The 115,343-nt window shown below is 61.2% G+C and carries 99 protein-coding genes and 1 other RNA gene (2 of these 100 running past the window's edge); 39 read left to right on the forward strand and 61 right to left on the reverse strand.

Annotated features, from left to right (window positions below; translation table 11 throughout):
* On the forward strand, nt 1-2,063 hold the 3' portion of the coding sequence (locus LVD11_RS07700; RefSeq protein ID WP_237057580.1) for a xanthine dehydrogenase family protein molybdopterin-binding subunit. 205 nt of this gene lie to the left of the window's left edge; only the last 2,063 of its 2,268 coding nucleotides appear in the window; its start codon lies beyond the left edge, outside the window; it ends in the stop codon at nt 2,061-2,063.
* 96 nt (nt 2,064-2,159) lie between these two features.
* Here LVD11_RS07700 and LVD11_RS07705 read toward each other — a convergent pair whose 3' ends face one another.
* The 3 genes from LVD11_RS07705 to purL all read right to left on the reverse strand — a co-directional run bounded on the left by LVD11_RS07705 (nt 2,160) and on the right by purL (nt 7,262).
* Complete coding sequence (locus LVD11_RS07705) at nt 2,160-2,615, reverse strand: hypothetical protein (RefSeq protein WP_232941359.1); 456 nt, start codon at nt 2,613-2,615, stop codon at nt 2,160-2,162.
* 27 nt (nt 2,616-2,642) lie between these two features.
* Entirely contained in the window at nt 2,643-2,966 is a 324-nt protein-coding gene (locus LVD11_RS07710) for a TfoX/Sxy family protein (RefSeq protein WP_232941358.1), read from the reverse strand.
* Nucleotides 2,967-3,398: 432 nt separating this feature from the next.
* Nucleotides 3,399-7,262, reverse strand: coding sequence for a phosphoribosylformylglycinamidine synthase (gene purL, locus LVD11_RS07715; RefSeq protein ID WP_237057581.1), 3,864 nt, complete (start codon nt 7,260-7,262; stop codon nt 3,399-3,401).
* A gap of 455 nt (nt 7,263-7,717) precedes the next feature.
* Between purL and mltF the strand changes: the two genes are divergently transcribed.
* Nucleotides 7,718-9,196, forward strand: coding sequence for a membrane-bound lytic murein transglycosylase MltF (mltF, locus tag LVD11_RS07720; RefSeq protein WP_237057582.1), 1,479 nt, complete (start codon nt 7,718-7,720; stop codon nt 9,194-9,196).
* Nucleotides 9,197-9,262: 66 nt separating this feature from the next.
* Here mltF and LVD11_RS07725 read toward each other — a convergent pair whose 3' ends face one another.
* Both LVD11_RS07725 and LVD11_RS07730 read right to left on the reverse strand, forming a co-directional pair.
* Complete coding sequence (locus LVD11_RS07725; RefSeq protein ID WP_237057583.1) at nt 9,263-10,735, reverse strand: dihydrolipoyl dehydrogenase family protein; 1,473 nt, start codon at nt 10,733-10,735, stop codon at nt 9,263-9,265.
* 27 nt (nt 10,736-10,762) lie between these two features.
* Nucleotides 10,763-11,449, reverse strand: coding sequence for a TVP38/TMEM64 family protein (locus tag LVD11_RS07730; RefSeq protein ID WP_237057584.1), 687 nt, complete (start codon nt 11,447-11,449; stop codon nt 10,763-10,765).
* A gap of 211 nt (nt 11,450-11,660) precedes the next feature.
* Between LVD11_RS07730 and gloA2 the strand changes: the two genes are divergently transcribed.
* Entirely contained in the window at nt 11,661-12,044 is a 384-nt protein-coding gene (gene gloA2, locus LVD11_RS07735; protein WP_232941353.1) for an SMU1112c/YaeR family gloxylase I-like metalloprotein, read from the forward strand.
* A 30-nt stretch (nt 12,045-12,074) separates the two neighbouring features.
* Here the strand turns inward: gloA2 and LVD11_RS07740 are convergent, their stop codons facing one another.
* The 10 genes from LVD11_RS07740 to sdhC form a co-directional block, all read right to left on the reverse strand.
* Complete coding sequence (locus tag LVD11_RS07740; RefSeq protein ID WP_237057585.1) at nt 12,075-12,518, reverse strand: hypothetical protein; 444 nt, start codon at nt 12,516-12,518, stop codon at nt 12,075-12,077.
* A gap of 121 nt (nt 12,519-12,639) precedes the next feature.
* Nucleotides 12,640-13,512, reverse strand: a complete 873-nt coding sequence (gene sucD, locus LVD11_RS07745; RefSeq protein WP_237057586.1) for a succinate--CoA ligase subunit alpha — start codon at nt 13,510-13,512, stop codon at nt 12,640-12,642.
* A 2-nt stretch (nt 13,513-13,514) separates the two neighbouring features.
* Nucleotides 13,515-14,681, reverse strand: coding sequence for an ADP-forming succinate--CoA ligase subunit beta (gene sucC, locus LVD11_RS07750; RefSeq protein ID WP_237057587.1), 1,167 nt, complete (start codon nt 14,679-14,681; stop codon nt 13,515-13,517).
* Between the two features lie 223 nt (nt 14,682-14,904).
* A complete protein-coding gene (lpdA, locus tag LVD11_RS07755) occupies nt 14,905-16,347 on the reverse strand; it encodes a dihydrolipoyl dehydrogenase (protein ID WP_237057588.1) in 1,443 nt (480 codons plus the stop codon).
* 110 nt (nt 16,348-16,457) lie between these two features.
* Entirely contained in the window at nt 16,458-17,672 is a 1,215-nt protein-coding gene (gene odhB, locus LVD11_RS07760; RefSeq protein WP_237057589.1) for a 2-oxoglutarate dehydrogenase complex dihydrolipoyllysine-residue succinyltransferase, read from the reverse strand.
* A gap of 76 nt (nt 17,673-17,748) precedes the next feature.
* On the reverse strand, nt 17,749-20,577 hold the full coding sequence (locus LVD11_RS07765) for a 2-oxoglutarate dehydrogenase E1 component (RefSeq protein ID WP_237058268.1): 2,829 nt from the start codon (nt 20,575-20,577) through the stop codon (nt 17,749-17,751).
* A gap of 189 nt (nt 20,578-20,766) precedes the next feature.
* Nucleotides 20,767-21,471: a succinate dehydrogenase iron-sulfur subunit gene (locus LVD11_RS07770; protein ID WP_237057590.1), complete on the reverse strand. Its 705-nt coding sequence runs from the start codon at nt 21,469-21,471 to the stop codon at nt 20,767-20,769.
* 19 nt (nt 21,472-21,490) lie between these two features.
* A complete protein-coding gene (sdhA, locus tag LVD11_RS07775) occupies nt 21,491-23,263 on the reverse strand; it encodes a succinate dehydrogenase flavoprotein subunit (protein ID WP_237057591.1) in 1,773 nt (590 codons plus the stop codon).
* Between the two features lie 3 nt (nt 23,264-23,266).
* Nucleotides 23,267-23,635, reverse strand: coding sequence for a succinate dehydrogenase, hydrophobic membrane anchor protein (sdhD, locus tag LVD11_RS07780; protein ID WP_237057592.1), 369 nt, complete (start codon nt 23,633-23,635; stop codon nt 23,267-23,269).
* Nucleotides 23,629-24,003, reverse strand: coding sequence for a succinate dehydrogenase, cytochrome b556 subunit (sdhC, locus tag LVD11_RS07785; protein WP_237057593.1), 375 nt, complete (start codon nt 24,001-24,003; stop codon nt 23,629-23,631). Before sdhC ends, sdhD begins: the two co-directional genes overlap by 7 nt.
* A gap of 470 nt (nt 24,004-24,473) precedes the next feature.
* Between sdhC and gltA the strand changes: the two genes are divergently transcribed.
* The 5 genes from gltA to LVD11_RS07810 all read left to right on the forward strand — a co-directional run bounded on the left by gltA (nt 24,474) and on the right by LVD11_RS07810 (nt 30,918).
* On the forward strand, nt 24,474-25,763 hold the full coding sequence (gene gltA / locus LVD11_RS07790; RefSeq protein WP_237057594.1) for a citrate synthase: 1,290 nt from the start codon (nt 24,474-24,476) through the stop codon (nt 25,761-25,763).
* A 340-nt stretch (nt 25,764-26,103) separates the two neighbouring features.
* Nucleotides 26,104-26,628, forward strand: a complete 525-nt coding sequence (locus LVD11_RS07795; protein WP_237057595.1) for a hemerythrin domain-containing protein — start codon at nt 26,104-26,106, stop codon at nt 26,626-26,628.
* A gap of 383 nt (nt 26,629-27,011) precedes the next feature.
* Nucleotides 27,012-29,018: an FAD-dependent oxidoreductase gene (locus LVD11_RS07800; RefSeq protein ID WP_237057596.1), complete on the forward strand. Its 2,007-nt coding sequence runs from the start codon at nt 27,012-27,014 to the stop codon at nt 29,016-29,018.
* A complete protein-coding gene (locus tag LVD11_RS07805; protein WP_237057601.1) occupies nt 29,019-30,359 on the forward strand; it encodes a cytochrome c3 family protein in 1,341 nt (446 codons plus the stop codon).
* Between the two features lie 91 nt (nt 30,360-30,450).
* Nucleotides 30,451-30,918, forward strand: a complete 468-nt coding sequence (locus LVD11_RS07810) for a Tll0287-like domain-containing protein (RefSeq protein ID WP_237057603.1) — start codon at nt 30,451-30,453, stop codon at nt 30,916-30,918.
* Between the two features lie 128 nt (nt 30,919-31,046).
* On the opposite strand, the gene LVD11_RS07815 is transcribed toward LVD11_RS07810, so the two are convergent.
* A complete protein-coding gene (locus LVD11_RS07815) occupies nt 31,047-33,932 on the reverse strand; it encodes a glycosyl hydrolase family 18 protein (RefSeq protein WP_237057605.1) in 2,886 nt (961 codons plus the stop codon).
* A 727-nt stretch (nt 33,933-34,659) separates the two neighbouring features.
* On the opposite strand from LVD11_RS07815, the gene chaB reads away from it, so the two are divergent.
* Entirely contained in the window at nt 34,660-34,890 is a 231-nt protein-coding gene (gene chaB / locus LVD11_RS07820) for a putative cation transport regulator ChaB (RefSeq protein WP_237057607.1), read from the forward strand.
* Nucleotides 34,891-34,933: 43 nt separating this feature from the next.
* Here the strand turns inward: chaB and LVD11_RS07825 are convergent, their stop codons facing one another.
* Nucleotides 34,934-35,176 carry a DUF3820 family protein gene (locus tag LVD11_RS07825; RefSeq protein ID WP_237057610.1) on the reverse strand — a complete coding sequence of 81 codons (243 nt, stop codon included), beginning with the start codon at nt 35,174-35,176 and terminating at the stop codon, nt 34,934-34,936.
* A gap of 140 nt (nt 35,177-35,316) precedes the next feature.
* On the opposite strand from LVD11_RS07825, the gene LVD11_RS07830 reads away from it, so the two are divergent.
* Together LVD11_RS07830 and LVD11_RS07835 are read left to right on the forward strand one after the other, a co-directional pair.
* The gene (locus LVD11_RS07830; RefSeq protein ID WP_237057619.1) at nt 35,317-35,586 is read left to right on the forward strand and encodes a YMGG-like glycine zipper-containing protein; all 270 of its coding nucleotides are present in this window, start codon (nt 35,317-35,319) and stop codon (nt 35,584-35,586) included.
* A 251-nt stretch (nt 35,587-35,837) separates the two neighbouring features.
* Complete coding sequence (locus LVD11_RS07835) at nt 35,838-38,126, forward strand: S46 family peptidase (protein WP_369413310.1); 2,289 nt, start codon at nt 35,838-35,840, stop codon at nt 38,124-38,126.
* A 115-nt stretch (nt 38,127-38,241) separates the two neighbouring features.
* Here the strand turns inward: LVD11_RS07835 and LVD11_RS07840 are convergent, their stop codons facing one another.
* Genes LVD11_RS07840 through dcd form a run of 3 tightly spaced genes read right to left on the reverse strand, consistent with a single transcriptional unit; the run spans nt 38,242 to nt 40,273 of the window.
* Nucleotides 38,242-38,427, reverse strand: a complete 186-nt coding sequence (locus LVD11_RS07840) for a hypothetical protein (RefSeq protein ID WP_237057621.1) — start codon at nt 38,425-38,427, stop codon at nt 38,242-38,244.
* A gap of 10 nt (nt 38,428-38,437) precedes the next feature.
* Complete coding sequence (locus tag LVD11_RS07845; RefSeq protein WP_237057623.1) at nt 38,438-39,646, reverse strand: BaiN/RdsA family NAD(P)/FAD-dependent oxidoreductase; 1,209 nt, start codon at nt 39,644-39,646, stop codon at nt 38,438-38,440.
* Nucleotides 39,647-39,703: 57 nt separating this feature from the next.
* Complete coding sequence (gene dcd, locus LVD11_RS07850; RefSeq protein ID WP_237057625.1) at nt 39,704-40,273, reverse strand: dCTP deaminase; 570 nt, start codon at nt 40,271-40,273, stop codon at nt 39,704-39,706.
* Between the two features lie 328 nt (nt 40,274-40,601).
* On the opposite strand from dcd, the gene imuA reads away from it, so the two are divergent.
* From imuA to LVD11_RS07865, 3 genes are all read left to right on the forward strand, one after another.
* Nucleotides 40,602-41,309, forward strand: a complete 708-nt coding sequence (gene imuA, locus LVD11_RS07855) for a translesion DNA synthesis-associated protein ImuA (RefSeq protein WP_237057635.1) — start codon at nt 40,602-40,604, stop codon at nt 41,307-41,309.
* 100 nt (nt 41,310-41,409) lie between these two features.
* Nucleotides 41,410-42,912 (forward strand): Y-family DNA polymerase, encoded by a 1,503-nt coding sequence (locus LVD11_RS07860; protein WP_237057644.1) that lies wholly within the window; start codon nt 41,410-41,412, stop codon nt 42,910-42,912.
* 162 nt (nt 42,913-43,074) lie between these two features.
* Nucleotides 43,075-46,251, forward strand: coding sequence for an error-prone DNA polymerase (locus tag LVD11_RS07865; protein WP_237057645.1), 3,177 nt, complete (start codon nt 43,075-43,077; stop codon nt 46,249-46,251).
* A 137-nt stretch (nt 46,252-46,388) separates the two neighbouring features.
* On the opposite strand, the gene LVD11_RS07870 is transcribed toward LVD11_RS07865, so the two are convergent.
* Nucleotides 46,389-46,811, reverse strand: a complete 423-nt coding sequence (locus tag LVD11_RS07870) for a pilin (protein WP_305080672.1) — start codon at nt 46,809-46,811, stop codon at nt 46,389-46,391.
* 559 nt (nt 46,812-47,370) lie between these two features.
* Between LVD11_RS07870 and pilB the strand changes: the two genes are divergently transcribed.
* The 5 genes from pilB to yacG all read left to right on the forward strand — a co-directional run bounded on the left by pilB (nt 47,371) and on the right by yacG (nt 52,221).
* On the forward strand, nt 47,371-49,083 hold the full coding sequence (pilB, locus tag LVD11_RS07880; protein WP_237057647.1) for a type IV-A pilus assembly ATPase PilB: 1,713 nt from the start codon (nt 47,371-47,373) through the stop codon (nt 49,081-49,083).
* Nucleotides 49,084-49,197: 114 nt separating this feature from the next.
* On the forward strand, nt 49,198-50,409 hold the full coding sequence (locus LVD11_RS07885) for a type II secretion system F family protein (protein ID WP_237057649.1): 1,212 nt from the start codon (nt 49,198-49,200) through the stop codon (nt 50,407-50,409).
* A 3-nt stretch (nt 50,410-50,412) separates the two neighbouring features.
* Nucleotides 50,413-51,297: a prepilin peptidase gene (locus tag LVD11_RS07890; protein WP_237057651.1), complete on the forward strand. Its 885-nt coding sequence runs from the start codon at nt 50,413-50,415 to the stop codon at nt 51,295-51,297.
* Between the two features lie 93 nt (nt 51,298-51,390).
* A complete protein-coding gene (gene coaE / locus LVD11_RS07895) occupies nt 51,391-51,996 on the forward strand; it encodes a dephospho-CoA kinase (RefSeq protein ID WP_237057659.1) in 606 nt (201 codons plus the stop codon).
* Between the two features lie 6 nt (nt 51,997-52,002).
* Complete coding sequence (yacG, locus tag LVD11_RS07900) at nt 52,003-52,221, forward strand: DNA gyrase inhibitor YacG (RefSeq protein WP_237057661.1); 219 nt, start codon at nt 52,003-52,005, stop codon at nt 52,219-52,221.
* A 247-nt stretch (nt 52,222-52,468) separates the two neighbouring features.
* Here the strand turns inward: yacG and mutT are convergent, their stop codons facing one another.
* The 20 genes from mutT to mraZ form a co-directional block, all read right to left on the reverse strand.
* Nucleotides 52,469-52,879: an 8-oxo-dGTP diphosphatase MutT gene (gene mutT / locus LVD11_RS07905; RefSeq protein ID WP_237057669.1), complete on the reverse strand. Its 411-nt coding sequence runs from the start codon at nt 52,877-52,879 to the stop codon at nt 52,469-52,471.
* A gap of 97 nt (nt 52,880-52,976) precedes the next feature.
* Complete coding sequence (locus tag LVD11_RS07910) at nt 52,977-53,120, reverse strand: hypothetical protein (protein WP_237057671.1); 144 nt, start codon at nt 53,118-53,120, stop codon at nt 52,977-52,979.
* Nucleotides 53,121-53,230: 110 nt separating this feature from the next.
* Complete coding sequence (gene argJ / locus LVD11_RS07915) at nt 53,231-54,433, reverse strand: bifunctional glutamate N-acetyltransferase/amino-acid acetyltransferase ArgJ (RefSeq protein ID WP_237057673.1); 1,203 nt, start codon at nt 54,431-54,433, stop codon at nt 53,231-53,233.
* 240 nt (nt 54,434-54,673) lie between these two features.
* Nucleotides 54,674-57,421 carry a preprotein translocase subunit SecA gene (gene secA, locus LVD11_RS07920; RefSeq protein ID WP_237057675.1) on the reverse strand — a complete coding sequence of 916 codons (2,748 nt, stop codon included), beginning with the start codon at nt 57,419-57,421 and terminating at the stop codon, nt 54,674-54,676.
* Nucleotides 57,422-57,634: 213 nt separating this feature from the next.
* Nucleotides 57,635-58,570, reverse strand: coding sequence for a M23 family metallopeptidase (locus LVD11_RS07925; protein ID WP_237057677.1), 936 nt, complete (start codon nt 58,568-58,570; stop codon nt 57,635-57,637).
* Nucleotides 58,571-58,803: 233 nt separating this feature from the next.
* Nucleotides 58,804-59,715 (reverse strand): UDP-3-O-acyl-N-acetylglucosamine deacetylase, encoded by a 912-nt coding sequence (lpxC, locus tag LVD11_RS07930; protein ID WP_237057679.1) that lies wholly within the window; start codon nt 59,713-59,715, stop codon nt 58,804-58,806.
* Nucleotides 59,716-60,058: 343 nt separating this feature from the next.
* Nucleotides 60,059-61,264, reverse strand: coding sequence for a cell division protein FtsZ (gene ftsZ / locus LVD11_RS07935; RefSeq protein ID WP_237057681.1), 1,206 nt, complete (start codon nt 61,262-61,264; stop codon nt 60,059-60,061).
* Between the two features lie 133 nt (nt 61,265-61,397).
* Nucleotides 61,398-62,633: a cell division protein FtsA gene (ftsA, locus tag LVD11_RS07940; protein WP_237057683.1), complete on the reverse strand. Its 1,236-nt coding sequence runs from the start codon at nt 62,631-62,633 to the stop codon at nt 61,398-61,400.
* Nucleotides 62,634-62,739: 106 nt separating this feature from the next.
* The gene (locus tag LVD11_RS07945) at nt 62,740-63,525 is read right to left on the reverse strand and encodes a cell division protein FtsQ/DivIB (RefSeq protein ID WP_237057685.1); all 786 of its coding nucleotides are present in this window, start codon (nt 63,523-63,525) and stop codon (nt 62,740-62,742) included.
* 70 nt (nt 63,526-63,595) lie between these two features.
* The gene (gene murC, locus LVD11_RS07950) at nt 63,596-65,059 is read right to left on the reverse strand and encodes a UDP-N-acetylmuramate--L-alanine ligase (protein WP_237057687.1); all 1,464 of its coding nucleotides are present in this window, start codon (nt 65,057-65,059) and stop codon (nt 63,596-63,598) included.
* A 12-nt stretch (nt 65,060-65,071) separates the two neighbouring features.
* A complete protein-coding gene (murG, locus tag LVD11_RS07955) occupies nt 65,072-66,166 on the reverse strand; it encodes an undecaprenyldiphospho-muramoylpentapeptide beta-N-acetylglucosaminyltransferase (protein WP_237057689.1) in 1,095 nt (364 codons plus the stop codon).
* Entirely contained in the window at nt 66,166-67,389 is a 1,224-nt protein-coding gene (gene ftsW, locus LVD11_RS07960) for a putative lipid II flippase FtsW (protein WP_237057691.1), read from the reverse strand. Before ftsW ends, murG begins: the two co-directional genes overlap by 1 nt.
* The gene (gene murD, locus LVD11_RS07965; RefSeq protein WP_237057693.1) at nt 67,386-68,804 is read right to left on the reverse strand and encodes a UDP-N-acetylmuramoyl-L-alanine--D-glutamate ligase; all 1,419 of its coding nucleotides are present in this window, start codon (nt 68,802-68,804) and stop codon (nt 67,386-67,388) included. Before murD ends, ftsW begins: the two co-directional genes overlap by 4 nt.
* A gap of 25 nt (nt 68,805-68,829) precedes the next feature.
* Nucleotides 68,830-69,915 (reverse strand): phospho-N-acetylmuramoyl-pentapeptide-transferase, encoded by a 1,086-nt coding sequence (mraY, locus tag LVD11_RS07970; protein WP_237057695.1) that lies wholly within the window; start codon nt 69,913-69,915, stop codon nt 68,830-68,832.
* A complete protein-coding gene (locus tag LVD11_RS07975) occupies nt 69,915-71,300 on the reverse strand; it encodes a UDP-N-acetylmuramoyl-tripeptide--D-alanyl-D-alanine ligase (RefSeq protein WP_237057697.1) in 1,386 nt (461 codons plus the stop codon). Before LVD11_RS07975 ends, mraY begins: the two co-directional genes overlap by 1 nt.
* Nucleotides 71,297-72,811, reverse strand: a complete 1,515-nt coding sequence (locus tag LVD11_RS07980; protein ID WP_237057699.1) for a UDP-N-acetylmuramoyl-L-alanyl-D-glutamate--2,6-diaminopimelate ligase — start codon at nt 72,809-72,811, stop codon at nt 71,297-71,299. Before LVD11_RS07980 ends, LVD11_RS07975 begins: the two co-directional genes overlap by 4 nt.
* On the reverse strand, nt 72,808-74,565 hold the full coding sequence (locus LVD11_RS07985) for a peptidoglycan D,D-transpeptidase FtsI family protein (protein WP_237057702.1): 1,758 nt from the start codon (nt 74,563-74,565) through the stop codon (nt 72,808-72,810). The genes LVD11_RS07980 and LVD11_RS07985 overlap by 4 nt, the downstream gene beginning before the upstream one ends.
* Nucleotides 74,566-74,648: 83 nt before the next feature.
* Nucleotides 74,649-74,924, reverse strand: a complete 276-nt coding sequence (ftsL, locus tag LVD11_RS07990; protein WP_237057705.1) for a cell division protein FtsL — start codon at nt 74,922-74,924, stop codon at nt 74,649-74,651.
* The gene (gene rsmH / locus LVD11_RS07995) at nt 74,924-75,847 is read right to left on the reverse strand and encodes a 16S rRNA (cytosine(1402)-N(4))-methyltransferase RsmH (RefSeq protein WP_237057707.1); all 924 of its coding nucleotides are present in this window, start codon (nt 75,845-75,847) and stop codon (nt 74,924-74,926) included. Before rsmH ends, ftsL begins: the two co-directional genes overlap by 1 nt.
* Before the next feature lie 20 nt (nt 75,848-75,867).
* Entirely contained in the window at nt 75,868-76,311 is a 444-nt protein-coding gene (gene mraZ / locus LVD11_RS08000; protein ID WP_237057709.1) for a division/cell wall cluster transcriptional repressor MraZ, read from the reverse strand.
* A gap of 586 nt (nt 76,312-76,897) precedes the next feature.
* Here mraZ and LVD11_RS08005 point away from each other — a divergent pair.
* Nucleotides 76,898-77,662, forward strand: a complete 765-nt coding sequence (locus LVD11_RS08005; protein WP_237057711.1) for a thioredoxin family protein — start codon at nt 76,898-76,900, stop codon at nt 77,660-77,662.
* Nucleotides 77,663-77,701: 39 nt separating this feature from the next.
* On the opposite strand, the gene LVD11_RS08010 is transcribed toward LVD11_RS08005, so the two are convergent.
* The 4 genes from LVD11_RS08010 to rsmI all read right to left on the reverse strand — a co-directional run bounded on the left by LVD11_RS08010 (nt 77,702) and on the right by rsmI (nt 82,650).
* A complete protein-coding gene (locus tag LVD11_RS08010; RefSeq protein ID WP_237057714.1) occupies nt 77,702-79,726 on the reverse strand; it encodes a CocE/NonD family hydrolase in 2,025 nt (674 codons plus the stop codon).
* Nucleotides 79,723-81,036 (reverse strand): ATP-grasp domain-containing protein, encoded by a 1,314-nt coding sequence (locus LVD11_RS08015; RefSeq protein ID WP_237057716.1) that lies wholly within the window; start codon nt 81,034-81,036, stop codon nt 79,723-79,725. Before LVD11_RS08015 ends, LVD11_RS08010 begins: the two co-directional genes overlap by 4 nt.
* Before the next feature lie 305 nt (nt 81,037-81,341).
* An RNA gene (gene rnpB, locus LVD11_RS08020) (RNase P RNA component class A) lies at nt 81,342-81,709 on the reverse strand.
* Nucleotides 81,710-81,810: 101 nt separating this feature from the next.
* Nucleotides 81,811-82,650, reverse strand: a complete 840-nt coding sequence (rsmI, locus tag LVD11_RS08025; protein ID WP_237057718.1) for a 16S rRNA (cytidine(1402)-2'-O)-methyltransferase — start codon at nt 82,648-82,650, stop codon at nt 81,811-81,813.
* A 37-nt stretch (nt 82,651-82,687) separates the two neighbouring features.
* Between rsmI and LVD11_RS08030 the strand changes: the two genes are divergently transcribed.
* The 4 genes from LVD11_RS08030 to LVD11_RS08045 are packed head-to-tail and all read left to right on the forward strand — an operon-like array spanning nt 82,688 to nt 86,207.
* Nucleotides 82,688-84,595, forward strand: a complete 1,908-nt coding sequence (locus tag LVD11_RS08030; RefSeq protein WP_237057720.1) for a penicillin-binding protein activator — start codon at nt 82,688-82,690, stop codon at nt 84,593-84,595.
* On the forward strand, nt 84,592-84,966 hold the full coding sequence (locus LVD11_RS08035) for a YraN family protein (RefSeq protein WP_237057722.1): 375 nt from the start codon (nt 84,592-84,594) through the stop codon (nt 84,964-84,966). Before LVD11_RS08030 ends, LVD11_RS08035 begins: the two co-directional genes overlap by 4 nt.
* 56 nt (nt 84,967-85,022) lie before the next feature.
* Nucleotides 85,023-85,613, forward strand: coding sequence for an SIS domain-containing protein (locus tag LVD11_RS08040; protein WP_237057724.1), 591 nt, complete (start codon nt 85,023-85,025; stop codon nt 85,611-85,613).
* A gap of 3 nt (nt 85,614-85,616) precedes the next feature.
* Entirely contained in the window at nt 85,617-86,207 is a 591-nt protein-coding gene (locus LVD11_RS08045) for a BON domain-containing protein (protein WP_237057726.1), read from the forward strand.
* Between the two features lie 159 nt (nt 86,208-86,366).
* Here LVD11_RS08045 and LVD11_RS08050 read toward each other — a convergent pair whose 3' ends face one another.
* Nucleotides 86,367-87,557 carry an acetyl-CoA C-acyltransferase gene (locus LVD11_RS08050; protein WP_237057728.1) on the reverse strand — a complete coding sequence of 397 codons (1,191 nt, stop codon included), beginning with the start codon at nt 87,555-87,557 and terminating at the stop codon, nt 86,367-86,369.
* 213 nt (nt 87,558-87,770) lie between these two features.
* Between LVD11_RS08050 and LVD11_RS08055 the strand changes: the two genes are divergently transcribed.
* Together LVD11_RS08055 and LVD11_RS08060 are read left to right on the forward strand one after the other, a co-directional pair.
* Nucleotides 87,771-88,367 (forward strand): LemA family protein, encoded by a 597-nt coding sequence (locus tag LVD11_RS08055; protein ID WP_237057731.1) that lies wholly within the window; start codon nt 87,771-87,773, stop codon nt 88,365-88,367.
* Nucleotides 88,368-90,329, forward strand: coding sequence for a M48 family metallopeptidase (locus LVD11_RS08060; protein ID WP_237057733.1), 1,962 nt, complete (start codon nt 88,368-88,370; stop codon nt 90,327-90,329).
* 61 nt (nt 90,330-90,390) lie between these two features.
* Here the strand turns inward: LVD11_RS08060 and LVD11_RS08065 are convergent, their stop codons facing one another.
* From LVD11_RS08065 to zapE, 9 genes are all read right to left on the reverse strand, one after another.
* Nucleotides 90,391-91,008 carry a Yip1 family protein gene (locus LVD11_RS08065; RefSeq protein ID WP_237057735.1) on the reverse strand — a complete coding sequence of 206 codons (618 nt, stop codon included), beginning with the start codon at nt 91,006-91,008 and terminating at the stop codon, nt 90,391-90,393.
* Between the two features lie 112 nt (nt 91,009-91,120).
* Entirely contained in the window at nt 91,121-92,350 is a 1,230-nt protein-coding gene (locus tag LVD11_RS08070; RefSeq protein ID WP_237057737.1) for a GGDEF domain-containing protein, read from the reverse strand.
* Nucleotides 92,351-92,508: 158 nt separating this feature from the next.
* Complete coding sequence (locus tag LVD11_RS08075) at nt 92,509-92,904, reverse strand: ClpXP protease specificity-enhancing factor (RefSeq protein ID WP_237057740.1); 396 nt, start codon at nt 92,902-92,904, stop codon at nt 92,509-92,511.
* A gap of 23 nt (nt 92,905-92,927) precedes the next feature.
* The gene (locus tag LVD11_RS08080) at nt 92,928-93,554 is read right to left on the reverse strand and encodes a glutathione S-transferase N-terminal domain-containing protein (protein ID WP_237057742.1); all 627 of its coding nucleotides are present in this window, start codon (nt 93,552-93,554) and stop codon (nt 92,928-92,930) included.
* A 144-nt stretch (nt 93,555-93,698) separates the two neighbouring features.
* Complete coding sequence (locus LVD11_RS08085; protein WP_237057744.1) at nt 93,699-95,900, reverse strand: ubiquinol-cytochrome c reductase; 2,202 nt, start codon at nt 95,898-95,900, stop codon at nt 93,699-93,701.
* Complete coding sequence (petA, locus tag LVD11_RS08090; RefSeq protein WP_237057746.1) at nt 95,897-96,496, reverse strand: ubiquinol-cytochrome c reductase iron-sulfur subunit; 600 nt, start codon at nt 96,494-96,496, stop codon at nt 95,897-95,899. Before petA ends, LVD11_RS08085 begins: the two co-directional genes overlap by 4 nt.
* 325 nt (nt 96,497-96,821) lie before the next feature.
* Complete coding sequence (gene rpsI, locus LVD11_RS08095) at nt 96,822-97,214, reverse strand: 30S ribosomal protein S9 (protein ID WP_237057748.1); 393 nt, start codon at nt 97,212-97,214, stop codon at nt 96,822-96,824.
* Nucleotides 97,215-97,228: 14 nt separating this feature from the next.
* Nucleotides 97,229-97,657 (reverse strand): 50S ribosomal protein L13, encoded by a 429-nt coding sequence (gene rplM / locus LVD11_RS08100; RefSeq protein WP_237057751.1) that lies wholly within the window; start codon nt 97,655-97,657, stop codon nt 97,229-97,231.
* Nucleotides 97,658-97,782: 125 nt separating this feature from the next.
* On the reverse strand, nt 97,783-98,910 hold the full coding sequence (gene zapE / locus LVD11_RS08105) for a cell division protein ZapE (protein ID WP_237057753.1): 1,128 nt from the start codon (nt 98,908-98,910) through the stop codon (nt 97,783-97,785).
* A 222-nt stretch (nt 98,911-99,132) separates the two neighbouring features.
* Here zapE and LVD11_RS08110 point away from each other — a divergent pair, with 222 nt between their 5' ends.
* Nucleotides 99,133-99,591 (forward strand): Z-ring associated ZapG family protein, encoded by a 459-nt coding sequence (locus tag LVD11_RS08110; RefSeq protein WP_237057755.1) that lies wholly within the window; start codon nt 99,133-99,135, stop codon nt 99,589-99,591.
* Nucleotides 99,592-99,707: 116 nt separating this feature from the next.
* On the opposite strand, the gene sat is transcribed toward LVD11_RS08110, so the two are convergent.
* Nucleotides 99,708-100,898, reverse strand: a complete 1,191-nt coding sequence (gene sat / locus LVD11_RS08115) for a sulfate adenylyltransferase (RefSeq protein WP_237057757.1) — start codon at nt 100,896-100,898, stop codon at nt 99,708-99,710.
* Between the two features lie 154 nt (nt 100,899-101,052).
* Here sat and LVD11_RS08120 point away from each other — a divergent pair, with 154 nt between their 5' ends.
* Both LVD11_RS08120 and LVD11_RS08125 read left to right on the forward strand, forming a co-directional pair.
* A complete protein-coding gene (locus LVD11_RS08120; RefSeq protein ID WP_237057759.1) occupies nt 101,053-102,240 on the forward strand; it encodes a S1C family serine protease in 1,188 nt (395 codons plus the stop codon).
* Nucleotides 102,241-102,264: 24 nt separating this feature from the next.
* Nucleotides 102,265-102,720: a nuclear transport factor 2 family protein gene (locus LVD11_RS08125; RefSeq protein WP_237057761.1), complete on the forward strand. Its 456-nt coding sequence runs from the start codon at nt 102,265-102,267 to the stop codon at nt 102,718-102,720.
* A 25-nt stretch (nt 102,721-102,745) separates the two neighbouring features.
* Here the strand turns inward: LVD11_RS08125 and hisD are convergent, their stop codons facing one another.
* The 5 genes from hisD to LVD11_RS08150 form a co-directional block, all read right to left on the reverse strand.
* On the reverse strand, nt 102,746-104,053 hold the full coding sequence (hisD, locus tag LVD11_RS08130; protein WP_237057763.1) for a histidinol dehydrogenase: 1,308 nt from the start codon (nt 104,051-104,053) through the stop codon (nt 102,746-102,748).
* Nucleotides 104,054-104,063: 10 nt separating this feature from the next.
* Nucleotides 104,064-104,702, reverse strand: coding sequence for an ATP phosphoribosyltransferase (hisG, locus tag LVD11_RS08135; protein WP_237057765.1), 639 nt, complete (start codon nt 104,700-104,702; stop codon nt 104,064-104,066).
* Between the two features lie 76 nt (nt 104,703-104,778).
* Nucleotides 104,779-106,041, reverse strand: coding sequence for a UDP-N-acetylglucosamine 1-carboxyvinyltransferase (gene murA / locus LVD11_RS08140; RefSeq protein ID WP_237057767.1), 1,263 nt, complete (start codon nt 106,039-106,041; stop codon nt 104,779-104,781).
* Nucleotides 106,042-106,053: 12 nt separating this feature from the next.
* Nucleotides 106,054-106,287, reverse strand: a complete 234-nt coding sequence (locus tag LVD11_RS08145) for a BolA family protein (protein WP_237057769.1) — start codon at nt 106,285-106,287, stop codon at nt 106,054-106,056.
* A gap of 87 nt (nt 106,288-106,374) precedes the next feature.
* Nucleotides 106,375-107,019, reverse strand: coding sequence for an MlaC/ttg2D family ABC transporter substrate-binding protein (locus tag LVD11_RS08150; RefSeq protein ID WP_237057771.1), 645 nt, complete (start codon nt 107,017-107,019; stop codon nt 106,375-106,377).
* A 301-nt stretch (nt 107,020-107,320) separates the two neighbouring features.
* Between LVD11_RS08150 and LVD11_RS08155 the strand changes: the two genes are divergently transcribed.
* From LVD11_RS08155 to rapZ, 10 genes are all read left to right on the forward strand, one after another.
* Nucleotides 107,321-108,286 (forward strand): calcium/sodium antiporter, encoded by a 966-nt coding sequence (locus LVD11_RS08155; protein WP_237057774.1) that lies wholly within the window; start codon nt 107,321-107,323, stop codon nt 108,284-108,286.
* Between the two features lie 54 nt (nt 108,287-108,340).
* On the forward strand, nt 108,341-109,312 hold the full coding sequence (locus LVD11_RS08160) for a KpsF/GutQ family sugar-phosphate isomerase (RefSeq protein WP_237057776.1): 972 nt from the start codon (nt 108,341-108,343) through the stop codon (nt 109,310-109,312).
* 29 nt (nt 109,313-109,341) lie between these two features.
* Nucleotides 109,342-109,893, forward strand: a complete 552-nt coding sequence (locus tag LVD11_RS08165) for a KdsC family phosphatase (RefSeq protein ID WP_237057778.1) — start codon at nt 109,342-109,344, stop codon at nt 109,891-109,893.
* On the forward strand, nt 109,893-110,459 hold the full coding sequence (gene lptC, locus LVD11_RS08170; protein WP_237057780.1) for an LPS export ABC transporter periplasmic protein LptC: 567 nt from the start codon (nt 109,893-109,895) through the stop codon (nt 110,457-110,459). Before LVD11_RS08165 ends, lptC begins: the two co-directional genes overlap by 1 nt.
* Nucleotides 110,446-111,003 carry a lipopolysaccharide transport periplasmic protein LptA gene (gene lptA, locus LVD11_RS08175; protein ID WP_237057782.1) on the forward strand — a complete coding sequence of 186 codons (558 nt, stop codon included), beginning with the start codon at nt 110,446-110,448 and terminating at the stop codon, nt 111,001-111,003. Before lptC ends, lptA begins: the two co-directional genes overlap by 14 nt.
* A gap of 85 nt (nt 111,004-111,088) precedes the next feature.
* The gene (gene lptB / locus LVD11_RS08180; protein WP_237057784.1) at nt 111,089-111,814 is read left to right on the forward strand and encodes an LPS export ABC transporter ATP-binding protein; all 726 of its coding nucleotides are present in this window, start codon (nt 111,089-111,091) and stop codon (nt 111,812-111,814) included.
* Nucleotides 111,815-112,006: 192 nt separating this feature from the next.
* Nucleotides 112,007-113,491 carry an RNA polymerase factor sigma-54 gene (locus LVD11_RS08185; RefSeq protein ID WP_237057786.1) on the forward strand — a complete coding sequence of 495 codons (1,485 nt, stop codon included), beginning with the start codon at nt 112,007-112,009 and terminating at the stop codon, nt 113,489-113,491.
* Between the two features lie 226 nt (nt 113,492-113,717).
* Nucleotides 113,718-114,008, forward strand: a complete 291-nt coding sequence (gene hpf, locus LVD11_RS08190; RefSeq protein WP_237057789.1) for a ribosome hibernation-promoting factor, HPF/YfiA family — start codon at nt 113,718-113,720, stop codon at nt 114,006-114,008.
* 3 nt (nt 114,009-114,011) lie between these two features.
* Nucleotides 114,012-114,473, forward strand: coding sequence for a PTS IIA-like nitrogen regulatory protein PtsN (gene ptsN, locus LVD11_RS08195; RefSeq protein ID WP_237057791.1), 462 nt, complete (start codon nt 114,012-114,014; stop codon nt 114,471-114,473).
* Nucleotides 114,474-114,645: 172 nt separating this feature from the next.
* Nucleotides 114,646-115,343, forward strand: partial view of an RNase adapter RapZ gene (gene rapZ / locus LVD11_RS08200; protein ID WP_237057793.1) — the 5' portion only. 163 nt of this gene lie beyond the right edge of the window; only the first 698 of its 861 coding nucleotides appear in the window; the start codon lies at nt 114,646-114,648; the stop codon falls past the right edge of the window.

Consider the following 115,343-nt stretch of genomic DNA (forward strand, 5'->3'; position numbering starts at 1 on the left):
CTGAGATGGGCCAGGGTATTCGCACCGGACTGCCCCAGGTGGTGGCCGATGAACTGGAGGCCGACTGGCAGAAAGTGCAGGTAGTGCAGGGACTCGGCGACAAGCGCTACGGCAGCCAGAATACCGACGGCTCACGCAGTATCCGGCGCTTCTATGACACCATGCGCCGGATGGGCGCCAGCGCCCGCACCATGCTGGAGAATGCCGCGGCACAGCAGTGGCAGGTTCCCGCCGGTGAGTGCAAGGCGACCAGCCACCGGGTTGTACATACCCCCACTGGACGCAGCTTCCGGTTCGGCGAACTGGCGGCGCCCGCCGCCTCACAACCGGTCCCGGGTGACAAGGACCTGCAACTGAAAGGCAGCGACGATTTCCGTTACATCGGCAAGCCGGTCAATACCGTCGATACACCCGCGATGGTCACCGGCGCCGCGGACTTTGGCCAGGATGTCAGCATCGACAATATGCTAATCGCCAGTATCGAACGGGCGCCCGTCCTCGGCAGCAGTATCAAAAAGCTCGATGACAGTGCCGCACGCAAGGTCAGGGGAGTGGTGGCCATCGAGCGCCTCGACGGCGGCGCCGAGCCACCACTGTTCCACCCCCTGAGTGGCGTGGCGGTACTGGCCACCAATACCTGGACCGCACTCAAGGCGCGCAGGAAGCTGCAGATTGACTGGAGTGACAGCGACCACCTGGGGCACAACAGCGATGCCTACCTCGAAAAAATGCAACAACGGGTGCGGGAGCCCGGCAAGACAATCACCGATCATGGTGACGTACAAAAGGCACTGGCCTCGGCAAGCCGGGACCACGAAGCCGTCTACACCGTGCCGTACCTTGCCCACGCCACCATGGAGCCACCCAGTGCCACTGCCATGACCACCGACAGCAGCTGTGAAATCTGGGCCTGCGTACAGGACCCCCAGTCTGTGCAGCAGCATGTCGGGAACGCACTGGGCCTGGAGCCGGAACAGGTAAGGGTGAATGTGACCCTGCTGGGTGGAGGCTTCGGGCGTAAGTCCAAGCCGGATTTCGTGATTGAGGCGGCGCTGCTATCACGGAAAATGAAGCGGCCGGTAAAAGTGGTCTGGAGCCGCGAGGATGATATACGCCACGACTACTACCACGCGGCCAGTGCCGAGTACTACCGGGCCGGGCTGGACAGTGATGGCCGGGTAACCGGCTGGCTGCAGCGGGCCGCCTTCCCCTCCATTGGCGGTACCTTTTCCGCAGGCGTGGACCATCCGGCCGGGTTCGAACTGGACCTGGGGTTTGCCGACCTGCCCTTTGCCGTCGATAACCACCGCTCGGAAACCCAGCAGGCGGAATACCATGCCCGTATCGGCTGGCTGCGCTCGGTTGCCAATATCCAGAACGCCTTCGGGCGCTGCAGCTTTGCCGACGAACTCGCCCATGCCGCGGGGAAACCGGCAGACCGCTTCCTGCTGGAACTGATCGGCCCCGATCGCCTGGTCGATCCCAGCCAGGGCGACTACAAGTACGGCAATTACGGCGAGCCGCTGGAAAAGTTCCCGCTCGATACCGGCCGCCTCAAGGAAGTCCTGCGCCGTACGGCGGCCCGTGCCGACCTCACCCTGCGCGGTGACCAGCAAAGCGGTAATGGCGAGGGCTGGGGCATCGCCGTGCACCGCAGCTTCCTCTCCTATGTGGGCATTGCCACCAGAGTGCGCGTGCAGGACAACAGGCTGGAGATAATGGAGATGCACGCCGTCGCCGATGTGGGGCTGGCAGTGAACCCGGACCGGGTGAAATCGCAGATGGAAGGCTCGATGATTTTCGGCATGAGCCTGGCCCTGCTGGGGGAAATCCGCATGGAAGACGGTGCGGTAAGCAACAGCAATTTCCATGACTACCAGCTGCTGCGGATGCACCAGAGCCCGCCACTGGAAGTGGAGCTGGTGGATTCGCAGGAGGCTCCGGCCGGCGTGGGTGAGCCAGGCGTGCCACCGGTGGCACCCAGTATTGCCAATGCGGTTTTTGCGGCCACCGGTAAGCGCTACCGTGAGTTGCCACTGAAAAAGCACCTCAGTATCGGCTGACGTCCAGGCCCGGTCGGAGCCTTGCTTGCCAGGGCTCCCCGGGCTGCCCTCGAAATGGCATGGGGCCGCCTCTTTCCGCAATGTGCCCCGACCAATTCAGCAGGTAATACGGACATCCCTGCCCGCGAGCGGGCCAGACAGGAAACGAACCGGGTACTTTGAAAACAGTGCGGGATTCGCGCGACACGCCCGAACGAGCGGATCACTGGATGGAGACAGGCTCGCCGTTGTGCGTGATGACGTTGAGGAAATCTCAACCCTGCCAACAAACAGAATTTTACCTTCCTCAGGGCTGACCTGGATAAATTTGCCAGACGCGACCAGCGTCCCCGTCGAAAGTTTTGGTGATTGCTGGAAATCGAAATGCTCCACCGAGTAGCTTCCCGGCTCCACTGGCACCAAGGTATGGCCAGTTGGGACATGAGTGCAGAGGCCCATTGTGCAAAGGCCTATCCAGGTAGGTTGCCGGCCGCTCTGGTCGAGCACTTCCGCATCAATAATGATAAATGCATTGCCCGCCATCAGTGCCAGCGAAAATAGTAACGAGGCCAAATTTCGCTACTCACCCAGCCGGCTAATTTATTTCGGAGGCAGGGAGCCGGCGAACTCGGCACCGCGGGTAACCCAGTCATCCAGGTCCGCAAGGATCGCGTCTTCCTCCACGTATACCATGCCTTTCAGCGGCCGACCGGTGTAATCCATCGGACGGGTATAGCGCTCGCCCAGGGCCTCCTGGTAATTATCGGGGCCCACACGCACCATCAGCTCCTCGCCGACCACACCGCAGGCCATATTGCCGTTCAGCATGAATGCCAGGCCACCAAACATCTGCTTTTCGGTGAGCCCGTCGTTTTCCTGTAAAAGCTCACGCACCTTTTCTGCAAGCTCTTCGTTGTAAGCCATAGCAACCTCCTCGGAGTTTCTTGCCGCAAGCGGAATCAACGATTTAGTAGGTGGTGGGACACCGGTGGTCCCGCGCCAACACGTAAATGCCCCGCTGGCACCTGCAGCAGGCAGTGGTTAGCGATAAAAAGTGGAAATATCTGCCTGCAACAAGGCTCCCGGGGCGGTGAGCGCAGGCTGGTGAATTCAGCGACTGATTGCAGAAATTGCACCATATGTAAAAAATTATTTTGGAGTGACAGTCTAAGTGTAGCAGGAAATATGGATTTTTCCGGTCAACGCGGGACTTTCTGGCCAGAAGACGGCAACCGACCCACAACCTGCACCCTTTCCGGCCCAGGCCATGCGGCGCAATAATCCACAAACCATGTGCCGGGCACAAAAAAGCCCGCTCGTTGAGCGGGCTTTCGGGTTGCCAATGCGGCGATCGTTTTAATCGACAAACACGCGCGCATTGCGGAACAGTCGCATCCAGCCGGAGTCCTCTTCCCAGTCATCCGGGTGCCAGCTGTTGCTGACGGCGCGGGCGACACGCTCCGGGTGCGGCATCATGATGGTGACGCGGCCATCCTCGGAGCACAGGGAGGTGATACCGTTGGCCGAACCGTTCGGGTTGGCCGGGTAGGTCTCGGTGATCTGGCGGTGGTTGTTCAGGTAACGCATGGCGATGGTGCCGGATTTTTCGCAGGCTTCCAGCGCCTCCTGGTCCGGGAATTCCACCCGTCCCTCACCGTGGGCAACGGCAACAGGCATGTAGGAGCCGGCCATGCCATTGAACAGTACCGACGGGGAGTCCTCGATGCCCACCAGCGCAAAGCGCGCCTCGTACTGCTCGGAGAGATTACGCACGAAACGCGGCCAGTGGTCGGCGCCCGGGATCAGCTCCTTAATCACGGAGAACATCTGGCAGCCGTTACAGACGCCCAGGCCGAAGGTATCCTGGCGATTGAAGAATGCCTCGAACTGGTCGCGGGCGCGGTCGTTGAAGAGGATGGTCTTGGCCCAGCCCTCACCGGCACCCAGCACGTCGCCATAAGAGAAACCGCCACAGCCCACCAGGCCCTTGAAGTCATCCAGGGTGACCCGACCGGCGAGGATATCGCTCATGTGGACGTCCACGGCGCTGAAGCCGGCGCGATGGAATGAGTGCGCCATCTCCACCTGGCTGTTGACGCCCTGCTCCCGCAGGATTGCCACCCGCGGCCGCTCCCCCTTCTTGATATAGGGCGCGCTGATATCCTCGTTGATGTCATAGGTCAGGTTCACGGACAGGCCGGGATCGTCCTTACCAATCGCGGCAAATTCCTGTTCCGCGCACTCGGCATTGTCGCGCAGGGACTGGATCCGGTAGCTGGTTTCGGACCAGGCCTGTTGCAGCTCAGTGCGGGAGCGGCTGAAAAACTCACGGCCACCGCGGGTGAAACGCACCTTGTCGTCGCGGTTCAGGTAGCCGATCTGGTGCGCCGGGACGCCCACGGCGCCAAAGCGCTGCACCAGCATTTCCGCATCGTTGGCAGGCACCTGCAGCACCGCACCCAGCTCCTCGCTGAACAGTGCCGCGATCACGTCCTCGCCCAGCTCGTAGATATCCACGTCCACACCGGTGCGGCCCGCGAAGCACATCTCCGCCAGGGTCACGAACAGGCCGCCATCAGAACGGTCGTGATAGGCGAGGATCATGTCTTCTTCCAGCGCCTGCTGGACCACTTCAAAGAAACCTTTCAGGCGCCGCGCGTCATCCAGGTCCGCGGGCTTGTCACCCAGCTGGTTGAAAACCTGCGCCAGGCAGGAGCCACCCAGGCGGTTCTTGCCCGCTCCCAGGTCGACAAATACCAACTCGCTGTCGCGCCCGACCTTGAGCTGCGGGGTCACGGTCTTGCGCACGTCCGCTACCGGCGAGAATGCGGAGATCACCAGGGACAGCGGTGCGGTGACCGCCTTGTCCAGGCCGGCATCGTTCCAGGCCGTGCGCATGGACATGGAGTCCTTGCCCACCGGGATGGTGATACCCAGCTCCGGGCACAGTTCCATGCCCACCGCTTCCACGGTACGGAAGAGCTTCTCTTCCTCTCCGGGGTGGCCGGCGGCGCACATCCAGTTGGCCGACAGCTTGATATCGGACAGCTTTTCGATGCGGGTGGCGGCGATATTGGTGATCGCCTCACCCACGGCCAGGCGGCCGGATGCCGGTGCATCCAGCAGGGCCACCGGCGTGCGCTCACCCATGGCCATGGCCTCGCCGGCATAGCTGTCATAGGCCACGGTGGTAACGGCGCAATCCGCCACCGGCACCTGCCAGGGGCCCACCATCTGGTCGCGGGCCACCTGCCCGGTTACGGTGCGGTCGCCGATGGTGATCAGGAAGCTCTTGCTGGCCACGGTAGGCAGGCGCAGCACGCGGTCCACCGCATCGCCCAGCTCAATACCATCGGTCTCGAACGGGGTGGTGCTGACGGTGCGCTTGTCGGCCTTGCGGTGCATCTTCGGCGGCTTGCCGAACAGTACCGACATGGGCAGGTCGACGGGCCTGGCCTCGAATTTCTTGTCGTTGAGCAGCAGGTGCTTGTCCTCGGTGGCTTCGCCCACCACCGCGTAAGGGGCGCGCTCACGTGCACAGATACTCTCAAAACGCTCCAGGTCGTCCGGCATCACCGCCAGCACGTAGCGCTCCTGGGATTCGTTACACCAGATCTCCAGCGGGCTCATGCCCGGTTCATCACAGGGGACGTTACGCAGCTCGAACCTGCCGCCGGTGCCACCGTCCTTCACCAGTTCCGGGAAGGCATTGGACAGGCCGCCGGCGCCGACGTCGTGGATGAAGGCGATGGGGTTCTTGTTGCCCAGCTGCCAGCACTGGTCGATCACTTCCTGGCAGCGGCGCTCGATTTCCGGGTTCTGGCGCTGCACCGAGGCGAAATCCAGGTCCTCGGAGCTGGTGCCACTGGCCATGCTGGAGGCGGCGCCCCCGCCCAGGCCGATCAGCATGGCCGGGCCGCCGAGCACCACCAGCCTGGCGCCGGGCTGGAATTCCGGTTTCTCGATATGTTCCTCGCGGATATTACCGTAGCCGCCGGCGATCATGATCGGCTTGTGGTAACCGCGACGCTCGCCGTCGAAATCATCCTCGAAGGTACGGAAGTAGCCACAGATATTGGGGCGCCCAAACTCGTTGTTGAACGCGGCGCCACCAATGGGCCCCTCGACCATGATGTCCAGGGCCGTAACGATACGCTCGGGCTTGCCGTAATCCACTTCCCACGGCTGCAGGTAACCGGGGATCTGCAGGTTGGAGACGGTAAAGCCGGTCAGGCCCACCTTGGGCTTGGAGCCCCGGCCCACCGCACCCTCGTCACGGATCTCGCCGCCGGCACCGGTACCGGCACCCGGGAAGGGGGCGATCGCCGTCGGGTGGTTGTGGGTCTCCACCTTCATCAGCATATGAATCGGCTCCTGGCTGAAGCCGTACTCGCGGGATTCCGGGTCCGGGTAAAAGCGGCCGGCTTCTGAGCCGGTGACCACCGCGGCGTTGTCCGCGTACGCGGACAGCACGTTGTCACCGCCCTTCTGGTAGGTATTGCGGATCATGCCAAACAGGGACAGGTCCTGGTCCTCGCCGTCGATGGTCCAGCTGGCATTGAAGATCTTGTGGCGGCAGTGCTCCGAGTTCGCCTGGGCGAACATCATCAGTTCCACGTCGGTGGGGTTGCGCTCCAGCTCCTCGAAGCTCTTCAGCAGGTAGTCGATTTCGTCGTCCGCCAGCGCCAGGCCCAGGCTCACATTGGCCTCTTCCAGGGCATTGCGGCCGCCGTCCAGCAGGTCCACCGTGCCCAGCTGGCGCGGCTTCTCGACCTGGAACAGCTGCTCGGCCTGGTCGAAGTCGGGCAGCACGCTCTCGACCATGCGGTCATGCAACTCCGCGGCCAGCGCCTCCCGTTCAGCGCCGGTTAACTTGATGCCGGTAAGGTAGTAGGCAACACCGCGCTCGAGCCGGTGGATCTGCTCGAGGCCCGCGTTATGGGCGATATCGGTAGCCTTGGAAGACCAGGGGGAGATGGTGCCGGGACGTGGCACTACCAGCAGCAGCTCACCTTCGGGCTGGTGCTTCTCCTCTGTGGGGCCGTACTGCAGCAGGCGCTCCAGCAGCGCTTCTTCCTTCTTGTCCAGCTTGCCGGTATCGGCGAAATGCACGAACTCGGCATAGACATCCTCGATGGCGGGCTGCATCGAGCGTAGTTGGCTGAGTAACTTTTGGTGGCGGAATTTCGACAGTGCGGGAGCACCACGCAGAACTAGCATTGCGGGAGTTTGCCTCTTGTCTGAATGTGAGAACCGGCACGCCAGGTGTCGTGCCGTGCCCCCGGGAGAGCGCCCGGGGCTGGGAAGGCCGCAATTGTACCCGAACCGCAGCGACTCCAACACTGTCCAAGTATGGATAACCCACCGGGAACAGGGATCCCGGTGGGGGCCAGCAGGGCCCGGCGGCCCGAGGCAGGGAAAATGGCGGCTGTTTCAGCGTGATACGGTTCTCTCCGCCGCTGGGACCCAGTCCGCCCTACTAGACTTACCAGACCAGTACAAGTAGCCAGATCACAAAGCAAAAACCCGCCAGCGAGCAATTTCTCGCCAGATGGGTTAGAATCGCGGGCCTTTTGCCGGGTCGGCCATGCTCAGGAAGAGCTCCACCGGCAACCGCTGGCGCGAAAGCGCACCAATGAAAGCGATAAGAACTAATGGACTAGAGGGGACTGTTTATGATCATGAAAAGCCGCATGTTGCGCTACAGTCGCCGCCTGGCCAAGGGCCTGGCGCTGGCCTGCTGTGCCTCGCTGATCGTGGCAAGCAAGGCCCCGGACTCACTGGAGCAGGTCAAGGCTGCCGGCAAACTGGTGGTCCTGTCGCAGAACGGCCCCACCACATATTACGAAGATGCCACCGGCACCCATACCGGCTTCGAGTACGGCCTGCTGCAGGCCTTCGCCGATGACCTGGGCGTGGAGCTGGAAATCCGCGACGTGCACGACCTGGACGAGATCTTCACTCGCCTCGAGTCCCCGGCTGAAGGGGCCCACCTGGCCGCTGCAGGCCTGACTGTTACCCCGATGCGCCGTGACCAGGTGCGTTTCACCCCCTCCTACTTCGAGATCCGCCAGCAGGTCATCTACCGCCTGGGCGAGAAACGCCCGCGCTCCGTGGGCGACCTTCAGGGCGAAAAGGTGGCGGTGATCGCCGGCAGTGCCCACGCGGAGCAACTGCGGAAGCTGTCAGCCCGCTATCCCGACCTGCAGTGGGAGGAGATCTCCGACGTGGATGCCATGGAACTGGTGGAGATGGTCGAGGAAGGCGAGTATCCCTATGCCGTGGTGGACTCCAATGCCTATGCCGTCCATCGCGGACTGTACCCCAACACCCATATCGGCTTTAACCTGACACAATTCCAGCCTGTGGCCTGGGCCTTCCCCCGGGGCAAGGACGACAGCCTCTACCGGGCGGCCCGGAACTTCATGCTGCGCTCGAACACCAACGGGTTGGTGGCAGAACTGCGTGAGAAGTTCTTTGGGCATGTCAGCGAGATGAACGTGGGCGGCGCCCAGGCCTTTGCCAGGAGCACCCGCGAGCGTCTGCCCCAGTGGCGCGAGACCATGGAGAAAGTTGCCGCGCAGTATGAGCTGGACTGGCACCTGCTGGCCGCGCTCAGCTACCAGGAATCCCACTGGAACCCGAAGGCGCGCTCCCGCACCGGCGTCCGCGGCCTGATGATGCTGACACGCGGCACTGCGCGGGAGCTGGGTGTCAACCGGATGGACCCGAACGAGAGCATCGAGGGTGGCGCTCGCTACATCGTGGAACTGCGCGACAAGATACCCGAGCGTATCCACGAACCGGACCGCACCTGGATGGCCCTGGCCGCCTATAACGTGGGCTATGGCCACCTTGAGGATGCGCGGGTACTGACCGAGAAAATGGGTGGCAACCCGGACCGCTGGACCGATGTACGCAACCATCTTCCGCTGCTGGCCAAACGCCAGTACTACAAGGACACCAGGCACGGGTATGCCCGCGGCTGGGAACCGGTGACTTACGTACAGAACATCCGCCACTACCAGGCGCTGTTGACCTGGAACAGTCGCATTGAGGAACAGCGCCTGGCCGAGGCCGCCAATGATGCGGCCAATGAAGAGGCCCTGGCAGACAACGGCCCGCTCGAGAGCGGCGCCCTACCGGCATTCTGAATCCCCTCCCCTGACCGATGCTGTACCCGAGGCGGCGGGCTATGCCCGCCCTGCCTCACTCTCCTCCTAGCCGCGCCGCCAGCGGTGGAATCGCTCCAGCAAGCCCAGTATCGTCTGTGGCGCATGGGCGCGCTTCCAGTTGCCCGCCACAAAGCGGTTGGCCTCCATCATGGTGGGATAGATATGGATGGTCCCCAACAGCTTGTTAAGTCCCAGGCCGTGTTTCATTGCCAGCACGAACTCGGCGATCAGCTCGCCGGCATTTTCCCCGACAATGGTCGCCCCCAGGATCTTGTCCTTGCCCGGTACCGTAAGGACTTTGACAAAGCCCCGGGCAGAACCGTCAACGATTGCCCGGTCCAGGTCATCCAGCCCATAGCGGGTCACCGTGTACGGGACACCATCGGCGCTGGCCTGGTGTTCACTGAGACCCACGCTGGCCACCTCCGGGTCGACAAAAACCGCTCGCGGCACCAGGGAGTAATCCACGCGGAACTTCTTCAGGTCGCCGAACAGCCCGTTCACTGCGGCGTACCAGGCCTGGTGCGATGCCATATGGGTAAACTGGTAAGGACCCACCAGGTCACCCGCTGCGAGGATATGGCCGATTTCCGTGCGCAGGAAATCATCGGTGCGCATCCGGCCGTTCTTTACCAGGGCCAGCTCCTCCAGCCCGAAGCCGCTGACGCGGGGCCGGCGCCCCAGTGCCAGCAGCAACTGGTCGAACTCCAGCCCGGTTTCACCGCTGCGGTCTGAGACCATCACTCGGCCACCACCGCCCTCGAGCGGCGCGAAGCCGGTTGCCTCACAGCCGGTCAGTACCCGGACCCCCTCTGTTGACAGGGATTCCTCTACCGCCTCGGAGACCTCCGCGTCTTCCGCCGGCAGCAATCGCGGGGCCATCTCCACCAGGGTGACACTGGACCCGAGCCTTGCAAAGGACTGGGCCAGCTCGCAACCAATGGCCCCGCCCCCCAGCACCACGAGCTTTTCCGGTGCCCGCTCCAGCTCGGCAAAACGACTCCAGAGCGTTTCACTGGTGACATAGTCCACCTGCTCCAGCCCCGGCAGCGGTGGCACCACCGGTTCAGCCCCAGTGGCGAGCACGATTGCCCGCGCGGTGAGCACTTGCTCACCGCCGCTGTTGAGCCGGATTTTCACCGTCCAGGGATCGACCAGCTGCGCCCGCCCCTGCACCACATCCACGCCCAGCCCGGTGTAACGCTCCACACTGTCGTGGGGCTCGATCGCACCGATGGAGGAGCGCACATGATTCATCACCGCGGGGAAATCGATTTCTGGCTCGGGTAACCTCACGCCAAACTCCGCTGCCTTGCGCGCGCCCTGGGCAACCCGTGCACACTTGATCAGGGCCTTGCTGGGCACACAGCCGGTATTGAGGCAGTCACCTCCCATGGGGCCCGCCTCCACCAGGGTCACGCTGGCCTTCACTGCCGCAGCGATGTAGGCGCTCACCAGTCCGGCAGAACCGGCACCGATCACAATCAGGTTGCGGTCGAATTTCTTGGGCTTGGCCACACTTACCTCAATTGTCAGTGGATTGCTTCAGGATTCACGGGCGCGGTAACGCTCGATTGCGTTCAGGACTTTTTTCGCCAGCAGCGGGAACAACCCCAGCAGGACAAAGGACAGTACCAGCCCCGGGGACAGGATATCGCCGGGACTGTCCACCTGCGCCAGCTGGGTACCGGCATTCACGTATACGAACGTCGCAGGCAGCATCCCCAGCTGGCTGACCCAGTAGAAAGTCCAGGTGGGGATCCGCGTGAGCCCCATGACGATATTGATGATGAAGAAAGGAAACACCGGTACCAGGCGCAGGGCAAACAGGTAAAAAGCCCCCTCCCGCTCCATCCCTCGATGGATAGCCTCCAGGCGATCGCCAAAACGTGCCTGCACCCAGTCGTGCAGCAGGTAACGGGAGACCAGGAATGCCAGGGTCGCACCGATTGTGGACGCAAAGGAAGTAATGACCGATCCCCACAGCAGGCCAAACAGTGCCCCCGCCGCCAGCGACATGATCGCCGCCCCGGGCAGGGACAGTGCGGTAACCAGGATGTAGAGCGCTGCAAAGAGGAGCGCCACCAGCAGCGGCGACTGGCGCTGCCACTGGGCAAACTGGGCCTGTCCCTGTTTCAGGCTTTCCAGCGTCAGGTACTGGTTCAGGTCAAAGGCGAAAAAGGCGATGCCCACAGTGAGCAGCACGGCAATCAGGAGCAGTTTCTTGGTCAAAATACGCTTCCCCAATCGGGATCAAATGCCAGGAATACTTTTACGTCGGGCCGAGTCAGGGGGATTACCCTTCCCTTTCCGGCACCAGGGCATCCATCCATAACAGGACCGGATTTGCATCTGTCGCCGGGTTTCTGGAATTCTTACAGTTCAGGGTAAGTGCCGATAGAACCCGGCACCAATGAAAATCCCAAAAGCCTGGAACAGGAAGATGCTGGAAGGTATACACCACGCTGCCATTATCTGCTCGGATTACAGCGTGTCCCGCCATTTCTACACCGAGGTCCTGGGCCTCAAAATACGCGCAGAGAACTACCGGTCAGAGCGTGATTCCTGGAAGCTGGACCTGGCCCTGCCTGACGGAAGCCAGGTTGAGCTCTTCTCATTCCCGGGCGCGCCCCCGCGCCCAAGCTATCCGGAAGCACAGGGCCTGAGGCACCTGGCATTCCGGGTGTCAGAGCTGGAACCGGCGATTGCGCAACTGGAAAGGGGCGGTATCGCGGTCGAGCCGGTGCGGACAGACGAATATACCGGCAGGCGCTTCACATTTTTCAGTGATCCCGACGGCCTGCCGCTGGAGCTCTACGAACAATAGAAATACGCTTTCATGTTCCAGGGCGGCGAGTCATTCGACAGCGAGGGCACTGGCAAGGCGTTCACCATCAAAATGCTTCTCCAGTCCACTGAGATAGCCCTGCACATCCTGGTTAGCCATCAAGCCCTGCATCGCGACCTGGCCCAGAACAGCAAAGCTCGTTTCGAAGGCATTCTTTCCCTCGTACTTGATTGCCTGGGCGGTCTCGTCCTTACAGCGGTCAGCGAGCAGATCCATTACCAGACCGGCGGCATCCTCATTCATCTGCGACGCCTGTGCCGGGGAAATGTTTGCAAGATTTTTTACATCCGGATGGGATGACATGGCTGCATACAACCACTGGATAAACAGCGTCTTGTCCGAGTCACTGGTTTCACGGACCAGGCACTTGGACATTTCGTCAGTAAACGGGCCCGCGAAGGCCTGTGATGACAGGATGGCAAGTAGCAATAAGGCTCGAGGGAAGATTTTCATGATGTCCTCTTGGCTGCTCTATGCAGCAGGTTTGTTTTTATCCAGGACTTTATAGCATGCTGCGCAGGCATAAAAAAAGCCGCCCGAAGGCGGCCTTTTTATGCTCAGAAGCAACAACTGATTACCAGCCGGTTACTTCCTTCAGTGCATTACCGATTTCCGCCAGGGAGCGGACAGTTTTCACGCCAGCGTCTTCCAGCGCTGCGAACTTCTCGTCGGCGGTACCTTTACCACCGGAGATGATCGCACCGGCGTGACCCATGCGCTTTCCGGGAGGTGCGGTTACACCAGCGATGTAGGAAACGACCGGCTTGGTGACATTTTCCTTGATGTAAGCGGCAGCCTCTTCTTCCGCGGTACCGCCGATCTCACCGATCATCACGATAGCCTCGGTAGCCGGGTCTTTCTCGAACATCTCCAGGATGTCGATGAAGTTGGAGCCCGGGATGGGGTCGCCACCGATGCCCACACAGGTGGACTGGCCGAAGCCGTGGTCGGTGGTCTGCTTGACCGCCTCGTAGGTCAGGGTACCGGAGCGGGAAACGATGCCCACCTTGCCCGGCTTGTGGATGTGGCCCGGCATAATGCCGATCTTGCACTCACCGGGAGTGATCACGCCCGGGCAGTTCGGGCCGATCAGGCGTACGCCCAGCTCGTCACACTTCACCTTGGCGTCCAGCATGTCCATGGTGGGGATGCCTTCGGTGATGCACACGATCAGCTTGATGCCGCCGTTGGCCGCTTCCAGGATGGAATCCTTACAGAAGGGGGCCGGCACGTAGATCACGGAGGCTTCGGCGCCGGTAGCCTCAACAGCTTCTTTCACGGTGTTGAATACCGGCAGGCCCAGGTGAGTCTGGCCGCCCTTGCCCGGGGTTACACCGCCGACCATCTTTGTACCGTACTCAATCGCCTGCTCGGAGTGGAAAGTACCCTGGGAGCCGGTGAAGCCCTGGCAGATTACTTTGGTGTCTTTGTTAATCAGTACTGACATGATTATTTACCCTCCGCAGCTTTAACCACTTGCTGAGCCGCATCGGTCAGGCTGGTGGCAGCGATGATGTTCAGGCCGCTGTCGCTCAGAACCTTCGTACCCAGTTCGGCGTTGTTGCCTTCCAGGCGTACAACAACCGGCACTTTTACGCCGACTTCTTTCACTGCGCCAATCACGCCTTCGGCAATCATGTCACAGCGCACGATACCGCCGAAAATATTGATCAGGACGGCTTTAACATTCTCGTCGGACAGAATGATCTTGAACGCTTCAACTACGCGCTCTTTGGTGGCACCGCCACCAACATCCAGGAAGTTGGCCGGGCTACCGCCGTGCAGGTTGACGATATCCATGGTGCCCATGGCCAGGCCGGCACCGTTCACCATGCAGCCGATGTTACCGTCCAGGGCCACGTAGTTGAGGTCCCACTTGGCAGCGTGGGCTTCACGGGGGTCTTCCTGGCTGGGGTCGTGCATCTCACGCAGGTCAGCGTGGCGGTACAGTGCGTTGCTGTCGATTACGACCTTGGCGTCAAGGCAGTGCAGGTTCTTTTCGGGAGTGATGACAAGCGGGTTGATTTCCAGCAGCGCCAGGTCCTTCTCCTCGAACATCTTGGCGAGGCCCAGGAAGATCTTGGTGAACTGCTTGATCTGGTCACCTTCCAGACCCAGCTGGAATGCCAGCTCACGGGCCTGGTAGGGCTGCGCGCCTACCAGCGGGTCGATGGTGGCCTTGAGGATTTTTTCCGGAGTCTCTTCCGCTACCTTTTCGATCTCAACGCCACCCTCGGTGGAGGCCATGAAAACGATGCGACGGGTGGAGCGATCGACTACCGCGCCCAGGTACAGTTCCTGGTCGATATCTGTGCAGCTCTCAACCAGGATACGGGAAACAGGCTGGCCGTTTTCGTCTGTCTGGTAGGTAACCAGGTTGTTGCCCAGCCACTTCCGGGAAAACTCCTCGATCTCGGCAGTGGAGTCCACCAGCTTTACACCGCCGGCCTTGCCGCGGCCACCGGCGTGTACCTGGGCCTTGACCACCCACTTGTCGCCGCCAATCTCTTTCGCTGCCGCCACTGCTTCTGCCGGGGTTTCCGCTGCAATACCTTTGGAAACCGGCAATCCGTATTCCGCAAACAGTTGTTTGCCCTGATACTCATGCAAGTTCATAGTCAATACCAATTCACATTTGAAATGTGTTTACCAATTTGCAGATTGCTCTGCACCTAAGAACAAAATTCGAAATTCCCGTCGTTGCAAATTTCAAATTCTGGGTCCATTGCCGGAGCAATGTTGCGCGGCAAGTATTGCCGCACTGTGTCGGGGAAAAACCCACGACAGAAAGACGGTGGGGCGGTAATACCGCCCCACCCTGCGCGACCGTAGGCCGCTCTTACTTGCGCTTCTTGCGGTTGGCGATGTGAATGGCGTGGCCATTCGCCGCCAGCGCCGCCTCTTTCACCGCCTCGGACAGGGTCGGGTGGCCGAATACGGTCATGCCAATATCCTCGGCGCTGGAGCCGAACTCCATCGCAATCGCCACCTGCTGCACCAGGTCAGCCGCAGAGGGACCGACGATATGCGCACCGAGGACCCGGTCGGTCTCGGCATGGGCGATGATCTTGACCATGCCCCCGGTGTCGTTGGCCGCCATCGCGCGTCCGGACGCCGCAAACGGGAAGACACCCACATTGTAGGGCTCACCCTCGGATTTCACCTGCTCTTCGGTCATGCCTACGGCGGCAACTTCCGGGTGGGTGTAAATCACGTTGGGGATCACGTCGTAGTTCATCATCGGCTTCTGACCCGCGATGCGCTCGGCCACAACCACACCTTCTTCAGAGGCCTTGTGTGCCAGCATCGGGCCGCGGACCACATCGCCAACTGCCCAGACACCAGGGGCAGAAGTCATGCACAGGTCGTTGACATAGATAAAGCCACGCTCATCCAGTTTTACATCGGCGTCTTCGGACAGCAGGCCCTCGGTATAGGGACGACGGCCGACACACACGATCAGCTTGTCGAAGGTTTCCTGCTGCTCATTGCCGTCCTTGTCCTCATAGGTGACAACAACTTCGTCGCCTTTTACCTCGGTACCGGTCACGCGACAGGACAGGCGGATATCCAGACCCTGCTTCTTGAAAATTTTCTGGGATTCCTTGGCGATCTGCTGGTCCATGACCGACAGGAACTTGTCCAGCGCTTCCAGGACCACCACGTCGGAACCCAGGCGGCTCCAGACAGAACCCAGTTCCAGGCCAATCACACCGGCACCGATAACACCCAGGCGCTTCGGCACCTTGTCGAACTCGAGTGCGCCGGTGGAATCCACGATGATCTTGTTATCCACCGGAGCCGGCGGGATATTGATGGGCACGGAACCGGAAGCCAGAATAATATTGTCGGCTTCGTAAGTGGTGGTCTTGCCGTCGTTATCGGTCACTTCCACTTTCTTGTTGGCCAGCAGCTTGCCGGTACCCTCGATGGAAGTCACCTTGTTCGCAGTGAACAGGCCAGCCACGCCGCCGGTGAGCTTCTTGACGATATCGTCCTTGCGGCCAAGCATTTTGGACACGTCGATCTTGACCTTGTTGGTCTCGATACCGTGAACATCCAGGCCGTCTTTTGCCTCATGATATTTCCAGGAGCTGTCCAGCAGTGCCTTGGAAGGAATACAGCCAACGTTCAGGCAGGTACCGCCGTTGACGACCTTGCCTTCCTTGTTGGTCCACTTCTCTACACAGGCAGTCTTCAGGCCCAGTTGCGCCGCACGGATAGCAGCTACGTATCCCCCCGGGCCGGAGCCAATTACGATTACGTCAAATTTATCCGACATGATCAGTTCCAAAATTTTGTGAATTTGTAGGAGCCCGCTCTTGGGCAAACCTGTGGGCGCGGCCGGTGGGCCGCGATCGCCTGCGAACAGGCGCCCACAGTCTCAGATTCTTATACTTCCAGCAGGATGCGCGCCGGATCCTCGATCATCTCCTTGATCGCCACCAGGAAGCCAACCGCTTCCTTGCCATCGATCAGGCGGTGATCGTAGGACAGAGCCAGATACATCATCGGCAGGATCTCGACCTTGCCATCTACCGCCATCGGGCGCTCCTGGATCTTGTGCATGCCCAGGATCGCGGTCTGCGGCGGGTTCAGGATCGGCGTGGACAGCAGGGAGCCGAATACGCCGCCATTGGTGATGGTGAAAGTACCGCCGGTCATTTCCTCGATGGACAGCTTGCCGTCGCGGGCACGCAGACCCAGGTCGCGGATATTGTTTTCCATATCCGCCAGGCCCATGTTCTCGGCGTTGCGCAGGATCGGCACTACCAGACCCTTCGGCGAGGAAACCGCCACACCGATATCCTGGTAACCGTGGTAGACGATATCGTCACCATCGATGGACGCGTTCACGGCGGAGTAGCGCTTCAGGGCCTCTACGGCCGCTTTGACGAAGAAGCCCATAAAGCCCAGGCGGGTGCCATTGTGGGTCTTCTCGAACAGGTCCTTGTAGTTCTTGCGCAGGTCCATGATCGGCTTCATGTTCACCTCGTTAAAGGTGGTGAGCATGGCCGTGGACTGGGAGGCATCCAGCAGGCGCTCGGCGATACGCTTGCGCATGCGGGTCATGGGAACGCGTTTCTCGACGCGTTCACCGCCGGCAACCGGCACCTCGGCAGCGGCGGCCGCCGGCGCCGCGGCAGGTGCCTTCTCGGCTTTCTGCACGTCTTCCTTGGTGATGCGGCCACCCTTGCCGGTGCCCTTGACCGAGCCCAGGTCGATACCTTTCTCGTCGGCCAGCTTGCGCGCGGCCGGGTTAACCAGCTGCTCGCCACCCTTGGAGGACGGCTCTGCGGCTTCCTTCTCCTCAGCTTTCTCTTCCTGGGCTTCCGGCTTCTTCTCCTCGCCACCGGCGCTGCCGCCCGCCCCTTCCTCGAACTTGGCGATCACTTCGTTGGACTCGACGGTGTCGCCTTCGTCCTTGATGATTTCGCTGAGGGCGCCGTCGGCGGGTGCAACCACTTCCAGCACCACTTTGTCGGTTTCGATATCCACGATCAGCTCATCGCGGGATACAGCCTCGCCGGGCTTCTTGTGCCAGGTGGCGACGGTGCCGTCCTGAACGGATTCCGGGAATGTTGGCGCTTTAATCTCGATCGTCATTGGTCCTGTTTCCTGAGATTGACTCTTGGGCGTCCCGGTCAGGATACGCCCATTATTTGCTAATTACTGCCGCCCCTTACTTGACGGTCAGCGCCTCACTGATGAACTGGTTCTGTTCTTCCAGGTGCGTGGACATGTAGCCCGCTGCCGGCGCGGCGGAAGCCGCACGGCCCACGTATTCCAGCTCCAGCTTCGGATGCTCCTCAGCCAGCAGCCGGCGCAGGTGATGCTGGCTGTGATACCAGGCGCCCTGGTTCATCGGCTCTTCCTGGCACCAGGCCACGCTCTCCAGGTTCTTGTACGCGGATACCGCATCCACGAACTCCTCGTCCGGGAAGGGATACAGCTGTTCGATACGCACCAGCGCCACATCTTCCTGTTCGCGCTCCATGCGCGCCTCCAGCAGATGGTAGTAGACCTTGCCGGAACACAGGATCAGGCGCTTCACCTTGGCCGGATCGACATGATCGTCCTGGATAACGTTATGGAACTTGCCGTTGGCCAGCTCATCCAGGCTGGAGGTGGCCAGCTTGTGGCGCAGGATCCACTTCGGGCTCATGATCACCAGCGGACGGCGCATGGGGCGGATGGCCTGGCGACGCAGCAGGTGGAAAATCTGTGCCGGGGTGGTGGCGTTGCACACCTGGATATTGTGCTCGGCGCACAACTGCATGAAGCGCTCCAGGCGCGCGGAGGAGTGCTCCGGACCCTGGCCCTCATAGCCATGTGGCAACAGCATCACCAGGCCGCACATCCGGCCCCACTTGTGCTCGCCGGAAGTGATGAACTGGTCGATCACTACCTGGGCACCGTTGGCGAAGTCACCGAACTGGGCTTCCCAGATGATCAGCGACTTGGGCGTGGTGGTGGCATAACCGTACTCGAACGCCAGCACGCCTTCCTCAGACAACAGCGAGTCATAGATATAGAACTCCGGCTGCCCGTCGTACATGTTCTGCAGCGGCACGTAACAGGAGCCGTCTTTCTGGCTGTGTACCACCGCGTGACGGTGGGAGAAGGTGCCCCGTCGCACGTCCTCACCGGTCAGGCGGATCATGTATCCCTGTTCCAGCAGGGTGCCATACGCCAGGGTCTCGGCCATGCCCCAGTTGAGCGGGGAGGCGCCACCGGCCATCTTGCGGCGATCTTCGTAGATCTTGGATACCTGCCGCTGCAGGACGATACCGTCGGGGATATCCGTCATCCGGCGGGCCACGTCCTTCAGCTTGGGCAGTTCGAAAGCAGTGTCGCCCGGCGTCTGCCAGTCGTGGTTCAGGTACGGGCTCCAGTCCACGAACATGGATTCATCCGGCTGCTTCACCAGGCCGGTGGCCACGTCCTCACCCCGGTCGAGCTTGTCGCGGTAGTCGCTGGCCAGCTTGTCGGCGGCGGACTTGTCCAGCACACCGTCGTTAACCAGCTTCTCCGCATACAGGGTGCGGGTGGTCTTGTGCTTGCGGATGATCTGGTACATCAGCGGCTGGGTGCCGGACGGATCATCGGTCTCGTTATGGCCGCGGCGGCGATAGCACACCAGGTCAATAACGATGTCTTTCTTGAATTCGTAGCGGTAATCGACCGCCAGCAGCGCCGCCAGCACGACCATTTCCGGGTCGTCGCCGTTTACGTGCAGCACCGGTGCGTCGATCATTTTCGCCACATCGGTACAGTACTCGGTAGAGCGGGCATCCTCTCGCTTGCTGGTGGTGAAGCCCACCTGGTTATTGAGGACGATATGCACGCTGCCGCCGGTGTAGTAGCCACGGGTCTGGGACATCTGCAGGGTTTCCTGCACCACGCCCTGGCCGGCAAAGGCGGCATCGCCGTGAATATTGATCGGCATCACCTTCTCGCCGGTGGTATCGCCACGGCGATCCTGGCGGGCGCGCACGGAACCGACCACCACCGGCGCACAGATTTCCAGGTGCGACGGGTTGAAAGCCAGCGCCAGATGAACTTCGCCACCCGGGGTCATCACGTTTGAGGAAAAGCCCTGGTGGTACTTGACGTCACCGGAGGTATCCAGGGTCTTCTTGCCCTCGAACTCCTCAAACAGGTCGGTCGGGTTCTTGCCCAGGATGTTGACCAGCGTGTTCAGGCGGCCGCGGTGGGCCATGCCCATCACCACCTCCTTCACCCCGTAGGTACCGGAGCGGCGGATCAGTGCGTCCAGCATCGGGATCAGGCTCTCGCCACCCTCAACGCCGAAACGCTTGGTGCCCGGGTATTTGGAGTCCAGGTGACGCTCCAGGCCCTCAGCGGCGGACAGCCGCTGTAGGATCTCAGTCTGGATTTCTGCGCCGAAATTGGGCTTGCTCTGGCTGCGCTCGAGGCGCTGCTGGAACCACTGCTGCTCCTCCAGGTTGGAGAGGTGCATGATTTCCGCACCCAGGTTGCCACAGTAGGTCCGCTCCAGGCCCTCGACAATCTCGCGCAGGGTAGCCTCGCCATTACCGAAGAACAGGTCACCGGTCTGGAAGGTGGTGTCGAAATCCCCCTCGGTCAGGCCGTGGTAATTCAGTTGCAGGTCGGGCACCTGCTCGCGCGCCATCAGGCTCAGCGGGTCCAGGGTGGCCTTCTTGTGGCCACGATGGCGGTATGAGCTGATCAGCTGCAGGACTTTAACCTGCTTGCGCTCGTGTTCAATATTGACGGCGCCGGCACCGGGAGCGGCCAGCGGGCGGGTGCGGTTCTTGGCCAGGAGCTCAAAGTGGGCGCGTACCGCCGCGTGGGATACGTCCCCGCCACCCTGGACCCGGGGCAGGCTGTCGAAGTAACTGCGCCACTCCTCCGGCACGGCACTGGGGTCGTGCAGATAGGTCTCGTACAGTTCCTCCACATAAGCGGCGTTGCCCCCCGAGATATGGGAGGTGCGCCACAGCTGCTCCATGGTGCTATCGTGCATGTTGATGCCTACCTCGATTGCAGCGCCCTCACTGGGGCTTGATTGCTGCGCGTTCCTTTCACTCACAAAAGGGGAGGCGCCGAAAGTCACCTCCCCTTTTTTCTTGGTACCGGCTCACAGGCCAGCTTTCTTGTCGTGGATGGACGCCATCTTTGGCGCCGGCCAACCGGTCCGGCCGGCCACCCGCGCTTACACGGCGCGGGCCAGCAGCATATTGCGGATATGACCGATTGCCCGCGTGGGGTTCAACCCCTTCGGGCAGACGTTGACGCAGTTCTGGATGCCGTGGCAGCGGAAAACGCTGAAGGGGTCATCCAGGTTGGACAGGCGCTCGTCGGTGGCGGTATCACGGCTGTCGGCCAGGAAGCGGTAAGCCTGCAGCAGGCCCGCGGGGCCGATGAACTTGTCCGGGTTCCACCAGAAGGACGGGCATGCGGTGGAGCAACAGGCGCACAGGATGCACTCGTAGAGGCCGTCCAGCTTCTCCCGATCCTCCGGTGACTGCAGGCGCTCAATCGCCGGCGCCGGCGTGTCGTTCTGCAGGTACGGCTCGATCTTCTTGTACTGCTCGTAGAACTGCTCCATGTCCACCACCAGGTCGCGGATCACCGGCAGGCCCGGCAGCGGGCGCAGTACCAGCTTGCCCTTGGGCGCTGCCTCGGACAGCGGGGTGGTACAGGCAAGGCCGTTGCGGCCGGAGATGTTCATACCATCGGAGCCGCACACACCCTCGCGACAGGAGCGGCGGAAAGACAGCGTCGGATCCTCAGCTTTCAGCAGTTCCAGTACGTCCAGCACCATCAGGTCCTTGCCCTGGGTGTCGAACTCGTAGTCCTGCATGTAAGGCGCTTTGTCAGTTTCCGGGTTATAACGGTAAATGCTTACTTTCAACATACTCTATTCCGCTCCCGAATCAGTAAGTCCGAGCCTTCGGCTCGAAAGCTTCCATGGTGTTGGGCGCAAAGTTGACCGCGCGCTTGCCAACCCGCTTCTCTGCCGGGAAGAACATTGAGTGGCACAGCCAGTTCTCGTCGTCGCGCTCCTGGAAGTCCTCGCGGGCATGGGCACCGCGGCTCTCGGTGCGCACCTCTGCCGGGATCGCAGTGGCCTCGGCCACTTCCAGCAGGTTCTGCAGCTCCAGCGCTTCAACACGCGCGGTGTTGAATGCGCGGCTCTTGTCATCCAGGCGCACATTCTCGATACGACTACGCAGGTCCTTCAGTTTCTCAACGCCCTCGGCCATGTAGTCGCCGCGGCGGAATACGCCGAAGTGATTCTGCATGACGCCCTGCAGCTCGTTGCGCAGGTCAGAGGCTTTCTCGCCATCGTTACTGCCTTCCAGGCGGTTGAGGCGCGACATGGCAGCCTCGATATCGGAATCGGACGCCTCGCGGGCTTCGATGCCTTCACGCAGGGCCTTCTCGATAAACAGGCCGGAAGCGCGGCCGAAGACCACCAGGTCCAGCAGCGAGTTGCCGCCCAGGCGGTTGGCACCGTGTACGGATACGCAGGCGACCTCACCACAGGCATAGAAGCCATCGATAACCTGGTCGTTACCGGCGGCATCCTGGGTCAGGGCCTGGCCGTGCACATTGGTGGGGATACCGCCCATCATATAGTGACAGGTGGGCACCACGGGGATCGGGGTCTTGACCGGGTCCACATGGGCGAAGGTCTTGGCCAGCTCACAGATACCCGGCAGGCGGCTGTTCAGCACTTCCTCGCCGAGGTGGTCGAGCTTCAGGAAAACGTGGTCACCGTTGGGGCCGGCACCGCGGCCTTCGAGGATTTCCAGCACCATGGAACGGGCTACCACGTCGCGGGAAGCGAGGTCCTTGGCGTTGGGCGCATAGCGCTCCATAAAGCGTTCGCCGTCCTTATTGATCAGGTAGCCACCTTCACCGCGGCAACCCTCGGTCACCAGCACGCCGGCACCATGGATACCGGTGGGGTGGAACTGCCACATTTCCATGTCCTGCACCGGGAAGCCGGCACGCAGGGCCATGCCGACACCATCACCGGTATTGATGTGGGCATTGGTGGTGGAGGCGTAAATACGGCCGGCACCACCGGTGGCAAATACAGTGGCCTTGGACTTGATGAAGACTACTTCACCGTCCTCAATGGACAGGGCAATCACGCCTACAACCACACCATCCTGGTTCTTTACCAGGTCCACTGCGAACCACTCGTTCAGGAATACAGTGTTGTTCTTGACGTTGTTCTGGTACAGGGTGTGCAGGAGCGCGTGACCGGTACGGTCTGCCGCCGCACAGGTGCGGGCTGCCTGGCCGCCGCGGCCGAAGTCCTTGGACTGCCCGCCAAACGGACGCTGGTAGATGCGTCCCTCTTCTGTACGTGAGAACGGCAGGCCCATGTGCTCGAGCTCAAATACCGCTTCCGGGCCTACGGAGCACATGTATTCAATGGCATCCTGGTCACCGATATAGTCGGAGCCCTTGACGGTGTCGTACATGTGCCAGCGCCAGTCGTCTTGCGGGTCGGAACTGGCAATCGCGCAGGTAATCCCCCCCTGGGCGGACACGGTGTGCGAACGGGTCGGGAACACCTTGGTGATGACCGCGGTCTTGAAACCTGACTGGGCCATTTGCAGGGCCGCGCGCATTCCCGCGCCGCCGCCGCCGATTACGATCCCGTCAAAGGAAATGGTTCGCATGTTCGCCATAAATTACACACCCCACAAAATATCAATGCCCCACAGCGCGTAGTACACCGCGACCGCACCCAGCAGCAGCTGGATGACCACCCGCAGCACAGTGGCCTTCGGGCCCAGGGTGCGATTGGTGATGTAGTCGGTCACCACGGACCAGAGACCGATCCATGCGTGCGCGATTGTGGACAGAAGCGCCACCAGGCTGAAGATGCGCATCCAGCCCTGGGCAAACAGTGCCGACCAGCTCTCATAGCCGAAGTCGTCACTGAAGAAAATGAAACCCACAATAAAGAGGGTATAAGCAAGCAAAACCACCGCAGTAACGCGCTGGTACAGCCAATCGAAAACGCCGCTACGGCCAAAACTTGTGACTGTGGTTACCATAACCATACCCCCGTGAGCAGAATCACAATTACACTGACCACCAGCACCAGCACGGCGCCGCGACGGCCACCCTCAAGGGACTCACCGATCCCCAGGTCCATCAACAGGTGGCGCACACCCGCTATCAGGTGGTAAGTCAATGCCGCCAGGGAAGCCCACAGCAGGAGCTTGGCGGGAACACTGCTGAACAACGCCGCCGTATCAGCGAAACCCTGCTCGGAGGACAGGCTGGCATCCAGCATATAGAGAAGCAACGCAACCACAGCGAAGAGAACCACGCCGGAGACACGATGCAAAATGGAAACCAGTGCGGCAGCGGGAAGCTTGATAGTGGAGATATCTAAATTGACAGGTCTGTCTTTGTTCACAGGAAAAACACCTTGTTGCCCTGAACGACCGGGCGCCCGTTAGCTTTTCAATGGAGGGGCGAACTGCTTGCTGAACGTTTCACATCCAAACTGGTGAAGCCTTGTCCAGAACCGCCTCACCATGGCGCAAGCCGCGCGGATTATAGGCATTCGATGGTCAAAACACAATGAAACTGCGCCCCGCCCCCAGTCATGCCCCCAGTTGTGGCCGGAGGCATACCCCGCCAGTACAGGCCCGAGGCCGGCGCTATTCTAACCGAAGATATTGGGAAAACCGCGCCTACGAAGCAGCCGATTCCTCTCTTTACCCGGTGATTGACCGAATATCCTGCCGCTAAGCGACCAACCGTCCACACGTTTTGGTTTGACAAATGGGGGGGCTCCACTTAAGTTTGGCCCCGCCGAAATGACCGCTATGCCCCTGTGTGACAGGGAATTACGCGGCATAAGAACAGTTTTAGGAGTCCGCAATGTCCGATAAAAAAGCGCATCTCAAGGTCGACGGTATCGACGATGGTATCGATATGCCGGTGCTCTCCGGCACCCTCGGCCCCGATGTTGTCGATGTCAGCAGCCTGACGGGCAAGGGCTTGTTCACCTATGACCCTGGCTTTGTCTCGACCGCCTCCTGCGAGTCCAAGATCACCTATATTGATGGCGCCAAGGGACAGCTGCTGCACCGCGGATATCCCATTGAGCAACTGGCGGACCAGTCCGACTACCTGGAAACCTGCTACCTGCTGATGAATGGCGAACTGCCCTCAGCAGAAGAGAAGAAGCAGTACGTCGACACTATCATGAACCACACCATGGTCCACGAGTCGATCGTCAACTTCTTCAAGGGCTTCCGTTACGACGCCCACCCCATGGCCATGATGTGTGGCGTGGTAGGCGCCCTCGCCTCCTTCTACCACGACTCGCTCGATATCAATGACCCGGAACATCGCCGCATCTCGGCCCATCGCCTGATCGCCAAGATGCCCACCCTGGCAGCAATGTGCTACAAGCACTCCAAGGGCCAGCCGTTCATGTACCCGGACAACAGCCTGGGCTACGCAGAGAACTTCCTGCACATGATGTTCGGAAACCCGTGTGAGCCGAGCAAGGTGGACCCGATCGTGGCCAAGGCCATGGACGTGATCTTCCTGCTGCACGCCGACCACGAGCAGAACGCCTCCACCTCCACGGTGCGCCTGGCGGGCTCCTCCGGTGCCAACCCCTTCGCCTGCATCTCCTCCGGCATCGCCGCCCTGTGGGGACCTGCGCACGGTGGTGCCAACGAGGCGGTCCTGAGCATGCTGCAGGAGATCGGCGACGAGAGCCGTATCGACGAGTACGTGAAGAAAGCCAAGGACAAGAACGACCCATTCCGCCTGATGGGCTTCGGCCACCGTGTCTACAAGAACTTCGACCCGCGCTCCCGCGTCATGCAGGGAATCTGCGACGAAGTCCTGAGCGCGATGGGCGCCGAAAACGATCCGCTGCTGCGTATCGCCAAGAAACTGGAAAAGATTGCCCTGGAGGACGAGTACTTCGTTGAGAAGAAGCTCTACCCGAACGTGGACTTCTATTCCGGCATCATCATGAAGGCCATCGGTATCCCCACCGACATGTTCACTGTGATCTTTGCCACCGGCCGCACCGCCGGCTGGATCGCGCACTGGAACGAGATGATCTCCAACCCCTACAAGATCGGTCGTCCGCGCCAGCTGTACACCGGCTACACCCAGCGCGACTACGTGCCGCTGGACCAGCGCTGATGCCCATCAGCCAATGAGCGAGAAACCCGGCCACTGGCCGGGTTTTTTATTTCCAACAGGGCCGGCCTGTGCCCGTATGCCACCGCCCGTCATCACGCGCCCTGTCTCCAGGGCCCCCTCTTCCTCCCTCACTGCGACCACGACCAGAACAGCCCCTCGAGCAAGAGCACTGCGAGCAGCTCCCGCTGTGACACAGTTCTCACATTACGCATCGAAATGGGAAACTGTTCTAAAAAACTGTTTCATCTCTACCCAGTCACGGCAAAATTCGCAATCCACAGATTTCAGTGGCACTCCGGTTCAACAACACTTTAAAAAGACCAACAAAAGGCTCAGATTCATGTTTCGCATCTTTTCCAGCAAATCCCGCAACGACGCAGACTCCGGGGATGACAGCTATTCACAGAACAAGGCTGGCGGGGCAAGGCAGGGACGAACGATCAACTACGACCCTGCACTTATCAATACGCTGAAAGGAGACCATCGCGAGCTGGTCGACATCTTCCAGAGAATCTGGTCAGAGGGGTATGAACGCCAGAACTTTCGCAAGCTGGCCCAGCTGCTGACCACGTTCAAATCCAGGTTCCAGGCCCACCTGATCAAGGAAAATGTCAGCTTCTACGTATATCTTGAACAGTCCCTCTCCGAGGACCTGCACACCCGGCAGATCGTCAAGGACTTCCGCACAGACATGAATGACATCGCCAACGCGGTAGTGCAGTTCTGCAAGCGATACTCGCACGAGGCGTTCACGCAGGAAATGCTCCGGGACTTCAAGCGCGATTATGACAAGATTGGCGAGGCCCTGGTCAGGCGGGTCAGCCTGGAAGAGAAAGAGCTCTACACCCTTTACCAGCCTTCCTGACAGCGCAGGAATCGCCATAAGCGGTGGCACATGTACCTGTGTCACCTCTCCCCCGGCCCTGAATTGTCCCCAAAGCGTGCACCTGCATCCCGGCACCGGCCCGTGGCCCTGCCGGTCTCGCAGCCAAGAAGCGCCCCCCCTCCCCTCCCGACAACATTGATACCCATATCACACCTTCACAGCGAAATTGCCCCGTGCTCCCCGCTTGAAACGACACAGCTATAGACCTTCATTTAATTTTGTTTAAATATGGTGGCATCAAAATTCTCCATTAGACAAAATAATTAGAATAAAAGACCTGACAGGACGTCAGGTTCTCCAGGACAACAATGCATAACAAAAGGCAGGACTGCACATGGGCATCTGGGTATACGGGGGATGGTATGGCTGAGCTCGAGGATTTGCCTCTCCAGCACCAGGCGCAGGAGCGCGCCGGGGCAGCAGAGAGTGATTATCCGATTTATGTCGTCGTGGGTACCGGTCCGGTCGGTGTGCGCTGTGCGCAGAAGCTGCTTGAATACAGTGATGATGCACAGGTGGTCATTTTTGGTGCCGAGGCTGATTCTCCCTATAACCGGGTCAAGCTTTCGCAGTACCTTTCCGACCAGCTGGCCCTCGAAGACCTGGACAACCCGGTGCTCGGCCGGAATGACAGCAGGCTGGCTGAGTTTATCGACCGCAAGGTTGTCTCGATCGACCGGGTCAACAAGACGATCACCGACGCTGCGGGAAGTATCCAGCCCTACGACAAATTAATCCTCGCCACTGGTTCCAACCCCGCTATACCGCAGGTTCCCGGGACGGACTTCCCCAATGTTTACCCCTTCCGCAGCCTGCGTAACACCGAGGATCTGATCCGGCTGCGCGAAAGCAACCTGCATGTGTGTGTTATTGGTGCCGGAGCGCTGGGGCTGGAAGCGGCCGCAGCATTAAAGACACAAAACAACCGTGTCACCCTGCAATCCCGCACACATCTGCTCGGCGGGTTGCTGAGCGATGAAGCCGGGAACTACCTGGAGTCATCCCTTGCAGCACTGGGTGTGGAGCTGAAAATCGGGGATGCACTGACTGCTATCAGGGGCGATGAAACCGCAGGTGAGATTGAGTTCGCCAGCGGGGATACCCTGCAAATTGATGCCGCAGTCCTTTGTACCGGTATTCATTCGGAAATCTCCCTGGCGCAAAAGTGCGGACTTGCCACCGGCCGCGGCATTGTCGTGAACGAATGGCTACAGACATCCGACCCTGATATCTATGCGGTAGGGGAGTGTGCCGAATTTGAACAGGAGGTCTATCAGTTCGTACGCCCGGGCTACGAACAGGCAGAGAGCTGCTGCGAACACATCTGCCGAAAGCGCAATGACCAGCTGCGGGCCGGGCCCTACCGGGGCAGTTGCCGGGATGTCCAGCTGAAGATCGCTCACATTCCCTGCGCGATTATTGGGTCAGTGGAGAGCGGTGAGCAGTATATCTATCGCAATCGCTTTAAAGGACTTTACCGCCAGTTATTCGTGCGGGATGGGCACCTGTGCGGCGCCGTGTATATCGGCAGCTGGGACGAGGCCAGCCAGTTACGCCAGGCGGTCGCCGCCGAGGAGGCGGTCACACCCCGCGCCCTGAAGCGCTTCGAACAGGACGGTCATCTCTGGCAGAAGTCCGCCGCCAGGGGGATCCGGGAGCAGCCCGATCACTATCTGGTATGCCAGTGTAATGGCATCAACAAGGGCGAGTTATGCACTGCCATCTCACAAGGCAAGCGCAACCTGATGGACCTGCAACAGGCAACCACAGCCGGTTCGGTGTGCGGCAGCTGCCGCCCCCTGATTGCTGAATTGCTGGATGTCCCCGCACCCAACCTGGTAATGCGCCATGCGCGCGGGATACTGCTCACCTCGATTGTATCCCTGATCCTGATTGCACTGGCCGTCGCCATGCCACCAGCACCAATATCGGAAAGTGTCCAGTCGCACTGGTATTGGGAGAAACTCTGGTATGACAATTTCTGGAAGCAGGTCAGCGGGTACAGCCTGCTCGGATTCTGCCTGCTCACGGCATCCCTGAGCCTGCGCAAACGCTGGCGAAAATTCACCCATGGGCATGTGGACCACTGGCGTTACGCACACAGCCTGATCGGCTGCGCAGCCCTCATCGTCCTGATTGTCCACACCGGGTTCCGGCTGGGAAAAAACCTGAACCTGGCCTTGATGCTGGTTTTTCTCGCCGCCACCACAACCGGTGCCCTGGTAGGCGTGTTTATGGCCCGCAATCATCATTGGACGGATATCAAACTGCGCGAACACCGCAAGTGGTGGTCGCGTGTGCATTATGCCCTGCTATGGACACTCCCTGTACTGCTCGCGTATCACATATTGGCGGTGTATTACTTTTAAATGAAAACTTATCAATTCAAGTTCTGGCACTTCGGCCTGCTGGTGACCCTGGCCATTGGAACGACCGCAGCCTACAACCTGGAGTACTCAGACAAGACCCTGTTTGTCAGCGGTGAAATGAGCCACGGCCATCACCAGATCGAACTCGCCTGCACAAGCTGCCATAACGATGGCTTTGCCGGACCTGAAGCCATGCAGCAGACCTGCCTGAACTGCCACGCCGACGAACTCGAACTGGCCAATGACTCCCATCCGCGCAAGAAGTTTCTCGACCCGCGCAATGCACCGCTGTTAGCCGAGCTCGATGCCCGCCGCTGTGTTACCTGCCATACAGAGCACCAGCCCGAGACCACCAGGGACATGGGCGTGACCCTGGCCGGCGATTTCTGTTTTCACTGTCATAACGACATCGCCGAAGAACGCAGCAGTCACCAGGATCTGGGCTTTGACAGCTGTGCGAGTTCCGGTTGCCACAATTTTCACGACAACCGCACTCTCTATGAGGATTTCCTGATAGCACATGTGGGCCAGCCGGCACTGCTTCCGGATGGGCAGATACCGGCACGCACGGCAATGCAATCCTGGCTTCAGGACAACCCGCACAAGAATCCCCTGCGACTGCAGCAGGCAGACCTGGACTTGGGCAATACCCACAAAGACATATCCGCTGCCTGGGCCGAAAGCACACACGCGCAGGTGTCGGTGAACTGCAGTGGCTGCCACAGTAACGGCCAATTGCAGTTTTCCGGCCGCGAAATCGTCGAGCAGTGCGGGAGTTGCCATGCCGAACAACAGGAGGCATTTACCAGTGGCAAACACGGTATGCGCCTGTCGTCGAAACTACCAGAGGATTTCGCGGCGCGGGTTGGCGCCATGTCCCCGACCGAAGCGCGCCTGCCGATGCGGACGGACAGCCAGGGTGAGCTGAGCTGCGTCAGCTGTCATGGCGCTCACCAGACCGATACCAGGTTTGCCGCTGTCGAAGCGTGCCTCGGATGCCACAACGACGAGCACAGCCTTGCGTACAAGGAGTCTGCCCATTTCCAGGACTGGCAGGATGGCTCTCCCGGCGGGGTCAGTTGTGCCAACTGCCACCTCCCCAGGGAGGAGCATGATGGGAAAATTCTCGTCAACCACAACCAGAATCACAATCTCCGCCCGAATGAAAAGATGTTGCCGGTATGCCTGAATTGTCACGGCATTGAATTTGCCATGTCCGCGCTCTCCAGTGAGCGCGTCCTGAAAAGCAACTTTGGCTTATCACCGAAGACAGACCACGAGACTTTCAGCCTGATTCGCGAGCGTATCGCCCGGATCAAATCCAATGAGCCATCCCGTTAGGAGGGAAACCATGCGCATTTTTGCCTTCATCTTAGCCGTAGCCACACTATTGACCGCCTGTGGCGAAAAATCAGGGATCGCGCCCCAGAGAATGGCTGATGCCATTTTCGCTGTTATTGAAGCTGACCGGGCCAGTTACACCAACAATGTGGTCAACCGCCTGCAAAACGAAGAGGAGGTCATCAAGGCCGAAGAGCACTGGAAAGACAAGCAGGCCTTGCCGCTACCCGCCCAGATGCTGCGCATGGGCGCTGAACGGGTTGCAGAACAGGAAGCAGGATTTAATTATGCCCTACTGTCACTCTGGGCCATCAACAAGCAGAACGCCCCGCGCACCGACCTGGAAAAACAGGGCCTGGAATTCGTGATGGATAACCCCGGACAGAACTTCTACGGCACGGAAAACCTGGGCGGCACCGAGTATTACACCGCGATCTATCCTGACGTCGCTGTTTCGCCGGCTTGCGTCAGTTGCCACAACGACCATATCGACAGTCCCCGTACCGACTTCGAACTCGGCGATACCATGGGTGGCGTCGTTATCCGGATCCCCCTGTAAGGCGGGCCTGGTTGCTGCGTCCGCCTGCTACCCACACTGAACCAGATACAGGCTCCGCAACAGCGGACGACCCGAAGAAAAAAGGGCACCCTCGGGTGCCCTTTTTTCACCATCCTGTGAGAATGGGATCACTTGCAGCTGGCCGCGCCGATATCCTCCCAGACGCTGGCCACGCCGGGCTCCTCGCCCCGGGTCCACCACTTGGCACGGTAACGGCGTCCCGCGTGGTTTACTTCATCGCCACCGTTGTAGGCCTTGGATGCGCTCCAGGGCACCTCCACATCACTGGCCAGCGACCAGTCGGCAGAGTCGAGGCCCGGCTCGGCCTGGGTCCAGTAGTTGGCCGCCCAGACCAGGTCATCGTGGCTCACCAGGTCGCCACCCAGGTAGGTGGAACCGGAAGTCCAGGCCGGGTAGCTGCCCGCATTGGGATCGCTCAGCTCGCAGCTACCGCCGCCAGCGCCTGAATCTGTCACATTGACCGTCACGGTGGCACTGGCAGAATCGGTACTGTCCGAGACCGTTACCGTAGCGGTATAGCTGGTGTCGCTACCCACCTGCGGCGCTGTCAGTGTGACGGTGGCGCTGTCGCCATTGGTCACATTGAATGCCGGTGCGCTCCAGCTGTAGGTGAGGCTGTCTCCATCCGCATCGCTGCCGCTAGCCGTAACCTGCACACTTTCGCCTTCGACTACGGTCACGCTGGACGGCGTTGAGACCTCCGGTGCCGTATTGGACTGGGCTGGCAACAGGGTCACGGTCACCCGGTCGGTATCGGTGAGATTGCCATCATCGACAAGCACCTCGAATACCAGGTTCTCTTGAACGGCAACCTCGGCAGCGGAGAAACTGGCTGTTGCAGTGCTGGCATTCTGCAGGCTCACGGGGGTGCCGCTGACCTGTGCCCAGCTGTAGGCCAGGCTGTCACCATCCACATCGCTGGAAGCACTGGCATCCAGGCGGACACTGCCCGGCGTCACCATTGACTGGTCGGCTCCGGCATTGGCATCCGGGGCACGGTTGGGCTGCGGTGCCAGCACCAGTACCTCCACCGTGTCGCTGTCACTCAACGGTTCCGCATCACTCACGGTCAACTGGAAGGTCAGGGTTGTATTGGCGGTGACGTCCGGCGCGGTAAAGCTTGCGGTCGCACCGGCAGCGCCCTGCAGCTGGACAGTAGTGCCGGCCGCCTGGGACCAGCTGTAGTTGAGCGGATCGCCGTCCAGGTCGTAGGAAGTGGCACCATCGAGACTGACAACAGCGCCCCCATCCACAGTCTGGTCAGCGCCTGCATTGGCGACCGGGGCACGGTTATTGGTTCCTCCTCCGTGGCCCAGGCTCTCGTGCATGGCGTTGAGGATATCACCGTTATCGGCATCGATTTCCCAGGCGAAGAGGCCGGCGAGTCCGTTACTGCGCACATAGGCACCCTTGCTCGACACCGAGGCGGCATCGTCATAGGTGATCAGGTCACCACTGGTGGGGTTGAAGATGTAGGCGCCCTGGGCGGTGCTGTCGTAGTGGTGTTCATACCCACCGCTGGCCAGGCGCGCGACGATATCGCGGTAGTCTACCACCCCGGCTTCCCAGGTACCCGAGACCGGCTCGGTGGCGGTACCCGTCAGGTGATTGCCACCGCTCCAGCCAGACACCCCGGTCCAGCCACGGCCATACATGGCGGCACCAAGCACCAGCTTACCCGGGGAAAGCCCCGCATTCAGGACTGCATCGACGCCACTGCTGGCATTGAAGTTGTCTGTGGCATCCCAGCTCGGGGCATAGAGCGCAGTCTGGTGACCCAACGAGTCATTACTCCAGGCCCCGTAAAAGTCATAAGACATCAGGAAGATGTAATCCATGTACTGGTCGACGGCACCGTAGTCGATCCGCGCAACCTTGGCAGAGTCCGCACTGACGGCAGAGGTCAGCTGGTACTCACGACCGGTCTCCTGCTCCAGTGTATCGAGCATGGCGCGCAGGTCGCGCATCAGGATGCGGTAGGTCTCACCATCCTCGGGTGAGCCCAGCGCCGTGTTGTAACCACCACCACCGGGATACTCCCAGTCGATGTCCACCCCGTCAAAGAACTTCCAGGTGCGCAGGAACTCTTCCACCGAATCGACAAATGTCTGGCGCCTGGTGGCGTCACCGAGAAAATAGAACGGGTCTGTCAGGGTCCAGCCGCCAATTGAAGGCAGTATCTTCAGGTCCGGGTAGGCCTGCTTGAGTGCCATCAGCTGGCCGAAGTTGCCCTTATAGGGGCTGGAGAAATCCTGGCCCGACTGGGTTTTCTGCACTGCTGCATAGGGATCGTGGATACCCACCTTGAAGTCTTGCCGACCATTGCAGGATTTTTGCAGGGCCTCGAAACTGCCGGAAATGGACTTGAGGCTGTCATTGATGCCATCGCCGCCGCAGATGGGAATAAAGCCATAGAGGATATGGGTCAGGTTGTAAGCGGGAATCTTGTCCACCGGGAACTTGCGCCCGTAGACGCCCCACTCTACAAAATACGCACCTACTACAGAGTCGCTGGCATTCGCATAGGGCTGGTTATTCTCGCCCGCATTGAGCTCCAGCGGGTCCAGGCCGCTGCCATCAGTATCTGCCACCACTATTTCTGTCGCGGCCGATGCGCTGCAACCGCTGTCGTCGCACAGCGCCACCTGCAGATCGTACTTGCCGCCCTGCGCCACCTGCAGCGTGGCCGAGCCGCTCTGGCTGCCGGCGCCGGAGGCCGGTTGCTCCAGGACCACCTCGCCATTCAACAGGTATTGCACGGTGTCACCGTCATCACCGGAGTACCTGGTCCAGGAGACCGGGACCTCAGCATAGTCCCGGACGGTGACGATTTGCTCATAGGCAGTCGCGGTGTCGTCCACTTCGACAAGCGCGAAGTTGGTCTCCATCCACTCGATCTGTGGCGCGCCGGGGGCGGCCAGTGCTGTCGACGTGCCGGCCAGCCCGAGCGCAAGCAGCGCCCGGCGCCAGCGGGACGGGTTGATTATTTTCATGATTTTCACCTTGATGCGTTTTTATTGTTTCCGGGTCGGGCTTCCGGGCCCGCAAAGTCAAACCTCGCTCGAATGACACCGCTGTCATTTCACCCGAGAATTATGACAGCGATGTCATTCGAGTTTCACGGTATCGTCACATCGGTACCTTTGCCAGTCTGCAAAGCCGTACTTGGGATTGATTTCACGGTCTCGTCGTGAATTGCGACCTATCAGCACCCGGTTATGTGAAAAGGGGCATCAAAATTCTCTTTGACCGCACTTCCCGGGACATATATTCCCGAGGCAACTAGATCACCTGCGGTTGCTTTTATTCTCATATCCGGTCAAACAGGGGGTACAGGTAACCTGTGAAACCGTGTCCCAAGCGTGACATCTGGAAAGCCCTGGTGGGATAGATCAAGGGAAAGCGGAGGAAGCACGGGTCAGGTAAAGCCAGAGTGGATCGGGAAGTGAAAAACTGGGTCCATAAAGAAATAGCGGCCGAATTCATTTCGACCGCTCCCTCTCTTTAAGCTGGTTGGCTCTACTCCCGCTGTTCACCTCGCTGAAGTCATCTCAGACCAGTGGTCACCCGCTGTGGGCCTATTTACGGGTTAGTCCAACCTCCCGTTGCGGACCGCTTCTTCTTGCTGCTTCGCCCTATAAGGAGGGCAGAAGCTTCCTACCCAGGCACTATATATACTAGTGTGAAGGCGCCCGTTTCCCCACCAGAAGGAAAGCCGCCATGCCCTACCGGAGCCGCAACGAATTACCGGCAAGCGTCCGCAATGTGCTGCCGGAAAATGCCCAGGATATTTACCAGGAAGCCTTCAACAGCGCCTGGGAGGAATACGCCAGGCCAGAGGATCGCAGAGGGGATGCATCCCGGGAAGAAACCGCCCATGCGGTGGCCTGGTCAGCGGTCAAGAAAAAGTATGAGAAAGGTGGAAACGGCAACTGGCACCGGAAATCGTAACCGGCCTGCCGCTTACCCATCCGCCGGCCCAGACCAATGGTATTCAGGTTGCGTTCCCGTACCCACGAGCGTTCCCTTTCCGCAGTGGGTCAATCAGTCCGGTCAGGCCTTCAATCTTGATTTCCAGCGTCAGGGCCATCAACCGGCCCAGGCGTCCTGCCGGAAACTCCTTCTTGGCAAACCAGAGCAGGTATTCCTCGGGCAGGTCGATCAAGACCCGCCCCGTGTACTTGCCAAATGGCATCGGCATGCGCGCGATATCCAGCAGGTCTTGCTTTTCGAACATTTGTCGGCCTTTGACGAACTCTACTTCCCGGCCATTATCCGCCAACAGCGGGTCAGCAGCCAGACTGGGAACCCCCGTCTCGCGACAATAGTATTCTCCGGTAAATCACAATTGGTGCGTGATCAGGAGTAACTATGTCCATGTCCATGCAAACCCTCAAACACGCGGGACTCGCCTCCCTGCTGGCGGCCGGTCTCCTTTCCTCAGGCTGTGCCAATATGAGTGATACCGACCGCCGCATCGGCACCGGCGCAGGCATTGGCGCTGTCACCGGCGCCCTGATCTCGGGCGGCCGCCCTGGCGCCACAGCGGCCGGCGCTGTGCTCGGCGCCGGCGCGGGGTACCTCTACGACCGCAACAAGAAGCGGTATTACTACTATGACCGCCATGGCCGGCGTGTCTATCGCTAACGGCAGCTACCATCCTGATAGAGTGGCCGGGTATGGGTAACCCATACCCGGCGATCCCATCAGTTGATTCATCTCCCCATAACAATCGCTTTCGCCCCGTCGCTTCGTCATTACCTTGCTTCCCGCCGTCGCATTGAACCGGTTTTCCGCTAATTTTCCTCCTGCACAGAACTGTGGGAATATGAACCACTTGCGGTCGGGCTTGCCGCCGCACAAATTTCATACAGCAAAAAGATTCCAGAGGAATAACCGTGAAAACAATAAAGCGATCGCCAATGCTGGTTTTGCCCCTGGCCGCCGCATTGCTGGCAGCCTGCGACAAACCTGCCAATGACAACCAGCCCACCGGAAAAGCCGGCGGGCAGGACACGGTAGTCTCCACCGAGGGCATGTGGATGCCCAGCCAGCTGCCGCAGCTGGGTGGCAAGCTGAAAAGCCTCGGCCTGGAGCTGGACCCGAAGACCATGACCGACCTGACCGAGTTCCCCATGAACGCGGTGATCAGCCTGGGCGGTTGTACCGCCTCCTTCGTGTCACCGGAGGGGCTGGTGGTCACCAACCACCACTGCGCCTATGGCTCCATCTCCTATAACTCCACCGAGGACAACGACCTGCTGGAGAACGGCTTCCTGGCCAGGTCCCTGGACGAGGAGCTGCCCGCAGCGCCGGGCTCACGAGTCTATGTCACTGTGGACATGAATGAGGTAACGGACAAGATCGACGCGGCCCTGAGCGAGGATATGGATGGCGCTGCGCGCTTTGCCGCCATTGAGGACGCCCAGAAAGGCCTGGTGTCCAGCTGCGAATCTGACCCGGGACACCGCTGTGAGGTATACAGTTACTATGGTGGTGCCAGCTATTTCCTGATCAAGCAGCTGGAAATCCGCGATGTGCGCCTGGTCCATGCACCCGCCTCGTCCATCGGCAAGTTTGGTGGCGATATCGACAACTGGATGTGGCCACGCCACACCGGCGACTATTCTTTCCTGCGCGCCTATGTCGGACCCGACGGCAAACCGGCGGATTACTCAGAGGACAATGTCCCCTACCAGCCCAAACACCACCTGACGGTATCCACCGAGGGCCCACAAAAGGGCGACTTTGTCATGGTGGCAGGCTACCCGGGCAGCACCAACCGCTACCGCACTGCGGCAGAGGTGGACAACAACTTCAACTGGTATTACCCCACCATGCAGAAGGTGCTGGCGGACTGGTCTGCGGTAATCGGGGAGGCCAGCGAAGGCAACAAGGACGCGGAACTGAAGTACGCCAGCCTGGTTGCCGGCCTCAACAATTACTCCAAGAACTTCACCGGTATGCTGGAAGGCTATGGCCGCAGCGACCTGCTGGAGCGTAAGCGGCAGCTTGAGGAGGACCTGCAAAGCTGGATCGAGGCCAACCCTGAGTCCAGCGAGAAATACGCCTCGCTGCTGGCCGACCTGCAGGCACTGATCAACGAGAAGCAGTCCACCCAGGAGCGCGACCTGGTGCTGCGCTATATGGACCGCTCGGCCATGCTGAGTGCGGCACGCAAGCTTTACCGCCTGAGCCTGGAAAAGCAGAAGCCAAACATGGAGCGCGAACCGGGCTTCCAGGAGCGCGACATGACCCGCTTCACCGAAGGGATGAAGCGCATCGAGCGCCGCTTCCACCCGGAAGTGGATCGGGCCATCTGGACCTACTTTATCGAGCGCTACAACGCGCTGCCGGCTGAGCAGCGCATTGCCAGCTTTGACGCATTCCTGGGTGACAATACCAGCGGCGATGCACTGCAGGAAAAGCTGTCCGCGATGTATGAAAACACCGCGCTGACCGAAACCCAGGCGCGTCTCGACTGGATGGAGAAATCACCGGAAGAGTTCCGCAATAGCGATGACCCGTTTATCCAGTTGGCCGTTTCCATGTATGACGACATGCATGCCATCGAGCTGAAGGACAAGGCCATGAGCGGCCGCTTTGCAGAACTGCGTCCCCGCTATATGGACCTGCTGATTGCCTATTACAAGGAACAGGGCAAGCCTGTCTATCCGGATGCCAACGGTTCACTGCGTGTAACCTACGGCCTGGTGAAGGGCTACACGCCACCGGCGGGCACTGTAAAAGGTCCGGCGGACGGCAATGACGGCAAGGACAGCTTCGTGCCCTTCACTACCCTGCGTGGTATCGAAGCCAAGTACACCGGCGAGGACCCGTTCGATGCGCCGCAGGCCCTGCTGGATGCCATCGAGGAGGAGGCCTACGGCCGCTTTTACGACAAGGAGCTGGACTCTGTACCGGTGAACTTCCTTTCCACCGTGGATATCACCGGCGGTAATTCCGGTTCCGCCACCATGAACGGCAAAGGTGAACTCATCGGCCTGGCCTTCGATGGCACTTACGACAGCATCAATGCCGACTGGGACTTTAACGACAACACCCGGGCGATCCACGTGGATGTGGAATACATGCTGTGGGTAATGGAGAAAGTGGACGGCGCCCACAACCTGCTCGAGGAAATGGGCGTGGCAGAGGAGTCGGTTGCGGCACAGGCTGCCAACTGATCCCCCACCCTGCAAGCACGAGAAAGCCGGCGCATGCGCCGGCTTTTTTTATACCTTGCGTCGGACGGTAGGGATGAGACAGGCGGTAACGGCAGGTTTATTTGCCGGGCTTGACCTAGAGCAGCTTGGTTTTGGTCTTGCCGCAATGCTGGCAACGGTACTCGGTCACCAGCTTTCCCTGTTTCACGTCGAACTTCCGCTCGGTGACCACCTGCCATTTGTGGAAGCCATCCCGGCACAGGCTCTTGCCCTTGTGCTTTTCCCAGGCGGTCTTTTTCTTGAACTGGATTACATCGCCCATGGCTGTGCCCTCACACCACTTCCCCTGCCGCATGAGCCGAAGCCCAGGCCCACTGGAAGTTATAGCCCCCCAGCCAGCCGGTCACGTCCAGCACCTCGCCGATAAAGTAGAGCCCCGGCTGTGACTTGCACTCCATGGTACGTGAGGAGATCGCATCTGTATCCACACCGCCCAGGGTGACTTCGGCAGTGCGATACCCCTCGGTACCCGCAGGCACCAGCTGCCAGGTCTGTAGCTGCCCGCCGATAGCATCCAGCTCGGCTGGGGAATACTGCTTGAGCGGACGACTCTGGATTTTTTTCTCAGACAGGAAGTGCTGGGCGAGCTTCTTGCTCCACAGTGTTGCAAGTACCGTATGCAGGTACGCTTCGGGTTTCCCGGCCCGCTGTGTGGCGAGCCACTGAGGCAGCTCCCGGTCAGGGGCCAGGTCGAAGGTCACCGCCTGTCCCTCGCGCCAGTAACTGGAGATCTGCAGGACCGCCGGGCCACTCACACCCCGGTGGGTAAACAGCAACTGCTCGTGGAAGCTGCCTTCGCCGCAGCTGGCGGTAACCGCCAGCGCGCTGCCGGGCAGTTCGCCCTGCCGCTCCAGCTGCCGCTTGTGCTGGGTAAAGGGGACCAGGGCTGCGCGGGTGGGCACGATGCCAAGCCCGAACTGCCTGGCGATCTCATAGCCGAGTCCAGTGGCCCCCATTGTGGGAATCGACAGGCCACCGGTGGCAATGACCAGTGACTGGCATTGCACCACACCCAGGCTGGTCTCCACCCGGTAGCCCCTCCCAAGTGAGGCAACCGCACCAATATTACAGCGCGTACGGATCTGGGCCCTGGCAGTGCGGCACTCCGCCAGCAACATGTCGACAATGTCTTTCGACTTGTTATCGCAGAAAAGCTGGCCGAGGGCTTTCTCGTGGTAGGGAATACCGTGCTTTTCCACCAGTGCAATAAAGTCCCACTGGGTATAGCGGGCCAGCGCCGACTTACAGAAATGCGGATTGCGGCTGTAGAAATTTTCCGGGGCCGTATAGAGGTTGGTAAAGTTACAGCGACCTCCCCCGGACATGAGAATTTTCTTGCCCACTTTGTTGGCGTGATCCAGTACCAGCACGCTGCGACCACGCTGGCCTGCCACTGCCGCGCACATCAGTCCCGCTGCACCGGCACCGAGCACCAGGACGTCGACCTGTTCGGGCAGTGGGTTGTGGCTGGTATCACTCATGGGAGGGGGGAAGAAGTGACCGGGCGCGACGGGCGCCCGGCGCAGCTGATTGGAGTATCAGGCCCGCGGCAGGGTCACGCCCCGCTGGCCCTGGTACTTGCCACCGCGATCCTTGTAAGACACATCGCAGACTTCATCGGACTCGAAGAACAGCATCTGCGCCACGCCCTCGTTGGCATAGATCTTGGCCGGCAGGTTGGTGGTGTTGGAGAATTCCAGGGTCACATGCCCCTCCCACTCCGGCTCCAGCGGCGTCACATTCACGATGATGCCACAGCGCGCATAGGTGGACTTGCCCAGGCAGATGGTCAATACCGAGCGCGGGATGCGGAAGTATTCCACTGTCCGCGCCAGGGCAAAGGAGTTGGGCGGGATCACACAGGAGTCACCCACCACGTCGACGAAGCTGTTCTCGTCGAAGGTCTTGGGGTCCACCGTCGCGGAGTGCACATTGGTAAAGATCTTGAATTCCGGGGCACAGCGCACGTCGTAGCCATAGCTGGAGGTACCGTAGGAAATCAGGCGTTCACCGCTGCCATTGTGGCGTACCTGGCTCGCCTCGAACGGCTCGATCATGCCATTCTGCTCGGCCATCCGGCGAATCCACTTATCGGATTTGATACTCACTCCGCCCCCCTCATTAGAATCGGCTGTGCTTGTCGTTGTGCAGATCTGTAAAGAGGCGGAATCATAGCCGGTTTGCACTGTGCAAAAAAGTGGCAATCGCGACTGGCCAGCACCGGAGTGACGCCTTCCCCTATATCGGCATATGTCCTGTCCACAGCGCGCGCACTTCCGTTGGCACCGGAGCTGGTGCCGGAATAGGTGGAAATCAATGCCGGATGAAGCCTCGGCCCTTGTTGACATCGGCTCACTACTGTATAAATCAACAGTAAATACTGTACAGATATACAGAAAGAACTCCCGAAGGGACAAAATCGCGAGGGCAGATATCGTGAGCAGTGCCGAAAACCTCATACATAACAAGCAGTTAACTGATCAACTCAAGCAAGAGCGCCTGGACCAGCTGCTGGCACGGGCGGATATCTGGCAGGCGGCCAACGAGCATCGCCGGCGTCGCAGCGGCATCGCCACCGGTTACAGCGGGCTCGATGCCTTGCTGGCTGGGCACGGCTGGCCCCGTGGCGCCACCACCGAACTGCTGGTGGACCAGTCCGGTATCGGGGAGCTGAGCCTGTTGCTGCCGGCACTGGCGGAGCTTACCCGCCAGGAGCAGATGGTGGTGCTGGTCAACCCGCCGTATATCCCCTATGCCCCGGCGCTGGCCTCTGCCGGGATGCAACTGGAAAAACTGCTGATCCTGCATCCCCAGGGACCACGCGATACCCTCTGGGCCATGGAACAAACCCTGCAGTCCGGTTGTTGCGGCGCCCTGCTCAGCTGGGAGGAGCGGCAGCCCCCCGCAGACAGGGACCTGCGCCGGCTGCAGGTGGCCGCACGGGAGGGAGAGTGCCTGCACTTCCACTTCCGCCCGCAATCCTCTGCCCCCAGCCCATCGCCGGCCAGCCTGCGCCTGCAGTTGGCCAGCGACGGCGACCAGCTGGCCCTGAAGCTGCTGAAACAGCTTGGCGGCCGCTCGGGACAGCAGCTGCACCTGGCCCGGGCCACGGACCTGACCCGTCGCGACCAACCCCTACATTGATCCGACTGGAGGAGTACACAGCCCGCGGCAATTGCGGCCCATGGCCGCAAAAAGAATTCCCGGAATGACTTGTGCGGAAAACGAAAACTGGAAAACCACAATGCTCTGGCTCTGTATACAATTCCCCCACCTACCGCTACAGGCACTGACCCGCGCCCAGCAAGGCGAGTCTGGAGCTGCTCCCCGCGCCGTGGTCGAAAAAGAACAGGTTGTGGACGTCAACAGCAGTGCCCACAAACGCGCTGTGACCGACGGGCTTAACATTGCCACCGCCTGTGCACTGTGCGCGGACCTGGAACTCCTGCCGCGGGACACCGAGCGCGAATCACAGCTGCTGCAGGAACTGGCCCAGTGGGGTTACAGCTTTACCCCGGTGGTTTCCCCGCGCGCGGCGTCCCCGCACAGCGATGACGGCAGCTTCGCCTGCCTGTACCTGGAACTGAGCGGCTGCCTGAAAGCCAATGGCGGACTGGAGCCGCTCTTGCGGCAGCTGCGCAGCGAACTGCAACAGATGCACATCAGTGCCTTTATGGGCCTGGGTCACAGCCCCAGTGCTGCCCACATGCTCAGCCAGCTGGAGGAGCACCGGCAGTGGCTGACCGAAACCAGGGTCCCGCCAAGCCCCCAGCAATGGCGCCAGTGGATCAGCTTTGCCCCCGGCAAGCTGCTGGACTGCGACCACAAGACCATTGCCAAACTCTACGCCTGCGGTATCAAGCGGGTCAGCCAGTTACTGGCCATACCACTGTCTGAGGTGGGGACCCGCTTCGGGCGCGACTTTGTCAATTACCTGGCACGCCTCAATGGCACCCGCCACGATCCGGTCCCCAGTTACCAGCCACCGCCCGAGTTTCACAGCGAGCTGTTCTTCCCCAGCCCGCTGGACAACAGTGAACAGCTACTTTTCCCCGCCGGGCGCCTTGTACGGGAGCTCTGTCAGCAACTGCAACGTCGCCAGCTCTACAGCCAGCAACTGCGCTGGAAACTGGATTTCGGGCAACAGGGCTGCAAAGTGATCAGTGTGGAAATCTCGCGACCGCTACTGGATGCCCAGCGACTGATCACCCTGACGAAGCTGCAGCTCGAGCGGTTAACCCTCGAGCAACCGGTGCAGGCGATCGGCCTTACCTGCGACAAACTGCAACCGCTGGGCCAGGAGTCGGTGGACGATGACCTGTTCGGGGAAGCCAGCCGCGTGCAGCGCAGCCACCAGCTTCTCGACAAGCTCAAGGCGCGGCTGGGCCACCAGTCACTGTCAGGCGTCACCCTGAAAGAGAGTCACCTGCCGGAACAGGCATGGCAGAGTGCCGACAACCTGGTGCTGAACAGCCGCAAGCGCGGCCACCAGTTGCAACCGGTGAATGCACCGCGCCCCAACTGGCTGCTGCCGCGCCCCGATCGCATCCAGAGCCGCAACCAGCGCCTGTTTTACCGCGGCGAATTGCGGCTGCTGCAGGGTCCGGAGCGCATCGACGGCTACTGGTGGCAACACCGCCGCCACGCCCGTGACTACTACATCGCCCGCGGCGAGGAAGGCAGCCTCTACTGGGTATTCCAGGACCTGACCTCGGAGCACTGGTACCTGCATGGAGTCTACGGGTGACTGGCAACAGCCTGGGCCGGCATGAGGAAGGCTGACCTGGCCAGGCAAAGGGCAGGACCGACTTCCGTCGTCATACCGGCCCGGGCAGGGAACCGGGGAAACCACAGGATTTAACCGCTCGCACAGGGGGAGGTGCAGAGAAACAGATAACCCGCAATACGCATGCAGTACGCCGAACTATTCTGCCAGAGCAACTTTTCATTTCTCCAGGGCGCCTCCCACCCGCAGGAGCTGACCGTGCGCGCCCACGAACTGGGTTACTGCGCCCTGGCGATTACCGATGAATGCTCCCTCGCCGGTGTGGTCCGCGCCTATAAACAACTGCAAGAGTTGCAGGGGAAAGGCAGCCAGCTCAAGCTTATCTGCGGAAGCTACTTCCGCCTGCAGGACATCCCCTGTGAGCTGGTCCTGTTGGCCCCGGACCGGGATGCCTACAGCGAACTCTGCCAGTTGATCTCCACCTCGCGCCTGCGCGCGAAAAAAGGACACTATGTGACCAAGCTGGACGACCTGCTGCAAAACTGCCGCAAGTGCATCGCCCTCTGGCTGCCACACCACCAGCCGCTGGAAATACCCACAGCACTGAAAAGCCATTTCACGGACCGGTTGTATATCACCTTCAGCAACCAGCTGTTGTCGCGCCAGAACCGGCACAACCGGGAGCTGCTGGATTTCGCCCGGTCAGAACAACTGCCCCTGGTAGCCACCAATGCCGTCCTGATGCACTGCCGCAGCCGCAAACCCCTGCAGGATGTGCTCAATGCCTGTTACCACAACTGCACCCTGGATGAACTGGGCTACCGACTCGAGCAGAACGCGGAACGCTACCTGCGACCACTGGATGAGATTGCCGGGCTGCAATTTCCGGAAGCTGTAAAAAACACCATGGAAATCGCCAGGCAGTGCCTGTTTTCCCTCGATGAACTGCGTTACCAGTATCCATCTGAGGTTCTGCCTGCCGGTAGACGACCAGACGAGTATCTGCGGGAGCTGGTGGAGGCCGGTAAGAACGCGCGCTGGCCACAAGGACCGGAGCCCCGCATTGCCGCACAGATCGAGAAGGAACTGGCCCTGATCGCCGAGCTGCAGTACGAGCACTATTTCCTGACCATCCACGATATTGTCCGGTACGCACGCAACCAGCATATCCTCTACCAGGGCCGGGGCTCCGCGGCCAACTCGGTGGTGTGCTACTGCCTGTTTATCACCGAGATAGACCCGCACAAGATTGGCCTGCTATTCGAGCGGTTTATTTCCCGGGAGCGGGACGAGCCACCGGATATCGATGTGGACTTCGAGCACGAGCGGCGCGAGGAGGTCATCCAGTACATTTACCGGAAATACGGTCGCAACCGCGCCGGACTGGCCGCCACCAAGATCAGCTACCGGTTCAAGAGCGCCCTGCGGGATATCGGCAAGGCACTGGGCCTGGGTAGCGCCACCATAGAACAGCTGCTGGCAGAACGCGCCTGGTGGGACACCATGGAGGAATTCCCCGGGCAGATGCAGAAGGTGGGTATCGATCCGCAGAGTCCCGCCGGGCGCATGCTGCCAAGGCTGATGGAGCAGATCCGCGGCTTTCCCCGGCACCTGTCCCAGCATGTGGGCGGCTTCGTGATTACCGAGCAGCCCCTGCATACCCTGGTGCCCATCGAGAACGCGGCCATGGAGGACCGCACCATCGTACAGTGGGACAAGGAGGACATTGAGGACCTGAAGCTGATGAAAGTGGATATCCTGGCCCTGGGAATGCTCACCGCCCTGCGCAAGTCGCTGACTTATATTCGCCTCTACGGGCCCGCACTGCGCCTGCAGGATATCCCCGGCGAGGACCCGGAGGTCTACGAGATGATGTGCCGTGCCGACACGGTGGGGGTTTTCCAGATCGAGTCCCGCGCCCAGATGAGCATGCTGCCACGGCTGCAGCCGCGGAATTTCTACGAGCTCACCATCGAGATCGCCATCGTGCGCCCGGGCCCTATCCAGGGCGGTATGGTCCATCCCTACCTCCGGCGCAAGCAGGGAATGGAGCCCGTCAGCTACCCCCACGAAAAACTGCGACCGGTGCTGGAGCGGACCCTGGGTGTGCCCATTTTCCAGGAACAGGTGATCCAGCTGTCCATGGTCGCCGCCGGCTTCAACGGCGGCGAGGCCGACCAGCTGCGCCGCGCCATGGCCAGCTGGGGCAAGAACGGCAACCTCTACCAGTTCCGGGATAAACTGGTGGCGGGGATGCTGGCGAATGGATACGAGCCGGCATTTGCCGAACAGCTGTTCGAGCAGATGAAGGGCTTCGGTTCCTACGGCTTCCCGGAATCCCACTCCGCCAGCTTCGCCCTGCTGGCCTACTTCTCCGCCTGGATCAAGCACCACCACCCAGCGGCCTTCTACTGCGGGCTGCTCAACAGCCAGCCGATGGGCTTCTATGCCCCGGCCCAGCTGGTCTACGACGCGCAGCGGCATAACGTGAAGGTACTGCCGGTGGACGTCCTCTATAGCCACTGGGACCACCAGATAGCGCTCACCGGTGCCAGCTCCCCTGTCCCGTCGTTATCCCACTGCGGGACCGGCATCCCGGCCCCGGACTTCGGACCAGGATCCAGTAACCCACGGCCCTCCGGGCCCGGACAAGAGAACGGAACCAAACCCATGCTCCGCCTGGGCCTGCGGCTGGTAAAGGGCCTGGAACAGCGAAGCGCGGATATGATCTGCCAGCGGCGAGGCGAACAGCCCATCACCTCCATGGAGCAATTCCGCAGCCTCACCCGGCTGCACCGCGACCAGCTCGCCCTGCTCGCCAGTGCCAATGCATTTAGCCGCCTGGCGGAGAACCGCTACCTGAACACCTGGGAATCCCTTGACCGGGAGGAAGGGCAGGCGGGCAGAAACACCCATATCCCCTCCAATACCGTGGAGGACAATACCTACAGCGACTACGGCAGTACCGGGCTGACCCTGCGGGAGCATCCCATCGCCCTGTTGCGCCGGCGCGAGCGGTTCCGGCACTGCCGGCAAGCCCGGGACCTGGCCCATTGCCGGGATGGGGAGCGGGTGAGTGTAGTCGGCCTGGTGACCTGCCGGCAGCGGCCGGGCAGCGCGGCGGGGGTGATGTTCATGACGCTGGAGGACGAGACCGGCATGGTTAACCTGGTGCTGTGGGAGAAGGTGCAACAACGCTACCGGTCAGAAATCAGGCGCGGCAATGTGCTGGAAGTCAGCGGGGTGGTGCAGATAAGTCGCGAGGGGAACCGGCGTGATTATCCGGTGATTCACCTGGTCGGGCGGGAGCTGCGCTGCATTGCCTGGCAAGAGCTCCAGGCGGTACGCAGCTTTAGATAAACCCGGCAATACAACCAGTTTTCCTTTAACCAAAAAAAATCCCCGCACAAGGCGGGGATTTTTACCGGGAAAGGCGAAATGGAGTCAGTAACGTCAAGTCAGGACGGTGACTCCGCCATTCCCGCTACACCACAAACTTAGCGACAGCCAGACGGCAGGTGGTTGGGGTTAGCCAGGCCGGCACAGGTCCACTGGGAGATCTGGCCACCGTTGATGGCCGGAGTCAGGGTCATGGTCTGACCAGCCAGCACGCCGGCATCAAACGGAACGGTGATGACACCACCAGCGCCAACAGTAACACCGCCATTGGTGATGTACTTACCCTGCAAAGCACCAGCGGTAGCGGCGATAGTCCCGTCGGCTTCAACGCCGACCACAGTATTTTCGGAAACATACACAGCGATATCAGTCGCCAGTCCAGAAGTTGCCTTCGGGGCTTCCGCCGCCTGGGCGCGCGCGGTGTAGTCCTGGAAAGCCGGCAGAGCGATAGCGGCCAGGATGCCGATGATCGCAACCACGATCATCAATTCGATAAGAGTAAAACCCTGTTGTTTTTTCATTGTAACCGTCTCCATACAGACATTTGATTTTTGTGAATCCCGTGAGGAAGTCGCGGTAGAAGATACAAGGTTTGTGCCAATTCGCGCAAGCATCGAAACGCCACGGTTCCCGCCGTCCCTGGCACCCATTTACCGGTCAAATGCCGACCAATCCTGCTGGCAAATCCGGCACAGAAAATAAAAAAGTGACAAAAAAAGTCACATTCACACTATTGACGCAGGGATACCGAAAGAACAAATAACAAACAGAGAGAACACCGAACCTTTGGCGCACCCCCCTTTAAAGTGGGCATACGTCACAAACCGCCTGTCGTTTGGCCTGCCCCCGGTTATTGGTTATATTACGGAAACTGGCGGGGAAATATCCCGCGATTTCCGCCTCTCTCTCGAGGCCCCTTCAGACAAACTGCGGTGGCCTCACTAGCGAGGCGATCAACATGGCGAGAGCCGGATAAAAATATATAAAAGTTCCGATAGACAGGAAAACAGAACTCCAGATGCAGTGCCCCATGTCAATCGGCACCATCCAACAGCACCCTAGAGCGACGCACTGACACCTATGAGCAGTACTCCCCTGAGCGGCCTGGCCAAGCGCCTGGTGGCTGACAAGCTTCTCGACGAGCCCACGGCGATCTCGGCCTCCAAGGCGGCACAGCGCGAGGGGCAGTCCTTCGCCCAGCACGCCGTGGAAGCGAAGCTGGTCAAGAGCCGCGAACTGGCCCGCATCGCCTCGCTGGCATTCGGCTCCCCGCTGTTCGACCTCAGCAGCTACAACTTCGACCTGATTCCCCGGGATGTGATTGCCGAGAAACTGATCAGCAAGCACTTTACCCTGCCGCTCTACAAGCGCGGTAACCGGTTGTTTGTGGCCGTCGCCGACCCCACCAACCTCGCCGCCCTGGATGAAATCAATTTCAATACCGGCCTCAATACCGAGGCCGTGCTGGTAGAGGCCGACAAGCTAACCAAGGCCATCGAGAGCTACCTGTCCCATAGCGACAATATGGGTGCCGGCCTGGACGGCATGGACGACGAGGAACTGGACGCCCTGGATGTCGAGGGCGGAGACTCAGATACGCAGGAAGATGCGGCCCCCGGTGGTGATGAAGCCCCGGTAGTGCGATTTGTAAACAAGGTACTACTGGACGCAATCCGCACCGGGGCCTCGGATATCCACTTCGAGCCCTATGAGAAAAGCTACCGGGTCCGTCTGCGCACCGATGGCGTACTGCACGAAGTAGCCAGGCCGCCAATCCAGCTCGCCACCCGCATCTCGGCACGCCTCAAGGTGATGTCCAAGATGGACATCTCGGAGCGCCGTATTCCACAGGACGGCCGCATCAAGATGAAGCTGTCCAAGACCAAGGCCATCGACTTCCGGGTCAACAGCCTGCCGACGCTGTGGGGCGAGAAAATTGTACTGCGGATCCTCGACCCATCCTCCGCCAAACTTGGCATTGATGCGCTGGGCTACGAGGACGAGCAGAAACAGATCTATATGGATGCCCTGGCCCAGCCCCAGGGTATGATCCTGGTCACCGGCCCCACCGGCTCCGGTAAGACGGTTTCCCTCTATACCGGCCTGAATATCCTCAATACCTCGGAGCGGAATATCTCTACTGCAGAGGACCCGGTGGAAATCAACCTGGAGGGGATCAACCAGGTCAACGTCAATCCCAAGGTCGGCCTCAACTTCGCCGAGGCCCTGCGCTCCTTCCTCCGCCAGGACCCCGATATTGTCATGGTGGGCGAGATACGGGACCTGGAGACCGCCGAGATCGCCATCAAGGCGGCGCAAACGGGCCACCTGGTCCTGTCCACCCTGCACACCAATTCCGCTCCCGAGACCCTGACCCGCCTGATGAACATGGGTGTACCCACCTTCAATATCGCCACTTCGGTCAGCGTCATCATCGCCCAGCGCCTGGCCCGGCGCCTCTGTGGGGAATGCAAGAAACCCGCCACACTGCCCGACGAGGTGCTCAAGCAGGAAGGCTTCGGCGCAGTGGATATTGACCGCAAGGAATGGAAGATCTACCAACCTGTCGGCTGTGAACACTGCTCCAAGGGTTACAAGGGCCGGGTGGGTGTGTATGAAGTGGTTCGCATCACTGACGGGATTTCCAGAATTATAATGGAGGGTGGCAACTCCATCCAGATTGCCGACCAGGCCCGCAAGGAGGGGTTCAATAACCTGCGCACCTCGGCCCTGCGCAAGGTGGTCATGGGGGTCACCAGCCTCGAGGAAGCCAACCGGGTCACAAAGGACTAAGGGAAAACCAACAAGCGAGCCGGGAAATTACCCCCTGCCGGCCAATAACAAATTTCGCCAGTACAGCTACACGGTAAAAAAACCGTGCGATAACAAGAAACAGGAATTACCACCATGGCCAACGCCACTGCAGTCGCCTATGTCTATAAAGGCCTGGACAATAAAGGCAATAAGGTCGAGGGCGAGATCACAGGCAGCAACCCGGCGCTGATCAAGGCCCAGCTGCGCAAGCAGGGCATTATTGCCAACCAGGTAAAGAAGAAGCCGAAACCCCTTTTCGGCGGGAAGAAGAGAGTCAAACCCGCCGATATCGCCCTGTTCACCCGACAGATGGCCACCATGATGAAGGCCGGTGTACCCCTCGTACAGAGCTTCGAATTGGTCGCCGATGGCTTGGATAATGATGGCGTCAGGGATCTGATACTAAAAGTTCGCGACGATGTGGCCTCAGGCACCGCCTTTGCCGAGGCGCTGCGCAAGCACCCCCTGTACTTTGATGAGCTCTTCTGCAACCTGGTCGCCTCCGGCGAGCAGTCCGGCGCACTGGAGACCATGCTGGACCGGATCGCCACTTACAAGGAAAAGACCGAATCCCTCAAGGCCAAGATCAAGAAGGCGATGACCTACCCGATCGCGGTCATCGTGGTCGCAATTATTGTTACTGCCATCCTGCTGATCAAGGTAGTCCCCCAGTTCGCCGAGACATTCTCAAGCTTTGGTGCAGGTCTTCCCGCCTTCACCCAATTTGTAGTCGGATTGTCAGAATGGATGCAAGCCAACTGGTTTTACGCCCTGCTCGTGGTCGTCATCGGTATTGGGGGCACCCTGGAGGTCAAAAAGCGCAATAAAAACGTAGCCGAATTCTTCGATCGGCTGGCGCTGAAACTGCCGATTCTCGGCTCCATTACCTATAACTCTATCGCGGCCCGCTTTGCCCGGACACTGTCCACCACCTTCGCCGCCGGCGTACCCCTGATCGATGCACTCAAATCGGTGGCCGGCGCAACCGGTAACAGCGTTTACGAGGAGGCGACTCTGAAAATACGCGACCAGGTCGCCACCGGTATCCCTCTGAACGGTGCATTACGTGCTTCCGGCCTTTACCCCACCATGCTGGTGCAGATGACCGCCATTGGCGAGGAGTCGGGTGCACTGGACGAAATGCTCAGCAAGGCGGCAGACTTCTATGAGGAAGCCGTCGACAACATGGTCGATAACCTGACCACGCTGCTGGAACCAATGATCATGGCGGTACTCGGTATCCTGGTAGGCGGCCTGATGATCGCCATGTACCTGCCGATCTTCCAGCTGGGCCAGGTTGTATAAAGTATGTTCGATGCGTTATTTTCCCACCCTGCGCTGCTCTCGGGCAGCGCGCTTGTTCTGGGCCTGCTGATCGGCAGCTTCTTGAACGTAGTTATCTATCGCCTCCCCATCATGATGGAACGCGAATACAAGCGCGACTTCTACAGCTATTTCAACCAGGAGCCCCAAGCGGGCGAGAAGGAACAACTGGAGGCACCCTTCAACCTGGTGTTGCCCCACTCCCACTGCCCCAACTGCGACACCGAAATCAAGCCCTGGCACAATGTACCGCTGGTCAGCTACCTGATGCTCGGGGGGAAGTGCAGCCATTGTGGTACGCCCATATCCAAGCGCTACCCGCTGGTGGAGCTGGTCACCGGTATCCTGACGGCGATCGTTGTCTGGCAGCTGGGTTTCACCTGGCAGGCGCTGGCTGGGTGCGTCTTTACCTGGGCGCTGGTTGCCCTGACCGGGATCGACTTCGACAGGCAGCTGTTGCCGGACAACATTACCCTGCCCCTGCTCTGGGTTGGCCTGCTGGTGAACTGCTGGGCCCTGTTTGTACCGCTCCAGGACGCGGTGGTCGGCGCCATTGCCGGTTACCTGGCGCTCTGGTCGGTCTACCATATCTTCAAGTTGCTGACCGGCAAGGAAGGCATGGGAGCCGGGGATTTCAAGATCCTCGCCGCCATCGGCGCCTGGTTCGGCTGGCAGATGCTGCCGCTGGTGATCCTGCTGTCAGCAGCCGTCGGCGCCATCGCCGGCCTTACCTGGACTGCCGTTGCCGGGCGCGACCGCAATCTCCCTATTGCCTTTGGCCCCTACCTGGCCGGCGCTGGCTGGATTGCCATGCTGTGGGGCGAGCAATTGATGGGCTGGTACCTGAGTTACTCGGGCCTGGGCGGCTAGGAGCCATCTCTACTGTAGAAGCCCCTGGGTTTGTCCGTGTCCGCGGCCAGCGCTGACTCCGACAGGTATGGGGTTCAGGCGCAGGAGGTAAAAATGCTGACGATTGGGTTGACCGGGGGTATCGGCAGCGGCAAGTCCGCGGCGGCGGACTGCTTTCGCGACCTGGGTATCAATGTGGTGGATGCGGACTGGGCCGCGCGGGTGGTGGTACAGCCGGGCAAACCGGCACTGGAAAAAATCGCCACATATTTTGGTGCCGGGATCCTGCTGGAGAACGGCGAACTGGACCGCGCCAAACTGCGCCAGCGGGTGTTCCAGGATGAGGGCGAGCGTACGTGGCTCGAGGAACTGCTGCACCCACTGATCCGCGAGGAAATTGTCGCCGCACTCCAGGCCAGTGCCAGCCCCTATGCCATCCTGGAATCCCCCCTACTGATCGAGTCCGGGCAATACCAGCTGGTACAGCGTGTCTGTGTGGTCGACGTACCCGAGGAAGTCCAGCTACAGCGGGCCGGCCGTCGGGATGGCAACACCCCGGAGCAGATCCGCAAGATCATGGCTGCCCAACTGCCCCGGCAGGAGCGGCTGGCACGGGCGGATGATATTCTGGATAATGCGGGCGACCTGGCCAGCCTGGGTGACCAGGTCACCGAGCTGCATCGTAAGTACCTGCAGCTGGCCAAATCCGCCGATGACTGATGAGTTATGACCAAGAAAACCGCTAAAGCCCCGACCCTGAACTGCCCCACCTGCAAGAAGCCAATTGAGTGGAATGCGAAATTTCCCTTTCGCCCGTTCTGCAGCGAACGCTGCAAGCTGATCGACCTGGGGGAGTGGGCCAGCGAGGGGCACAAGATTCCCGGCCAGCCGGTCTACGACGATGTCCTCAGTGAGGACCTGGACCCCGACAAGACCCGGCACTGACACTCTGCTCCGGGTTTTCCTGCCCTGATAGACACGCCAGCCTTAATGGCGTGGCGGCCCCAACACAGCTCAGCCCGGCACATTGCCTGAAACCAGCATACGCCGCTATGGTAAATACACTGGATCGGGCCGTTTATGGAATCGCGGACAGCGGCCGCGCCTATCCTGAGTTATCCTGAGTCGCGAACAGTCCGGGGAAAGGACTGGTGCAAAGGAGCGCGGCTGATGCAAAGGAGCGCGGCTGAAGTCAGGCGGTAATCGCCGCACGGATTGCGGTGATGATCTCGCGATTGGCATCCGGGAACCGGTAGTCATCCAGCTCATCCACTGTTACCCAGCGCACCTCCTGGCCCTCCAGCCCCTCGGCGTCACCACTGAAGCCGTTTACCCACCAGGTATCCAGCAAGACAGTCTTTTCCGGGTATTCGTGGCGGATTTGTGTCAGCGGCTGCAAACCGGTGACCCTGATTGCCACTTCTTCATGCAACTCCCGGGTGAGGGCCTCCCCAACCTGCTCGCCCTCTTCCACCTTGCCCCCGGGGAATTCCCAGTAGCCGCCCATATGCAGGTGGCCCGGGCGGCGGGCAATCAGGATACGGCCATCATTCCGACGAACCACGCCCACTGCCACATGGATGATATTCTGACACGCTGACATAACCACCTGTAATACGGTAACGACTCGGTGCGGGCATTCTTACCCATACTGCCGGCACTTCTCAACCGGCATCAATGCCATTACCGGTGCCACGGACCTACGGCATTTCAGATTGGCCGACATCGTTACCCGCTGGCGCCAGCGGGCCTTTTGCTGCGCAGGCATCCACCGTCGGAACACAGGTCCGCATCACGGCAAGCACGGCAATCACAATCAGGATCGCATAAATCACTTTTCTCACTTCTGCATTCCTCTTCACATGCCATCAGGCGTCCCGATAGTTATAGCCCCTGACCCTGCTATTGGACGGTGAATCGCAATGGCAGGGACCGGCATGCATGTCAGAGCGCGTCAGCTGCGATACTCTGCGTTGATGGTGACGTATTCATGGGAGAAGTCGCAGGTCCAGATATGCTCACTGCAGGCGCCACGGCCGAGGGCGACACGGACCCTAAACTCGGCCCGGTCGAATACCGCCTGGCCCGCCGCTTCCGAGTAGCCCGGTGCACGCCCTCCGGCCTCAACCACCTGCACATCGTCCAGGTAGATATCCACACCGGACGGATCCAGTCGGTCAACACCGGCGTTGCCGATGGCCATCACCAGCCGGCCCCAGTTGGGGTCGGACGCATAGAGCGCAGTCTTGACCAGTGGAGACTCGCCTACTTCAAAGGCCACCCGTAATGCCTCTTCCGGGCTGGCAGCACCGTCCACCTGGACAGTGACAAATTTGGTCGCGCCCTCACCGTCACGGACAATCGCCTGTGCCAACTCGACATGCACCTCGGTCACCGCCTGCTTCAGACGCTGGTAATCGGTATCGCCAGGGTCCGACATCAGCGGTCCGGTGGCACCGGTGGCGATCAGCACGCAGGCATCGTTGGTGGAGGTGTCGCCGTCCACGCTGATGCGATTGAATGAGGCGTCCACGGCCTCCCGCACCAGGGTATCCAGCAACGCCTGGTCGATCGCGGCATCGGTGGCCACGTAGGCGAGCATGGTGGCCATATTCGGCTGGATCATGCCGGAGCCCTTGGCGATACCGGTCACCGTGACCCACAGGTCTCCCACCTTCACCCTGCGACTGGCACCCTTGGCACGGGTATCGGTTGTCATGATGGCAGCTGCCGCGGCATCCCAGGCCTCTCCTGCCAGTGAACCGGCGGCGAACGGGATGGCATCCACCAGCCTCTGCAACGGCAAATGCTCGCCGATCACGCCGGTGCTGAAAGGCAATACCTGCTCCGGACCGATCCCCAGCGCGTCAGCCACCGCGGCACAGCAGGCACGTGCATCACTGATACCACGCTCGCCGGTGGCGGCATTGGCATTGCCGGCATTCACCAGCAGCGCACGAACACTGCCGCTACCCAGGTGCGCCCTGGCCACCGTCACCGGCGCCGCACAAAAGGCATTCTGGGTGAAGGTGGCGGCGACGCTGGCTCCAGGTGCAATCTCCAGCAGCAGCAGATCGTCGCGCTGCCAGTCCTTGATCCCTGCGGGCACACTGGCCAGGCGGATCCCCGGCACTGCAGGAAGTGATGTCTCGGGCATGGTGCTTACGGCAGCCGGCCGCCTCCAGGTCTGGACGCCCCGGCGCACTGCGCGTGGCCGGGGGCAATTGATGGGAAAGCGCGACATTATCAGAGCTTAACAGGCTCTCAATCAAATGTTTCTGCGGAATAAAAAAACAACAGCCGCATAATATTCAGCGCCCCACCCAAAAAAATGCCCCGCATGGGCGGGGCATCTCGCGTGTTGCCGGGCCGCGCAATCGCGGACCTGGCTATATCCTCAGCTCTGCGCCGAAGAAGTCAGCTTGCCGTGGCACTGCTTGAACTTCTTGCCGGAACCGCAGGGACAGGGGTCATTGCGGCCCACTTTGGGTCCCCGGCGGGCCGGCTCCGGTGCCGCCGCCTCAGACGCCTCTGCATCCTGGGGTATGGCGGAAGCCTCTGCGTGGCGCAGCTCCAGTTCCTGGCGACGCTGTGCCTCCAGGCGGCGCTGTTCCATTTCCTCCATCTGCTCGCGGGTCATGGGTTCCACATGGGCCAGCACGCGGATCACCTCATGCTTGAGGTTTTCCAGCAGGCTCTGGAACAGATGGAACGACTCCCGCTTGAACTCCTGCTTGGGGTTCTTGTTGGCGTAGGCGCGCAACCCGATACCCGCGCGCAGGTGATCCATGCTGGACAGGTGCTCTTTCCACAGCTGGTCGAGCACCTGCAGCATGATCTGGCGCTCTACCGTGGCCATCATGTTGGGGTCGCCGGTGGATTCACCCACACGCTTCACCTTGGCATCGTAGGCCTCCTGGGCCGCCGCCACGATCTTCTTCCGCAGGCTTTCCTCATGCAGGGTACGGTCCTCGTCCAGCCACTGCTGTACCGGCAGCTCCAGGCCCAGCTCCCCGGCCAGCTGCTTCTCCAGGCCCGGGATATCCCACTGCTCCTCCACGCTCTGCGGCGGCACGAAGCTGGAAACCAGCTCGTGGACCACATCCTCGCGGATAGCGGTGATGGTATCGCTGATATTCTCCGCTTCCAGTAGCTCATTACGCTGGCCGTAGATCACCTGGCGCTGGTCATTGGCGACATCATCGTACTCCAGCAGCTGCTTGCGGATATCGAAGTTGCGCCCCTCAACGCGGCGCTGGGCCTTCTCGATGGCATTGGACACCATGCGGTGCTCGATCGCCTCGCCTTTCTCCATGCCCAGCATCTGCATGAAGTTCTTCACCCGGTCAGAGGCGAAGATACGCATCAGGTTGTCTTCCAGGGACAGGTAGAAGCGGGTCACCCCCGGGTCGCCCTGGCGACCGGCGCGGCCACGCAGCTGGTTGTCGATCCGGCGCGACTCGTGGCGCTCGGTACCGATGATATGCAGGCCGCCGGCCTCGATCACGGTATCGTGGCGCTGCTGCCAGCCTTCCTTGAGCTTCTCGATCTCCGCCTCGGACGGGTCACTGCCCTTTTCCTGGCGCAGCTCCTCAACCTCGGCCTCCCAGTTACCGCCCAGCACGATATCGGTACCGCGGCCCGCCATATTGGTGGCGATGGTAACAGTGCCCGGACGACCGGCCTGGGCAATGATCTGCGCTTCCTTCTCGTGGTACTTGGCGTTCAGCACCTGGTGCTTGATGCCGGCCTTGGTCAGGCGCTGGGACATCTCTTCGGAGGTCTCGATCGAGGCGGTACCCACGAGGATCGGCGCCTGCTTGTCACGGCAGTACTTGATGTCCTCGATGATGGCATCCATCTTCTCTTCTTTGGTCAGGTACACCAGGTCATTGAGGTCATCCCGCTGCTTCGGCTTGTTGGTTGGGATCACCACCACGTCGAGGCCGTAAATCTGGCGGAACTCGAACGCCTCGGTGTCCGCGGTACCGGTCATGCCGGCCAGCTTGGGATAGAAACGGAACAGGTTCTGGAAAGTGGTGGAAGCCAGGGTCTGGCTCTCACTCTGGATCTGCACGCCCTCTTTTGCCTCCAGTGCCTGATGCAGGCCCTCTGACAGGCGGCGGCCCGGCATAGTGCGGCCGGTGTGCTCGTCAATCAGCACCACCTGACCGTTCTGGACGATATAGTCCACGTCGCGATGGAACAGGACATGGGCGCGCAGTGCCGCATGCACATGGTGCAGCAGGCCCAGGTTGCCGGGTGCGTAGAGGGAGTCATCCTCACGGATATGGCCGCTGCGGGTCAGGAGGTCTTCCACCAGTTGGTGCCCCTCCTCATTCAGCTCCACCTGGCGGGTCTTCTCGTCCACCGAGTAGTGGCCCTCGCCACCCTCTTCCGCGCGCTCCAGCTTGGGAATCAGCTTGTTCATGGCCAGGTACAGCTGCGAGGAGTCCTCGGCCTGACCGGAGATGATCAGCGGTGTACGCGCCTCATCGATCAGGATGGAATCCACCTCATCGACAATGGCGAAGTTCTGCGGGCGCTGGGTGCGGTCTTCCTTGCGCAGGACCATGTTGTCGCGCAGGTAATCGAAACCGAATTCGTTGTTGGTACCGTAGGTGATATCAGCCTGGTAGGCGGCTTTCTTGTCGTCCGGGTGCTGCTGGGACATGATCACGCCCACAGTCATGCCCAGGAACTCGTAGACCGGGCGCATCCAGTTGGCGTCGCGGCTCGCCAGGTAGTCGTTGACCGTCACGATATGCACGCCCTTGCCCTCCAGGGCGTTCAGGTAGGCCGGCAGGGTCGCAACGAGGGTCTTGCCCTCACCTGTGCGCATCTCGGCAATATGCCCCTCGTGCAGGGTCATGCCACCGATCAGCTGCACATCGAAGTGGCGCAGCCCCAGGGCACGCCGGCTGGCCTCGCGCACTGCGGCAAACGCCTCCGGCAGCAGTTGGTCCAGGGTCTCACCGTCCGCGATCCGCTTGCGGAACTCCTCGGTCTTGGCTTTCAGGGCGGCGTCGTCGAGCTGCTTGTATTCCTCTTCCAGCGCGTTCACCCGGGTCACGGCACGGCGCATACGCTTCAGCTCGCGGTCATTTTTGGACCCAAAGACCGTTTTTATCAGTTTGCCAATCATTCTCTAAAAACCACTCAATCTTTATATTGCGGTGCAGGTCTTCTGCGGCCCGGTTCTGTCGGCCCGCCTCCTCAGGCGGTAACCGGGATATATCTGCTTATATCGGGGCGCTGGCACCGGATTCCAACAAGGGTTGCAAGTAAACAGGAAGGCGCCACGACTGGCAACTCCCCCGGGGAGGCCTGTCGCAGCGCGGTATGGAGAGGATAGTTGTTATCTGCCGTTACGGCGGATGTAGCTGGCTGGATCGACCGGCCGGTCGTTCTTGTACACTTCGAAGTGCACGTGGGGGCCGGTGGAGCGGCCACTGGATCCCATCTGGGCGATTACCTGCCCCTTTTTCACCACTTCGCCCAGTTCGACCTTGATCTCACTGTTGTGACCGTAGCGGGTCTTGTAGCCATTGCCGTGATTGATTTCCACTAGGTTGCCGTAGCCATAGCGATCCTCGGCCCAGGTCACCACCCCGGCGGCGACCGCCACCACGTCGGAACCGTTCTTGCCGGCAAAATCCACCCCCTTGTGCCAGGAGCGACGGCCACTGAACGGGTCGGTGCGGTAACCGTAGCGGGACGACATCCAGCCCCGGCTGATGGGGCGGCCAGCGAGGAACTGCTCATCCTGCAACTGCTGGTTCGCCAGCACGGACTCGATGGTGGACAGCTGCAGCTGGCGATCCTCGATCTGCTCGGACAGGTTTTCGAACGCGCCCATGAAATCGGGCTGCTGGTAAGGGAAATCGGCGGAGCTGCCTTCACCCGGTTCTTCCGGGCCACCCAGCGCTGGTGCGGTACCGAACTGGAATTCGTTCTCATCCAGCTTGGCCACTGTGACCAGTCGCTCACCCAGGGCATCCAGGCGGGTCAGGCGCGCCTGCATCTCGGCGAGCTTGACGGTCAGGGCGGTCAGCTGTTCGCGGGCCTGCTGGTCGGCCTCTTCGATTTCCACCTGCTGCTTGCGCAGGGCCTTGCCCCAGGCCTTGGCGGTACGGGAATCAAATACATCGGAGTCAGCCACCGGCAGGTTTACTCCCACCAGGAAAGCTCCCACGGGCATACCGATCAGGCACAATCCCAGCAGGGCCTTGCTCAGCCTGCCGAAACGGAAACTGCGGGTTCCCCCACGTTCATTGACGAGAATAATTTTCATAACCGGCGCGTGTGGATTGCAATACGTTTACGTGTATCGTTCTTGTGGTCTGCAGCACCGACTCCCCCGAGCCGGGCCATCCTCACGCCTTTCCATTGGCATCTTGGCCGACCAGAACATCCACTGTAACAGGGGTCGACCCAATAAAACGGCACTGGCGCATGTTGGCGCCGGCCGCAGGAATTCAGACAGAAAAAAGCCGGCAATTTTCGTGCCGGCTCTTTATCTTTCGCTTAGACAGCCAGTATCGGCTTAACGTACGAGATCGGCGCTTCCTGTTCATCCTCGAAAGTCACCATCTCCCACGCGTCTTCCTGCGCCATCAGGGTGCGCAGGGACTTGTTGTTCAGCGCATGACCGGACTTGAAAGCCTTGTATTCACCGATAAGGCTGGTACCCAGCAGGTACAGGTCACCGATGGCGTCCAGGATCTTATGCTTAACAAATTCGTCTTCGTACCGTAATCCACCCTCGTTCAGAATGCGGTACTGGTCGATCACGATGGCATTGTCCACGCTACCGCCCTGGGCCAGACCCTTGGAGCGCAGGTATTCGATCTCGTGCATAAAACCGAAAGTCCGGGCACGGCTCACCTCTTTGACGAAGGAGGTGCTGGAGAAATCCACTGAGGAGCTCAGATTGCGCCCCTGGAAAACCGGGTGATCGAAATCAATGGTGAAAGACACCTTGAAGCCATTGAACGGCAGGAAGCTCGCGACTTTATCGCCCTCTTCCACAGTAACCGGCTTCTTGATGCGCAGGAATTTCTTCGGCGCCGACTGCTCCTGGATACCAGCGGACTGAATCAGGAAAACGAACGGTCCGGCGCTGCCGTCCATGATCGGCACTTCCTGGGCACTGAGCTCGACGATCGCATTGTCGATACCCAGACCCGCCATGGCAGACAACAGGTGCTCGACCGTGGCAACGCGAACATCGCCCTTGACCAGGGTGGTGGACAGCAGGGTGTCACCCACATTCTCGGCCCGCGCCTCGATCTCGACCACCGGGTCGAGGTCCATGCGACGGAACACAATGCCACTGTCTACAGGCGCCGGCTTGAGGGTCAGGACAACCTTCTTACCAGTGTGCAGGCCCACGCCGGTGGCGCGAATAGCATTTTTAAGAGTACGCTGTTTGATCATGTATCGGTCGTATCCCAGTCGGTAAACGGCACAAATGCCGCAGCAAGCCGGCGAGCATAGCAGAAAAATTACGCCAAAACCACAACTGCCTTATGAGTCATGGCCCTTCACCGCACCCTATACACAGAATAGCCTAGAGCAAGGCAAACCACGCCAACTCTACGGCAAAGCCGTGTGCATTTTCTATGGTACAGCGATCTCGCTGAACGCGAGGTTAATAAAGGTAAAGCGGCCCCGGAGATCCGTGACCACCGGGCCAACCGCAGGCGCGACGATGCCCGGCCCGAGGGCCGGGCTGACATGAGCGGTGTGTTTGCCGCGCCCGCGGCTGGACACCAACGGGTCAGTCGGCCTGGCGGCGCAGGAAAGCCGGGATATCCAGGTACTCCATATCATCGGTCGGGTTCAGGGCTGCTGTCGCCTGGCGCTTGGGACGTTCAGTCTCTGTGCGCGGGCGGACTTCAGCCGCATCCCGGCCCGCCAGCCCCTGGCTGCCCATCGGCTTCTGGGGCTCCCGGCTCTCCTGGCGACGGGTGTTATCCACCACCTTGGTGGGACGCGCAGCCTGCTGGGAAGCCTCGCCAAGACCCGCAGCAACCACGGTCACGCGCATCTCATCGCCCAGCTTGTCATCCACGGCGGTGCCGATCACCACAGTGGCGTCGTCGGAGGCAATCTCCTGGACGATTTCACCCACCTCTGAGTACTCACCCAGGGTCAGCTCCTGACAACCGCCATCTTCGCTGCCGGTGATGATATTAACCAGGATACCGCGAGCTCCCTGCAGGTTGACGTCATCCAACAGCGGGCTGCGGACGGCCTTCTCCGCGGCTTCACGGGCACGGTTTTCACCCACTGCGGAACCAGAACCCATCATTGCCATGCCCATCTCGGACATCACGGTGCGTACGTCGGCGAAGTCCACATTCATGATGCCCGGGCGGATCATCAGGTCCGCGATACCCTGCACGGCGCCCAGCAACACGTTGTCGGCCTCGTTGTACGCGGCCTTCATGGTGATCTTGTTACCGAGCACTTCCAGCAGCCGATCGTTCGGGATGGTAATCAGGGAATCCACCTTGTCCCGCAGCTCGAGGATACCCTCCTCGGCCACCTGCTGCCGCTTGCGCCCCTCGATCTTGAACGGGCGGGTGACGACAGCGACAGTCAGGATTCCCAGGTCCTTGGCGATCTCAGCGACTATTGGCGCACCGCCAGTGCCCGTGCCACCACCCATGCCCGCAGTGATAAACACCATATCGGCGCCCTGCAGCACTTCGGCGATACGCTCGCGGTCCTCAAGGGCTGACTGGCGACCCACATCCGGGTTGGCGCCGGCACCCAGGCCGCGGGTGATATTGTTGCCCAGTTGCAGAATGGTACGGGCCTCGATGTCTTTCAGAGCCTGCGCATCAGTGTTGGCGCAGATGAAATCCACACCCTCAACTTCGCTCAGAATCATGTGCTTGACGGCATTACCGCCGCCACCGCCGACACCGATCACTTTTATGACAGGCTTGTCCTGTACGCTATCGACTAGTTCGAACATCTCTGTTCCCCTTTTTTGCTCATGTCAAAATTTATCGTTCGGTCCTGAATAAATTTTTTTCTGCGACCCCTGTGGGTCCTCCCGGTTCACGCAACACACTGCCCCTCAATACCACGCAAACCTTCCGGAGTACTTACAGGTTGCCGCGAAACCAGTGCTTTACCTTGTCCCACCAGAGGTTTTCCTGCCGTACCGGGCGCTGGCCGGACAGATCGACTTCCTCCTGTTGCATGGCATACATCAGCAGCCCCACACCGGTTGAGTAAATCGGATTGCTGACAATGTCGGTCAACCCGGCTACCCCCTGCGGCACCGCGAGACGCACCGGCATGTGGAAAATTTCCTCGGCCAGCTCGACAGCTCCCTCCATCTTGGAAGAGCCACCGGTCAGCACGATTCCCGCCGCACACAGATCCTCGAAGCCGCTGCGGCGCAGTTCCGCCTGCACCAGGGTAAAAAGTTCGTCGTAGCGTGGCTCCACCACCTCGGCCAGGGCCTGGCGAGAGAGGTCGCGGGGTTCGCGATCTCCCACACTGGGCACCTTGATGGTCTCACCTTCCCGTGCCAGCTTGGCCAGGGCGCACGCATACTTGATCTTCAATTCTTCAGCGTGCGGCGTGGGCGTGCGCAGCGCCATGGCAATGTCGTTGGTCACCTGGTCGCCGGCGATCGGGATCACGCCCGTGTGCCGGATAGAACCACCGGTAAAGACCGCGATATCAGTGGTCCCCCCACCGATATCCACCATGCATACACCCAGCTCTTTTTCGTCATCGGTCAATACTGCGTAACTGGATGCGAGCTGCTCGAGGATGATGTCCTCGACTTCCAGGCCGCAGCGGCGGATACACTTTTCAATATTCTGCGCAGCGTTCACCGCACCGCTGACCAGATGTACCTTGGCCTCCAGGCGCACACCGGACATCCCCAGCGGTTCCTTGACACCTTCCTGGTTATCAATCAGGAACTCCTGCGGCAGCGTGTGCAGGATTTTCTGGTCCGCCGGGATCGCGACCGCCCGCGCGGCATCAATCACCCGGTCAAGGTCCTGCTGGGTAACCTCGCGGTCCTTGATGGCGACAATCCCGTGTGAATTCAAGCTGCGGATATGGCTGCCGGCGATACCCGCATAGACCGAGTGAATCTCGCAGCCCGCCATCAACTCGGCTTCCTCGACCGCGCGCTGGATCGATTGCACCGTGGACTCGATATTCACAACCACACCTTTTTTCATCCCGGTAGAACGGTGGGAACCGATGCCGACAATATTCAGTTCGCCGTCGCCACTCACTTCGCCGACGATGGCCACTACCTTGGAAGTGCCGATATCCAGTCCCACGATCATGCGGTGATCGGATGCTTGTGTCATTTTTGTACCAACCTCGCTGAACAGTGTTCCGGCACGCATTCCCAATAACGTTCCAGAACCCTGCGCTCGCTTTAAAATAGTTATCCCGACGGCGCGAGCGCCGCGCCTACTCACTCACTTCTTTATCTTTCCACTGCACCGCCACGGCATTGCTGTACCGTGTATCCACCCGCGTGACCCGCTCCAGGTGGGGAGCCAGCACACCGCGGCTCAGGCTGAGAAACCGATTTACCCTCTCCAGCAGTTCATCGTGCCCCAGGTGCAGCTCAATGCCGGAGACCAGTTCCAGGTGCCATCCGGCCAGGTCGTCAAAAGACAACCGCTTTACTTCCATATCCCGCGTGGTCAACAGCCCCGCGAGCGCCTGGTACTGCGCCATGATGCGCTCCACCAGCTCCTCGTCACCCGCCAGCTCCGGCAGGCGACCTGTCTGCATATGTTGCGGCCGCGGCAGCAGGTGACCGCTCGCCACCAACAGCCTGTCTTTCCCCCAGGAAGCCAGCGGAGTGGCCTCCTCGATTTCAATTTCCACTCCGCGCGGCCAGCGCCGGCTGACCGACGCCCGGTCAATCCAGGGATTCGCCAGCAGCGCCGCCCGCATGCCCTTGATATCCAGGGCAAAGAAACCGCGCTGCAGGAACGGCAACATCAATTCCTCGACCTGTTCCCGCGTCACTGCCCGAAAGGGTGCCCTGACCCGGACATGCTCCAGTGCATCGACCCGACTCAGTTCCTGGACCGGCATGCGCTGCCAGGTCCATACCACGCCGTAGGCCAGTGCCATCACCGTTGCCACCGCCAGCAGCATTACCAGGGCCGGCAGCAGCCGGCGTGGTGGCTGCTCTTTCGCCCCGCGGCGCCGGGCACCGCGTCGCGAATTCTTCTTGCGCACGGACTCTGTTTTTTCCTTTGCCGGAGCGCTCCTTACCGCCCCCCGCGCCGGACGCCTGGTGCTCGCAGGCTTAGTCCTCGCTCGAGTCATCGCCCAGTCGCCACGCGGCCAGTTGCTGCGCCAGGGCACCGACGTTGCCGGCCCCCTGGGTCAGTACGATATCGCCCGGCTCCAGCAGGTCTGCCAGCACCGGAGGCACCTGCTCGATGGTCTCGACAAAAATCGGGTCAACCTGTCCACGATTGCGCAGGCTCCGCGCCAGGGTGCGACCGTCGGCACCGGGTATCGGTGTTTCCCCGGCACTGTACACATCCAGCAGTACCAGCTTGTCGACTTTCGAAAGCACCTGCACGAAGTCCTCGAACAGGTCGCGGGTGCGCGTGTAACGGTGCGGCTGGTAGATCATCACCAGTCGCCGGTCCGGCCAGCCGTCGCGCACAGTCTGGATAGTGGCTGCGACTTCCCTGGGGTGATGACCATAGTCATCCACCAGCATCACTTTTTCCGCTTCCGCGTCATCACTTACTGCGTAGTGACCGAAGATCTGGAAGCGACGGCCTACGCCCTGGAATCCCTCGAGCCCTCGTTGAATCGACTCGTCGGCAACCCCTTCCTCGGTCGCCACTGCGATAGCCGCCGTCGCATTCAGCACGTTGTGGATCCCGGGTGTATTCACGCAGACCTCCAGCACACTGTCGTCCGGCCGCTGTACGCTGAAATGGCTGCGCAGTGGCTCCTGTTTGACCCGGGTGATGCGGAAATCGTTGCCCTCTTCAAACCCATACGTGAACACGGGGCGCGACAGCTGCGGAATCACCTCGCGAATATTGGCATCGTCCCCGCAGACCACAACCAGGCCATAGAACGGCAGGTTGTGCACAAAATCCACAAAGATCTGCTTTACCTTTTCGAAATCGCCGCCGTAGGTCTCCATATGGTCGGCATCGATATTGGTAATCACGGTTACCATCGGCTGCAGGTGGATAAACGAGGCATCGCTTTCGTCTGCCTCCGCAATCAGGTATTTACTCTCACCCAGCGCGGCGTTAGCCCCGGCAGCGTTGACCAGGCCACCAATGACAAATGTGGGATCCTTGTGGTCGGCCGCAAAGATCGATGCGATCAGGCTCGTGGTGGTGGTCTTGCCATGGGTTCCGGCCACCGCGATACCGTAGCGGTAGCGCATCAATTCACCGAGCATCTCGGCCCGACGCACGATCGGGATCCGGTTTTCACGCGCGGCCAGTATTTCCGGGTTGTCACCCTGCACTGCCGAAGAGTTCACCACCACGTCCACCCCGCGGATATTGTCCGCGCCGTGGCCGATATGGATGGTGATGCCCAGTTTTCGCAGGCGCTCGGTCACACTGGATTCACGCAAGTCGGAACCGGAGACGTCGTATCCCTGGTTGTGCAGCACCTCGGCAATACCACTCATACCGGCACCACCGATACCGATAAAGTGAATGCGGCGTATCCGCCGCATAGTGGGCACGCTGAAATTTTGTTGCTGTACCTGTTCACCGGCCGACATATTCAACTTACCTCATCGCCCTTTGATTTCTTCAGCACATGCGGCAAGCACGCGCTCGGTGGCATCCGTTACCGCCACGCTGCGCGCGGCCCGTGCCATGGCTACCAGTTTCTCTGGCTGTGCAAACAGCCCGCCCATCAATTCTGCCAGTTGCTCTGCCGTCAGGGTTTCCTGCTGCACAACCACCGCGCCGCCTGCCTGCTGCAACCACTCACCGTTTTTGGTCTGGTGATCGTCGATTGCAAACGGGAAAGGCACCATGATTGCGCCGACCCCTGCCGCCGCGACCTCAGATACGGTCAAGGCGCCGGCACGACAGACCACCAGGTCCGCATGGCCATAGGCCGCCGCCATGTCGCTGATAAACGGTACGACCTCGGCCTCCACCCCGGCCTGGCTATATGCCTCGCGAGCCAGGTCCAGGTGTCGCGTGCCGGCCTGGTGCACGATCAGCGGCCGCTCTTCCGGCTGCAGCATCTCTACCGCCTGCGGCACCAGCTCGTTGATCGCCACCGCCCCCAGGCTGCCCCCCAGCACCAGCAAGCGCAGCGGGCGCTCGCGCGCCACGCGCTCTTCCGGGGCTGGCAGGGCCACAATCTCCTCCCGCACCGGGTTACCCACCTGCTCTGCATGGGGCAGGCCGCTGTCAAACGCTTCCAGTACCCGGTTGGCAATCTTAGCCAGCAACCGGTTGGTGGTTCCGGCCACTGCGTTCTGTTCGTGAATAATCAGCGGTACCCGACTCAGCTTTGCCGCCACTCCACCCGGCCCGGAGGCAAAACCACCGAAACCGAGTACCGCGTCCGGTTTGACCTTCCTCACCACAGCACGCGCCTGCATCACTGCCCTGGACACCTGCAACGGGGCCTTGAGCAGCGCCAGTTTCCCCTTGCCGCGTACACCCTCGACAGAAATCACATGCAGCGGGATATCGGCATCGGGGATCAGCTGCGACTCAATGCCCCGTGCTGTACCCAGCCATTCGACCCGCGCACCGCGGGCAATCAGTGCCCGCGCCACTGCCAGCGCCGGGAAAACGTGTCCGCCGGTCCCTCCGGCCATGACCAGGAAGGTCCGACCGGCAAATGACGGTTCAGTCGCTGTCATTATGCCGCCTCCCCTTTCATGTCCCGGTCCCCCATCTGCAGCGGGTTGAAAATTGGCAGGTGCCGGATTTTCGCCATTGCCGACTGATCCTGTTCCTCATCACCGCGCAACTCTGACTGGATCCGCAGCGCCAGTGCGAACAGCGCACAGCACACTACCAGGCTGCTGCCTCCGGAACTGACAAATGGCAGCGTCAGCCCCTTGGTGGGTAGCAGCCCTGAGGCGACCCCCATATTCACGAACGCCTGCCCGGCCAGCATCACAGCGATACCAAACGCCAGCAATGCGGCAAAAATCTTCTGTCGTGCCAGTGCCTCTCGTACCAGTCGCAGCAGTGCCAGGGTAAGCAGGCTGAAAAGGGCGATGACCACCAGGCCGCCGACCATGCCCCACTCCTCCGACAGGATTGCGAAGATGAAATCTGTGTGCGCCTCAGGCAGGTAAAACAGCTTCTGCACGCTGTTTCCCAGGCCTACGCCGAACCATTCGCCGCGGCCAAAGGCAATCAGCGACTGGGTCAACTGATAGCCACTGGCAAACTGGTCGCCCCAGGGGTCCAGGAATGTAGTCAGGCGCTGTAGCCGGTAGGGGCTCAGCATCGCCAACAGCGCCAGGGCGCTCGCCGCAAGCCCCACCAACAGGAACGTATGCGGCAGGCGTGCTCCGGCGAGGAACACCATCGCCAGTACCGTCCCGGAAATCACCACCACGGAACCAAAGTCAGGCTGCATCAGCAGCAACATGGCAACCAATCCCAGAATCACCACCGGGATCATGAAGCTGCTCCAGTGGCGCAGCTGCTGGTTGCGGCGAGTCAGGAAACTCGCGAAAAACACCAGGAGGCAGAACTTCGCCACTTCCGCCGGCTGCACCGTGATCGGGCCGAATACCAGCCAACGGCGACTGCCGTTTACCTCGCGCCCTACGCCGGGTACCAGCACCGCTAGCAACAACAGGCAGGAAAACAGCAGCAGCGGCCACGACAGGCGCGACCAGGCCGAGAGCGAGACCTGGCTGACCACCAGTGCCACCAAGCCGCCCAGGCCGAGGAATACCAGGTGACGCTTCAGGAAGTACCAGGCATCGCCATACTGGTCCGCGGCGAATGCAATTGAGGCGGACCCCACCATCACCACGCCAATACTTACCAGTGCCAGAACGCAAAATGGCAGCATCCAGTCCAGGTTGAATTCCTTTTCAGTAGCCTGCGGGATCCGGCTCATGCCACACCCCCTGCCCGGTTTTCCGGCAGCTCGCCCACCGCGCGGCGGAAGTCATCACCTCGCGCCTCAAAATTGCGATACATATCAAAGCTTGCGCAGGCCGGCGATAGCAGCACATAGTCACCCGGTTGCGCCAACTGCCGCGCGGACTGCACCGCCGCATCCATATCATCGGCTGGCACAATTGTGACGCGCCCACGGAACGCCTCGGCGACTCGCGGTCCGTCCACACCAATGGCAACCAGCGCCCGCACGGTATCCGCGGACTCCGCCAGCACCGAGAAATCGGCGCCCTTGCCTTCGCCACCCGCGATCAGCACGATCTTGCGGCTGCCGCTGGCCAGCCCCTCGAGCGCGGCACGGGTGGCTCCGATATTGGTGCCCTTGGAGTCGTTCACATAGATCACACCGTCCACGTCAGCGACACGTTCACAGCGGTGTGGCAGGCCGCGAAAACGGCCAAGCACCGCCAGCATCGCGTGCATCGGCAGGTCGACTGCACTGCCCAGCGCCAGCGCTGCCAGGGCATTGGCCGTGTTATGACTTCCCACCATTGCCAGCTCACTCACCGGCAGCAGTTTCTCCTGCCCACGTGCCAGCCAGGTGGTGGCCGGGTCATTGCCTACACCATCCTGCAACAGCCCGAACTGCCCCAGGTCCGGCCGATCGAGTCCGAAGCTCCACTCGCGGCTGTCACGGGACAGGGGGCCGCGTGTCAGCGGGTCAGCGCGGTTGATCACCAGCTGGTGCGCGTGGCGATAAATCCGCTGCTTGGCCCGGTGATACGCGGCCATATCCGGGTAGCGGTCCATGTGGTCCGCACTCAGGTTGAGAATCGTCGCCACCTCAGGAGCCAGGGAAAACGTGGTTTCGAGCTGGAAACTCGACAGTTCGAGCACAAACAGTTCCGGGAGAAGTGCGGGCTGCCCCGCATCCGCCGGTGCCAGCAAGTCCAGCACCGGCACTCCGATATTGCCGCCCACGCGCACGTCGATGCCGGCCTCCTCGGCCATCATGCCCACCAGGGTGGTTACCGTGCTCTTACCGTTAGAACCGGTGATTGCGACGATTTTTGGCGGTTCTTCCCGCGCTGCCAGCTCCCGCGCAAACAGCTCGATATCCCCAATCACCGGGATGCCTGCCGCGGCCGCCCGCTGTAATGCGGGCTCGGCCAGGGACACACCGGGGCTGGCCACAATTTCACTGGCGGCGAGCAGGGTCTCGGGATTCAGTGGACCGGTTTCCACCGGCACATCCGGGAACGCAGCCCGGAAATCCTCCAGGCCCGGTGGCTCGCTGCGGCTGTCGACAACCACCGGGGAGAAACCGGCACGCAGCAGGTAACGCACCACCGATTGACCGGTAGCGCCCATGCCGATAACCACTTTTTTCTCCGATGTCGCGATCAACGTCATAATTTTCTCAGCGCCGCGTTTTCATTCAGCGCAATTTCAATGTCGCCAGTCCTGCGAGCACCAGGACCACGGTAATAATCCAGAAGCGCACGATTACGCGCGGCTCCGGCCAGCCTTTCAGTTCGAAATGGTGATGCAGCGGCGCCATGCGGAAAATCCGCTTACCGGTCAGCTTGAATGAAGCCACCTGCAGGATCACCGAGACCGTCTCCATCACGAACACGCCCCCCATGATGAAGAGCACAATTTCATGACGGGTGATCACGGCAATCACCCCCAGCGCTGCACCCAGCGCCAGCGCTCCGACGTCACCCATAAAGACCTGGGCCGGGTACGTGTTGAACCACAGGAAGCCGAGCCCGGCCCCGCCGAGCGCAGCACAGAACACCGCCAGCTCGCCGGCGCCACTGATCGACGGAATGTGCAGGTATTCGGCAAACTCCACATGGCCACAGAGATAGGCGATGACACCAAGGGCACCCCCGACCATGACCGTGGGCATGATCGCCAGGCCATCCAGTCCATCAGTGAGGTTCACGGCATTGCTCGAGCCCACAATCACGAAGTAAGTCAGTGCAATAAAGAAGACCGGACCCAGGTCCAGAACCGCATCCTTGAAAAAGGGCACAAAAAACTGTGTCTCTGCCGGACTGGTGGCACTGGCATATAGATAAATCGCAGCTCCCAGGCCCGCCACCGACTGCCAGAAATACTTCCAGCGCGCGATCAGGCCACGGGGGTTTTTCTCCACTACCTTCTTGTAATCATCGACAAAGCCGACGGCACCAAAAATAAATGTCACCAGCAATACCACCCATACATAGCGGTTGCTGAGGTCGGACCAGAGCAGCGCACCGGTAAAGATCGCGGCGAGGATCAGGGTCCCGCCCATGGTCGGGGTGCCGGACTTGCTCAGGTGTGTTTGCGGCCCGTCATCACGCACGGCCTGGCCCACCTGCAGCCGGTTCAGCCAGGTAATCATCCGTGGTCCCACCAGCAGTGACATGCCCAGGGCAGTGAGCGCCCCCAGGATTGCCCGCACAGTAAGGTAATTGAACACCGCAAAGGCGCTCACGTGTTGTTGTAATAGTTCTGCCAGCCAGAGCAGCATCAGTTATCCCCTTCTCCGTCCCCGGTTTGTGTCAGTGCCTGTACCACTTCTTCCATACGGGCACTGCGGGACCCCTTTACCAGCACCGTGGTTTCTTTGGTCAAATCCCTCTCTAGCGCGGCGACCAGCCGCGCGCGCTCGGAAAAATTGTGGGCGTTATCGCCGCTTACCGCAGCAAACGCCTCGGTGGCAGCCGCACCCAGTGGACCAAAGGTATAGAGCCCGTCCAGGCCGCGATTGGCCGCCAGCTCGCCCACCTCCCGATGCATCGCCTCGGCATCGGCGCCCAGTTCCGCCATATCCCCCAGTACCAGAATCTTCCTGCCCGGCCGCTGGGCCAGCAGGTTGATGGCGGCGGCCACCGATCCCGGATTCGCGTTATAGCTGTCGTCGATCACTGTCTCACCCGCACGGCCACGCAGCATTTGCAGGCGCCCGGCAACGCCACCAGCCAATTCCAGCCCCGAGGCGATTTCTTTCGCCGGTATGCCCGCGGCGAAAGCACAACCGGCGGCCACCAGGGCGTTGTGGACGTTATGCTCGCCCATCAGCTTCAACTGCACCCTGTGCGTCACCCCCTCGATTACCAGGTCAAATGACGGGCAGGCATCGGCGCCCACTTCTATGTTCTCGGCAAAAACCGCACAGTCCCGGCCCAGGCCGACATTCAGTGTCTCCACATCGTCGGGCATATTGCGCAGCCAGAAATCGGCAAAGTCATCGTCGGTGTTGATCACTGCGGTGCTGCCCGGCTCGAGGCTGGTGTAAATCTGGCCCTTGGCGGCGGCGATGCCGGCCACCGAGCCAAACCCCTCGACATGCGCCGGCTTGACGTTGTTGACCGCCGTCACCTGCGGCAGGCCAATACCACACAGGTAGCCGATGTCGTCGGGGCCGTTGGCACCCATTTCAAGAATCAGCACATCGTGTTCGGCGCTGAGACCGAACAGGGTCATGGGCACACCAAACTGGTTGTTCAGGTTGCCCTGCGTCACACAGGGGGTATGCCTCTGGCCAAAAATTGCCGCCAGCATCTGCTTGACCGTGGTCTTGCCGCAGGATCCGGTAATCGCCAGCACCGGGCCTTTAAACTGTTCGCGGCAAAGCCGGCCAATCTGACCAAGTGCTATGGTGGTATCCCTGACGACCCACTGCGGTAATCCACAGCCTTCAATCTGGTGCTCGACCACCAGGCCCAGCACCTTGCCGTCCAGGTCGGCGGCAAATTCATGTGCGTCGAAAGTTTCACCAACCAGGGCGACGAAGATGGCATTCGCATCGAGTCTGCGGGTGTCGGTGCATACCTGCGCGAATTCCACCGAGCCATTGACCAGCTCGCCACCGAAGCGATTCTGCAGTTGTTGCAGGGTTAGCGGACTGATCACGATGCCTCCCCGGCGCTGCCAGCCATGCGTGCTTCCAGTGCGCGCGCGGATTGCTCACGGTCGCAGAAGTGGATTTTCTCAGTACCGATAACCTGGTAGTCCTCATGGCCCTTGCCTGCGATCAGCACAATGTCACCAGGCTCCGCTGCACTGACCGCCTGGCGGATGGCCGCTGCACGGTCCACTTCCACCTCGATATTGCTTGCTGCTCCCTCGAGGATGTCATCGATTATTTTCTGCGGGTCCTCACTGCGAGGGTTGTCGCTGGTGACAATGGCGCGGTCAGCCATCTCTGAGGCGATGCGCCCCATGGGTGCCCGTTTGCCGGTATCGCGATCACCACCGCACCCGAAAACACACCAGAGCTTGCCGCGACAGTAGGGCCGCGCCGCTGCCAGTGCAGCCCGCAACGCTTCGGGCGTGTGGGCGTAGTCCACCAGGACGCTCACATCGCCATTCCCGGCCGCCACCCGTTCCATGCGCCCGGGTACCGCCCGGATGGAAGGGAAGGTCGCGAGAATATCGTCCAGCGGGACACCCGCCGCAGCCACTGCCGCGACCACAGCCAGCGCATTGTGAATATTGAAGTCCCCGATAAGGGGGGCCCGCAGTTCGCCGCTGCCCCAGGGGGTGGTCAGCTGCACGGAAAAGCCACCCTCGTCGCGCCGCAGGTCGTTAACATGCAGGTCTCCCTGCTGCAGGCCGTAGCTGATTACCCGCAGGTTCCGGAGCTTGCAGCGCTCGAGCAGCTGTGCGCCGAACGGATCGTCGATATTGATCACGCCGCGCTTGAGTTTGGGCAGGCCAAACAGTTTTTCCTTGGCCGCCCCGTATGCCGTCATGTTGCCGTGGTAATCCAGGTGATCCCGGGACAGGTTGGTAAAAATGGCCGTATCGAACACCAGGCCGTGCACCCGCCCCTGGGCCAGGGCGTGAGAGGAAACCTCCATTGCCGCCGCGCGAACACCGCGATCGCGGAAGTCGGCATAGTCCGCCTGCAGGCGCACGGGGTCCGGCGTGGTGAGCCCAGTCTCCTGCAGCTGGATTTCACCCTTTTCCCAGATGCCATTGCCGATGGTACCCATCACCGCCGCCTTGCCATAATGTGCCGCCAGCAGTTGCGCGGTCAGGTAAGCACAGGTGGATTTGCCATTGGTACCGGTGACACCCACCAGGTACATGGATTCCGTCGGGTGACCGTAAAACCTCGCGGCGATTTCGCCGACACGCTTGCCCAGGCCCGGCACATAAGCCACCTCGACACCATCACGGGTTTCGGTCCGCAGACTGTCGCCATCGGCAAGCACGGCAGCAGCACCGGCCGCAATGGCACTATCGATAAATTCGCGGCCATCAGCCACGCTGCCACGCAATGCCATAAACAGGTCGCCCTGTTTTACCTGTCGGCTGTCCAGGGCGACGCCGCTCACCTCAACTGCCGGGATGCCGGCATAGCCAGGCACGAGCTGCTGCAGGGAAACGGTCTTCGTGGTTTGCCCGCGCTGATTCACGATTTATTACCTCTTTCGCTTAACTGCACTGCCAGCTGCGTTTCAGCAGGTTCGATATGCTCCGGTGGCACCTGCAATAGCCGCATGGCACCAGTCATTACCTTGCCAAAAACCGGGGCGGCCACCTTGCCGCCGGAATATTTCGAGTGACTGAGGTCATCAATCACCACCACTGCCGCCAGGCGCGGGTTGTCTGCGGGAATAAAGCCCGCAAATACGGAACGGTAGCGATTGTCGGCGTACCCTTCGCTGCCCACCTTGTGCACCGTGCCGGTCTTGCCGGCAACCCGGTAGCCCTCTACGTCCGCGCGCTTGCCGGTGCCCTCGGAACTGATCACTGTCTCCAGCATGGCGGTCACTTCCCTGGCCAGTGGCTCTTCCGCCACGCGCTCCGCTGTTTTGTCTCTCCGCCCTGACAGAACCAGCGAAACCGGGCGCTTGAGCCCGGCATTGGCAAAGACACTGTACGCCTGGGCCAGCTGCACCGCGTTCACCGTCAGCCCATAGCCGAAGGCGAAATTGGCGCGCTCAATCGGGTGCCAGCGACTGCGACTCGGCAACACGCCCGGCGTTTCCCCCGGGAACCCGCTGCCAACCGCTTCCCCCAGCCCCAAGCGGTAAAAGAGTTCGCGCACGGAATTTGGTTCCAGATCCATGGCGATTTTCGTAATCCCCACCTGGCTCGACTTGGTGATCACGCGCGTCAGGTCGATCTTGCCGTAATTCACCGGGTCCAACAGGGTCTTACCCGGCAGGCGGATATAGCCCGGTGTGGTATCGATCTGCGTATGCGGCTGGTAGCGACCGGTTTCCAGGGCCGCCAGCACAGTCAGCGGTTTCACGGTTGAGCCCGGCTCGAACTGGTCAATCAGGGCCCGGTTGCGCATCGCTGCCGCGCTTACGCCCTTGCGGTTGTTCGGGTTGAACGAGGGCTGGTTGGCCATGGCCAGCACGTCGCCGCTACGGGTATCGAGAATCGTAATAAAGCCTGAGGCGGCCCCGTTCTCGGCGACCGCACGCTTCAATTCACGATAGGCCAGATACTGCAGGCGCATGTCGATACTCAGACGCAAATCCCGCCCGGGGTGGGCCTCCCGCTGGGTCGCCAGATCACGCACCACACGGCCTTTCAGGTCCTTGACCACCTGCTGCCGGCCTGGCTGACCGGTCAGCCAGTCGTTGTAGGCCAGCTCCAGTCCTTCCTGTCCACGGTCATCGATATTGGTAAAGCCCACCAGCTGCGCCACCACCTCTCCGGCCGGGTAAAAGCGGCGATACTCTTTCTTGCTGTATACGCCGGCAACATCCAGCGCCAGCACCTCACCAGCTTCCTCCGGCGCCAAGTGGCGACGCAGGTACATGAACTCCTTGTTGCGATATTTTTCGAGCCGCTTCGCCAGTGATGCGGGCTTCATCCGCAAGGCACCGGCCAGCCGGCGGAGCGTCCCGGAGTCCGCCTCACGCAGGACCTGAGGGTTGGCCCACAAGCTCTGCACCGGTGTACTGACCGCCAGTAGCTCGCCGTTGCGATCCAGGATGGCGCCACGATAGGCAGCGATTTCCTCAGTGCGGATGGTGCGTGCCCGGCCCTGATCCTGCAGGAACTGATAACCGCGCTCCGCCTCCGGCACCACCTGCAACCGCGCCAGGTGCAGCACCAGGGCCAGGGCCAGCAGGCACAGCAGTACTGCCACCAGCGCGAAGCGCCAGCGGGCAATACCCATCTGCGGTTGCTGTTTTTTCACTGCGCCCATAAGGCTCCCTGTACGCATCTGTTTTACCAGGCCTGCCTGGAAAGGCCCCGGCGCTTGCTAGCGCCTTTTACTTTCTCTTCAAATTATTCTGTGGGAACAATGATTCGCTCACCGGCCTCTGGAGCACGCATTCCCAGTCTGTCACGTGCTTCGCGCTCAATGCGGCTGTAGGCGGACCAGGCACCCCGCTCCAACAGCAGCCGCTCCTGCTCATAGCGCAATTCATCGCGCTGTTTCTGTGCCTGCACCAGCTCGGCGGTGAGTGCGCGGCTTTGCTGCGTGGTGTGAACGACGCCAAGGGCGGAGACCAATGTCGCCACCCACAAAAAAACCACAATCAACATGCGCCGGTTGTTCATCAGAGTTTCTCCGCCACGCGCATCACCGCACTGCGGGAGCGCACGTTTTCACCAACCTCCTGCGCCTCTGCCTTGACCGCCTTGCCCACCGAGCGCAGCGTTTTTTTAATCTCGCTATCCATCACCGGCAGCCCTTTCGGCAACTGCGGGCCGCGCTCTTTCTCGCGGATAAAGCGCTTTACCATCCGGTCCTCAAGCGAATGGAAGCTGATCACCACCAGGTGCCCCCCGGGTGCCAGCAACGCGATCGCCGCCTCGAGAGCCCGCTGCAAGTCTTCCAGTTCGCCATTCACATGGATGCGAATGGCCTGGAACACCCGCGTGGCCGGATGCTTGCCTTTCTCCCATGCCGGATTGGCCGCCTTCACCACTTCGGCCAGGTCCAGTGTTCGCTCAAACGGCTGTTCCGCCCGGCGACGGACAATGGCTGCGGCCATCCGGCGGGCAAACCGCTCCTCACCGTACTCGCGGAAAACCCGCGCCATCTCGGCCTCGGATTCGCTGTTCACCCACTCCGCGGCGCTCTGGCCGCTGCTGGTATCCATACGCATATCCAGCGGCCCGTCGTGGATAAAACTGAATCCACGCTCAGCCTGGTCCAGCTGTGGCGAGGAAACACCCAGATCCAGCAGGATGCCGCTGACCTGCCCTTCGCGCCCGGAAGCAGCCTCGGCCATATCGGCAAATGAGCCATGCCAGATCGTGAAGCGGTCATCGCCGCCAAAGCGCTCGCGCGCGTACGCCACCGCCTGCGGATCCTTGTCGATCCCCAGCAGTTCGCCGCGCTCTCCCAGCTTCTCCAGGATCGCGGCACTGTGTCCGCCACGACCGAACGTACCGTCGATATAAAAACCGCCCGGGTCGGTGACCAGGGCGTCCACGGCCTCGCGCAACAACACACTGCGATGCAACTCTTGCGACACCCAGGTCTTCTCCTATCGGTTTACAGGGAGAGCGAGGCCATTTCCTCCGGCATCTCACCCTCACCTTCACTGTCGTCGAGCCAGGACATCCAGCCCTCCTCACTCCAGAGCTCCAGCTTCTTGCCCTGGCCCACGAGCATCAATTTCTTCTCCAGCCCGGCGTATTCACGCAGGGTCGGTGGAATCAGTACACGACCGTTGCCGTCCACCTGCAGCTCGCAGGCGTAACCGATCAACAGTCGCTGCGCACGACGCGCCACTTTATTGAAACTGGAAAGGGATTCGATCTTGGGTAGAATTTCCTGCCACTGCGGCTCGGGGTACACGAGCAGGCAACGCTCTTCAGTGTGCGCGGTCACCACCAGGCGCCCACCACAATCTTCCAGCAGCGTGTCCCTGACACGCGCCGGAATCGCCAGACGCCCCTTGGCGTCCATGTTGATTGCGTGGCTGCCTAAATACACTTTGGTTCCAAGTGCGCGGTCGGACCACCCGCGAGCTCCCCGTTATTACTGTTTATTACTGGTGAAAAATTGCGCGCTTTTCATTCGTGCGATGTAAATACCCACTCACAAACACGAATAAACCACCAAAACCCACAAATTTCCACTTTTCTCCACTTTCGACACTATAAATCTGGCTTGCCTAAAGTCAAGGAAATCGAAAGTAAAACGCCGCGAAATCCCAGTAAATTCGCGGCCTGCAGCCGGACCGGTCAGAAATCACACAGTTTTTGGCAGCGGATTTGCCCCGAAGAGCAAGCACTTACTTTTTGCACTTAAGAGATCACTTTAAGTTTAAATCGTTGAATTTGGCGCCACAAAAGTTAGCAAACACTTACATCAGGTAGACGAACGAGCCCGTCAGTTCCTGATAGAAGTAGAAGCCGGAAACAGGCAGGCCGGATGGCCAATAGGTTCACGGGGGCGGCCAGTTTTGCCGAGGGAAGGCAGCCCCACATTCTCACCGCCCCCGGAATGGGTCGGAGCTGCGCCGTCTTAGGGAAATGGGCAATAATGGCCGCTCACGGCCACAGGAGACCCCCGACCAGTGAAGCCCCTTCTTTTCAGCCTGGCCCTGGTACTGACCAGCCTCACCGCAGCGGCGGACAGTGCCTCGGGGCGTGTTTACCAGCCCCTTGCCGATACCATGACAGAGGTCGACCGGACCCTGGCCCGCGCCAGCAGTGAGGGCAAGACCGCCCTTATCGTGATGGGCGCCAACTGGTGCCACGACAGTCGCGCCCTGGCCACCAACCTGCAGGAACCGTCTTTTGCTGCAAAGCTTGAGCGGGAGTTTGTGATCCAGTATGTGAATGTGGGGTTCCTCGACCAGAACTTTGCCGTGAATCGCCGCTTCGGCCTGCCAGTGATTTTCGGTACCCCCACCGCCCTGCTGATCGATCCAGCAACCGGCAACCTGCTGAACCGCGATCGCGTGCATATCTGGGGCAGTGCTGCCAGTTTCGGCCCCGGCGAGACCCTGGACAGACTTCGCCGCCAGGCCAGAAAAGGGGCGCCAGCCCTTACCGGGGATACCCTGGACACGCTCCTGGGGAAGATCGACGCCTTCGAGCAGCGCCAGGCGAGACGCATTTACACTGGCTTCAAGGTTGTCGGCCCCATGCTGGCCGCCAGGGTGAACGGAGAGCAGGACGAGGACTTCGAGCATTACTGGCAGCAGCTTTACCAGATGCGCACCCAGCTACCCCGGGACTTACTCCGCCTGCGCAGCGAGGCCCGGCAACGGGTCGCTGCCGGGGAAAGGGACATCCAGCTCGAATACCCTGTATACGCCGCATTCGACTGGGAGTGAACGGCGCCCAGGCCGACGCAAAGTTCGCCACGGGCAGGTTCAAATCAGGTCCCGGGGTATTTCCACGTCCCAGTTTTCGGAAAAAACCCGCTTCCCTCCCTCATAAGCATCGAGCTGGGCGTGGATGTTGAAATGGGACGGCGTGGACTCGAGCACGGTGCGTGTCACCGTCCGGACCGCCCAGTCCTCGCGCCGATACCCCCACTCCCACAGAGTCTCACCCCGGGGTGAGCTATAGTCGTAACCCCGGTAGCTGTACCACTCCAGGGCCTTGCGCTGCATATCCACTCCTACAGGGTCAATATGGACCACGCCATCGTCGTTGATCACTTCCAGAGTGGACACATCGGTCTCGAGGTCGCGGATTACCCGCCACTTGTGCTGCCCTGTCTGGACTGTCCTGGTGGCGAGCGGTCGCGCGCCCTCAGCCGGGCTGAATCCGATCTCGCTGTCCTCGGCGTCCCGGCGCGGCCGCTCGGGCAATACCAGCCGGCTGGCCCCGGTGAAAATTGTCAGCCGTACCGGCGCGGGGGCGGGCCAGGCCAGGGGAAAATAAGAGGTGGATATCGACACACGCAGCCGGTTGCCATCAGGGAATGCATGCCCGATGTCATTGAGGACAATCCTGACACGGTAGCGCTTTCCCGGATCCAGCGGCTTCGGCTCTCCCGAGCCATCGCGGTGGGTGAGGTTCAGCAGACCGTAGGTCACCCGGGTAACCTTATCATCAGGGGCCACATCAGACAGGCGCACCGCCAGCATCGCTACCGGGCGGTCGGCAGCAAGCTCGAGCTCCAGGGTGGGTGCCCCAAGGATCTCCAGGGGCCCATCCAGCTGGGTGGAATCGAACACCAACGCGCCGCCATCCTCCTCGCGCTGATCGTGGGGAAGATCCGGAGTAGCGGCGTAAGAACACCATTTCCCGGCAAACAACCCGACTGAAAGCGGCGACTGGATTGTCATGATCGCCTCGTCCACTCTCGGCTCCGGTGGCTCCAGGGTGCCGGGGCTGGCCAGCACCAGGATACGCTCGCGGATATTTGGCGACGGCCATTGTGGCTCTCCCACCCAGCGCCCAGGTCGCTCCTGGTAAAAGGTCGTGGGGGGCTGGTGATCCTGCATCCATGCCCGGAGCATGGGCTCATCCATGATGCCGGTCTCCTTCCCCTTCAGCCACTGGTCCCACCAGCGCCGGCACTCCTGCAGGAAACCGATCGCCGGCCCGGGAACCCCCTGGTGCGGGTACTTGTGGCTCCAGGGACCTACCAGACCCAGGCGGGGCACCCTCAGGTTAGCCAGGAGCCGAAATACCGCATTGGTGTATCCGTCCGCCCACCCGGAAACGGCCATGACCGGGCACTGGATGGCACTCCAGTCCTCGCAGACCGAACCGTGTCGCCAGTAAGCATCCCTACGCTGGTGGCGCAGCCATTTTTCCAGCCACAGGCCGCTGCCACGCAGGCGCTGGAACCACATCTCGCGCCAGCGCTCGCCCACCATTTCCGGATCCGGCGGCAACGAGTTGAAAGCGAACATGGTGGAGGCCCAGGACAGGTTGTCCCCCAGCAGGCAGCCGCCCATATGGTGGACGTCGTCAGCATAGCGATCATCGGTGGAGGCGACACTCACCACCGCCTTGAGCTCGGGGGGCCTGAGCGCGGCGATCTGCAGGCCATTGAATCCACCCCAGGAAATGCCAATCATGCCCACGCTGCCATCACACCACGCCTGTTGCGCGATCCAGCGAATGATTTCCAGCCCGTCGTCCAGTTCACGCTGCAGGTACTCATCCTCGAGGACACCCTCCGAATCCCCGCTGCCGCGAATATCCACCCGCACACAGGCATAGCCATTGGCCGCGAACCACGGGTGCATGATGTCATCGCGGGCGCGTGTACTGTCCCGCCGACGGTAGGGGATGTACTCGAGGATGGCCGGCACCGGGGTGGATCCGGCATCTTCGGGCATCCAGATTCTGGCGGCCAGGTGGGTACCATCACTGAGCGGAATCCAGGTGAGCTCAATATCCAGAACAGGTTCTGGCAGGGGATCGACAACCTTCAAGATTGCAGCCCCCCTTCCCGCTCCGGCGGCGAGCGGAATTCCAGTGGCAACTTGCTTATCAGCGCGCGATAACATTTCTCGAGTTCATCGTGATTCCTGCCGCCCATAAAAATCACTGCAACCTCGTAGCTGTAAACCTCATGCCCCCGGAGCTCGGAGAGCCGATCTCCCAACACGACGTCAATCTGTATCCTCGAGCCCGGAAATTCCGACTCCAGTGCCGCCAGCTCCGCGGTAGTGGGCACCCGACTGACGATCCCGTCCTCGTACCGACGCAACATGAACTTGGAGGCCGCAGAGTGCTCGCCCTCACGGCGGAAAAAATTCGGCCGACGCCCAAGGGCCACATCCACCGCCACCTCATGGTGAGAGGCCCCGACCACATCGGCGAACAATGGGCAGTGAGACTTTGAAATGCGCGTGTTCACTTCCAACAAGTCGATACGATCACTTTCCCGATCCCAGAAATACTCCACGTTGAACGGGGTGTCATCCAGGTCCAGCGCGGGGATCACCCGCTCGGTAATCGCTACCATTCGCTCCCTGACGGCTTCCGGCAACCCGGAGGGAAACTCGTAGCGGGTGAGCGAGGATTGCAGTGGCCCCTCGCGAATGGAATCCACGGTGCCATACACAACCACTTCCCCCGCCTGGATAAAGCCCTCCAGCGTGCACTGCCAGCCATCGATGGGTTTTTCCAATATGCAATAATGGGCGTCAATTTCCCGGGGGATGTCAGCCGGGATCCGGGCCAGCCCCATCAGGTGTGCGAACGGATCACCGAAGCGGCGGATTCCCTGCCGCAGGCCCGCCAGTGCATGCTGCAGTTCGCCGGAGTCCGCCACCCGGTAGACCAGCTGGGAAGAAAAACCGATGACCGGCTTGATCCAGAAGGGATACTCCAGCCCGATATAGGCTTCCGCATCAAGGGCGAAGGGATCCAGGCTCTGGAAGGCGGGAATATGCTCAGGAATCACCGCTTGCTGGCGCAGCCGGCTCCAGTACTTGTGGTCGGCGATCATGGTGGCCGCAAGCCCCGGTCCGGGTAGCCCGTAATCCTCACGGAAAATCGCCAGCAACGCGGTGGTGGGGAAGTCCCAGTGACCGATAATCGCGTCCACCGGCACACCCGCCCCCCGAAGCTCCCTCCGCCCCTCGGCGATCATCTCCTCTATCGGGTAGCTTTCAGGATTAACCACCATGTCGTAAGGCAACAGGCCGTGAAAGGTGTACTCCTCCGCATTGCGGATAGTCTGCAGCTGCCGTAAATGAAACTCGTCCAGGCCGATAACAAAGACATGGGTAGTCATGTGCGCCCCGCACAGGTTGGTGATGATTGCCGCAACCGACCCCTCATCCAAGCAGATTAGTCGTTAACCGTTACCCAGGGTGCCCAGAGGCGGCGTAATGATCCAGCTCATGTGGGACAGCAAGCGGGAATCGCCGGCTGTCGGGGGGGGGTATAGGGGCGTAACCAGCAAGCGGGAATCCGGCGTCAGGGATTGGGGATCCGGAATCGCGGCCCCCGGAGATTGAGCGGAAAAACCGACCGACAGTCCGTCGCGCGAGAGGAATACCCACCCCACGGCAGTTGCCGCAGGATGGATAGAGGAATTTGTTGAGCTGGCCTGTAAGCCGGGTTCTGTCGAGGACAATCATTCATCTGGGATGTGTGTCACCACACACCTCAAGCGACCTACCCGCCCTCGGTGCGGGTCACACCTGTAGAGGGCCTATTTGGTCTTGCTCCGGACGGGGTTTACCATCGCCGCGGACTGTTACCAGCCGCGCGGTGCGCTCTTACCGCACCGTTTCACCCTTACCTGTGCTCCCCGGTCGAAACCGGGAAGCCATCGGCGGTCTGCTTTCTGCTGCACTTTCCGTAGGCTCACGCCCCCCAGGCGTTACCTGGCGTCCCACCCTATGGAGCCCGGACTTTCCTCCATCCCTCCGAAAAGGAACAGCGATTGCCCGGCCAGCTCGCGGCGAAGACTAATGAGCCGGCACTAAAAGCGCAAGGACTGATTTGCCCCACCCGGGACTACCGGTCCAAACCGGCCCGGGGCAAAACGCTGTAGGAGTTATTACTTCTGCTCCAGGCCCCAGTTGTAGAGCACCTTTTTATTGACCCCGGTAATTTCAGCGGCCACGGCGGCGGCGCGCTTGGGTGGCAACTCGGCCATCAGCAGTTTCATCACCCGCTGCGACTCGTCGTCCAGCGTCGCGCCGGCCTTGCGCTCTGCACCGCGCACCATCAGGACAATCTCCCCGCGTTGCTGGTTGCTGTCCGCGCGCACCCAGGCCGCCAGCTCCGCCAGCGGCGCCATATGGAAGGTCTCGAACGCCTTGGTCAGCTCGCGGGCAATCACCGCCTCGCGATGCTCCCCAAAAGCTTCCGCCATGGCATCCAGGGTATCCGCCACCCGGTGTGGGGCTTCGTAGAACACCATCGTGCGCTCCTCACCGGCCAGCTGCTCGAGCGTCCGCGCGCGGGCACCGGACTTGGCGGGCAGGAAACCCTCGAAGGTGAAGCGATCGCTGGGCAGCCCGGCGGCACTCAGGGCCGCCACAAAGGCACAGGCCCCCGGAACCGGCACCACGCGGATTCCCCGGTTGCGCGCCTCGCGCACCAGCCGGTAGCCCGGGTCGGAGATCAGCGGCGTGCCCGCATCTGAAATGAGCGCCACTGTCTCACCGGCCTCCAGGCGCTCGATGATCCGGGCCGTACGCTGGTCGTCCGAGTGGTCATGGTAGGCCACCAGTGGTGTGTCGATATCGAAGTGGGAAAAAAGTCTCTGACTGTGACGCGTGTCCTCCGCCGCCACCAGATCGGCGCATTGTAGAACTTCAACCGCTCGCGGTACCATATCAGCCAGATTACCGATGGGTGTAGCGACCACATAAAGCGCCTGATCCGGCCCCATAGCTCACTCCATGACTCAAGATTTGTGGGAGAAATGTATGTCCGCCCCTAACCGGCGCACCCCCCCTGTTGTTACCAGGCTGGCCGCCAGTGTGTTGGCCCTGGCCCTGGCCGCCTGCCAGACCCCGACCCCAAAACCCGATGCCGGGCTGACAACCGGGCCGGTGACCGCCGCTGCCAGTCGCGGCACGGCGATGGACATGCTGCGCAGTGCCAGGGAGATGGATGCGCCCCAGCGCGACCAGCAGACCGTCAAGGCTGCCGCCATTCTATACGGACTGGGCGACAATGCGACCGCCCAGCAAGCCCTGGACGGGGTGGAACCGCAGAACCTGAACGATGTGCAATACGCTGAGTACGCCCGGGTATACGGCAACGTACTGGCGGCCCAGGACGAATTTTTCCGGGCCCTGGAGCTGGCCACGGCGCCACGCCTGGACGGCAACTGGCTGCGCCTGCCACCGGATACCTCACTCTCCCTGCGCAACCTCCGGGCTGAACTCTGGGGACTGCTGGGGGATATCGACAGCGCCATCGAGGAGCGTCGCCAGATTGCCCACCTGGCCCGCAGCCCCGAGGAAATCTCAGAAAACAATAACGGTTTCTGGCAGCTGCTGACCCAGCTGCCCTCCAGTGAGCTACAGCAGCGTGCCAGCCAGAGCGCCAACCACATGATGCGTGGCTGGTACGAATTGGCTTTGCTGGGCCGCAACACCCAGACCGACATCAGCGGCCAGTTGACGCAATTCAGTCGCTGGCGCCAGCAGTGGCCGCGCCATACTGCCAGTATGTACCCGCCCCGGGCCATGCAATTGCTCGAGCGCCTGGCGGCACAGCGGCCCCAGCGCATTGCCCTGCTGCTGCCCCTGTCGGGACAGCTTGGCAGTGCCGGCCGCGCCATCCACGACGGATTCATGGCCGCCTACTACACGGCGCTGGAAGACGGCGCGCCCACCCCGGCAGTCGAGGTATACGACACCGGCACCGGCCAGCCCTTTGCCGAGGTTTACCAGGCTGCCGTCGACAGCGGTGCCGAAGTGATCGTGGGCCCGCTGGATAAAAGCAAGGTTGCCAACCTCCTGGCGACCGAGACCCTGCCAGTACCGACACTGGCCCTGAACTACGGCGACAGCGGCCGCCTGACTGATGACCTGGTCCAGTTCGGCCTGGCAATCGAGGACGAGGCCCGCCAGGTGGCGCAGCATGCCTATCGCCAGGGACATCGGCAGGCCCTGATCCTGGCGTCCGACGCCGGGTGGGGGCAGCGCGGCGCCCAGGCTTTCCAGGAGGAATGGCTGCGCCTGGGCGGAATGGTCAGCGGACGCAAGACGTTCCACAACAAGAGCAACTTCTCCAAGATGGTCAGCGACGCGCTGCTGATTTCAGACAGTGAGTCCCGCGAGGCCGCCCTTCGCCGCACCCTGTCGACACCGCTGGAATTCACCCCGCGTCGCCGCGACGATGCCGACATGCTGTTCCTGGTGGCGCAATCATCCCATGCGCGCCAGATCAACCCGATGCTGACATTTCACTACGCCAGCGACCTGCCGGTCTACGCCACCTCACACGTGTTCGATGGCAATATCAATCCCCAGCGGGACCGGGATATCAACGGTATCGAATTTACCGCCCTGCCCTGGCTGTTCGAGGATGAGAATCGCACCAAGCAGAATATTGTGAGCCAGGCGGCACCATCGCCCGCCTTTGCGCGACTCTACGCGCTGGGTGCGGATGCCTTCCGGCTCTACCCGCGCCTGCCCATGCTGCGCGAGTTCCCGCAACAGCAGGTGCACGGACTTACCGGTACACTGCAGCTGACCGATGATGGCCGCATCGTGCGCGAGCAGATCTGGGCACGGATGGACGAAGGCACCCCCATACCCGTCACTACCGCCATTGAGCCACTGGAGCGTGCGGGCACCACGGGAATTGGCGGCGCGCAGTGAGCTTTTTCCGCCGCAGCGACTCCCCGGGGAGCGTCGGCTCCCGGATGGAGGCGCGCGCGGCACAGTTCCTGCAGCGGGCCGGATTGCGGATAGCCACGCGTAATTTTCGCTCCCGCCGGGGCGAAATCGACCTGGTGGCCTGGGACGGCGACACCCTGGTATTCGTGGAGGTACGCTTCCGCCGCAACAGCAGGTTCGGCTCCGCCGGCGCGTCCGTGGACCGGCGCAAGCAAACCAAATTGGTTTCAGCTGCCGAAAGCTACCTGCAGGCCCATAAACTGGACTGCCCCTGCCGCTTCGATGTGGTGGCGATAGAAGGGGATGACGGGCAAATCGAGTGGATTACCGGCGCTTTCGCCGGGGAAACGTGAGCAGTCAGCGGTTGCGGCAGGAGCCGCTGCCGGAGGAGATTACCCAGACGGGATCAATGGAACAGAGAGTTGTAACGCTTTTTCACCGCAGCCTCGAGGCGACCATGAACAGCGGCGAGATCCTCGCCCCGCTGATTGCCGAGTCGAGCGACATGATCGTGCACACTCTGCTCGAGGAGCGCAAGCTGCTGCTGTGCGGCAACGGCGTCAGCGGCGCCCTGGCGCAGAGTTTCTGCGCCCAGCTGGTGGGCGGTTTTGAACGGGAGCGGCCGGGACTGCCAGCCATCGCCCTGAGTGGTGACGCGGTGTCCCTGAGCACGGTCGCCCGCAATCACGGCCGTGCGGAATCCTTCGCCCGCTCCGTGCGGGCACTGGGCCAACCCGGGGACCTGCTGGTAATCGTCAGCAATGACGGGCGCGATTCCAACCTGGTGCAGGCCATGCGCGCAGCGCGCGACCGCGACATGGGCATTCTCGCCCTCACCGGCGGCGACGGTGGTGACTGTGCGGCGCTGCTGGATAACCATGATATTGAACTGCGCGTGCCCTCTGAGGTCGCAGCCGAGGTGCACCAGGTACATCTGTTAACTATTTTCTGCCTGTGCGATCTCATCGACAGCAGTTTGTTCGGTGGCTACGAGGACTGAACCATGAACTTCAAACTTTTCAATCGTAAACTTCAGCTGGCCTTTGTACTGGCGGTGAGCACGGCTTTCGCCGGCTGCGCCTCGGTACTGGAAGCCACCAGCGACGGACCCATCCAGCAGGATCCGGGCAAGCGCTCGCTGGGTACCTATATGGATGACCAGAAAATCGAGACCGTGACCACGGTCAACATCAACAAGGCCCACCCCAACCTCAAGGAAGCCAATATCAACGTCAACGTCTTTAACGGCGTGGTGCTGCTTACCGGACAGGTCAACGATCCCGAAATGCGCCTGCTGGCCGGACGCACGGCCCAGCAGGTAAAAAACGTACGCCAGGTCTACAACGAGATTCAGGTGCGCGGTAACGTCTCCCTGCTCGCCAGCAGCAGCGATGCCTGGCTCAGCACCAAGGTACGCAGCGCCCTGCTCGCAGACAAGGAAGTGGACAGTGGCCGCATCAACGTGGTCACCGAAAACGGCGTGGTCTACCTGATGGGCCTGCTGACCCGTGCGGAAGCGGAAATGGCAGCGGACGTTACCCGCAGCATCGGTGGTGTCCAGAAGGTCGTGAAGGCTGTGGAGTACGTGGACTGAGGCGGGCTCCCGCGCCGGCAGTGACCGGAGCAGCATAAAAAAACGGAGGCCCTGCCTCCGTTTTTTTATGCCTGGATTCTGTGCCTGCCACCCGCCCCTCCCTGCTTGTCCCGCCACCGACACGGCCGGGCGGGACATGGACAGGTGCGCAGGGACAGGTCAGACCCGCTCGATGGCAATGGCGGTCGCCTCGCCACCACCGATGCAGAGGCTGGCCACGCCCTTGCTGAGCCCGCGCTTCTCCAGCGCCCCCAGCAGGGTGACGATGATACGCGCACCGCTGGCGCCCAGCGGATGGCCCAGGGCACAGGCGCCACCATTCACATTGACCTTGTCGTGCGGCAGGTCGAGTTCCTTCATGGCCGACATGGTGACGACCGCGAACGCCTCATTGATCTCGAACAGGTCGACATCGGCAGTGCTCCAGCCGGTTTTTTCCAGCAGTGCCTGCATGGCGCCCACCGGCGCGGTGGTGAACCACTCCGGCTCCTGGGCAAACTGGGTCTGGCCGCGCAGTACCGCCAGCGGCTTCAGGCCGCGGCGCTGGGCCTCGCTTTCGCGCATCAGCACCAGGGCTGCCGCGCCGTCGGAGATAGAGCTGGCGTTGGCCGCAGTGACGGTACCGTCCTTGCGGAATGCGGGCTTGAGCTGCGGTATCTTGTCCGGGCGGGCGCTGCCGGGCCCCTCATCGACACTGACCTCCACATCGCCGCGGCGCGAGGAAATGGTCACCGGGGCGATCTCGCGCTCGAAAGCGCCCTGCTCGATCGCCGCATTGGCCCGTGCCAGTGATTCCAGGGCAAAGCTGTCCTGCTCCTCCCGGGTGAACGCATACTTGTCCGCGGTACATTCGGCAAAGTTGCCCATCAGCTGACCGTCATAGGCGTTTTCCAGGCCATCGAGGAACATGTGGTCCATTACCTTGCCGTGCCCCAGGCGCATGCCACCGCGGGCCTTGGGGAGCAGGTAGGGCGCGTTACTCATGCTCTCCATGCCGCCGGCCACGACCACGCTGGCATCGCCCACCAGCAGCGCATCGCGGGCCATCATCACGGTCTTCATGCCCGAACCACACACTTTGTTAACGGTGCTGGTCGGGGTGCCCTCGGGGATACCGGCACCCAGCGCTGCCTGGCGCGCCGGCGCCTGGCCCACGCCCGCGGGCAGCACACAGCCCATCAGTACCTCGTCCACATCGCTGCCGGCAACGCCGGCATCAGCCAGTGCCGCGCGGATCGCTGCCGATCCCAGCTGCGGAGCACTGAGTGCAGACAGGGCTCCCTGCATTGCGCCCATGGGCGTGCGAGCCATTCCGACAATGACCACTGGATCCGAATTTACATCACTCATACGCTGCTCCGATTCTGTGCCGGCGTTCTGGTGCGCCGGGGTATATTTATTCCGGCGGCATTATAACCGATACGGGCCTCGCTGCCGCCATGCGCCTCAGGTCGTGCTTTCGAACCGCCTGGAGGCGGGGATTGCGCGCTTCCGCAAGCCACCGCCGGGGCCGGTCATGCTAATATCTGCGCCACAAAAACCGCGATAACAATGGGATTGAAAATGGAATTCTCGGGAATTTTCTGGTTCGTGGCCATCGCCGCGCTCGTGTTCTATGTAATCAACATTTACAACAAACTGGTTTCACTGAAAAACCGCTACCAGAACGCCTTTGCGCAGATCGAGGTGCAGCTGAAACGCCGCTACGACCTGATCCCCAACCTGGTGGATACCGCCAAGGGCTACCTGAAGCATGAGCGCGACACGCTGGAAGCGGTGATCAGCGCGCGCAATACCGCCCTCAGTGGCCTCAAGTCCGCCGCCGCAGATCCCGGCAACCCCAGGGCCATCGCCGACCTGGGCCACGCCGAGGGCGCCCTGGCCGGGGCACTGGGCCGCCTGAACGTGGTCATGGAGGCCTACCCCGACCTGAAGGCCAACCAGAATATGATGCAACTGAGCGAGGAACTGACCAGCACCGAAAACAAGGTCGCTTTCGCCCGCCAGGCTTTCAACGACTCGGTGATGGCATACAACATTTACCGCCAGAGCTTCCCGCCGGTGTTCTTTGCCGGCTTCTTCGGCCACCGCGAAGACGCCCGGCTGCTGGAATTCGAGGACTCGGCAGAGTTCCAGGCTGCGCCCCGGGTGGAGTTCTAAATGAATTTCTTCGAGCAGCAGGACCGTGCGCGCCGCAACAGCGCCCTGCTGGTGGGCCTGTTCGCCCTCGCCGTTTTCCTGCTGATTGCCGTCACCACCCTTCTGGCTGCAGCGCTCACCGCCTACAGCCGCGGGCAGGACTTCAGCCTCGCCAGCGCGATACCGCAACTGGGCTGGGAAACCGTGGCGATGATCGCCCTGTCGATCCTCGCTGTCATCGGCCTCGGCAGCCTCTACAAGCTGCGCCAGCTTGCGGCCGGCGGCCGCGCGGTGGCGGAGTCCCTGGGCGGGCGCAAGATCAATCTCTCACCAGACGGTGTGGCAGAGCAACGGGCCCTGAACGTGGTAGAGGAAATGGCTATCGCGTCCGGTACTCCGGTCCCGGATGTATATGTCATCGAGGACCCGGCCATCAATGCCTTTGCCGCCGGGATAAAACCCGCCGACGCGGTGATCGGACTGACCCGCGGCAGTATCGAGCGCCTCAGCCGGGCTGAACTGCAGGGAGTGGTGGCCCACGAGTTCAGCCACATCCTCAACGGCGACATGCGCCTCAATATCCGCATCGTCGGCCTTCTGCACGGCATCCTGATTATCGGGTTACTCGGCTACTGGCTGTTGCGGGGCAGCCACATGGGCTCAAGCCGGGACAACCGGGCGCGCGCAGCCCTGCTCGGTATCGGCGCCGGGCTCATGGCCATTGGCTACACCGGCACCTTTTTCGGCAACCTGATCAAGGCCGCCGTCAGCCGCCAGCGCGAATTCCTCGCCGATGCCTCTGCGGTTCAGTTCACCCGCGACAATACCGGTATCGCCGGTGCACTGAAAAAGATCGGGGGCCACGCCGGTGGTTCGGCGCTTGCCTCCCGGCAGGCCGCCGAATACAGCCACATGTATTTCGCCAGCGGTATGCGCCGGTCGTTCGCCAACCTGTTTGCGACCCACCCCCCACTGCCAGTCCGGATCCGGCAGCTGGATCCAGGCTGGAATGGCCAGTTCCCCACCACACACGGGGATGCGGGCAGGACCGCGACCGCCGCGCCCTCTTCACCGCTGGCCGCGGGTATCGCCGGGGATGCGCCACTGGATGTGGTGGTGGCAGCGGTGAACAACAGCATCGCCAACCCCGGGGAGGAGCATACCGACTACGGCCGCCAGCTGCTGGCAGCGGTCCCTCCCTCTTTGCACGCGGCCGCCCACGATCCGTTTGCAGCCCGGGCTGTGGTCTATCGGCTTATGCTGCATCGGGAAGCAGACCAGCGTGAAGTGCAGCAACAGATGCTGCGCAGGCTTGCCCATCCTGCAGTAATGCGGGAGATGGAGCGGCTCGAGCGCGACTTCAGCGCCATGCCGGATTGCGCGCGCCTGCCATTACTGGATCTCTGCGTACCGGCACTGAGGGGGCTGGTACCCCAGCAATACCAGGTTTTCAAGCGCAACCTGATCAAGTTGCTGCGCAGCGACAACCGGGTCGATCTGTGGGAATGGGCCCTGTATCGCCTGTTGATGCATGCCCTGGAGGGGACCCCGGATCGACAGCGGCTTGCGTCAGGCAGCACTGCGTCCCGCCATGCCGCAACCTTCCTCCTTGCCGCCATGGCCCACGCCGGCAACACCGATTACCTTGATGCCAAGCGCGCATTCGAGGCGGGCCTGGGAGCACTGGAGCTGGAGCGAATCCCCCTTCCCGCGCGCCGGGACATCACCCTCGCGCGGCTCGACAAGGCTGTGGCCATCGCGGCAGATGAGCGCCCACTGCGCAAACCCCGGCTGCTCAAGGCCATGGCGGCCACCATGGCCCACGACGGTGTCATTGCGGCGGAGGAGATCGAGTTATTGCGGGCGGTTGCCGACAGCCTGGACTGCCCGATGCCGCCAATCTGCCCCCGGCTGGTCAGGAATAGCACCGCGCGCGACGCACAGCCGCCAGGCAACCGAATCCAGGCGACCACGACAGACTGACACAAAAAAGCCGGCCCCATGGCCGGCTCTTCGCGCAATAGCTGCGACACCCGAGGCGCCGCTAGGAACTCTGGTACACGGGGCCAACCCCCATGCTCCAGAGAATCACAGACCCGATGCGCACAGTCACCAGTAGTACCAGCCCCACCGTCACCACCGAGGTGGCGTACATAAAGGACTGCTCCTTGGTCAGGTTCATCAATATGGGAATGCCCTCGTAAATCAGGTAAATCGAGTAGCAGGCGGCGAGCATGTGCACGCCGACATTCAGCCACAGGTGCGGGTAGAGGCCGATGAAGCCCACCAGGAAGATTGGCGTGGTGACAAACACCGCCAGTGCCGTCCCCTCGTAATGGCGCGTTTCCTCGTCCCCCTCGACCATATAGGTCTTTGCCATCCAGTTGATGAACTCGCCAAACAGGTAGACGCCGACCAGGATGGCGATATAAGTGACTATTGCCAGGGTGCCGGCGCTGGCGGGGGTCAGCTTGGCGTTGTTGCTCCCGATGGTGAACCCCACGGTGGTGGTACCGATATACAGGCAGATACAGGGAATCAACGCCAGAATCGGTACATGGCTCAGGAACACCTGGGCAAAGGAGTGTTTGTCGGCGCGGATGGCCTTCCACTCCCGGTCCGGGTTGGTGAGGATGCCCAGGGTATGACTCAGAATTCGCACGCTTCTTCTCCCTCTTTTACTTTTGGTAGCAGTATCGGGGTCCAGCGTCGGATTAACCAATACTTAGAAGGAACAGCGCGCCACTTTTTCCTCAGCGGCCAACTACAGGACCCTATCGATGGGCACACACGCGGTTGCGGCCACCCCGCTTGGCCCTGTACAGGGCCTTGTCCGCGGCAGCCAGCACCTGCTCCGGATCCCGCATGTCACGGGAAGCAGAAGCCAGGCCTACACTCACCGAGGTCTTGATGGCTTTACTGCCACCACGGCCGCGCAGGCGCTTGCCGGCCGCTTTCCTGTGGGGCCGGCCGGCGCCGCGGATACGCATCGGGTAAGCGGCTATTTTCTCCCGCATACGCTCCAGGGACTGTTCGGCACCTTCCCGGTTGCGGCCGCGAAACACAACAACAAACTCCTCGCCCCCATAGCGAAATGCCCTGCCACCACCGTACCGGGCTATCTTGCCTGCCACCATCCGCAGGGCCTGGTCCCCGACCTGGTGGCCGTGGCGGTCATTGAGCTTCTTGAAATAGTCGATATCCACCACGGCGATGCTGAAATTCCGGCCCAGAGTCAGCAGATAGCGGCTGTACGCCCGGCGGGACGGGATACCGGTCAGCTCGTCCCGGAATGCAAGCTCATAGGCGCTGCGCAGTGCCAGTAGCGCCAGCAGCACCCCCGTGCAGACCGCGAGGATCAGCAGCGTGCGCGCAGCAGCGCCCAGCACATGTACAGACACAATCAGCAGGATGCAGGACAGCAACCCCAGGTTGACGGGGTCTCGCCGGGTAATGGCAACAGCGGCACCTGTAACTGCCGCCGCCAGGAACCCGAGATCGGACCAGTTGAGTCCCGCCAGCCAGGGCCCCAGGGGACCCAGCGGCAATCCCGATATCGGTGCGGCGAGCGGGGTGGCGGTCGCGATCGAGGCACCACAACACCGGTAAAGTGACATCAAGCCAAACGCCTCAGCCGCCAGGGCCACCGCCAGTAGCAGGCCAAAACCACTGAGAATGCTGCGATCACGCAACCCCATGACCACTGCAGTATTCAGTGATACCAGCGCCAGGCCATTTGTGACCAGCCAGGGGCGCCCAGAGGAAGGCAGCTGCTCGAGGAGGACAAAACCCGCCAGTAACTGGCCGGCGACAAAGGCGAGGCGGCTCGACTTGAAATAAACACCCAGTGCCAACGCCGCACCCAGCAACAGCATGGCCAGCCGGGGCGCCAGGGCCATATCGATAGAAACAGGCTGATAATAGAGCGCGCCGGCGAGGCCCAGCGCCAATACCGGCGCCCACCCCTGACGCAGGGTATGCAGTATTTGTGGAATCAACGGCATCGTCACTTCACTGTTCAACAGGGGCGTCGATTATAGGGATTGGGTCACGGCCCTGCCGGGACTGGGTCGCAGAGTGGAGTCAGGATTTGCAGCAAGGCTGCAAGGGAATCGGCCGGCATTGCCGGCCACGGATGGGCAGCCGCTGGGGCTGCCCGGTGTCATTTGACCACGCGCAGGGAGGGCTTCTTAGCCGACTTCTTCCCCAGGCTGGTTGGCGGTGTGGGCTCGGGCGGTTCCGGGGTTTCTTCGGCCTCGAATACCATGCCCTGCCCGTTCTCACGGGCGTAAATGCCCACTACGGCGCCCACCGGCACCTGGATGTCGGTGGGTACCCCGCCGAACCGTGCATTGAAGCGGATCGCGTAGTTGTCCATGTTCAGGCCAACCACCGCGCTTTCAGAAATGTTGAGTACAATCTGGCCATCCTCGTTGACATGCTGCTGTGGCACCAGTACCCCGGGGAGGTGGGTATCCACGAGAATATAAGGCGTACAGCGGTTGTCGCTGATCCACTCGTAAAAAGCCCGCAACACATACGGACGATTGGATGTCATGGCCGGTTTACTCAATGATCACCTCAACGCATTTCCCGTTCGAATTCGGTCAGGCTCTGCTGGAATGCATCGCGACTAAACAGGCGATCCATGTAGTCCAGCAGGGGCTTGGCCTGCTTGGTTTTCGGCAGGCTGATCTCGAACTGCTCCAGGCGCCACAGCAGCGGGGCCATACAGCAATCCACCAGGGAAAATTCCTCATTGAAGAAGAAAGGCAGGTCGTTGAACAGCGGTGCAATGCCCACCAGGCTGTCGCGCAGCTCCTTACGGGCCGCCGTCGCCTCTTTGCCCCCGGCCAGGATCTTGTCCACCAACGGACACCAGTCCCGCTCGATACGGTACATGATCTGACGGCTCTGGGCACGCGCGACAGGATAAACCGGTAGCAGCGGTGGGTGCGGGAAACGCTCGTCCAGGTACTCCATCATGACCTTGGTTTCGAACAGCACCAGGTCCCGGTCGACCAGCGTGGGCAGGGAGTTGTAGGGATTGAGGTCCGCCAGCTCCGCCGGCTTGTCTTCAGGATCCACATCGATGATATCGACGGAAACCCCTTTTTCTGCGAGCACAATGCGCACGCGATGACTCAAATGACTACGACCATCGGAAAAGAAGGTCATGGAGGAGCGCTTGTTGGTGGGCACACCCATCTTGTAACTACCTCAAACTGGCGACCGGCGAAGCGCCGGCCTGGGATCCGAAAAACGAAAGGGTGATGGAGCAGCTCCACCACCCAGACACGGTGCCAGCCGTAGGCGGCTGGCGCCAGATAACTTCCAGGGAAAGGACGCGGATCAGTGGCCGACGTCTTTCCAGTACTCGCGGTTCAGCAACCAGGCAAACGCGAAGAATACAAGGATAAAGGCCAGTACATAGAAGCCGATGCGCTTGCGATCCTCCGCCATCGGCTCGGCGATGTACTCCATGAAGTTCACCAGGTCATACATGGCCTGGTCGAACTCTGCGTCTGTCATGGAGCCCTTGACCTCGCCCACCTGCAGGCTGCCGCAATCGGCATCCATGATCGGGTTACCCAGCTCGTCACGAACCACCTGGCCGTGGTGACGCTTGGGGCCCGGGGCACACTCCGGCAGGCCCTGCAGCTCCATCAGCACGTGGGGCATACCCACATTCGGGAACACCTTGTTGTTCACGCCGGTCGGGCGGCTGTCGTCCTTGTAAAAACTGCGCAGGTAAGTGTAGAGCCATTCCGGCGAGCGCGACCGGGCCACCAGGGTCAGGTCGGGCGGCGCGGCGCCGAACCAGACCTTGGAGTCTTCCGGGCGCATCGAGATCTTCATCAGGTCGCCGATCTTGTCATCCCCCAGCACCAGGTTCTGCATCATCAGCTCATTGGGGATTTCCAGATCACTGGCGACCCGTCCCCAGCGGGAGAAGTTGGCGCTGTGACAACCCATGCAGTAATTGACGAAGTACTTGGCACCGCGCTGCAGGGACGGCTTGTCCTTCAGGTCAATATTGATGTGGTCCAGCTCTACGGAGCTCTCGGCACCCACCGCCTTGATCGGCAGGAAGGCCAGCAGGAAGACCATCACGATACCCATAAACAGGACACCGAAAGTCTTTTCACCGGAGGGGCTGGTCACCCGGGTCGGCGGCTCGCTGACATGGTCACGGCTGGTCAGCCACGGCAGTGCCGCAAACAGCCCCGCCAGCAACAGGGCCGCAATGCCTACGAACAGGCTCGCCTTGAAGTTACTCACTGCCATCCACAGGAACAGCAAACCGAGGATCCCACTTACCACCCAGGACGCCATGCTCTTGCGCTCGGTCGGGTTGGTCCAGATTGGCATGGTAATGAAGTAGGCGAAGTAGAACAGCGTCGCCACCTGGGCCAGGAAGTTCCGGCCCGGGGTCGGTGACTTCACGCCCAGGTAACCCAGGATGATGAACACCGCAGCAAATACCAGCAACAGGGCCTTCGGCAGCACTCCCTTGTAGCGGATGGAGCGTACCGGACTCTTGTCCAGCCAGGGCAGCACGAACAGGATCGCGATCGCCGCGCCCATGGCCACCAGGCCCAGGAACTTGGCTGTCAGCGGGCCAATATCGATGGTCACTGCACGCAGGATGGCGTAGAAGGGCGTGAAGTACCACACCGGGGCGATATGCGCCGGGGTCTTCAGCGGGTTCGCCTCCTCAAAGTTGGCAAACTCCAGGAAGAAGCCGCCCATCTCCGGGAAGAAGAACACCACCACACAGAATATGAACAGGAATACCGCAATACCCACCAGGTCATGCACGGTGTAGTACGGGTGGAAGGCAACACCATCTTTCGGCACACCGTTCTCATCCTTGACCTTCTTGATGTCGATACCGTCCGGGTTGTTGGAACCGACCTCGTGCAGCGCCAGGATATGCAGCACCACCAGCAGTACCAGCACCAGCGGCAGTGCGATCACGTGCAGGGAGAAAAAGCGCGTCAGGGTAATACCGGAAATCAGGTAGTCACCTCGAATCCACTGCACCAGGTCCTCGCCGATACCGGGGATGGCACCGAACAGGGACACGATCACCTGCGCACCCCAGTAGGACATCTGGCCCCAGGGGAGTACATAACCCATGAAGGCTTCGGCCATCAGCACCAGGTAGATACACATACCGAAGATCCACACCAGCTCGCGCGGCGGCTTGTAAGAGCCGTACATCAGGGCGCGGAACATGTGCAGGTAAACCACCACAAAGAAGGCGGAGGCGCCGGTGGAGTGCAGGTAGCGGATCAGCCAGCCCCATTCCACGTCACGCATGATGTACTCGACGGAAGCAAAGGCGCCGTCAGCGGAGGGGTTATAGCTCATTACCAGCCAGATGCCGGTCAGCAGCTGGTTGGCCAGCACCAGCATCGACAGAACGCCGAAGAAGTACCAGAGATTGAAATTCTTGGGCGCGTAGTACTTGCCCATATGGGTGTCCCAGGCGCGATAAATCGGCAGCCGCTGGTCTACCCAGTCACCCAATGCCGTTAGCCAGTTCATGCGCTGCCCTCCTGGTCCACACCGATTACGATCACATCATCATTTTCATAGGAGTACGGCGGCACATCCAGGTTGGTCGGGGCCGGTACTCCTGTGTACACGCGACCAGCCATATCGTACTTGGAGCCGTGGCACGGGCAGAAGAACCCACCCAGCCAGTCATCACCACCCAGGTCCGCTGCACCCACCTCGGGGCGGAACATGGGAGCACAGCCAAGATGCGTGCAAAGCCCTACCAGGACCAGCAGCTGGGGCTTGATGGCCCGGTTCTTGGGATCAACATATGCCGGCTGGTTGGACTCCTCGGAATCCGGATCACGCAGCAGCGGTGCGACCTTCTCCAGGTTCTGCAGCGCTTCCTCGCTGCGACGCACCACGTACACCGGCTTGCCACGCCACTCGACGGTGACCATCTGGCCCGGTTCAAGCTTGCTGACATTGTATTTGACTGGGGCGCCGGCCGCCTTGGCCTTGGCGCTCGGATTCCAGGACTTCACAAAAGGCACGGCAATTCCCACCGCACCGGCGCCACCCACTACAGAGGTAGCGGCGGTCAGGAAACGGCGCCGCCCTACGTTTACACCGTCATCACTCATGACGTAGTTCTCCCATCACAGCGTCCTCCCGAGGGAAGACTGGCTGACCCAAACCCAAAAAGTTGTAGAAACAGGTCCCTTCAAGAGTTCCCCCGGAAAGATTGCCCGGGCGGATTAACCCCAAAAATCAAGCGGATACAAATTCGCGCAATGTTAAAGAAAATGCCATTTTGATACAAGGTAAACACGGAAGGGAACGTCGGTCATCGCGCAGCGAACTGGTGATAAAACAACCAGAACTGTACAGAACGCAAACAGACCTGCAGGCACCCCGAAGGGCAACAGGAATAAAAAAGCCCGGCATGAGCCGGGCTTGAAAAGCAGATTAACGCTTGGAGAACTGCGGTCTCTTACGCGCCTTGCGCAGACCGATCTTCTTCCGCTCCACTGCACGCGCATCGCGGGTTACATAACCCTCTGCACGCAGCGGCTCACGCAGCGCTTCGTCGTACTGCATCAGAGCGCGGGTCAGGCCGTGACGGATTGCACCCGCCTGGCCGAAGGAGCCGCCGCCCTTCACAGTGACATGAATGTCGAATTTTTCCACCATATCGACCTTCTCCAGCGGCTGGCGTACGATCATACGCGCCACTTCGCGGCCGAAATACTGGTCCAGGGAGCGACCGTTCACGGTGATTTTGCCCTCACCCTGCTCGATGAATACACGTGCAGTAGAGGTCTTCCGGCGGCCGGTACCGTAATATTGAGTAGTTGCCATAAGAATATTTCCGTTTAGATCGCCAGTTCAATCGGCTGTTGCGCCGCGTGAGGATGTTCGCTGCCTTTATACACTTTCAGCTTTTTGAACATCGCACGACCCAAAGGACCTTTCGGCAGCATGCCCTTGACGGCGCTCTGGATAGTGCGCTCGGGGGCTTTTTCGATCAGCTTCTCAAAGCTGATGGACTTGAGACCACCAGGGTAGCCGGAGTGGCTGTGGTAGATCTTGTCCTGCGCCTTGCGACCGGTCACGCGGACCTTTTCGGCGTTGATCACAATGATGTAATCACCGGTGTCCACGTGGGGCGTATACTCAGGCTTGTGCTTGCCGCGCAGACGGGTGGCGATCTCGGCGGAAATACGGCCGAGGGTCTTGTCCGCAGCGTCGACAATGTACCAGTCGCGTTTTACCGCTTCCGGCTTGGCACTGTAAGTCTTCATGTTATAAAACACCTGCATTGGGCCCCCGGAATGGAGGCCGTCCCACAAAAGAGCGCGAATACTACATAAGCGCCCGGGGCATTTCAAGGATTATCTGGGTGATTTTTAACCCGCCTGACATCAACTTAGTCTGGCCGGTGGGGCCGCGCCAGATACTCCCGCGATTGCATCTCCAGCAACCTACTGACCGTGCGTTCAAACTCGAACCGGAGGTGGCGTCCCCGGTATAACTCTGCCACCGGCACCTCTGCAGAAATGACCACCTTGACGCAACGGTCATAAAACTCGTCCACCAGGTTGATGAACCGGCGGGCCTGGTTCTCCATGCGCCCGTCCATGCAGGGGACGTTGGCCAGCAGGACGCTGTGGTACTCCCGCGCGAGCTCTATATAGTCATTCTGTGAGCGGGGCCCATCACAGAGTTCCGCAAACTCGAACCAGGCAACATCGTCCGCCTCCCGCCGCGCCACAATGGTGCGCCCCTCGATATCGAGCGCCTCATCCTCGCGGATCTCGGCCCCCTCTACGATCAGGCTGGCAAAACTGGCCTCCAGGCTCTGGTCAGCCTCGTCGTCCAGGGGACAGTGATAGAGTTCAGCCCTCTCCAGGGCCCGCAGCCGGTAGTCTGTGCCCCCGTCCACATTCAATACCCTGGTGTAGCGGCGCAGCAAGTCGATTGCCGGCAGGAAGCGCGCCCGCTGCAGGCCATTGCGGTACAAACCCTCGGGTTCGATATTGGAGGTGGCCACCAGTGTGACGCCCCGCCGGAACAATGCATCCAACAGCCCCGCCAGGATCATCGCATCGGTAATGTCGGACACGAAAAACTCGTCAAAACAGAGCACGCGGGTGCGGCCGGCTATACCGTCGGCCACCAGTTCCAGCGGGTTCTTTTCCCCATCCAGCCGCTTCAGCTCGCGGTGCGCTTCACGCATAAAGCGATGAAAATGCGTGCGCTGTTTTTCGGCAAACGGCAGCGACTCGTAAAAAGCGTCCATCAGGTAGGTCTTGCCGCGCCCTACCCCGCCCCAGAAGTAGAGCCCGGTTTCGGGCTCACGCACCGGCTGCCGCCACAACCCCTGTAGCCGCCGCCACAGGCCCGGGGCCCGTGTTTCCGCACACAGTCGCTCGTAGAGGTCCTGCAACTCATCCACGGCGGCTGCCTGTGCGGGATCGGCCACAAAGTCTGGCCGCTGCAGGTCGCGCTGATAACGCTCGACGGGTGAGAGCTGGGGTGACTGGTCGGGGGACATGGTTCGGTGCTGGACCCTGGGTGGTTGCGAGGGGCGCCACTTTACCAAATTAGGCTGATCAGCGCCTAGCGCAGTGCCAGCAGCCGGGCACGGACCGGAAAAGGGCTGACCAGCCAGCCATCTTTTCCAAATCCCCCCGACGACAGCCACCGAATTGCGTATACTAGGGCCTGGACGGCGCCAGGGAAGGCGCACACATTCGCAACCCGGGAGACTGTATTCGTGCACTCTACATCGATTCTCATTCTGGTCGGAATTCTGGGACTGGCGCTGGGCGCGCTACTGGCATTTCTCGCCACCCGCAACCGCGGTGGTATCGACCGCACCCAGGAACTGGAGCTGCGCCTGAAAGAGGCCAATCGCAAGCTCGAGGACTTCCAGCTGCAGGTCAACGAGCACTTTGACCAGACCTCCCAACTGGTTCACAACCTCACCGAAAGCTACCGGGAAGTCCACGAGTACCTGGCCAACAGCGCCATGCGCCTGTCCAGCCAGGACATCGGCCGACAGATGCTGGAGGCGGGCAGCGGCAAGCTGAGCGAAAACGACGAGAGCCTCAAGAGTGTCGAACCACCCCGGGACTGGGCCCCGAAAGAACCTGGTGCCAAGGGCACCCTGGCTGAGGACTATGGCCTGGACAAGGAGCTGCAGGAGAGCTCGGAAAACGTGGTCAATCGCTGACAGGCCGGACGGACATCGGCGCCGGGCAGAGCGCTTCCGGCGGGAGGCAGGTCGCCACAGCACCAATAAAAAAGGGCGGGTTTAAACCCGCCCTTTTTTATTGCCCGAGCTTCCGGTCAGACGCTCTGGTAGTAATCCATCAGGATCTGGGCGACTTCCGGCCGGGAAAACTCCTGGGGCGGCGCGATACCGTCTCCCAGCATCTCGCGGACCTTGGTACCGGAAAGCAGGATAAAGTCTTCCTTGGTGTGATCCGGCACATCCCGCATCATCACGACCTTATTCAGCTTTTTTGAGTAGGCCGTATGATCGGCACGGAAGATCTCAATCTCCAGTGCCCCTTCCGGTACCTTCTCATCAAAGATGGTCTGGGCATCAAAGGCTCCGTAGTAGTCACCCACACCGGCATGGTCGCGACCCACGATCAGGTGGCTGCAGCCGCAATTCTGGCGGAACACCGCATGCAATACTGCCTCGCGCGGCCCCGCGTACAGCATGTCAAACCCATAACCGGTCACCATTACCGTGTTCGCGGGGAAATAAAGCTCAACCATCTTGCGGATCGCCGCATCGCGCACCGGCGCCGGGATATCGCCCGGCTTCAACTGACCCAGCAACATATGGATCAGCACGCCATCCGCATCCACAGCCTCAAGCGCCATCTTGCACAGCTCCTCGTGGGCACGGTGCATGGGATTGCGGGTCTGGAAAGCCACGACCTTGTTCCAGCCGCGCTCGGCGAACTCATGGCGAATTTCGACCGCGGTACGGAAAGTATCCGGGAAGTCACTCTGGAAATAGCTGAAATTCAGCACCTCAATCGGCCCGGAGAGCAGTTTGCGGCCAGCGGACTTGAAGGTGGCCACACCGGGATGCTTGTTATCGAGGGTGCCGAAAACCTGCTCAGCGATGGTATTGACCTGCTCGTCAGTGACAGTCTCGATCGCTTCCACGTCCATGATCGCCAGCACCGGATTGCCCTCAACATTGGGGTCGCGCAGTGCGATGCGGGAAGCGCCCTCGATGGCGCTGGTGTCCTGCACCATGTTCACCACCGGCACCGGCCAGAACAGGCCATCGCAGGTACGCAGGGACTTCGCCACACTCAGGGTATCAGCCAGGTTCATGTAGCCATGCAGCGGGTTGAAATAGCCAGCCCCCAGCATCACGGCGTTGGCCGCCGCAGCGGAGCTCACCACGATCGACGGCAGGGACTCCGCCTCGTGCATCAGCTGGTGATGCCGCTCACTGTCATAGACAAAGCGGGGCTGCAGCTCGACGCTGCCGTGGGGACGAACCAGGGACATACGGGTCTCCGAAAGTTATCGATTCTTACCAATGAAATAATTCAGGAGCACGCATTATACGGATTACCGGCAACCGCCCAAGTCCCCTGCGCCCGCGGATGCGATGAATCCGGGCGCCAAACCCGTATAATGGCCGCAAATTCAGGAGGCTAGAGTGTCCTTACAACGATTTCTACAAGACTGGGCTATCCCGGCGGCTATCGGGCTGCTGCTGGCTGCGAGTGCCCTGCTGCTGTTTCCGCAGTTACGCAACGGGGCTTTCGGCCCCGACCGGGACGAGTGGAACGGCCCCGTGTCCTACGCCCGGGCGGTGAACAGCGCCAGCCCGGCGGTGGTCAATATCTACACCCGCAACGCCGTACCCCAGCGGCGCCATCCGCTACTGGAAAACCCGGCCTTCCGGGCCCTGCTGGAAAGCACCGACCTGCCGCAGCTCAGGGACCGTATGCAAGCCAACCTGGGCTCCGGCGTGATCGTCAGCGAGGACGGCTACATCCTCACCAACCACCACGTCATCAACCAGGCGGATGCGATTACCGTGTACCTGGCCGACGGCCGCGAGGCCCGGGCAGAGCTGGTGGGCACCGAACCCAACTTCGACCTGGCAGTGCTCAAGGTGGACATCCCCGACCTGCATGCTATCGAGGTGGGCGACCCGGAGAAGGCACAGGTGGGGGATATCGTGCTCGCAATCGGCAACCCGTTCGGGGTCGGTCAGACTGTAACCCAGGGCATCATCAGTGCCACCGGTGCCCGCAACCTGACGAACTACGGCGCCGGCGGCTGGCTGCAGAACTTCCTGCAGACCGATGCAGCGGTCAACCCCGGAAACTCCGGTGGCCCCCTCGTGGACACCCGGGGGCGCCTGCTGGGCATCAACACCTCGATACTCGACAAGAGCGGCTACACCGGCGGTATCAGTTTCGCGATTCCCGCCAATATTGCCCTCAAGGTGATGGAGGACATCATCGAGTACGGCCGCGTTGTCCCCGGCTGGCTGGGCATCGAGGCCATCGACCTCAGCCGGGCACCACAGCTCGCGCGCACTTTCAACCTGCCGCAGTCAACCGAGGGCATGGTGGTCACCGCGATCTACAATGAGGGCCCGGCCTTCAATGCCGGCCTGAAGCCCGGCGATGTACTCACCCATATCAACGGCCTGCCGCTGCGCAATGGCATGCGCGGCCTGGCGACCATGTTCACACTCCGCCCCGGTGACACGGTTACCATCAGCTTCATCCGCGACGGAACTGAATCCTCGGTAGAGGCTGTCGTCGCCGAGCCGCCAAAACCACAGGGTGAAAATCCCGAACAGGCCGCACCGCCGCCCACACAGGAATAAAAAACGACACAAGAGGACACGCCCATGCGTACAGCCCTGATTCTCGCAGCAGCAGTCGGTCTCCTGTTCGGTACACCGGCGTTTGCACACGACCGCGCCGCCCTGGGTGAATTGCTCGACAACTTCCTGGCTACCACCCACCAGAAACAGGCACACCAGCGATTCTGGGCCGAAGACCTGGTCTACACCAGTTCAGGCGGCGCCCGCTTTGGCAAGGAGACCATACTGCAGGGCTTCGAGGAGGGAGAGCAGCAGCCGGCAACAACTGCTTATCGGGCAGAGGATGTGGATATCCGCCTCTTCGGGGATACCGCCGTGATCGCTTTCCGGCTGGTGGCAGAGGAGCAACGACAAGCTCGCGGCGGGGAGACTCCGGACAAAGGCCCAAAGCATTATTTCAACACCGGCACGTTCGTCAAGCGCGACGGACTCTGGCGGGCGGTCGCCTGGCAGGCCACCAGGATTCCGGCCGAAGACTGAGCCTCAGCGGGAGCCTGGGCCGACGCTAGTCCCGTACCCGGTAGCCGGCCGAGCGGGCATGGGCCTCCAGACCCTCGCCACGGGCAAGGGCCGCGGCGACACGGCCGAGTTGCTCCGCACCTTCCGGCGAGCAGTGGATAATCGAGCTGCGCTTCTGGAAGTCGTAAACCCCCAACGGCGAGGAGAATCGGGCGGTGCCGCTTGTGGGCAACACGTGATTCGGCCCGGCACAATAATCCCCGAGAGCCTCGGCGGTATGACGCCCCAGGAAAATCGCGCCGGCGTGGCGGATCTGCGACAGGTAGCGCTCGGGCTCAGCCACGGACACCTCAAGGTGCTCGGGGGCAATCCTGTTGGCCACCTCAATCGCGCGCTCAATCGAATCCACCAAAACCAGTGCACCGCGCCCGGCCAGCGACGCGGCGGCGATATCCCGGCGCGGCAGATCAGCGAGCAACTTTTCCAGCGAGGCCTGAACGGCATCGAGGAAATCCCGGTCGGGGCTCAGCAGGATGGACTGCGCCTGCTCGTCGTGCTCAGCCTGTGACAGCAGGTCCATCGCAATCCAATCCGGATCGGTTTTGCCGTCACAGATCACCAGGATCTCCGACGGCCCGGCGATCATATCAATCGCCACGCGCCCAAAGACGGCACGCTTGGCACTGGCAACAAAGATATTGCCCGGACCGACGATCTTGTCGACACGCTCGATTGTCTCGGTGCCATAAGCCAGTGCGGCCACGGCCTGCGCCCCACCGATGGTAAAGACCCGGTCCACCCCCGCAATCGCAGCAGCGGCGAGCACCATATCGCTGACCAGGCCATCGGGAGCCGGTACCACCATGGTTATGGAGTCCACGCCGGCGACCCTGGCCGGCAGGGCATTCATCAGCACCGACGACGGATAACTGGCCTTGCCGCCAGGCACATAAATGCCCACCCGCTCCATCGGCGTGATCTTCTGGCCCAACACCGTGCCGTCGTCCTCGGTGTACTGCCAGGATTCCTGCAACTGGCGCTCGTGATAGGCCCGCACCCGCTCGGCCGCCACCTCAAGAGCCCCGCGCTCAGCCGCGGATATTCTCTGCAGGGCCGCCTGCAGGGCATCCCCGGAAAGCGCAAAATCGGCCGCGGCCTGCAGCTCCCGGCGATCGAAGCGATTGGTGTATTCCACCAGCGCCGCATCGCCCCGGGATCGCACGTCCCGAAGGATTGCCGCCACCGTCTGCTCGACAGCTTCATCGGCGACCGCCTCCCAGGCGAGCAGCTCATCGAGCTGCCGCTCGAACCCAGCACTGGCGGCATCCAGCCGGCGGATCGGAGTACTGCTCATTTCGGCCACCTCAGCTTGCATCCCGCGCGCTCACGGCGGCGGAGAGTTTCTCGATCAAGGCATTGATAGGGCTGTACTTCATCTTCATCGACGCCTTGTTCACAATCAGGCGACTGCTGATGTCCGCGATCGCATCCCGCGCCTCGAGGCCGTTGGCCCGCAGCGTATTGCCGGTATCCACGATATCCACAATCTCGTCGGCCAGCTCCATCAACGGCGCCAGCTCCATGGCGCCGTACAGCTTGATAATGTCGGCCTGGCGCCCCTGTGCGGCATAGTAGCGCCTCGCGCTCTGCACAAACTTGGTGGCAACGCGAATCCGGCCACGGGGCAGCTCTGCCCCGGCAATGCCCGCGGTCATCAGTCGGCAGCGGGCTATGCCCAGGTCCAGCGGTTCGTATATGCCGTCACTGGAGTTCTCCAGCAGCGTATCCTTGCCCGCCACGCCCACGTCGGCCGCACCGTGCTGCACATAGGTAGGCACGTCAGACCCTCGCAGGATCAGCAGGCGCACGCCCTCATGGTTGGTGGGGAAAATCAGCTTCCGGCTCTTGGCGATATCTTCCTGCGGCTCGAGCCCCGCCGCCGCGAGCAACGGCAGAGTCTCCTTGAGAATCCGCCCCTTGGTAAGCGCAATTGTGATCTGCATCGTATTGACAGTTGTATAGGTGTTGATAGCGGCAGGGCCCGACGCCCTCCCGGGCCCTGTGGGAGCTTGCGCCCCCTCAGCCTGGTACGCGACGGATGTTGGCACCCAGCTGTTGCAGTTTTTCCTCGATACACTCGTATCCGCGGTCGATATGGTAGATGCGGTCCACTACCGTGGTGCCCTCAGCCACCATGCCCGCAATCACCAGGCTGGCGGACGCACGCAGGTCCGAGGCCATTACCGGCGCCCCCTTGAGCTTCTCCACCCCTGTGACAATTGCGGTATTGCCCTCCAGGGCGATATTGGCTCCCATACGGTTGAGCTCATGCACCTGGATCAGCCGGTTCTCGAATATCGTCTCCACCACGGTACCCTTGCCCTCGGCGACGGCGTTCACAACCATCAGCTGGGACTGCATGTCGGTGGGAAATGCCGGATAGGGGGCGGTGCGGAAACTGACTGCCTTCGGGCGATTGCCCTTCATATCCAACTCGATCCAGTCGTCACCAGTACTGAGGTGCGCACCGGCCTCTTCGAACTTGACCAGCACCGCATCCAGGATATCGGCACGCGTATGGGTCAGGCGCACCTTGCCACGTGCCGCGGCAGCCGCTGCCAGGAAGGTACCGGTCTCGATCCGGTCAGGCATCACACTGAAGGTACAGGGGTTGAGCCGGGATACACCATGCACCCGCAGGGTATCGGTACCCACGCCCTCGATCTGGGCCCCCATGGCGATCAGGAACTCGGCGAGATCGACAATTTCCGGCTCCCGTGCCGCGTTATGCAGGACGGTAGTGCCCTCTGCCAGCACTGCTGCCATCAGCAGGTTCTCAGTGCCGCCAACCGTGACCTTCTCCATCACGATATTGGCACCCTTCAGGCGGCCATTGGCGCGGGCGCGGATAAAGCCGCCGTCGATGGTGATCTCGGCGCCCATCGCCTCCAGCCCCTTCAGGTGGATATCCACCGGGCGGCTGCCGATTGAACAGCCTCCGGGGAATGACACATTGGCCACCCCATGGCGGGCGAGCAGAGGACCCAGCACCAGGATCGACGCGCGCATGGTCTTCACCAGCTCATAGGGCGCCGTCAGGTCATTGACCGAGCGGGGGTCGATCTCGACCGCCAGCTTCTCGTCCACGGTGACCTCACACCCCATGCAGCGCAACAACGTGATCATGGTGGTGATATCGTTGAGGTGCGGCAGGTTGTGGATATGCACAGGCCCGTCAGCGAGCAGCGCCGCGGCCAGAATCGGTAACGCGGCATTTTTCGCCCCGGAAATCCGCAAACTCCCGGAGATAGGGCTCCCGCCCTCAATAATCAGTTTATCCATCCAACCGCGTTCCTATTTGCCGGCTTCAGCCGGCGTCAGTGTCTGCATTTGCACAGCGTGCAGGGTGCCGTCAGCGATCTTGTCGCCGAGCGCACCATACACCAGTTGCTGCTTTTTCAGCCGGCTCAGCCCCTCGAATGACGCACTGACGACGGTAACCATCAGGTGACTGCCCTCGAAGGCGACATCGGCGTGACTGTCGGGAATATGCCCCTCGATGAGGGCTTTGATTTCTTCAGGTTGCATAGGCGGGGAAACTTGGAATTGAAAAGCGGAAGTGTACTGAAATCGGAGGGCGGGTGCAGCTTTCCGCTGCACCCGCAAAGAATTGGCTCAACCGACCTGGTTGGCGACGTTGTCCGCCGCGGACCAGTTGGCGATGACCTTGTCGATATCCCCGCCATGCGTCTGCACAGCCTGGGCAAACTGGCTGCGGAAGGTTTTACCGAGGTTTACCCCATTGAGGATCACATTGATCAGCTTCCACTGGCCTGCCCGGTTGCGTACCAGCGTATAGGACACCTTGGTGATCCCCTCCTGGCTGCGCACCTCCTGCAGCACATTCACCCGCCGGCCGGAAGGCGGCGTACCGGGGTTTACCACCCGCACCTCCATATCACCAAAGCTGGCCACGCCGCGGGCGAAGGTCGCTACCAGGTCCTTGCGGAAGGCGCTGGTAAAGCGCGAGCGCTGGGCCGTGGTGGACTGCTTGGCATAGCGCCCCATGACACCGCGGGCGATGAAATTGAAATCCACCACCGGTTCCAGGACGCTGTCCACCGCGCTGTAGTAGCGCTGCGGGTCAGAATTCATGTATTGCGCATTGGCACGGATCACGCCCAGCAGCTTCTGGGAGACCCCCTCGATCATGGCATAGGGATCCTGGGCTGCACTGGCGAACGGCGCCCAGGCGGCGACCAATACGGCGCACAGGACCAGTCGGGCACGCCGGGTAAAGCTCTGGCGGGCATTGTTCATAAAGAAGCTCACTAATAATCTCCCATTGGCGAATCGATCCTTGGACGCACATGGCGGCAAAAAGTGCCATGGAACCGTCCGACTCCCGCGGCATCCTGCCCACGGCCAGCACAACCCAGTTATCGTCCGTTCCATGCCTAGCGTGGAAATAGAGGACAGAGCTGACAGTGAAGGCGGCAGACTATACCATGGCCGCGCCCCCTGTTGTGGGGATGTAATGACATGAAATCAGTGACATAGACCTCGCTTTGGCAGACGGGCAGTCTCCTGACACAATTCTTCCGAATAACAAGAGGTTAGCATGCCGCAAGTGTGGCTGGCTGTGATAGCTGTGCTCGGCGGTGCAGTCGGGCTCATCTGGAGCGCGGACCGGTTTGTGGCCGGTAGCGCGGCCCTGGCACTGCGCATGGGCCTCTCCAAGCTGGTGATCGGCCTTACGATTGTTTCGCTGGGCACCTCGGCCCCGGAGATCATGGTCGCGGGCAGCGCCGCCGTGATGGGCGCCGGCGAAATCGGTGTCGGCAATGCCCTGGGCTCCAACCTCGCCAATATCGGCCTGGTGCTGGGTGCCACAGCGCTCGTGGCCCCGCTCCCCGCCCAGCCCCACCTGCTGCGCCACGAGATCCCGGCGCTGCTGGCGGTCACCGGCCTGGCGGGCCTCACCCTGGCCGATGGCTACCTGTCACGCATCGAGGGACTGGTCATGCTGGGCCTGGTCCCACCACTGCTATGGCTGACGGTACGCTTCAAGAAGCGCCACCACGGCCCCGAAGAGGAAGACCTGGAAATCCAGGCCTACACCACAGCGCGCAGCTTCGCGCTGTTCGCCATCGGCCTGGCTGCCCTGCTGCTGAGCTCGGAGATCCTTGTCTGGGGCGCACGTCACCTTGCCCTGGCCGCCGGCATCAGCCCCCTGGTAGTCGGGCTTACGGTCGTTGCGCTGGGTACCAGCCTGCCCGAGCTCGCCGCCTCACTGGCCAGCGTGGCCAAGGGACATTTCGACCTGGCACTGGGCAATGTCATCGGCTCCAACATCCTTAACCTGCTCGTGGTGATGGCCCTGTCCGGAGCGATCTCCAGCATTCAGATGGAGATTGAGGTATTCTCCCGCGATTATCTCGCCATGCTGGCAATGACTTTGCTGCTGGTGGCCGCGATCAGTGCCAGCCTGTGGCACAGCCCAGCGCGCGCGCGCCTGGGCCGCCCCCTGGGCACACTGCTGCTGGCGAGCTACTGCGGCTACTACTGGCTACTGTTCCACCACTGAAACAGGGCGGACCGAAATTCCTACAATTGATTGAGCTGTAAACTGAGATTCACAATGACCCAGGACCTGATACTGCAAGCGGGACGCCGCACCGTACTGATGGAAACTGAAGCTGTCGCGGCACTGGAAAACCGCATCGACGAGGGCTTCAAGCGCGCCTGCGAACTGATCCTGCAATGCCGTGGCCGGGCCATCGTCACCGGGATGGGCAAGTCCGGCCACATCGGCAACAAGATCGCCGCCACCCTGGCCAGCACCGGCACCCCCAGCTTTTTCGTACACCCCGGGGAGGCGAGCCATGGGGACCTGGGCATGATCACCCGGGAGGACCTGGTGATCGCGATCTCCAACTCCGGCTCCTCGGCGGAGGTGCTGACGCTACTGCCACTGCTCAAGCGACTGGGCATTCCCATGATCAGCATGACCGGCAAGCCCGATTCGCCGCTGGCCCAGGCTGCCGATGTCAATCTCGATATCGCTGTGGAAACCGAGGCCTGCCCGCTGAACCTGGCACCCACTTCGTCAACCACCGTCACCCTGGTAATGGGTGATGCACTGGCGGTCGCACTGCTTGAGGCGCGCGGTTTTACCGCCGAAGACTTCGCCTTCTCCCACCCGGGCGGCGCCCTGGGGCGCCGGCTGCTGCTGAAGGTGGAGGATGTGATGCATGCCGGGGAGGAACTGCCCCAGGTAACCCCGGAAACACCGCTATCCAAGGCACTGCTGGAAATGACCAGCAAAGGCTTCGGCATGACCACTGTGGTTGACGGCAAGGGCACCCTGCTGGGGGTATTCACAGACGGTGACCTCCGCCGGGTCATCGACCAGAAGGTGGAACTGGACACGGCCACCATGGAGATCGTCATGAGCCGGCGCCCCAAAACCGTTTCCGCGGACACCCTCGCCGCCGAAGCGCTGCGAATAATGGAAGACAACAAGATTACCGCCCTGGTAGTGGAAGATGACGCCCGCCACCCCATCGGCCTCCTGCATATGCACGATATACTGCGCGCCGGCGTAATCTGATCCCGCGACCGAAACAAGGACAAGAAACTGTGAGCTCCAGCGAAAAGCAGCAAGAGAAAATTGACCGTAAACTGGCACAGGTGCGCTGGCTGGTCCTGGACGTCGACGGCGTCCTCACTGACGGCCGCCTGTATTTCGACAACAGCGGCAACGAACTGAAGACCTTCAACACCCTCGACGGCCACGGCATCAAGATGCTGCAGAAGTCCGGCGTGCAGGTAGCCATCATTACCGGCCGCCGCAGCAGTGTGGTGGAACGCCGGGCACACGACCTGGGCATCCACAAACTGATCCAGGGACGGGAAGACAAGTTCTCCGCCCTGCAGGAACTTCTCGACGGCGAGGGCTGCCGGCTGGACGATATCGCCTACGTGGGCGACGATTATCCGGACCTGCTGGTGATGACCCGCATCGGCTGCCCCATCTCGGTCCCCAATGCCGCACCGCCGGTGCGCGAACGGGCTCTGTGGGTCACCTCCTGTCGTGGCGGCGAGGGTGCGGTGCGCGAGGTGTGCGATCGAATCATGCATGCACAGGGTACCTTCACCGCCGCACTGGCGCCCTATATCGGGGAGCACTGATGCGCACCTGGTTGCCCCTGTTTGTAATCGTGGCCCTGATCAGCGCCGCCGTCTGGTTCACGGAGAGCCCACGGCCGGAGCTTCTGGGCAAGCGCCCGACCCCGAAACAGTACAACCGCGCACCGGACCTGGTGATCCGCGATGCGCGTACGCGCCACTTCAGCCTGGAGGGCAACCTCGCCTACCGGGTAGATGCCGAGCGGATCACCTTCTTCCAGTTTGCACGCCGCGACCGTGCCAACCTGCAGGAACCCCGCATTCTTTTCTACCAGGGCGACCAGCCCAAGTGGCGCACGGAGTCGCGCTCCGGGGTCGCCCACAACAATGGCGAACGAGTCGTCCTGCGCGGCGATGTGCACATCAATGAACTTCCGGAGCCCGGCGGTATCGTACTGGATACCGAGGAAATCACCATCAAGCCCCGCCAGGAATACGCGGAAACGGACAAACTTGTTACTATTGGCGCCGGCCCGAACCGGACACAGGGTAAAGGCCTGCGAGCCTTCCTGAAACAAGACCGGGTAGAGATACTCTCCGAGGTGGAAAGCACCTATGAAACTCAATAGACAACTGTGCGCCCTGGCGGCACTGATACTGCTGCCGGGGCTGTACGCGACTGCCCTGCCCTCCGACCGCCAGCAGCCGGTCAAGGTCAACGCACAGAAACTGGAAGCCAACCGCGGCAAGAACCTGTCCGTGTACAGCGGCAATGTGGTCATTACCCAGGGCTCCCTGCAGATTCGCGCCGACCGCGTCGAGGTGCACGGCAATCCGGAAGGGGAAATCCGACGCGTAATTGCCACCGGCAGCCCGGCCCACTTCCAGCAACAGATGCAACAGACCCAGAACCTGATCAAGGCCCGCGCGCGCCGTATCGAATTCAAGGTCAACTCCGACGAACTGCAACTGACCGGCGATGCCTACGTGGATCGCGACGGCAACACCCTGGCAGCAGAGCAGATCGACTACGACCTCAACAGCGAAAAAATGCAGGCCCAGGGACAGTCCGGTGACGGGCGGGTCGAAATGATCTGGAAGCCGGAGCGCAAGCCCGAAGGGCAGGCACCCACCAACAGCGAGGAAACGAACGGGGATTCGACGGAAGAATAACTTTCCGCCAGAGGCCCGGGCCTCGCAACAACCAGGTCCAGCGCACGCCGTCACGGCAGTACATTGCGCCCAGCAGGAATTCAGTATGCCAACGCTACAGGCGTTACACCTCGCCAAACGATACAAGAAGCGCAAAGTCGTACAGGACGTATCCGTCAGCGTCTCGAGCGGCCAGGTCGTCGGATTGCTGGGCCCCAACGGGGCCGGCAAGACCACCTGTTTTTACATGATCGCCGGCCTGGTGCGCGCCGATGCCGGCCAGGTGATGATCGATGACGAGGATATCACCCGACTCTCCATGCACGGCCGGGCCCACAAGGGCATCGGCTACCTGCCGCAGGAGGCTTCGGTCTTCCGCCGCCTCACGGTCCGCGACAACATCCTTGCCATCCTCGAAACCCGCAAGGACCTGTCACGGGCCCAGCGGCAGCAGCGCGCCGATGAGCTGCTCAATGAATTCAATATCACCCATATCGCAGGCAGCCTGGGCATGTCACTTTCCGGGGGCGAGCGGCGCCGGGTGGAGATTGCCCGGGCACTGGCCACCGACCCGGCATTCGTACTCCTGGATGAGCCCTTTGCCGGCGTGGATCCCATCTCTGTTAACGACATCAAGCAGATCATCCAGCATCTGCGCGCACGCGAGATCGGCGTCCTGATCACCGACCACAACGTACGCGAAACCCTCTCCATCTGCGAGACTGCCTACATTGTCAGCGAGGGGCACATCATCGCCGCGGGCGCCCCGGACGACGTACTCGCCAACCAGCAGGTGCGCGAGGTCTACCTGGGCCACGAATTCACGATCTGATGCGGGCCGGACGACTAAAACCGTCCTACCTTTGCCGGCAGGCCCGCATTTCTGTCACTTGCATTGCCTGTTGACCCAATACGCCCATCATTTTCGGCATACTTATTGCTTGTAATCCCGCCCACAGCAGGTTAGTCTGCCTCGTAATCGAAATTCGGAAGAATCTTTCGTTGTCGCGGTTCTCTACCCTGTATGAAGCAATCCCTCCAGCTCAAGCTCGGCACCCAGCTAACGATGACCCCGCAGCTGCAGCAGGCTATCCGCCTCCTGCAACTGTCGACGCTCGACCTGCAACAGGAGGTCCAGTCGGCCCTCGACAGCAACCCGTTGCTGGAGAGCGACACCAATGAGCACGAGCAGGCCGCAGAGGAGACCAACGGCGAGGACCACTCCCCCTCCGAACGCGACGGACCTACAGCGGGCCAGAGCGAAGCCGCGGACCAGAATGAAGCAACGGGGGATTCCAGTAGCGAAAGCGAGTGGAACAACGATATTCCAGAAGACCTGCCGGTCGATACGCACTGGGATGACATCTACAGCGGTGGCAGCTACAGCGGCCCGGCAGGAGAGGACAACCTGCTGGAGATGCGCAGCGCCGCTTCTGAAAGCCTTCACGACCACCTGCTGTGGCAGCTCAACCTCACCCCCCTCTCAGACCATGACAAATTAATTGCCGAAACGCTGGTTGATGCCATTGATACACGCGGCTTCCTGCAATCGCCGCTGGCAGAGCTGGCAGACGCCCTGGAAGTTGGCGAGGACGAGGTCCTCGCTGTCCTGAAGGCCATCCAGCAGTTTGAACCGGCCGGCTGTGGCGCTCGCGACCTGCGCGAATCCCTGCTCCTGCAGCTGCAGCAGATGCCCCCTGGCACCGCCTGGCTGGCCGAGGCCCAGGCCATCGTCGACTTACACCTGGACCTGCTGGGCAAGCGTGACTTTCGCCAGCTGGGGCGCCGCACCAGGCTCAACGAAGAGCAGCTGGGTGAGGTGATGCGCCTTATCCAGTCTCTCAACCCGCATCCCGGTGAAGCCTTTGGTGGCGACGAGCCCCACTATGTGGTGCCGGATGTCATCGTGACCCGGCGGCAGCAGTGCTGGAAAGTGGAGCTCAACCCGGAGACCACTCCCCGACTGCGCATCCACGCCGGATACGCGTCCATGATCAAACGTGCCGACAACTCCGCCGACAACAACTTCCTGCGCGACCACCTGCAGGAGGCCCGCTGGTTCCTGAAAAGCCTGCAGAGCCGCAATGAGACCCTGCTCAAGGTAGCGTCGAGCATCGTCGAAAAACAGCAGGGCTTTTTCGAGCAGGGACCGGAGGGCATGAGGCCGATGGTACTGGCTGATATTGCAGAAACCGTGGGTATGCACGAGTCCACAATCTCTCGCGTCACTACCCAGAAGTACATGCTCACCCCCCGCGGCGTGTTTGAGCTCAAGTACTTTTTCTCCAGCCATGTCAGCACCAACTCCGGCGAAGATGCCTCCTCCACCGCCATTCGCGCACTGATCCGCAAGATGGTGGATGCCGAATTGCCGCGCAAGCCCCTGTCGGACAACAAGATCACCCAGGAGCTGGCAAACCAGGGGATCAAGGTGGCCCGCCGCACGGTGGCCAAATACCGCGAATCCATGGGCATCCCCTCGTCCAGTGAGCGCAAGCGCCTTATCTGAGCCGCGTGCAGGCCACGCCTGACGGGCGTCCGGACGCAATCTGACCACCCGGAGAAAAGCAGTCACAGGCTGTCAACGGGCACGCAATTCCACGCAGCCCACAACCAATACCAGAAGTTTGAGTGTATCCTTCCAATCTGGCGCACTTCCTAGTAGGGTTGCCGCCCTGACGGGGGTGCCGCCGGTCCCAGATCGCGCTTTCGATGCACTCGAACAGGAGAACTCCATGCAAGTCAACATCAGTGGCCGCCACCTGGAAGTGACTTCAGCCCTTCGCGATTACTGTCTCGAAAAACTGGATAAGCTCTCCCACCATAACGACCTGATCACCAATGGCCAGGTCACCCTGTCAGTAGAGAAACAGATACAGCGTGCCGAGGCCGTGGTTCATGTCAATGGACGGGATATATTTGCGGACTCGGAAGCTGACGACATGTATGCGGCGATCGACGGCCTGACGGACAAACTCGATCGCCAGCTGATTAAACACAAAGAGAAGTTGCGAGCCCATCGTTAAACTATGACATTGGAAGCATTACTCTCACCCAGCCTCAGCCTTTGCCGGGTGGCGGGTAGCAGCAAAAAGAAGCTCTTGCTGAATATTGCCCAGGCCATTGCCGAGCAGTATCCACGCCTGGATGCAGACACGATTTTCAACCAGTTGATTGCACGGGAGCGCCTGGGCTCTACCGGCATCGGGGATGGTGTCGCCATCCCCCACTGTCGGCTGCCGGGCTGCCAGCAGGCCATCGGCGTGCTGTGCACCACCGAGCCGGCAATCGATTTCGATGCCGCCGACCGTCAACCGGTCGACCTGCTGTTCGCCCTCCTGGTACCGGAGGACGCGGAGCAGGAGCACCTGGATACCCTGGCCGAAATCGCCGCCCTGTTTAACGACAGCAGGGTGAGGGACAAGCTGCGCCAGGCAGACTCCAGCGACGAACTCTACGCATTGGCGATCGACAGCGCCGCGGCCGCCTGATGTCCCGGGCGCAGCTCCTCACGCTGCGCCCACCGGCGAAACTTCACACACTCCCGTTGACGTTGTGCCCGACGCCGCAATGGCGGATCATTGGCCTGCGGCGGAATGCCGGCCGGGCAGCGCCCAGCTGGCCGGCTGCCCAATCAACATACGAAACGGACCTCGAGAATCTATGCGCCTGGTGATCATCAGCGGCCGCTCCGGCTCCGGCAAGAGTTCAGCACTGCAATTGCTGGAAGACGTCGGCTTCAACTGCATCGACAACCTGCCCGCCAGCCTTCTGCCGGAACTGGTGCGCCGGGTGCGGGAACAGCCCCGAGAGGAAAGCGCCCGGCTGGCACTGGGGATCGATGCCCGCAACCTGTGGCAGGACGTGCAACAGGCACCGCGGGTCATAGAGGAATTGCGTGAGAGCGGCATCCCCTGCGACGTCATTTACCTGGACGCACGTTCGCCGGTGCTGGTGCAACGCTTCAGCGAAACCCGGCGCAAGCATCCCCTCAGCGACAACCGCACCCACCTGCTGGAAGCCCTGAACCGTGAAAAGGAGCTGCTGGCACCCCTCGCCGGGATGGCCGACCTGGTGATCGACACCAGCAACCTCAGCCTTCACCAGCTGCGCGACCAGGTCAAGACCCGTGTCGTGGGCCGCGACTCACCGGGCATGGCAATCCTGTTCCAGTCATTCGGCTTCAAGCATGGGGTACCTGTAGACGCGGACCTGGTATTCGACCTCCGCTGCCTGCCCAACCCCTACTGGGTCGCGGAACTGCGCCAGAAGACCGGCCTGGACCCGGAGGTGGTGGAGTTCCTGCGCTCCCACGAGGAGACCGGCGAGATGCAACGGGATATCATTGGATTCCTCGAACG

Source organism: Microbulbifer sediminum (assembly GCF_021729035.1).
In the GTDB taxonomy this organism is placed as follows: domain Bacteria; phylum Pseudomonadota; class Gammaproteobacteria; order Pseudomonadales; family Cellvibrionaceae; genus Microbulbifer; species Microbulbifer sediminum.

Coding starts and splice junctions, on each gene's coding strand:
- LVD11_RS07710 (WP_232941358.1), bottom strand. CDS start 2,966: ATGGCTTACAACGAAGAGCTTGCAGAAAAGGTGCGTGAGCTTTTACAG.
- purL (WP_237057581.1), bottom strand. CDS start 7,262: ATGCTAGTTCTGCGTGGTGCTCCCGCACTGTCGAAATTCCGCCACCAA.
- mltF (WP_237057582.1), top strand. CDS start 7,718: ATGATCATGAAAAGCCGCATGTTGCGCTACAGTCGCCGCCTGGCCAAG.
- gloA2 (WP_232941353.1), top strand. CDS start 11,661: ATGCTGGAAGGTATACACCACGCTGCCATTATCTGCTCGGATTACAGC.
- LVD11_RS07740 (WP_237057585.1), bottom strand. CDS start 12,518: ATGAAAATCTTCCCTCGAGCCTTATTGCTACTTGCCATCCTGTCATCA.
- sucD (WP_237057586.1), bottom strand. CDS start 13,512: ATGTCAGTACTGATTAACAAAGACACCAAAGTAATCTGCCAGGGCTTC.
- sucC (WP_237057587.1), bottom strand. CDS start 14,681: ATGAACTTGCATGAGTATCAGGGCAAACAACTGTTTGCGGAATACGGA.
- lpdA (WP_237057588.1), bottom strand. CDS start 16,347: ATGTCGGATAAATTTGACGTAATCGTAATTGGCTCCGGCCCGGGGGGA.
- odhB (WP_237057589.1), bottom strand. CDS start 17,672: ATGACGATCGAGATTAAAGCGCCAACATTCCCGGAATCCGTTCAGGAC.
- LVD11_RS07765 (WP_237058268.1), bottom strand. CDS start 20,577: ATGCACGATAGCACCATGGAGCAGCTGTGGCGCACCTCCCATATCTCG.
- LVD11_RS07770 (WP_237057590.1), bottom strand. CDS start 21,471: ATGTTGAAAGTAAGCATTTACCGTTATAACCCGGAAACTGACAAAGCG.
- sdhA (WP_237057591.1), bottom strand. CDS start 23,263: ATGGCGAACATGCGAACCATTTCCTTTGACGGGATCGTAATCGGCGGC.
- sdhD (WP_237057592.1), bottom strand. CDS start 23,635: ATGGTAACCACAGTCACAAGTTTTGGCCGTAGCGGCGTTTTCGATTGG.
- gltA (WP_237057594.1), top strand. CDS start 24,474: ATGTCCGATAAAAAAGCGCATCTCAAGGTCGACGGTATCGACGATGGT.
- LVD11_RS07795 (WP_237057595.1), top strand. CDS start 26,104: ATGTTTCGCATCTTTTCCAGCAAATCCCGCAACGACGCAGACTCCGGG.
- LVD11_RS07800 (WP_237057596.1), top strand. CDS start 27,012: ATGGCTGAGCTCGAGGATTTGCCTCTCCAGCACCAGGCGCAGGAGCGC.
- LVD11_RS07805 (WP_237057601.1), top strand. CDS start 29,019: ATGAAAACTTATCAATTCAAGTTCTGGCACTTCGGCCTGCTGGTGACC.
- LVD11_RS07810 (WP_237057603.1), top strand. CDS start 30,451: ATGGCTGATGCCATTTTCGCTGTTATTGAAGCTGACCGGGCCAGTTAC.
- LVD11_RS07815 (WP_237057605.1), bottom strand. CDS start 33,932: ATGAAAATAATCAACCCGTCCCGCTGGCGCCGGGCGCTGCTTGCGCTC.
- chaB (WP_237057607.1), top strand. CDS start 34,660: ATGCCCTACCGGAGCCGCAACGAATTACCGGCAAGCGTCCGCAATGTG.
- LVD11_RS07825 (WP_237057610.1), bottom strand. CDS start 35,176: ATGTTCGAAAAGCAAGACCTGCTGGATATCGCGCGCATGCCGATGCCA.
- LVD11_RS07830 (WP_237057619.1), top strand. CDS start 35,317: ATGTCCATGCAAACCCTCAAACACGCGGGACTCGCCTCCCTGCTGGCG.
- LVD11_RS07840 (WP_237057621.1), bottom strand. CDS start 38,427: ATGGGCGATGTAATCCAGTTCAAGAAAAAGACCGCCTGGGAAAAGCAC.
- LVD11_RS07845 (WP_237057623.1), bottom strand. CDS start 39,646: ATGAGTGATACCAGCCACAACCCACTGCCCGAACAGGTCGACGTCCTG.
- LVD11_RS07860 (WP_237057644.1), top strand. CDS start 41,410: ATGCTCTGGCTCTGTATACAATTCCCCCACCTACCGCTACAGGCACTG.
- LVD11_RS07865 (WP_237057645.1), top strand. CDS start 43,075: ATGCAGTACGCCGAACTATTCTGCCAGAGCAACTTTTCATTTCTCCAG.
- LVD11_RS07870 (WP_305080672.1), bottom strand. CDS start 46,811: ATGAAAAAACAACAGGGTTTTACTCTTATCGAATTGATGATCGTGGTT.
- pilB (WP_237057647.1), top strand. CDS start 47,371: ATGAGCAGTACTCCCCTGAGCGGCCTGGCCAAGCGCCTGGTGGCTGAC.
- LVD11_RS07885 (WP_237057649.1), top strand. CDS start 49,198: ATGGCCAACGCCACTGCAGTCGCCTATGTCTATAAAGGCCTGGACAAT.
- LVD11_RS07890 (WP_237057651.1), top strand. CDS start 50,413: ATGTTCGATGCGTTATTTTCCCACCCTGCGCTGCTCTCGGGCAGCGCG.
- coaE (WP_237057659.1), top strand. CDS start 51,391: ATGCTGACGATTGGGTTGACCGGGGGTATCGGCAGCGGCAAGTCCGCG.
- yacG (WP_237057661.1), top strand. CDS start 52,003: ATGACCAAGAAAACCGCTAAAGCCCCGACCCTGAACTGCCCCACCTGC.
- mutT (WP_237057669.1), bottom strand. CDS start 52,879: ATGTCAGCGTGTCAGAATATCATCCATGTGGCAGTGGGCGTGGTTCGT.
- argJ (WP_237057673.1), bottom strand. CDS start 54,433: ATGCCCGAGACATCACTTCCTGCAGTGCCGGGGATCCGCCTGGCCAGT.
- secA (WP_237057675.1), bottom strand. CDS start 57,421: ATGATTGGCAAACTGATAAAAACGGTCTTTGGGTCCAAAAATGACCGC.
- LVD11_RS07925 (WP_237057677.1), bottom strand. CDS start 58,570: ATGAAAATTATTCTCGTCAATGAACGTGGGGGAACCCGCAGTTTCCGT.
- lpxC (WP_237057679.1), bottom strand. CDS start 59,715: ATGATCAAACAGCGTACTCTTAAAAATGCTATTCGCGCCACCGGCGTG.
- ftsZ (WP_237057681.1), bottom strand. CDS start 61,264: ATGTTCGAACTAGTCGATAGCGTACAGGACAAGCCTGTCATAAAAGTG.
- ftsA (WP_237057683.1), bottom strand. CDS start 62,633: ATGACACAAGCATCCGATCACCGCATGATCGTGGGACTGGATATCGGC.
- murC (WP_237057687.1), bottom strand. CDS start 65,059: ATGTCGGCCGGTGAACAGGTACAGCAACAAAATTTCAGCGTGCCCACT.
- murG (WP_237057689.1), bottom strand. CDS start 66,166: ATGACAGCGACTGAACCGTCATTTGCCGGTCGGACCTTCCTGGTCATG.
- ftsW (WP_237057691.1), bottom strand. CDS start 67,389: ATGAGCCGGATCCCGCAGGCTACTGAAAAGGAATTCAACCTGGACTGG.
- murD (WP_237057693.1), bottom strand. CDS start 68,804: ATGACGTTGATCGCGACATCGGAGAAAAAAGTGGTTATCGGCATGGGC.
- mraY (WP_237057695.1), bottom strand. CDS start 69,915: ATGCTGCTCTGGCTGGCAGAACTATTACAACAACACGTGAGCGCCTTT.
- LVD11_RS07985 (WP_237057702.1), bottom strand. CDS start 74,565: ATGGGCGCAGTGAAAAAACAGCAACCGCAGATGGGTATTGCCCGCTGG.
- ftsL (WP_237057705.1), bottom strand. CDS start 74,924: ATGAACAACCGGCGCATGTTGATTGTGGTTTTTTTGTGGGTGGCGACA.
- LVD11_RS08015 (WP_237057716.1), bottom strand. CDS start 81,036: ATGACTACCCATGTCTTTGTTATCGGCCTGGACGAGTTTCATTTACGG.
- rsmI (WP_237057718.1), bottom strand. CDS start 82,650: ATGGGGCCGGATCAGGCGCTTTATGTGGTCGCTACACCCATCGGTAAT.
- LVD11_RS08030 (WP_237057720.1), top strand. CDS start 82,688: ATGTCCGCCCCTAACCGGCGCACCCCCCCTGTTGTTACCAGGCTGGCC.
- LVD11_RS08040 (WP_237057724.1), top strand. CDS start 85,023: ATGGAACAGAGAGTTGTAACGCTTTTTCACCGCAGCCTCGAGGCGACC.
- LVD11_RS08045 (WP_237057726.1), top strand. CDS start 85,617: ATGAACTTCAAACTTTTCAATCGTAAACTTCAGCTGGCCTTTGTACTG.
- LVD11_RS08050 (WP_237057728.1), bottom strand. CDS start 87,557: ATGAGTGATGTAAATTCGGATCCAGTGGTCATTGTCGGAATGGCTCGC.
- LVD11_RS08055 (WP_237057731.1), top strand. CDS start 87,771: ATGGAATTCTCGGGAATTTTCTGGTTCGTGGCCATCGCCGCGCTCGTG.
- LVD11_RS08060 (WP_237057733.1), top strand. CDS start 88,368: ATGAATTTCTTCGAGCAGCAGGACCGTGCGCGCCGCAACAGCGCCCTG.
- LVD11_RS08070 (WP_237057737.1), bottom strand. CDS start 92,350: ATGCCGTTGATTCCACAAATACTGCATACCCTGCGTCAGGGGTGGGCG.
- LVD11_RS08075 (WP_237057740.1), bottom strand. CDS start 92,904: ATGACATCCAATCGTCCGTATGTGTTGCGGGCTTTTTACGAGTGGATC.
- LVD11_RS08080 (WP_237057742.1), bottom strand. CDS start 93,554: ATGGGTGTGCCCACCAACAAGCGCTCCTCCATGACCTTCTTTTCCGAT.
- LVD11_RS08085 (WP_237057744.1), bottom strand. CDS start 95,900: ATGAACTGGCTAACGGCATTGGGTGACTGGGTAGACCAGCGGCTGCCG.
- petA (WP_237057746.1), bottom strand. CDS start 96,496: ATGAGTGATGACGGTGTAAACGTAGGGCGGCGCCGTTTCCTGACCGCC.
- rpsI (WP_237057748.1), bottom strand. CDS start 97,214: ATGGCAACTACTCAATATTACGGTACCGGCCGCCGGAAGACCTCTACT.
- rplM (WP_237057751.1), bottom strand. CDS start 97,657: ATGAAGACTTACAGTGCCAAGCCGGAAGCGGTAAAACGCGACTGGTAC.
- zapE (WP_237057753.1), bottom strand. CDS start 98,910: ATGTCCCCCGACCAGTCACCCCAGCTCTCACCCGTCGAGCGTTATCAG.
- sat (WP_237057757.1), bottom strand. CDS start 100,898: ATGTCCCTGGTTCGTCCCCACGGCAGCGTCGAGCTGCAGCCCCGCTTT.
- LVD11_RS08125 (WP_237057761.1), top strand. CDS start 102,265: ATGCGTACAGCCCTGATTCTCGCAGCAGCAGTCGGTCTCCTGTTCGGT.
- hisD (WP_237057763.1), bottom strand. CDS start 104,053: ATGAGCAGTACTCCGATCCGCCGGCTGGATGCCGCCAGTGCTGGGTTC.
- hisG (WP_237057765.1), bottom strand. CDS start 104,702: ATGCAGATCACAATTGCGCTTACCAAGGGGCGGATTCTCAAGGAGACT.
- murA (WP_237057767.1), bottom strand. CDS start 106,041: ATGGATAAACTGATTATTGAGGGCGGGAGCCCTATCTCCGGGAGTTTG.
- LVD11_RS08145 (WP_237057769.1), bottom strand. CDS start 106,287: ATGCAACCTGAAGAAATCAAAGCCCTCATCGAGGGGCATATTCCCGAC.
- LVD11_RS08150 (WP_237057771.1), bottom strand. CDS start 107,019: ATGAACAATGCCCGCCAGAGCTTTACCCGGCGTGCCCGACTGGTCCTG.
- LVD11_RS08155 (WP_237057774.1), top strand. CDS start 107,321: ATGCCGCAAGTGTGGCTGGCTGTGATAGCTGTGCTCGGCGGTGCAGTC.
- LVD11_RS08160 (WP_237057776.1), top strand. CDS start 108,341: ATGACCCAGGACCTGATACTGCAAGCGGGACGCCGCACCGTACTGATG.
- lptC (WP_237057780.1), top strand. CDS start 109,893: ATGCGCACCTGGTTGCCCCTGTTTGTAATCGTGGCCCTGATCAGCGCC.
- lptA (WP_237057782.1), top strand. CDS start 110,446: ATGAAACTCAATAGACAACTGTGCGCCCTGGCGGCACTGATACTGCTG.
- lptB (WP_237057784.1), top strand. CDS start 111,089: ATGCCAACGCTACAGGCGTTACACCTCGCCAAACGATACAAGAAGCGC.
- LVD11_RS08185 (WP_237057786.1), top strand. CDS start 112,007: ATGAAGCAATCCCTCCAGCTCAAGCTCGGCACCCAGCTAACGATGACC.
- hpf (WP_237057789.1), top strand. CDS start 113,718: ATGCAAGTCAACATCAGTGGCCGCCACCTGGAAGTGACTTCAGCCCTT.
- ptsN (WP_237057791.1), top strand. CDS start 114,012: ATGACATTGGAAGCATTACTCTCACCCAGCCTCAGCCTTTGCCGGGTG.